The organism is Pseudomonas allokribbensis, assembly GCF_014863605.1.
Classification (GTDB): Bacteria; Pseudomonadota; Gammaproteobacteria; order Pseudomonadales; family Pseudomonadaceae; genus Aquipseudomonas; species Aquipseudomonas allokribbensis.
Genome location: NZ_CP062252.1, coordinates 3,141,403 through 3,256,745 on the forward strand (window position 1 = coordinate 3,141,403; position 115,343 = coordinate 3,256,745).

92 protein-coding genes and 3 pseudogenes (2 of these 95 only partly in view) are annotated in these 115,343 nt (G+C 59.4%); 46 read left to right on the forward strand and 49 right to left on the reverse strand.

The window, feature by feature from the left end; genetic code table 11:
- From IF199_RS14340 to IF199_RS14360, 5 genes are all read right to left on the reverse strand, one after another.
- On the reverse strand, positions 1-77 hold the 5' end (the start) of the coding sequence (locus tag IF199_RS14340; protein WP_096820321.1) for an adhesin. It extends 496 nt beyond the left edge of the window; the window shows 77 of its 573 coding nt (coding positions 1-77); the start codon lies at positions 75-77; its stop codon lies off the left edge, out of view.
- Position 78: 1 nt separating this feature from the next.
- Positions 79-528: a hypothetical protein gene (locus IF199_RS14345; RefSeq protein WP_096820322.1), complete on the reverse strand. Its 450-nt coding sequence runs from the start codon at positions 526-528 to the stop codon at positions 79-81.
- Between the two features lie 346 nt (positions 529-874).
- The gene (locus IF199_RS14350; protein WP_192560831.1) at positions 875-1,399 is read right to left on the reverse strand and encodes an AAA family ATPase; all 525 of its coding nucleotides are present in this window, start codon (positions 1,397-1,399) and stop codon (positions 875-877) included.
- Positions 1,396-1,959 carry a nicotinamide riboside transporter PnuC gene (pnuC, locus tag IF199_RS14355; RefSeq protein WP_102621332.1) on the reverse strand — a complete coding sequence of 188 codons (564 nt, stop codon included), beginning with the start codon at positions 1,957-1,959 and terminating at the stop codon, positions 1,396-1,398. The genes IF199_RS14350 and pnuC overlap by 4 nt, the downstream gene beginning before the upstream one ends.
- 82 nt (positions 1,960-2,041) lie before the next feature.
- The gene (locus IF199_RS14360) at positions 2,042-3,676 is read right to left on the reverse strand and encodes a methyl-accepting chemotaxis protein (protein ID WP_096820325.1); all 1,635 of its coding nucleotides are present in this window, start codon (positions 3,674-3,676) and stop codon (positions 2,042-2,044) included.
- Positions 3,677-3,980: 304 nt separating this feature from the next.
- On the opposite strand from IF199_RS14360, the gene IF199_RS14365 reads away from it, so the two are divergent.
- Together IF199_RS14365 and IF199_RS14370 are read left to right on the forward strand one after the other, a co-directional pair.
- The gene (locus IF199_RS14365) at positions 3,981-4,811 is read left to right on the forward strand and encodes an undecaprenyl-diphosphate phosphatase (RefSeq protein WP_192560832.1); all 831 of its coding nucleotides are present in this window, start codon (positions 3,981-3,983) and stop codon (positions 4,809-4,811) included.
- Positions 4,808-5,236 (forward strand): DUF1294 domain-containing protein, encoded by a 429-nt coding sequence (locus IF199_RS14370; protein WP_192560833.1) that lies wholly within the window; start codon positions 4,808-4,810, stop codon positions 5,234-5,236. Before IF199_RS14365 ends, IF199_RS14370 begins: the two co-directional genes overlap by 4 nt.
- Positions 5,237-5,238: 2 nt before the next feature.
- Here the strand turns inward: IF199_RS14370 and IF199_RS14375 are convergent, their stop codons facing one another.
- Both IF199_RS14375 and IF199_RS14380 read right to left on the reverse strand, forming a co-directional pair.
- The gene (locus tag IF199_RS14375; protein WP_096820328.1) at positions 5,239-5,598 is read right to left on the reverse strand and encodes an MmcQ/YjbR family DNA-binding protein; all 360 of its coding nucleotides are present in this window, start codon (positions 5,596-5,598) and stop codon (positions 5,239-5,241) included.
- Positions 5,595-6,503: a LysR substrate-binding domain-containing protein gene (locus IF199_RS14380; RefSeq protein ID WP_096820329.1), complete on the reverse strand. Its 909-nt coding sequence runs from the start codon at positions 6,501-6,503 to the stop codon at positions 5,595-5,597. Before IF199_RS14380 ends, IF199_RS14375 begins: the two co-directional genes overlap by 4 nt.
- Before the next feature lie 127 nt (positions 6,504-6,630).
- Here IF199_RS14380 and IF199_RS14385 point away from each other — a divergent pair, with 127 nt between their 5' ends.
- Positions 6,631-7,242, forward strand: coding sequence for an FMN-dependent NADH-azoreductase (locus IF199_RS14385; RefSeq protein ID WP_096820330.1), 612 nt, complete (start codon positions 6,631-6,633; stop codon positions 7,240-7,242).
- Positions 7,243-7,478: 236 nt separating this feature from the next.
- On the forward strand, positions 7,479-8,516 hold the full coding sequence (locus IF199_RS14390) for an alpha/beta hydrolase family protein (protein WP_102621329.1): 1,038 nt from the start codon (positions 7,479-7,481) through the stop codon (positions 8,514-8,516).
- Positions 8,517-8,520: 4 nt separating this feature from the next.
- On the opposite strand, the gene IF199_RS14395 is transcribed toward IF199_RS14390, so the two are convergent.
- From IF199_RS14395 to IF199_RS14405, 4 genes and pseudogenes are all read right to left on the reverse strand, one after another.
- Positions 8,521-9,708 carry an MFS transporter gene (locus IF199_RS14395; protein ID WP_192560834.1) on the reverse strand — a complete coding sequence of 396 codons (1,188 nt, stop codon included), beginning with the start codon at positions 9,706-9,708 and terminating at the stop codon, positions 8,521-8,523.
- 144 nt (positions 9,709-9,852) lie between these two features.
- Complete coding sequence (locus tag IF199_RS14400; RefSeq protein ID WP_096820333.1) at positions 9,853-11,439, reverse strand: ABC-F family ATPase; 1,587 nt, start codon at positions 11,437-11,439, stop codon at positions 9,853-9,855.
- A 20-nt stretch (positions 11,440-11,459) separates the two neighbouring features.
- Positions 11,460-11,804, reverse strand: a pseudogene (locus tag IF199_RS30375) (site-specific integrase); the annotation flags it as partial.
- 219 nt (positions 11,805-12,023) lie between these two features.
- On the reverse strand, positions 12,024-12,329 hold the full coding sequence (locus IF199_RS14405) for a hypothetical protein (protein WP_192560835.1): 306 nt from the start codon (positions 12,327-12,329) through the stop codon (positions 12,024-12,026).
- A 378-nt stretch (positions 12,330-12,707) separates the two neighbouring features.
- Here IF199_RS14405 and IF199_RS14410 point away from each other — a divergent pair.
- The 3 genes and pseudogenes from IF199_RS14410 to lpxO form a co-directional block, all read left to right on the forward strand.
- Positions 12,708-13,015: pseudogene (locus IF199_RS14410) on the forward strand (anti-virulence regulator CigR family protein); the annotation flags it as partial.
- Positions 13,016-13,196: 181 nt separating this feature from the next.
- The gene (locus tag IF199_RS30380; protein ID WP_244142473.1) at positions 13,197-13,673 is read left to right on the forward strand and encodes a hypothetical protein; all 477 of its coding nucleotides are present in this window, start codon (positions 13,197-13,199) and stop codon (positions 13,671-13,673) included.
- A gap of 573 nt (positions 13,674-14,246) precedes the next feature.
- Positions 14,247-15,146, forward strand: a complete 900-nt coding sequence (gene lpxO / locus IF199_RS14420; protein ID WP_096820478.1) for a lipid A hydroxylase LpxO — start codon at positions 14,247-14,249, stop codon at positions 15,144-15,146.
- Between the two features lie 40 nt (positions 15,147-15,186).
- On the opposite strand, the gene ku is transcribed toward lpxO, so the two are convergent.
- Positions 15,187-16,047 carry a non-homologous end joining protein Ku gene (gene ku / locus IF199_RS14425; protein WP_192560837.1) on the reverse strand — a complete coding sequence of 287 codons (861 nt, stop codon included), beginning with the start codon at positions 16,045-16,047 and terminating at the stop codon, positions 15,187-15,189.
- 191 nt (positions 16,048-16,238) lie between these two features.
- On the opposite strand from ku, the gene IF199_RS14430 reads away from it, so the two are divergent.
- Complete coding sequence (locus tag IF199_RS14430; protein ID WP_192560838.1) at positions 16,239-16,562, forward strand: hypothetical protein; 324 nt, start codon at positions 16,239-16,241, stop codon at positions 16,560-16,562.
- 50 nt (positions 16,563-16,612) lie between these two features.
- On the forward strand, positions 16,613-17,758 hold the full coding sequence (locus IF199_RS14435; RefSeq protein WP_192560839.1) for a PQQ-dependent sugar dehydrogenase: 1,146 nt from the start codon (positions 16,613-16,615) through the stop codon (positions 17,756-17,758).
- A gap of 5 nt (positions 17,759-17,763) precedes the next feature.
- Here IF199_RS14435 and IF199_RS14440 read toward each other — a convergent pair whose 3' ends face one another.
- Entirely contained in the window at positions 17,764-18,867 is a 1,104-nt protein-coding gene (locus IF199_RS14440; protein WP_192560840.1) for a GNAT family N-acetyltransferase/peptidase C39 family protein, read from the reverse strand.
- A 92-nt stretch (positions 18,868-18,959) separates the two neighbouring features.
- Between IF199_RS14440 and IF199_RS14445 the strand changes: the two genes are divergently transcribed.
- Positions 18,960-20,534 (forward strand): RimK family protein, encoded by a 1,575-nt coding sequence (locus tag IF199_RS14445; RefSeq protein WP_096820340.1) that lies wholly within the window; start codon positions 18,960-18,962, stop codon positions 20,532-20,534.
- Between the two features lie 7 nt (positions 20,535-20,541).
- The gene (locus tag IF199_RS14450) at positions 20,542-21,465 is read left to right on the forward strand and encodes a magnesium transporter CorA family protein (RefSeq protein ID WP_192560841.1); all 924 of its coding nucleotides are present in this window, start codon (positions 20,542-20,544) and stop codon (positions 21,463-21,465) included.
- On the opposite strand, the gene IF199_RS14455 is transcribed toward IF199_RS14450, so the two are convergent.
- Positions 21,446-21,784 (reverse strand): DUF2834 domain-containing protein, encoded by a 339-nt coding sequence (locus IF199_RS14455; protein WP_192560842.1) that lies wholly within the window; start codon positions 21,782-21,784, stop codon positions 21,446-21,448. The genes IF199_RS14450 and IF199_RS14455 overlap by 20 nt on opposite strands.
- Before the next feature lie 251 nt (positions 21,785-22,035).
- On the opposite strand from IF199_RS14455, the pseudogene ilvA reads away from it, so the two are divergent.
- Positions 22,036-23,025 (forward strand): annotated as a pseudogene (ilvA, locus tag IF199_RS14460) (threonine ammonia-lyase, biosynthetic); the annotation flags it as partial.
- Between the two features lie 26 nt (positions 23,026-23,051).
- Here ilvA and eco read toward each other — a convergent pair.
- Positions 23,052-23,537, reverse strand: a complete 486-nt coding sequence (gene eco / locus IF199_RS14465) for a serine protease inhibitor ecotin (protein ID WP_192560844.1) — start codon at positions 23,535-23,537, stop codon at positions 23,052-23,054.
- A 370-nt stretch (positions 23,538-23,907) separates the two neighbouring features.
- Here eco and IF199_RS14470 point away from each other — a divergent pair, with 370 nt between their 5' ends.
- Positions 23,908-24,177, forward strand: coding sequence for a DUF1652 domain-containing protein (locus IF199_RS14470; RefSeq protein WP_192560845.1), 270 nt, complete (start codon positions 23,908-23,910; stop codon positions 24,175-24,177).
- Here the strand turns inward: IF199_RS14470 and IF199_RS14475 are convergent.
- Both IF199_RS14475 and IF199_RS14480 read right to left on the reverse strand, forming a co-directional pair.
- Positions 24,174-24,572, reverse strand: coding sequence for a hypothetical protein (locus IF199_RS14475; RefSeq protein WP_096820346.1), 399 nt, complete (start codon positions 24,570-24,572; stop codon positions 24,174-24,176). The two genes, IF199_RS14470 and IF199_RS14475, sit on opposite strands and share 4 nt — an antisense overlap.
- Positions 24,573-24,662: 90 nt before the next feature.
- A complete protein-coding gene (locus tag IF199_RS14480) occupies positions 24,663-24,932 on the reverse strand; it encodes a DUF2790 domain-containing protein (protein WP_096820347.1) in 270 nt (89 codons plus the stop codon).
- A 486-nt stretch (positions 24,933-25,418) separates the two neighbouring features.
- Here IF199_RS14480 and IF199_RS14485 point away from each other — a divergent pair, with 486 nt between their 5' ends.
- Complete coding sequence (locus tag IF199_RS14485) at positions 25,419-25,715, forward strand: hypothetical protein (protein WP_192560846.1); 297 nt, start codon at positions 25,419-25,421, stop codon at positions 25,713-25,715.
- 92 nt (positions 25,716-25,807) lie between these two features.
- Here the strand turns inward: IF199_RS14485 and IF199_RS14490 are convergent, their stop codons facing one another.
- The 5 genes from IF199_RS14490 to IF199_RS14510 form a co-directional block, all read right to left on the reverse strand.
- On the reverse strand, positions 25,808-27,931 hold the full coding sequence (locus IF199_RS14490) for a lipase family protein (protein ID WP_192560847.1): 2,124 nt from the start codon (positions 27,929-27,931) through the stop codon (positions 25,808-25,810).
- Positions 27,932-27,942: 11 nt separating this feature from the next.
- Entirely contained in the window at positions 27,943-28,734 is a 792-nt protein-coding gene (locus IF199_RS14495; RefSeq protein WP_192560848.1) for a hypothetical protein, read from the reverse strand.
- Positions 28,735-28,793: 59 nt separating this feature from the next.
- Positions 28,794-29,645 (reverse strand): DUF4123 domain-containing protein, encoded by an 852-nt coding sequence (locus IF199_RS14500; RefSeq protein ID WP_192560849.1) that lies wholly within the window; start codon positions 29,643-29,645, stop codon positions 28,794-28,796.
- Positions 29,642-31,714, reverse strand: a complete 2,073-nt coding sequence (locus IF199_RS14505; protein ID WP_192560850.1) for a type VI secretion system Vgr family protein — start codon at positions 31,712-31,714, stop codon at positions 29,642-29,644. The genes IF199_RS14500 and IF199_RS14505 overlap by 4 nt, the downstream gene beginning before the upstream one ends.
- Before the next feature lie 149 nt (positions 31,715-31,863).
- Entirely contained in the window at positions 31,864-32,397 is a 534-nt protein-coding gene (locus tag IF199_RS14510; protein WP_192560851.1) for a hypothetical protein, read from the reverse strand.
- A gap of 375 nt (positions 32,398-32,772) precedes the next feature.
- Between IF199_RS14510 and IF199_RS14515 the strand changes: the two genes are divergently transcribed.
- The gene (locus tag IF199_RS14515) at positions 32,773-34,074 is read left to right on the forward strand and encodes an OprD family porin (RefSeq protein ID WP_192560852.1); all 1,302 of its coding nucleotides are present in this window, start codon (positions 32,773-32,775) and stop codon (positions 34,072-34,074) included.
- Positions 34,075-34,143: 69 nt separating this feature from the next.
- Here IF199_RS14515 and IF199_RS14520 read toward each other — a convergent pair whose 3' ends face one another.
- The 13 genes from IF199_RS14520 to IF199_RS14580 form a co-directional block, all read right to left on the reverse strand.
- Positions 34,144-34,764: a transglycosylase SLT domain-containing protein gene (locus IF199_RS14520; RefSeq protein WP_096820354.1), complete on the reverse strand. Its 621-nt coding sequence runs from the start codon at positions 34,762-34,764 to the stop codon at positions 34,144-34,146.
- A gap of 44 nt (positions 34,765-34,808) precedes the next feature.
- A complete protein-coding gene (locus tag IF199_RS14525; RefSeq protein ID WP_192560853.1) occupies positions 34,809-35,747 on the reverse strand; it encodes a carbohydrate kinase family protein in 939 nt (312 codons plus the stop codon).
- Between the two features lie 13 nt (positions 35,748-35,760).
- Positions 35,761-37,257 (reverse strand): xylulokinase, encoded by a 1,497-nt coding sequence (gene xylB, locus IF199_RS14530; RefSeq protein ID WP_192560854.1) that lies wholly within the window; start codon positions 37,255-37,257, stop codon positions 35,761-35,763.
- A gap of 14 nt (positions 37,258-37,271) precedes the next feature.
- On the reverse strand, positions 37,272-38,744 hold the full coding sequence (locus tag IF199_RS14535; RefSeq protein ID WP_192560855.1) for a mannitol dehydrogenase family protein: 1,473 nt from the start codon (positions 38,742-38,744) through the stop codon (positions 37,272-37,274).
- 16 nt (positions 38,745-38,760) lie between these two features.
- On the reverse strand, positions 38,761-39,864 hold the full coding sequence (locus tag IF199_RS14540; protein ID WP_096820358.1) for an ABC transporter ATP-binding protein: 1,104 nt from the start codon (positions 39,862-39,864) through the stop codon (positions 38,761-38,763).
- A gap of 23 nt (positions 39,865-39,887) precedes the next feature.
- Positions 39,888-40,718, reverse strand: coding sequence for a carbohydrate ABC transporter permease (locus IF199_RS14545; RefSeq protein ID WP_096820359.1), 831 nt, complete (start codon positions 40,716-40,718; stop codon positions 39,888-39,890).
- 8 nt (positions 40,719-40,726) lie between these two features.
- Positions 40,727-41,653 carry a carbohydrate ABC transporter permease gene (locus IF199_RS14550; RefSeq protein WP_119426385.1) on the reverse strand — a complete coding sequence of 309 codons (927 nt, stop codon included), beginning with the start codon at positions 41,651-41,653 and terminating at the stop codon, positions 40,727-40,729.
- An 80-nt stretch (positions 41,654-41,733) separates the two neighbouring features.
- Positions 41,734-43,044 carry an ABC transporter substrate-binding protein gene (locus tag IF199_RS14555; protein ID WP_102619823.1) on the reverse strand — a complete coding sequence of 437 codons (1,311 nt, stop codon included), beginning with the start codon at positions 43,042-43,044 and terminating at the stop codon, positions 41,734-41,736.
- Positions 43,045-43,271: 227 nt separating this feature from the next.
- On the reverse strand, positions 43,272-44,177 hold the full coding sequence (locus tag IF199_RS14560) for an AraC family transcriptional regulator (protein WP_192560856.1): 906 nt from the start codon (positions 44,175-44,177) through the stop codon (positions 43,272-43,274).
- Positions 44,178-44,230: 53 nt separating this feature from the next.
- A complete protein-coding gene (locus IF199_RS14565) occupies positions 44,231-45,109 on the reverse strand; it encodes a PI-PLC domain-containing protein (RefSeq protein ID WP_192560857.1) in 879 nt (292 codons plus the stop codon).
- Between the two features lie 146 nt (positions 45,110-45,255).
- Entirely contained in the window at positions 45,256-46,548 is a 1,293-nt protein-coding gene (locus IF199_RS14570; RefSeq protein ID WP_192560858.1) for a glycosyltransferase, read from the reverse strand.
- An 83-nt stretch (positions 46,549-46,631) separates the two neighbouring features.
- On the reverse strand, positions 46,632-50,498 hold the full coding sequence (locus IF199_RS14575; RefSeq protein ID WP_192560859.1) for a hypothetical protein: 3,867 nt from the start codon (positions 50,496-50,498) through the stop codon (positions 46,632-46,634).
- Positions 50,499-50,699: 201 nt separating this feature from the next.
- Positions 50,700-51,065, reverse strand: coding sequence for a response regulator (locus tag IF199_RS14580; protein WP_192560952.1), 366 nt, complete (start codon positions 51,063-51,065; stop codon positions 50,700-50,702).
- Positions 51,066-51,328: 263 nt separating this feature from the next.
- Between IF199_RS14580 and IF199_RS14585 the strand changes: the two genes are divergently transcribed.
- The 5 genes from IF199_RS14585 to IF199_RS14605 are packed head-to-tail and all read left to right on the forward strand — an operon-like array spanning position 51,329 to position 57,873.
- Complete coding sequence (locus IF199_RS14585) at positions 51,329-54,820, forward strand: response regulator (RefSeq protein ID WP_192560860.1); 3,492 nt, start codon at positions 51,329-51,331, stop codon at positions 54,818-54,820.
- Positions 54,820-55,653, forward strand: coding sequence for a CheR family methyltransferase (locus IF199_RS14590; protein ID WP_096820368.1), 834 nt, complete (start codon positions 54,820-54,822; stop codon positions 55,651-55,653). The genes IF199_RS14585 and IF199_RS14590 overlap by 1 nt, the downstream gene beginning before the upstream one ends.
- Positions 55,650-56,243 carry a chemotaxis protein CheB gene (locus IF199_RS14595; RefSeq protein ID WP_096820369.1) on the forward strand — a complete coding sequence of 198 codons (594 nt, stop codon included), beginning with the start codon at positions 55,650-55,652 and terminating at the stop codon, positions 56,241-56,243. The genes IF199_RS14590 and IF199_RS14595 overlap by 4 nt, the downstream gene beginning before the upstream one ends.
- On the forward strand, positions 56,237-57,451 hold the full coding sequence (locus IF199_RS14600; RefSeq protein WP_102619829.1) for a hybrid sensor histidine kinase/response regulator: 1,215 nt from the start codon (positions 56,237-56,239) through the stop codon (positions 57,449-57,451). The genes IF199_RS14595 and IF199_RS14600 overlap by 7 nt, the downstream gene beginning before the upstream one ends.
- Before the next feature lie 44 nt (positions 57,452-57,495).
- Complete coding sequence (locus tag IF199_RS14605) at positions 57,496-57,873, forward strand: response regulator (protein ID WP_007954537.1); 378 nt, start codon at positions 57,496-57,498, stop codon at positions 57,871-57,873.
- A 13-nt stretch (positions 57,874-57,886) separates the two neighbouring features.
- Here IF199_RS14605 and IF199_RS14610 read toward each other — a convergent pair whose 3' ends face one another.
- From IF199_RS14610 to IF199_RS14620, 3 genes are all read right to left on the reverse strand, one after another.
- The gene (locus tag IF199_RS14610; protein WP_192560861.1) at positions 57,887-59,557 is read right to left on the reverse strand and encodes an ATP-binding protein; all 1,671 of its coding nucleotides are present in this window, start codon (positions 59,555-59,557) and stop codon (positions 57,887-57,889) included.
- On the reverse strand, positions 59,554-61,056 hold the full coding sequence (locus tag IF199_RS14615; RefSeq protein WP_192560862.1) for an ATPase domain-containing protein: 1,503 nt from the start codon (positions 61,054-61,056) through the stop codon (positions 59,554-59,556). The genes IF199_RS14610 and IF199_RS14615 overlap by 4 nt, the downstream gene beginning before the upstream one ends.
- A gap of 128 nt (positions 61,057-61,184) precedes the next feature.
- Positions 61,185-62,240 (reverse strand): tetratricopeptide repeat protein, encoded by a 1,056-nt coding sequence (locus IF199_RS14620; protein ID WP_192560863.1) that lies wholly within the window; start codon positions 62,238-62,240, stop codon positions 61,185-61,187.
- A gap of 192 nt (positions 62,241-62,432) precedes the next feature.
- Here IF199_RS14620 and IF199_RS14625 point away from each other — a divergent pair, with 192 nt between their 5' ends.
- The 3 genes from IF199_RS14625 to IF199_RS14635 are packed head-to-tail and all read left to right on the forward strand — an operon-like array spanning position 62,433 to position 65,743.
- Positions 62,433-64,568: an FUSC family protein gene (locus tag IF199_RS14625; RefSeq protein WP_192560864.1), complete on the forward strand. Its 2,136-nt coding sequence runs from the start codon at positions 62,433-62,435 to the stop codon at positions 64,566-64,568.
- A complete protein-coding gene (locus IF199_RS14630; protein WP_096820375.1) occupies positions 64,558-64,758 on the forward strand; it encodes a DUF1656 domain-containing protein in 201 nt (66 codons plus the stop codon). The genes IF199_RS14625 and IF199_RS14630 overlap by 11 nt, the downstream gene beginning before the upstream one ends.
- 4 nt (positions 64,759-64,762) lie before the next feature.
- Positions 64,763-65,743 (forward strand): HlyD family secretion protein, encoded by a 981-nt coding sequence (locus IF199_RS14635; protein WP_102619835.1) that lies wholly within the window; start codon positions 64,763-64,765, stop codon positions 65,741-65,743.
- A gap of 59 nt (positions 65,744-65,802) precedes the next feature.
- Here IF199_RS14635 and IF199_RS14640 read toward each other — a convergent pair whose 3' ends face one another.
- The 6 genes from IF199_RS14640 to IF199_RS14665 all read right to left on the reverse strand — a co-directional run bounded on the left by IF199_RS14640 (position 65,803) and on the right by IF199_RS14665 (position 73,534).
- On the reverse strand, positions 65,803-67,224 hold the full coding sequence (locus tag IF199_RS14640; protein WP_096820377.1) for an efflux transporter outer membrane subunit: 1,422 nt from the start codon (positions 67,222-67,224) through the stop codon (positions 65,803-65,805).
- On the reverse strand, positions 67,221-70,412 hold the full coding sequence (locus tag IF199_RS14645; RefSeq protein WP_192560865.1) for an efflux RND transporter permease subunit: 3,192 nt from the start codon (positions 70,410-70,412) through the stop codon (positions 67,221-67,223). Before IF199_RS14645 ends, IF199_RS14640 begins: the two co-directional genes overlap by 4 nt.
- 15 nt (positions 70,413-70,427) lie before the next feature.
- Positions 70,428-71,681, reverse strand: a complete 1,254-nt coding sequence (gene mexE, locus IF199_RS14650) for a multidrug efflux RND transporter periplasmic adaptor subunit MexE (RefSeq protein WP_096820379.1) — start codon at positions 71,679-71,681, stop codon at positions 70,428-70,430.
- A 276-nt stretch (positions 71,682-71,957) separates the two neighbouring features.
- Positions 71,958-72,410: a DUF805 domain-containing protein gene (locus IF199_RS14655; RefSeq protein ID WP_096820380.1), complete on the reverse strand. Its 453-nt coding sequence runs from the start codon at positions 72,408-72,410 to the stop codon at positions 71,958-71,960.
- Positions 72,411-72,425: 15 nt separating this feature from the next.
- On the reverse strand, positions 72,426-72,773 hold the full coding sequence (locus IF199_RS14660) for a DUF4190 domain-containing protein (RefSeq protein ID WP_192560866.1): 348 nt from the start codon (positions 72,771-72,773) through the stop codon (positions 72,426-72,428).
- Between the two features lie 101 nt (positions 72,774-72,874).
- Positions 72,875-73,534 (reverse strand): hypothetical protein, encoded by a 660-nt coding sequence (locus IF199_RS14665; protein ID WP_192560867.1) that lies wholly within the window; start codon positions 73,532-73,534, stop codon positions 72,875-72,877.
- Between the two features lie 333 nt (positions 73,535-73,867).
- Here IF199_RS14665 and IF199_RS14670 point away from each other — a divergent pair, with 333 nt between their 5' ends.
- A complete protein-coding gene (locus tag IF199_RS14670; RefSeq protein WP_192560868.1) occupies positions 73,868-75,052 on the forward strand; it encodes a sugar transporter in 1,185 nt (394 codons plus the stop codon).
- Positions 75,053-75,102: 50 nt separating this feature from the next.
- Here IF199_RS14670 and IF199_RS14675 read toward each other — a convergent pair whose 3' ends face one another.
- The gene (locus tag IF199_RS14675) at positions 75,103-76,017 is read right to left on the reverse strand and encodes a LysR family transcriptional regulator (protein ID WP_085709803.1); all 915 of its coding nucleotides are present in this window, start codon (positions 76,015-76,017) and stop codon (positions 75,103-75,105) included.
- A gap of 270 nt (positions 76,018-76,287) precedes the next feature.
- Between IF199_RS14675 and IF199_RS14680 the strand changes: the two genes are divergently transcribed.
- The 4 genes from IF199_RS14680 to pgm all read left to right on the forward strand — a co-directional run bounded on the left by IF199_RS14680 (position 76,288) and on the right by pgm (position 82,517).
- Positions 76,288-77,310: a zinc-dependent alcohol dehydrogenase family protein gene (locus tag IF199_RS14680; RefSeq protein WP_192560869.1), complete on the forward strand. Its 1,023-nt coding sequence runs from the start codon at positions 76,288-76,290 to the stop codon at positions 77,308-77,310.
- A 546-nt stretch (positions 77,311-77,856) separates the two neighbouring features.
- The gene (locus IF199_RS14685) at positions 77,857-79,311 is read left to right on the forward strand and encodes a hypothetical protein (RefSeq protein ID WP_192560870.1); all 1,455 of its coding nucleotides are present in this window, start codon (positions 77,857-77,859) and stop codon (positions 79,309-79,311) included.
- 49 nt (positions 79,312-79,360) lie between these two features.
- Positions 79,361-80,761: an aminotransferase-like domain-containing protein gene (locus IF199_RS14690; protein ID WP_192560871.1), complete on the forward strand. Its 1,401-nt coding sequence runs from the start codon at positions 79,361-79,363 to the stop codon at positions 80,759-80,761.
- A gap of 109 nt (positions 80,762-80,870) precedes the next feature.
- On the forward strand, positions 80,871-82,517 hold the full coding sequence (gene pgm, locus IF199_RS14695; RefSeq protein ID WP_096820391.1) for a phosphoglucomutase (alpha-D-glucose-1,6-bisphosphate-dependent): 1,647 nt from the start codon (positions 80,871-80,873) through the stop codon (positions 82,515-82,517).
- Positions 82,518-82,580: 63 nt separating this feature from the next.
- Here pgm and IF199_RS14700 read toward each other — a convergent pair whose 3' ends face one another.
- The gene (locus IF199_RS14700) at positions 82,581-83,276 is read right to left on the reverse strand and encodes a pirin family protein (RefSeq protein WP_085731268.1); all 696 of its coding nucleotides are present in this window, start codon (positions 83,274-83,276) and stop codon (positions 82,581-82,583) included.
- Positions 83,277-83,555: 279 nt separating this feature from the next.
- Here IF199_RS14700 and IF199_RS14705 point away from each other — a divergent pair, with 279 nt between their 5' ends.
- Complete coding sequence (locus IF199_RS14705; RefSeq protein ID WP_192560872.1) at positions 83,556-86,030, forward strand: UvrD-helicase domain-containing protein; 2,475 nt, start codon at positions 83,556-83,558, stop codon at positions 86,028-86,030.
- Between the two features lie 57 nt (positions 86,031-86,087).
- Here IF199_RS14705 and IF199_RS14710 read toward each other — a convergent pair whose 3' ends face one another.
- A complete protein-coding gene (locus tag IF199_RS14710) occupies positions 86,088-86,360 on the reverse strand; it encodes a DUF1652 domain-containing protein (protein WP_096820481.1) in 273 nt (90 codons plus the stop codon).
- Between the two features lie 263 nt (positions 86,361-86,623).
- On the opposite strand from IF199_RS14710, the gene IF199_RS14715 reads away from it, so the two are divergent.
- From IF199_RS14715 to IF199_RS14780, 14 genes are all read left to right on the forward strand, one after another.
- On the forward strand, positions 86,624-87,439 hold the full coding sequence (locus IF199_RS14715) for a helix-turn-helix domain-containing protein (protein ID WP_192560873.1): 816 nt from the start codon (positions 86,624-86,626) through the stop codon (positions 87,437-87,439).
- 51 nt (positions 87,440-87,490) lie between these two features.
- Positions 87,491-88,897, forward strand: a complete 1,407-nt coding sequence (locus IF199_RS14720) for an NAD(P)/FAD-dependent oxidoreductase (protein WP_192560874.1) — start codon at positions 87,491-87,493, stop codon at positions 88,895-88,897.
- 42 nt (positions 88,898-88,939) lie between these two features.
- Positions 88,940-89,284 (forward strand): cupin domain-containing protein, encoded by a 345-nt coding sequence (locus IF199_RS14725; protein WP_192560875.1) that lies wholly within the window; start codon positions 88,940-88,942, stop codon positions 89,282-89,284.
- Positions 89,285-89,340: 56 nt separating this feature from the next.
- Complete coding sequence (locus tag IF199_RS14730; protein WP_102619846.1) at positions 89,341-90,426, forward strand: polyamine ABC transporter substrate-binding protein; 1,086 nt, start codon at positions 89,341-89,343, stop codon at positions 90,424-90,426.
- A 403-nt stretch (positions 90,427-90,829) separates the two neighbouring features.
- Positions 90,830-92,287 carry a serralysin family metalloprotease gene (locus tag IF199_RS14735; RefSeq protein ID WP_096820397.1) on the forward strand — a complete coding sequence of 486 codons (1,458 nt, stop codon included), beginning with the start codon at positions 90,830-90,832 and terminating at the stop codon, positions 92,285-92,287.
- A 93-nt stretch (positions 92,288-92,380) separates the two neighbouring features.
- The gene (locus IF199_RS14740; RefSeq protein ID WP_158243853.1) at positions 92,381-92,809 is read left to right on the forward strand and encodes an AprI/Inh family metalloprotease inhibitor; all 429 of its coding nucleotides are present in this window, start codon (positions 92,381-92,383) and stop codon (positions 92,807-92,809) included.
- Positions 92,810-93,013: 204 nt separating this feature from the next.
- Entirely contained in the window at positions 93,014-94,801 is a 1,788-nt protein-coding gene (locus IF199_RS14745; RefSeq protein ID WP_192560876.1) for a type I secretion system permease/ATPase, read from the forward strand.
- Positions 94,798-96,147 (forward strand): HlyD family type I secretion periplasmic adaptor subunit, encoded by a 1,350-nt coding sequence (locus IF199_RS14750; protein ID WP_096820399.1) that lies wholly within the window; start codon positions 94,798-94,800, stop codon positions 96,145-96,147. The genes IF199_RS14745 and IF199_RS14750 overlap by 4 nt, the downstream gene beginning before the upstream one ends.
- 2 nt (positions 96,148-96,149) lie before the next feature.
- Positions 96,150-97,514: a TolC family outer membrane protein gene (locus IF199_RS14755; RefSeq protein WP_096820400.1), complete on the forward strand. Its 1,365-nt coding sequence runs from the start codon at positions 96,150-96,152 to the stop codon at positions 97,512-97,514.
- A gap of 42 nt (positions 97,515-97,556) precedes the next feature.
- Positions 97,557-100,508, forward strand: a complete 2,952-nt coding sequence (eprS, locus tag IF199_RS14760; RefSeq protein ID WP_192560877.1) for an autotransporter serine peptidase EprS — start codon at positions 97,557-97,559, stop codon at positions 100,506-100,508.
- Positions 100,509-100,629: 121 nt separating this feature from the next.
- Positions 100,630-103,716 carry an autotransporter serine protease gene (locus IF199_RS14765; RefSeq protein ID WP_192560878.1) on the forward strand — a complete coding sequence of 1,029 codons (3,087 nt, stop codon included), beginning with the start codon at positions 100,630-100,632 and terminating at the stop codon, positions 103,714-103,716.
- Positions 103,717-103,773: 57 nt separating this feature from the next.
- Positions 103,774-105,462 (forward strand): polyurethane esterase, encoded by a 1,689-nt coding sequence (locus tag IF199_RS14770; RefSeq protein ID WP_192560879.1) that lies wholly within the window; start codon positions 103,774-103,776, stop codon positions 105,460-105,462.
- Positions 105,463-105,613: 151 nt separating this feature from the next.
- Entirely contained in the window at positions 105,614-107,467 is a 1,854-nt protein-coding gene (locus tag IF199_RS14775) for a polyurethane esterase (protein WP_096820404.1), read from the forward strand.
- Between the two features lie 163 nt (positions 107,468-107,630).
- Entirely contained in the window at positions 107,631-108,005 is a 375-nt protein-coding gene (locus IF199_RS14780) for a hypothetical protein (protein WP_096820405.1), read from the forward strand.
- A 58-nt stretch (positions 108,006-108,063) separates the two neighbouring features.
- Here the strand turns inward: IF199_RS14780 and IF199_RS14785 are convergent, their stop codons facing one another.
- Positions 108,064-108,288: a YgdI/YgdR family lipoprotein gene (locus tag IF199_RS14785; protein WP_096820406.1), complete on the reverse strand. Its 225-nt coding sequence runs from the start codon at positions 108,286-108,288 to the stop codon at positions 108,064-108,066.
- A 197-nt stretch (positions 108,289-108,485) separates the two neighbouring features.
- Between IF199_RS14785 and IF199_RS14790 the strand changes: the two genes are divergently transcribed.
- Genes IF199_RS14790 through IF199_RS14800 form a run of 3 tightly spaced genes read left to right on the forward strand, consistent with a single transcriptional unit; the run spans position 108,486 to position 114,383 of the window.
- Positions 108,486-110,138, forward strand: a complete 1,653-nt coding sequence (locus tag IF199_RS14790; RefSeq protein ID WP_192560880.1) for a VRR-NUC domain-containing protein — start codon at positions 108,486-108,488, stop codon at positions 110,136-110,138.
- A complete protein-coding gene (locus IF199_RS14795) occupies positions 110,135-112,453 on the forward strand; it encodes an ATP-dependent DNA helicase (RefSeq protein ID WP_192560881.1) in 2,319 nt (772 codons plus the stop codon). The genes IF199_RS14790 and IF199_RS14795 overlap by 4 nt, the downstream gene beginning before the upstream one ends.
- Before the next feature lie 10 nt (positions 112,454-112,463).
- Positions 112,464-114,383 (forward strand): hybrid sensor histidine kinase/response regulator, encoded by a 1,920-nt coding sequence (locus tag IF199_RS14800; protein WP_192560882.1) that lies wholly within the window; start codon positions 112,464-112,466, stop codon positions 114,381-114,383.
- A 49-nt stretch (positions 114,384-114,432) separates the two neighbouring features.
- Here the strand turns inward: IF199_RS14800 and IF199_RS14805 are convergent, their stop codons facing one another.
- Positions 114,433-115,343, reverse strand: partial view of a MalY/PatB family protein gene (locus IF199_RS14805; protein ID WP_192560883.1) — the 3' portion only. The gene runs 244 nt beyond the window's last position; only the last 911 of its 1,155 coding nucleotides appear in the window; the start codon falls outside the window, past its right edge — the gene reads right to left on this strand; the stop codon is at positions 114,433-114,435.

Here is a 115,343-nt window from a genome sequence, read left to right on the forward strand (position 1 = left end):
GCGCTGTCCACGGCGCTCGGATCGGCCATGACGCTGGTGCAGCCAAGCAGAGCAAGCAGGAGCAGGGAACGATTCATCTTATTGGCCTCCGGCCATGCGGGTCAGCGGAGCCAGACCGGTGCTGAGGGAGCGGTTGATGGTGTTGGAAATCGTGCCACCGCTACCGCCGCCATGACCGGCTCCCATGCCGGGCAGACCGTTTGGATTGGTCAAGACGTTGGTGCCGGGCAGGCTTGACCCTACGGCCATGTTTCCGCGAATGGATGCACCACTGGCTACACTGGCAAATTCACCGTCACTGAGTTCGGTGCTGGTCATTGCCTGGTCGATACGGCCGGAAGGGTTGGCATTCACGGTGGTCGGGTAGGGGTCTTTGCCGGGAGCGCTGCGTCCGATGGGGATGGGCTGGACGTCGCGATTGAGCACGATCACGCCATTGCCTTCGGCCTGAACGTTGAAACTGAGGAAAGTGCTGGCAGCTGATCCGATCAGCAGAAGGCAAGTGAAGGCTTTATTGAAATTTCCCACGGCGGCAATTCCTTCTTCAGTGGGCTGGGCCTGGTCAGCGTTGTGAAGGAGAGAGCGAAAGCTGTGCCGCTTTTTAAATATTCAAGGATCTCAATGGGTTGGATGGATGGCGTGCAGCCTTGATACAAAAGCTGTTTCACGATTGAAACAACCCCCTGTCGGTGCAGGTGGCTATAGTCGTTGCAAAGCTCTGGAACAAGGGTTTGCGAGCATGTGTTTCACAGGCGTAACAAATCGGATGACAAAGCGATGAAGGCCGTTGAGACGGGCACTTTGCACCCGAGGGAGTGTTTCAGGATCGGACACTTTGGCCCCAAAGCAGGGGAAACCTACCCGGGAAACGGGGTCAGCCTTGCAGCAGGTTTCGCACGGCGTCGAAAGCTTGAATCTGCCGTGCGGCCCAGTCGCCCTGAATGATCCGGACCGGTTGGCGATGCTGCTCCAGCCAGGCCTTTGTGGCGTCGTAGAACGCCAGTCGTTCACTCAGCTGCGGCTGGCAGCGTTGGCCATCGTCGGTCCACTCGATCTGCTCCGGGGAGAGCAACAGGTGCAGGTCGTAATGGCGGGCCAAAAGCTCCGTTTCCAGCCAGGCCGGGCAGTCACCGAACAGCGTCTGGCTCCACAACATGTTGCTCAACAGGTGCGTGTCGAGGATCAGCAGCGGCGGTTGTTGCGCTCGTGCGTCGTCTTCCCATTGCAACTGGCCGCGAGCGATCTCGGGGATATCGGCGAGGCAGGTGTCCCGTGGATTCTGCTCGATGAACCAGCGCACGTACTCGTCTACTCGCAGGCCGCCGAACTGTTGCTGGAGCCCGGCCGCCAGCCAGCTCTTGCCGCTGGACTCCGGCCCGGTGAGGACGACGACTTTCATGTGCGCAACGCCGGATCGGCGCGCCATTCCCGCCAGCCCAGCACCGCGATCAGGGTGAACAAGGCGTACAACGCTGCGGTGAGGTAAAGCGCCTTATAAAGGAACAGGCCGACGAAGATCACATCCAGCACGAACCACAATGCCCAGCATTGCAGGCGCTTGTGGGCCATCCAGAATTGCGCGACGAGGCTGAAACCGGTCAGTGCGGCGTCGAGCCAGGGTTGCGCGGCATCGGTCCAGTGCGCCATGGCGGCGCCCAGCAGCAGACTGCCGACGCTGCCAATGGCCAGCCCTTTGAGGATTGACGGCGTGTCGAGCCGGCTGACCTGGCGGCCGTCATGCATCGTCCCGGCCCGGGTCCATTGCCACCAGCCGTAGACTTGCAGGGCGGCGTAGACCACCTGCAGCAACATGTCCGAATACAGCTTCACCTCGAAGAAGACCCAGCTGTAGAGCAACACCATGACCAGCCCGATCGGCCAACACCAGGGATTCTGTTTGACCGTCAGCCAGACGGCGATCACACCGAGGGCGGCGGCAAACAGTTCGAGCCCGGACATGCAAGATCCTTGGAGGGAGTAAAAGAGGGGGCGGATTGTACCCAAAAACCTGTGGGAGTGAGCCTCCCACAGGGTGAGAACGTCAGACGCGGAACTGGCGCAGCAATCCGTTCAACTGCTCGCTCAACTGGCCCAGCCGCACACTGGCGGCACTCGACTGCTCAGCGGCCATTGCGGTGCTGTGGGACAGGCCGGCGGCCTGGGTGACGTTCTGGTTGATGTCCTCGACCACGTGCGCCTGTTGCAGGGTCGCACTGGCGATCGACGCGTTCAGGCCGTTGAGGTTGCGCAGCGCCTGGCCGATGGCATTCAGGCTCGCACCGGCCAGTCCGGCCTGCTCGATGGTCAGTTGCGAGGCCTTGCTGCTGTCACCGATCACTTTTACGGCGGCTTCGGAATGGTTTTGCAGACGCTCGATCATCGACTGGATTTCCGCCGTGGATTTCTGCGTGCGCTGTGCCAGCAAGCGGACCTCATCGGCCACCACCGCAAAACCGCGCCCCTGTTCGCCGGCGCGGGCGGCTTCGATGGCCGCGTTGAGCGCCAGCAGATTGGTCTGTTCGGCAATCGAGCGGATTACCTCCAGAACGCTGCCGATCTGCGTGCTTTCGGTCGCCAGCGTACGAATCACCTCGACTGCCTGATCGATGGTGCCGGACAGTTTGTCGATCTGTTGCAGACTGCCGTCGATGTTGATCTGGCCCTGTTGCGCCTGAGCCTCGGCATCGCGCATTTCGTTGGCGGCATGCTCGGCGTTCTTCGCCACATCCTGCACGCCGTAAGTGACTTCGTTGATGGCGGTCGCCACCAGTTCCATCTGCTGCGACTGTTGCTGGCTGCGCTGCTGAGCCTGGCTCGCGTCATTGCCCAGTTCAGTGGAGGACTGGCCCAGCGCACTGGCCGACACCTGCAAATCGCCGATCACCCGGCGCAGCTTGGCGGTGAAGGCATTGAAGTGATGCGCCAACTGCGTGACTTCGTCCTGACCGTGGGTGTCGAGGCTGCGGGTCAGGTCGCTTTCGCCGCTGGCGATGTTGGCCATGGCGTTCACGGTTTCCTGCAACGGGCGGACGATGCTGCGGGCAATCAGGATCACCAGCACGCCCATGATCAGTGCGATCACCAGGCCGACGACGGAAGCCTTGATCACCTGGCCCTGAAACTCGGCCTGTACATCGTCGACGTACACGCCGGAACCCAGTACCCAGCCCCATGGCTCGAACAGTTTCACGTAGGAGGTCTTGGCCACCGGTTCACTGGCACCGGGTTTCGGCCAACGGTAGTCGACCATGCCGGCGCCCTTGGATTTGGCGATGGCAACCATTTCGTTGAACACCGCAAAACCGTCCGGATCGCGGATCGCCGAGAGGTTCTGGCCTTCAAGCTTGGGATTGGTCGGGTGCATGACCATCACGGGCGTGAGGTCGTTGATCCAGAAGTAATCGTTCTGGTCGTAACGCAGGCCGCGAATCGCGGTCAGCGCCTGCTTCTGGGCGGCGTCGCGGGTCAGGGTTCCGGCCGCTTCCAGGCCCTGGTAATAGGTCAGCAAACCGCTGGCGGTCTGCACCACATGCTGGGTTTTCTGGGCCTTGGCGTGATACAGGTCATCGTGGATCTGCTTGAGCATCAACAGGCCCAGGGTCAGCAGCATGACCACCGCCACAATCAAGATGAGCCACAAGCGTCGGCTGATCGACACACTGCGCAAGCTGTTCATAACGCTGTCACTCCGATTTCTTTTTCTTGTAATAAATCACCGCCAGCATCCAACCACGTTTCCATGGCCGGGCATACGCGACCCAAGTCGTAGAACGCGGCAGCGCTATTACGGCTTGTCTGATAGGATTTCGGCCCCGCGCGTGAAAACCTGAACCCAAGTTGCCATTTCACGGAATTTTGACCGTTTCGTGTGGATCCTTTGCGCGCGGAATCGGTACAGCAACAAACAGCTACGCTGAACGCAGTGAACGTAAAAAAATACTATCGGGGCATGCCGCTGAGCATCGCTCTTTGGGGGATTGATGGATCTTTGGACCGCCTTGCAGGCACTGATTCTTGGAGTTGTAGAAGGGCTGACGGAGTTTTTGCCCATTTCCAGTACCGGACACCAGATCATTGTCGCCGACCTGCTGAACTTCGGTGGCGAACGCGCCATGGCGTTCAACATCATCATCCAGCTCGGCGCGATTCTCGCGGTGGTTTGGGAGTTTCGCCGCAAGATTCTCGACGTGGTCATCGGTTTGCCGACTCAGCCGAGTGCGCGACGCTTTACCGCCAACCTGCTGATCGCCTTCCTGCCCGCCGTGGTGCTGGGCGTGATCTTTGCCGATCTGATTCACAAGTACCTGTTCAACCCGATCACCGTGGCGACGGCGCTGGTCGTGGGCGGCTTCATCATGTTGTGGGCCGAGCGCCGGCAGCACGAAGTGCACGCCGAAACCGTGGATGAAATCACCTGGAAAGATGCACTGAAGGTCGGCTTTGCCCAATGCCTGGCGATGATCCCGGGCACCTCGCGCTCCGGCTCGACCATCATTGGCGGCCTGTTGTTTGGCCTGTCACGCAAGACCGCCACCGAGTTCTCGTTTTTCCTGGCGATGCCGACCATGGTCGGTGCGGCCGTGTACTCGGGCTACAAGTACCGCCATCTTTTCGTGCCGGCGGACTTCCCGGTGTTTGCCATCGGTTTTGTCACGGCGTTCGTTTTCGCCATGATCGCTGTTCGCGGCTTGCTGAAGTTCATCGCCAGCCACAGCTACGCGGCATTCGCCTGGTACCGGATCGTTTTCGGCCTGTTGATTCTGGCGACCTGGCAGTTCGGCTGGGTGGACTGGGCGGCGGCCAAGGCATGAGTGATTCCCGCGCACGCCGTCCGGATCGCGGCCCGTCCGGCGGCAACATTCAGCATCTGAAGTTGAAGCTGGTGGTGTTGCTGATCGTCTGCGCATTGCCAATGTTCGGCTCGCTGTCGATGTGGCTGCGCGGAATTTCACTGGTACCGCTGACGGCCTATGGGCTGGCCAGCGTGCTGGCGTTTTTCCTGTACTGGGCCGACAAGCGCAAGGCCCGCGCTGAGGCCTGGCGCACCCCGGAGAACGTCCTGCACGCCGTGGAACTGGCGGGCGGCTGGCCGGGCGCACTGATCGCCCAGCAAGTATTCCGGCACAAGACGCGCAAAGTGTCGTTTCAGATCCTGTTCTGGGTGATCGTCGCGCTGCACCAGGTGTTCTGGATCGATCAGTTGTTCCTCGGCTCGAACCTGTTGGCGTTGGGTTAGGGCTACAGCAGCAAACCCACCTGGGTTTTCTTCGGCAGCTTGCTCACCACCAACTGGTGGGAACGTTGCAGCAACCCTCGCAGTTCCTCGGCGCCCAAAGGGTAGGGCGGGTGCATGATGATCCACTGCGCCCGCGCCAGATACGGCGCCGGGTGAATGCCCGGCCGGTCGCAATGACCGAGAAACAGATCCTTGTCGACCTTGAACGCCAGCGACTCGCCACGCAGCCCCTGCAGCGCGAACATCTTGTTGCCGGCAATCGAAAACACCCGCACGCCGCCCCACTTGTAGTCTTCTTGCGCACCGGGCAATGCCAGGCAGAAATCCGCGACGTCCGCTTCGCTCAACTTTCCTTGTTTCATAACAATCGCTCTCCACAGGCATTAAACGACTCAACCAGATGATCGATCCAGGCACGCACCGCCGGCATCACTCCTCGCCGGTGCGGATACACCGCTTGCAACCAGCCGCCGGGCAATGACCATTCCGGCAGCAACTGCACCAGCGTGCCGTTGTTCAGCTCCGCTTCGCAATACATCATCGGCAGCAGGGTGAAGCCCTGGCCGGCCAGCACGCAGGCCTTGCGCACGATAAAGTCGTCGATCCCCAGCCGGGCTTCCAGCGCCAGATCGCAACTTTTGCCGTGCTGATCGAGCAGGCGCACATGCACCATGCGATCGGCTTCCAGTGCGCCCAGCACCGGCAGGTTTTTCAGATCCTGCGGGTGATTGATTTCCAGACCCTCTATAAAAGAAGGACTCGCCACGACCACCATCTGCGCCTGGCGCAAACGGCGGGTGACCAGCATCGGCTCTTCGGTGCCGTGCTCGCGCACGCGCAGGGCCACGTCGATGCCTTCGGTGATCAGATCGACCCGGCGATTGATCAGGGTGACTTCCAGTTGCACCTGAGGGTACTTGCCCAGGAAGTTGCTGATCACCATCGGCAGCATTTCATGGGCAAGCCCCGTCGGGCTCGAAACCCGCAGGCGCCCACGGGGTTCGCTGGACATGCTGGCCACCGTCTCGTCGGCCATTTCCGCTTCCAGCAGCATCGCCTGGCAGTGGCGCAAATAGCGCTCGCCAACCGCTGTCAGCTTCAGTTGGCGAGTGGTGCGTTGCAGCAAGCGCGCGCCGAGGCGTTCTTCCAGTTCGGCAATCCGCCGTGACAACCGTGACTTGGGAATGCCCAGCAAACGGCCGGCAGCGGCGAATCCGCCGGCCTCGACCACTTTGGCAAAATAGTAGAGATCGTTGAGGTCTTGCATGGGGAAATCCGACTGTTCTATCAGTGGGACAAACTATCGCATTGTTGCCGTCTAATCAGCTATTGGTTTCGTAGGTAGGATTGTCTCCATTCCGTCGCCACCGGCGATTCTTTCCAGGAGATTCCAAATGAAACTGCTGCACATCGATTCGAGCATTCTGGGCGACAACTCCGCTTCCCGTCAGCTGAGCACCGAAGTCGTCAAAGCCTGGCAAGCCGCTGAGCCAGCTGCTGTCGTGACCTACCGCGACCTGGCTGCAGACGCCATCAGCCACTTCTCGTCGACCACTCTGGTCGCCGCCGGCACCACCGCTGAACTGCGCAACGCCGCACAACAGCACGAAGCCGAGCTGAGCGCCACCACCCTGGCCGAATTCATCGCCGCTGACGCCATTGTCGTTGCCGCGCCGATGTACAACTTCACCGTTCCAACCCAGCTCAAGGCCTGGATCGACCGCATCGCCGTCGCCGGCCAGACTTTCCGCTACACCGAAGCCGGCCCTGAAGGCCTGTGCGGTGGCAAGAAAGTCGTGATCGTCTCCACCTCGGGCGGCATTCACGCCGGTCAGGCTTCGGGCGTCGCTCACGAAGACTACCTGAAACTGGTATTCGGCTTCCTCGGCATCACCGACATCGAAATCGTCCGTGCCGAAGGCCTGGCCTACGGCGAAGAAGTCCGCAACAACGCCATGAGCGCGGCTCACACCCGCATCAGCGAGCAACTGTTCGCCGCTGCGTAAGGCTTGCGTAAAGAACAGCTCTCGTTCAGGCAATACCCAAAAAACTCTGTATTCTGGTTCTGCAAGGGCCAGATACGGAGTTTTTTGTTTCCGACTGTTACATAATCTGGCCCGGGTTATGCAGTCTGATGATCAACGTCTGAGTGCAACGCCGCGCCGGATCACCGAACCTCGGAGTTTCGGGCGTCGTAACACAACGGATCTTTCGATTGAGTAACAACAGGGTGGGGCATCCCATGATGCGTCTTTGTGCAACGTTACTGATTTGCCTGCTCGGCAGCCTGAATTCAGTGCACGCAGCCCCCGGCCAGCACCCGCGCTGGAGCGTCGGTTATCACGAGATGACGTTCCTCGACCCGCTCGACCTGCAACCGATGCGCGCCATCGCGTTCTACCCCTCCACCGACCGCGAACACATGAGCCTGCTCGAGGGTTACTCGGTCGAAGCCGGCGAAGACACCAAGGTCGCCCTCGGCCGCTTTCCGATGCTGATGCTGTCCCACGGCAACACCGGCACGCCACTGGCGCTGCACGACCTCGCCACGTCGCTGGCCCGCAAGGGCTTTGTGGTGGTCGCGGTGATTCATCCCGGTGACAACTCCAAGGATCACAGCCGCCTCGGCACCTTGAGCAACCTCTATGGGCGCCCGATCCAGATTTCCGAAGCCATTACCGCCACCCTCGGCGACCGCATGCTTGCACCTTTCGTGAACGCCGATCAGGTCGGCGTGATCGGCTATTCGGCGGGTGGCGAGACCGCGTTGATTCTTTCCGGCGCGCAGCCTGACCTGGATCGCCTGCGCCGTTACTGCCAGGAACGTCCGGACGACCGCGACGCCTGCAACACCCAGGGCGAGCTGATCGTTGATCGCGATGACTTGCAGCCGGTGGCCGATCCGCGCGTGCATGCGTTGCTGCTGATGGCGCCGCTGAGCCTCAAGTTTGGTCGTCACACCCTGGCCGACGTGCATGTGCCGGTGCTGCTGTACAGCGGCGACGGCGACAAACTGGTGGCCTTCGACAAGAACGCCGCCGCCCTGGCGCGCAAACTGCCGACTGCGCCGGACTTCAAGTTACTGGCCGGGGCAGGGCACTTCGTGTTCATGGCGCCGTGCAATGAAGAGCAGATCCGTGCGATGCCGGCCCTGTGCACTGATGCTGACGGCGTAGATCGTGAAGACATCCACCGCAATCTGATTTCCGAGGCCGGGCGGTTCTTCTCCCATGCGCTGGGCAAACCGGATCGGGCCGGGATGCAGACGGCGGATCAGTAAAGGCTCAGGCCATCGCCCGACGCTTGAGCCACAACGTCAACGCCAGTCCGGTCACGGACAGCAGCGCTGCGATCAGGAAAATCCACGAATACCCCAGATTCAGCGCCACCGCGCCCATCAATGGCCCGGCAATCGCCAGTGCCAGATCGAAAAACACCGCGTAGGCACTCAACCCGGCTCCGCGGCTGGAGTTCGGCACTTGCTTGATCGCTTCAACCCCCAGCGCCGGATACACCAGTGACAGACCAAACCCGGCCAGGCCAGCGCCAATCAGTGCATACCCGGTCGACGGTGCGAGCCACAGCAGCAACAGGCCGACGGTCTCGATGCCCATGCAGGCGATGGCGGACGCAAAGCCGCCAAATCGAGCGATGGCGGAAATGAACAGCAGCCGGGAAAGGATGAAACACACGCCGAACACCGTCAGGCAGTACGCCGCGCCGGTCCAGCCGCGATTGAGGTAATAAAGGGTGATGAAGGTGGTCAGGGTGCCGTAACCGATCGAGGCCAGGCTCAAACTGGCGCCAAATGGCGCTATACGCCCGAACACCGCCCAGAATGGCAAACGCTCGCCACGCACCACCGGCACCGAAGGTTTGTTGCGGATCAACAGCAGGGCACCGGCCGCCAGTACCGATAATGCGAGCCCGAGGCTGGTAAAACCGTAATCGGCCACCATCAGCACGCCCAGCGGTGCGCCGATCGCAATGGCGCCGTAAGAAGCAATGCCGTTCCAGCCGATGGAGCGGGCGGTGTGTTCCGCGCCCACCTGGCCCATGCACCAACTGATGGTGCCGACACCGATCAAACCCTGCGCAATGCCGAGCAGCAAACGCCCGGCGATCAAAATGATCAGGCTCGCCAGCGGGAAGTCCTGCAGCAGTGTGGAAATCAGTGTCAGCAAGCCGCTGAGCACAATCCCCGACAAGCCATAGACGATCGCCCGTTTGGTCCCGACGGTATCTGACATGCGCCCGGCCATCGGCCGGCTGAGCAGGGTGGCCAGGTACTGCGAGCCAATCACCAGCCCCGCAACGATAGCGCTGAAACCCAATTGCTCATGTACATAGCCGGGTAACACCGCAATCGGCAGACCGATGCAGAGGAAGGCAATAAAGGTATAGAAAACGATGGAGACGATCTGCAGGGTGATCGCCATGGAGCTTTGCGGTGGCTGTTGCTGCGCAGACATGAGGGCTCGTTCGCGGGCGGCGGTGGGAGAGTCCGCATCATGGCGTGGTGCTGAAATAAAAGGAAGCAGGCTAACTATTTTTCCTCGGCGCAAAAAAAAGCCCCGTCACAAGGACAGGGCTTTCCGTTTACAGCTCGAATCGACTTAGAACACCACGCCTTGGCTGCGCAGGTAATCGTCGTAGGTGCCGCTGAAGTCGGTCACGCCGTTCGGGCTCAGCTCGATGATGCGCGTGGCCAGGGACGATACGAACTCACGGTCGTGGCTGACGAAAATCAGCGTGCCCGGGTAGTTTTCCAGCGCCAGGTTCAGCGCCTCGATCGATTCCATGTCCAGGTGGTTGGTCGGTTCGTCCATGATCAGCACGTTCGGTTTTTGCAGGATCAGCTTGCCGAACAGCATGCGACCTTGCTCACCACCGGAGATCACCTTCACCGACTTGAGGATTTCGTCGTTGGAGAACAGCATCCGGCCCAAAGTGCCGCGAATCATTTGCTCGCCCTGAGTCCACTGACCCATCCAGTCGAACAGGGTGACGTCGTCTTCGAAGTCGTGAGCGTGGTCCTGAGCGTAGTAGCCCAGTTCTGCGGCGTCGGTCCACTTGATGCTACCGGCATCCGGCGTCAGTTCGTTGACCAGGGTGCGCAGCAGGGTGGTCTTGCCGATACCGTTCGGGCCGATGATCGCAACGCGCTCGCCCGCTTCAACCTGGAAGCTGAAGTCCTTGAACAGCGGCTTGCCGTCGAAGCCTTTGGCCATGTGCTCGACGATGACCGCCTGGCGGTGCAACTTCTTGTTCTGGTCGAAGCGGATGAACGGGCTCACCCGGCTCGAAGGCTTGACTTCGGCCAGCTGGATCTTGTCGATCGCCTTGGCGCGGGAAGTGGCCTGCTTGGCTTTCGAGGCGTTGGCCGAGAAGCGGCTGACGAACGATTGCAGTTCCGAGATCTGCGCTTTCTTCTTGGCGTTGTCCGACAGCAACTGCTCGCGGGACTGGGTCGCCACGGTCATGTATTCGTCGTAGTTGCCCGGGAACAGGCGCAGCTCACCGTAGTCCAGGTCAGCCATGTGAGTGCACACGCTGTTCAGGAAGTGACGGTCGTGAGAGATGATGATCATCAGGCTGTTACGTTGGGTCAGAACGTTTTCCAGCCAGCGAATGGTGTTGATGTCCAGGTGGTTGGTCGGTTCGTCGAGCAACAGCACTTCCGGATCGGAAAACAGTGCCTGCGCCAGCAACACGCGCAGTTTCCAGCCTGGCGACACTTCGCTCATCGGGCCGAAGTGTTGCTCGATGCCGATACCCAGGCCCAGCAACAGCTCGCCGGCACGGGATTCGGCGGTGTAGCCGTCCATTTCAGCGAATTCGGTTTCCAGCTCGGCCACGGCCATACCGTCTTCTTCGCTCATTTCCGGCAGCGAGTAGATGCGATCGCGCTCGGCCTTGACCTTCCACAGCTCTTCGTGACCCATGATCACGGTGTCGATCACGGTGAATTCTTCGTAGGCGAACTGGTCCTGGCGCAGCTTACCCAGACGCACATTCGGCTCGAGCATGACCTGACCGCCGGACGGATCGAGATCGCCGCCGAGGATTTTCATGAAGGTCGACTTGCCGCAACCGTTGGCGCCGATCAGGCCGTAACGGTTACCCGCACCGAATTTGACCGAAACGTTTTCGAACAGCGGCTTGGCGCCGAACTGCATCGTGATGTTAGCTGTGGAGATCAATTACCTTACCTATCAATGGTTTAGAGCTGGTCTGTTTTGCCTGATACCGAATTGATACCAATCTGGAGCTTTTCCAGCCCGCCAGTCTGAGCTTGAGTTGAGCCAACGCGCATACGTCGTCAGCAACATTTGGACGCTGTGGCCAAGCTGCTGAGCGATGAGTGCGGGGTTCATGTTGGACATTAAGCATATTGTCGCATAAGTATGACGACAGTTGTATGGCGGCCGATAAGGCATCGCGAGCGTCTTCAGGGTCGGGGCCCTTGATTTTGCAGATCCGACGTCTGCCTGATGCACTCGCTCTTCCTGGAAGGCGGGATCATGCAGGCTCGACCGCGCCGTAACCCAAGGTTACTCCGACGCCGTCATCACCGAACGTCGAGCGCCTCGAATGGAACGTTCTCGTTTGGGTGTGTCGCCCCCCGAAGGCACATAGACAAAATAACTGCCCACAGCAAGGGGCAGTTCGGGATGTTGTGTTTTGGCTTTGGTTGTCAAGCCAGCAGATACGCAACTGATGCGACGGTGGCAACGTACGCTATCAGTAAGTAGTAAAAGATGGAGTTCTGAGCTTTTCTGAGATCTTATTTTGTGACCATCTGCAGGAGAATTGAATTTACTTTGTCTGTGGCTTCTTTTGTTTTGATCGATGCAAGGTCCAACTTGTCCTGGATTTTCTCAAGAGTGGCTGCCTGCTTTTTGCCTGGCGTAACATCACTAACCAATGCGGCCTTTGCTCTTTGACGAATGGACAGCGGAGCGCTTTCATCCAGAGCAATTGCTGATGTGAACGCCATAACGGATTCCCGTTGTAAAATATCTGCTGTTGTTGCTGCTGCGTTGGCGGTTAGATTCATTTTTCTTGTCAGCAGCTCGACTTCTTGATTCATTTAATGCGCACTCCTTGAGCGACATTTTTAGCGTATTGATATTTTGTATCCCCGCTTTCTTGCGGTCGGGATGAAATCCGGCGCATATCATAACGTGATGACAGGCATTCGTCGCGGCAACTATTTTTTGCAATGGTGAAGAACAATTGGGCTCTTGCCAGGCTGGGGGGCACTCCCGGAGGGCCCTCCATGTCTCACTCGGCAGCAGTTGCTGTGAATTCTCCCGGACGCCCGCGCCAAAGCCTGCGTTTTTGTGTCCGCCCTCAACGCGGCGATGTAGCGTTATCAGATTGTCGGGGCCAAAAGATCTACCACGTTCCTCGCTCAAGTTGGCCAAAAGTCTGGGTAGTTGGTGGGGGCACGGCAACCAGGGTTGTAAAAACTAAAGGATCCTGCTCAGACAACCGGGACCATGCATCGGTTATCGACCCAAGCGGCGTTCCGGGCGTGCTCAACGGTGACAGAGGTTACTGGAACCCTGGTCCTGCATTGCCACCTGGCATTCAGAAAAATCTGGCGCGCGGAAAGCCTCTTCCGCCAGGTATCGCTAAAAAACTGGATGGCGACTTGTGGGGCGGTTGCCTCACGACGATGGGTAGGAATGGCAGCAGGCGGGAACAGGCCTGACTCTGGTGGCTGTCGCAAGCAGGATTATCTACGAAGTTCTAAATGGTGCTTTCGATTAGTCCGGTCTTGTTCTATTCGATTTGAATCTTGTTTGACCATTTCAAATGGGAAGTGAAAGCAATGCATTCTCACCCACTTTATATGTGAGGTGTTGCTGTCTCCGCTTATCGCTTGTGGTTGAACTGGATGACACTGCGCGAGTCCTAGAGGGCAGTAAAATCAACCCTTGTGGATGCCATCATGCATGTTAAAAAGAAAAACCTCGTTGTCGTCATGTCGTGCGTAATGATGTTTGCGGCGGCGCCGTTATTGCCTGCTGAACTGTCCATCGTGGCTTCTGCCTTTGCCAAGGATGGTGGTGGTCATGGCGGTGGTGGCGGTGGCGGAGCAGGCGGTGGTGGCGGTCACGGCGGCGGTGTTGGCGGTGCTGGACATGGAGGCGACAGTGCGGGGCACTCAGCCAGCGCCTCCAACAATGGCCGCGCCGAAGGCCAGGAGGCGGACCATGCCGGCAGGGCCGTTCGGGATCACGGCGTGAGTGGCCAACACACCGGACGTGATCACAACACTGACCGTGGGCACGGAACAGCGACCTCGGGTGTCGCGCACTCTAAAGCCACACGGGGCTTGTCGAAGGCCACGGCGATCTCGGCCACAACGCCAGGCGATCACAACACCAAGGGATTGAGCAAGGCCAGCCTTTCAACCTCCAAATAAACGCGGTTCGCTACTCACCAGGCCTTCGTACTTCGTTGAGCGTTTGGCCTGGCGGTACACCCTGATCGCGCGTCTCCCTTTCCAGCACTCTCGTCCAGGCACCCGCGCCATCTAAACGTTGTGGCGCGGGTTTTCGCTCGTCTGGTAGAAAAGCGATGAGTCCGGCACCTGAATGCTCAGAGGCAAACTCTGCAGCGGCTCTTTGATTTCCTCGATTTTGTTCCAGGAGATCCAATCCTCAAGCTTCAGTCAGGTGCCGCGTCTGGCCCGCTGTCTCCACGTCCTCTCGTCAAACTCGATCTGCTGTAGCGCTGATGCGACAGGCACGGCTCACTGGCGTGAAGCCTCCGCGGTTGCCATTTGGCAGATTCAGCGGACAGTTTTTCACAGATGAGGTTCACCTTTGGTTACAAAGTATGGCTAAAATGCCATCCGATCACCCAATAGCCGCTAACGGCATGGGCTCAAGGAAGTGCCACCGGGATAGTATTTGTATTCATGCCACTGCATCAGACCCTGGGCCACCGGCCGGCAGGCGCGCAGTTTGTTCACTTTTGACGTGTGACGATTTCCGTGAAACTCATCATTGCTGCTATTTATGTCATTTCCATTGCATACGTTCACTTGCGCGGTCGTGTGCGCCACAAACTGGGCCGCCAGCTGAGCGATCACTCGACGTTTCTGGCGCCGATCAACTGCTTCCTTTATCTGTTTTCGAAGAATCCGAACAAGCCCTACCTTGATCCGAAGGATTTTCCCGATCTGAGCCCGTTGCAGGCTCATTGGGAGGAAATCCGCGAGGAAGGGCAGAAACTGCTGCGTGCCGGCGAGATCAAGCGTTCGAACCAGTACGACGATGTCGGCTTCAACTCCTTCTTCAAGACCGGCTGGAAGCGCTTCTACCTGAAATGGTACGGCGACAGCCACCCGTCGGCGTTGCAGCTGTGCCCGCGCACCACTGAACTGGTGCAGAGCATCGGTTCGATCAAGGCCGCGATGTTCGCTGAACTGCCGCCCGGCTCGAAACTGGTTCGTCACCGCGACCCGTATGCCGGTTCCTACCGTTATCACCTGGGCCTGGAAACGCCAAACGACGCCGGTTGCTACATCAACGTCGACGGCGAGAACTATCACTGGCGCGACGGCGAAGCGGTGATGTTCGACGAGACTTACATTCATTACGCCGAAAACACCACCGACAAGAACCGCATCATTCTGTTCTGCGATGTCGAGCGTCCAATGAAGTATCGCTGGGCGGCCGCGTTCAACGGCTGGTTCAGCCGTACCGTGATGTCGGCAGCCGGTGCGCCGAACGATGCGGGTGACCGCACCGGCGGTATCAACCGCTTGTTTACCAAGATCTACAAGATTCGCCTGCGCGGCAAAGAGCTGAAAAAGCGCAATCGCAAGCTCTACTACCTGGAAAAGTGGGCGATCTTCGGCGGTCTGCTGGCGATCTTCATTCTGATCTGATGAATCGGGCGACTGTTGAAAGACAGTCGCCCGATTTCATTTACGAGGCCCTTTTGGTTTTTTTGGCCGCCGTTGTCTTGCTGGCAGCCTTGGCCTTCGATTTGGCGGCAGTCTTGCCACCCAGGCTGCGCTTGAGCAGCTCCGTCAGATCGATCACATCAGCAGATTTACGCTCTTCATCGCCGTCAACGGTCTCAACGTCCTCGATCTTGCCTTCATGGGCCTTTTTGTCCACCAGGGCCATGATCTTTTCTTCGAATGCGTCGGTGTAATCTTCGGGCTTCCAGTCGGCGCTCATGTCTTCAACAAGCCGTTTGGCCATGTCCAGCTCGGCTTTGGCCAGTTGCGGTTTGGTCACTTCGCTACCCAGCGCCAGCTCGTCCAGGCTGCGTACTTCCTGCGGCCAGCGCAGTTTCACCAACACCAGTGCCGAATCCAGTGGCATCAACGCCGCCAGATACTGGCGGGTGTGTAGAACCACGCGGGCGAGGGCGACCTTTTGGGTTTTGCTCAGGGTTTCGCGCAATAACGCGTAGACCTTGCCACCGCGCTTGTCCGGGGCCAGGTAGTAGGGCGTGTCGATGTTTTGCAGCGGAATCTGCTCGCTGTCGACGAAGGCGAAGATGTCGATGGTCTGGGTCGAAACCGGGTGCGCCGAACGGATTTCCTCCTCGCTGAGCACCACATAGCGACCTTTTTCGAACTGCACGCCTTTGACGATGTGCTCTTTGGTGACTTCCTTGCCGGTGATCTTGTTGACCCGTTTATAGCCAACCGGGTCCATGCTGCGGCTGTCCAGCCAGTCGAAATCCACGCCCCGGGATGAGGTTGCCGAGACCAGCGCCACGGGGATGTGCACCAGACCGAAACTGATTGCGCCTTTCCAGATTGCCCGAGCCATGGTGACGTTCTCCGAGTGATGTTCGGGTGACCCGTGGCCCGGCGCAAAAGTTTCCACTGTCTGCGGGGGAAGGCGGGAGACAGGTCAAACCGTGTTACACCTTGTTTATCGATGACGGGTTAACAAATCCGAACCCTCGGCGTAGCGTGGACTCGAAGGCTCTATTCCACGCGCACCGAGAGAGGCCGTCCATGAACCGTTTTCTGCTTGGCATCGCGTTGCTGGCCCTCAGTGGCGGGCTGGTTCACGCCGATGCGCTGTTGCTGGCGCAAAGTCCGACCGGCAACAGCAACAATCCTTACAACAGCCCGATTCACCGGGCCAATCCCAACAGCATGCAGGGTACGCAACCGGCCAATCCGGTGATCCGCGGGCCGAATACCGTTCCTGTACCTCGACCGCCCACCGTGGAAAACGGTGGCATCGGCAATGGCCAGCCTCTGCGTTCAGTGCCGAGTACACCGCCGAAATTCATTCCCAACCCACCCGCCCGTGACGGCGAGAGCAACCGTTGAATGGCAGAACCGTTTCTGCCAGCCCTTCAATCGAACAAAAGGAATCGTGCATGTTGCGTAAAACCCTTTTAGCCGGCCTGTGTGCCAGCGCAGTGATCTGCAGCCCGGCATTCGCTGCCGCCTCGAAGGAACTGCAAAGCGAACAGGGGACCCTCGAAGTCACCACCATTACGCAGGGGCTTGAGCATCCATGGGCCTTGGCGTTCTTGCCGGATCGTCAGGGCATGCTGGTGACAGAACGCTCTGGCAACCTGCGGGTAGTGGGCGTGGACGGCAAACGATCGGCGCCCATCGAGGGCGTTCCGAAGGTCTGGGCCAAGGGGCAGGGCGGATTGCTGGACGTGGTGCTGTCGCCGGACTTCAAACAGGATCGGCTGGTGTACCTGTCCTACGCCGAGGGCGGTGGCGCCGGTGACAAAGCGGGGACTGCGGTCGGACGCGGACGCCTGTCGGATGACCTGAAAACCCTCAAGGACTTCACTGTTATTTTCCGTCAGGAACCGAAGCTGTCGGTCGGTAATCACTTTGGCTCGCGGCTGGTGTTCGACCGTGACGGTTATCTGTTCATCACCCTCGGCGAAAACAACGACCGGCCAACTGCACAGGATCTGGACAAATTGCAGGGCAAAGTCGTGCGGATCTATCCGGACGGCAAGGTGCCGGATGACAACCCGTTTGTCGGTCAGTCCGGTGTACGTCCGGAGATCTGGTCCTATGGCCATCGCAACCCGCAGGGTGCGGCGCTCAATCCATGGACCGGCACGTTGTGGGAGAACGAACACGGCCCGCGCGGTGGCGACGAGGTGAACATCATCGAGCGCGGGAAAAACTACGGCTGGCCGTTGGCAACCCACGGCATCAACTACTCGATGCAGCCCATTCCGGAAGCCCAGGGTAAAACCGTTGAAGGCACTGTCGCTCCGCATCACGTCTGGGAAAAATCACCCGGTGTCACCGGCATGGCGTTCTACGATGCCGATCGCTTCAAACCCTGGCAGCACAACGTATTCATCGGCGCACTGGCCACTCAGGAGCTGATCCGTTTGCAGTTTGACGGCGACAAGGTGGTGCATGAGGAGCGTTTGCTGGGCGATCTGAAACAACGTATCCGTGATGTACGCCAGGGGCCGGATGGTTACCTGTATGTGCTGACAGATGAGTCCGACGGCTCGCTGTACAAGGTCGGACTCAAATGAGCACTTCATGCGGGTGAGCGGGCGTAGAGCACTACCGCCGCCCGCAGCTTGCCGCGCCCGAAGCGGCACATTTTTTCGAACTCTCCATGGCTGACCGGCACATGCTGACAGTCCATGGGCTGGCGATGCTGGCTGTGGTCGACATCCGGGTCATGCAGGTAGACGAAATCTTCGTCGCAATCGGTGACGATTACCCAGTGCGGCGATTTGGAGCGGGTCAGACGATAGCTGCTGATCAGCACCAACGGTTGTCCGCCTGCGCTGAGCTGCCTGGGTAAATCCAGCGTCGTGCCGATGATTTGATCAACGTCGGTGTCGTTCAGTTGTGCCATGAACTCGTCATGCACCAGGCGCATGACGTCTTTTTTATGCGCGTCGCGCACGCCGTCGAGAAACAGCGGCCCGGTCATGCTCAGTTGCAAACGCACGCGAAACCCTCGGCGCCATGCAGCCAATGCCAACCCTTGAGGGCTGCAACCGCCATGGCCGGCGGTCATGAACACGGTGGTCGCTTCACGCCAGAGCTGCAATTCCTCGCGGCGCTCCATCAAGCGTTCGGCTTGCAATGCGCCCATGGCCATCAGCAAACAGGCCGGACCACAGGTGAAATCGGTGGTTTGTCGGTAATAGGGCACCTTGAGGCTGCGCGAGTCGTGGTGTTGAAGGATGCGTTTTTCCAGGCGTAAGGCGTCCGCGTGGTCTTCGTAGTAGTCGTGAATCAGCGCAAAGCGCCGATAGCCACTGCGTTCGTACAGCGCGATGGCGGCGGGGTTGTCGGTGCGCACCTCCAGTCGCAGGTAAGCGCAGTCGTGCTCAAGCGCACAGGCCTCGATGCGTTGCAGCATTTGCTTGCCCAGACCACCGCCCCGGGCTTCGGGGGAAATGGCGATGGAATACAACCGCGCAAGCGACGTGCCGCGATGGAACAGCACCAGCGCATAACCCAGCAGTTGACCTTCGCGTTCGGCCACCAGCAACTGGCCGTGGGCGCGGGTAATCATCCATTGAAAGCTGCGGCGGGTGAGCCGGTCTGTGGTGAAGCAGTGCATTTCCAGTGCCAGCAGCGCCGGTAAATCATCAACTGTCGCCAAGCGAAAAACAGTGTTCATATGACCGCCGTAAAAGTTGCGTAACGAAACGGGACTTTCGAAAAAGTTCGTGCTTAATAGAAAAGGTCTTGTTCTCCAACGGATCAATTTCTATGTCAGCGGTACAGGGTCATTGGCGCGAAGTATCCAAGCAAAGTTTGCCGGCGGCAACTTTTTTAAAACCGCAAATCAGAACTTCCAGTCAAGTGTTGATCATCGTCGAACGCAAGGAGGACTGGGCCTCCTACTTTCCCAGCGAAGACATCCTGACGGCGCAGGAGTACCTCGAACAACCCCCCGACAGCGAGCCGGGAAAACGGGTGCAGGTGATCAATCTGTGCCGCAGCTACAAGTATCTGGGTCACGGTTACTACTGCTCGTTGCTGGCCGAGGCCCGGGGCCACAAGGTGATTCCGTCGGTACGCACCATCAGCGAACTGACCCGTAAATCCCTCTATGGCCTGGCGCTGGATGATCTGGATAAAACCCTGGAAAAAGCCCTCAGCCATCACCTCTACAGTGATACCGAAGGTTTTACGCTGACACTTTATTTCGGCAGAACGCATATCGAGCCGTTGCAGGATCTGGCCCGACAATTGTTTGAAGTGTTTCCGTGTCCGATTCTGTTAGTTGAATTCCGTAGAACTAACGGTTGGCACATCGAAGGCATCAAGTCCGGTGCCCTGCACAAGTTGCGCGATGATCAGGAAGATCAGTTCGCCAACGCGCTGGACGGTTTCAGCCGCAAGATCTGGCGTGTACCGCGTTCGCCGCAAGTGGCGCGTTATGACCTGGCGATCCTGCACGATCCGCAGGAAGCCTTGCCGCCGTCCAACGCCCGTGCGCTGGAAAACTTCGTGCGGGTCGGCAAAGGCATGGGTATCGATGTCGAACTGATCGAACGCAAGGACTACGCACGGCTGGCCGAATACGACGGCTTGCTGATCCGCGAGACCACCAGCGTCGACAACCACACCTACCGCTTCGCCAAGAAGGCAGAAAGCGAAGGGCTGGTGGTGATGGACGACCCGACGTCGATCCTGCGCTGCACGAACAAGGTCTATCTCACTGACCTGCTCAACAGCCATCAACTGGGCATGCCGGCCACGGAAATTCTCTACAAGGAACGACCGGAAGATTTTGAACGGGTCGGCGAACGCCTCGGTTTTCCGTTGGTGCTTAAGATCCCTGACGGCTGCTTCTCCCGGGGCGTGATCAAGGTCGAGAGCCAACAGGCACTGCTAGAAGCTACCGCCGAGCTGTTCGAGCATTCGGTGCTGTTGCTGGCCCAGGAGTTTTTCTACACCGAGTACGACTGGCGCATCGGCGTACTCAATCGCAAACCGATCTTTGCCTGTCAGTACTTCATGTCCAAGGGCCATTGGCAGATCTACAACCACAAAGCCAAGGGCCAGGACGTCAACGGCGAGTGCCGCACGCTGGCGATCCACGAAGCGCCGCGTGCGGTGGTGGAACTGGCGGTGAAGACCGCCAATCTGATCGGCGACGGACTGTACGGCGTAGACCTGAAACAGGCCGGCGACAAGGTCGTAGTGATCGAGGTCAACGACAACCCAAATCTCGACGCCGGCATCGAAGACGCTTACTTGCAGGACGATCTGTATTCGCTGGTACTGGAGGAGTTCGTTAGGCGCCTGGAACTCAAACGCCGCGGCCAGGCCTGGTGACCGGCCGATGATCAACAGCTTTGCACTGAGCCACGGCGCCTTGCAGCGGGTCGAGCGGCTGGACGCCGAGGTGATGCTGTTCAGCAACCCCGACGCTGGCGAGCGCGACGTGCTTCACAGTCATTTCAAATTGGACGAACACGCGTTGGCCTCGGCGCTGGACCCGGACGAGGTGTCGCGGATCGAGTTTCACCCCGACCATCTGTTCCTGATCTGGAAGCGTCCGGAGAACTATTCCGGCGGCGGCAGCCTGGCGTTCGAGGTGTCGTCCTGCGGGTTGCTGTTTTCGCCGGGCCAACTGTTGGTGATCGCCACCGATGAGACGCCGTTGCACGGTCTCGGCACACGCCGACCACTCAATTCGCCACTGGATGTGTTGCTGGACCTGTTGTTCAACAACATCCATCACTACCTCGGGCACCTGAAGGTGATCAAACTGGTCGCCCGGGAGTTGCAGCAGAAATTCAACGCTTCGATGCAAAACCAGCATCTGGTGCAGATGTTCAACCTCAGCGAAAGCCTGATCTATTACATCAACGCGCTGCACAGCAACGGCGCGGTGCTCACGCGGCTGCGCAACCACGCGGAAAAGCAACATTTCGGCAGCGAAGCCATCGGCCTGATCGACGACCTGATCATCGAAAACAACCAGTGCTACAAACAGGCGGAAATCTACTCGACGGTGTTCTCCGGGCTGATCGACGCCCGGGGCAACCTGATGAACAACAGCATGAATAACCTGCTGCGCAAGCTGACGCTGATCAACGTGGTGTTTTTGCCGCTCAACCTGATTGCGAGCATCGGCGGCATGTCGGAGTTCAGCATGATGACCGCCGGGACACCGTGGTGGGTGTCGTACCCGATATTCCTGGCGGTGATGCTGTTGGGGGCGGGCGGGATGCTGTTCGGGCTCAGGCGTCTGGCGAAATGACGGCGGCCGGGCGTTTGCGATCCTGCAGGCCTCGGACCACCAGATAAAGCAATGGTCCAATGGATACAAACACCGCCGTCAGCAACAGATATGGCACTACCGACCAGCCCGATTGCCCACGCTTGCGCGCATCCTTGAACATCCAGATGCCGACCAGGGTCGCCAGCAGATAAAGATCGATCACCACCTGCGCAGTGTCTGGCCGCGACATCAGGCCGATGCCGAAGTCGATCAGCGATTGCTCGGCTTGCAGCATCACGCCAACGGTGTAGCCGCTGAAGGCAATCAATGCGGTGAGGGGCAGGGCGATGGACATCATGTATTCCTTCCTTGGGCAGATGAGCGAAAGGCCAGCCTACAGACCCAACGCAAAAATCGCCATTGACTTGCCAGCAACGCCCGGGCTAATTTCGAGTCCATGACTTCCACCGTACTGCGCTGCCAGCCAAGCATTATTACCGCCATTCCTCATTTGGCGGGCTAGCTCACGACTGCAGCACCCAACCCGCCCTAGAGGCGGGTTTTTACTTTCTGTCTCCGGGGTTCTGAATCAAACGTCAGGAGACGACCATGCGCCACAGCCCCGCCCAGCAAGCCCTGCTTGAGCAGTACGTGAAAAAGATCCTCGCCGCGCCGGTGTATGAGCTGGCGGTGCGCACGCCGTTGCAACCGGCGCCGGCCTTGTCCGAAGCGCTGGGCAACCGGATCCTGCTCAAGCGCGAAGACCTGCAACCGACGTTCTCCTTCAAGATCCGTGGCGCCTACAACAAATTGGTGCAACTGAGCGACGAGCAAAAGGCGCGCGGGGTGATCACGGCGTCGGCGGGCAATCACGCTCAAGGCGTAGCGCTGGCGGCGCGTGAATTGGGCATTGCTGCGACTATCGTCATGCCGGCAACAACACCTGAGTTGAAAGTGCTGGGCGTCAGCAGTCGCGGCGCCGAGGCGTTGTTGCATGGAGAAAGCTTTCCGTTTGCCCTGGCCCACGCGCTGCAACTGGCAGAGCAGACCGGGCGAACGTTCGTCTCGCCGTTCGACGATCCTGATGTGATCGCTGGCCAGGGCACCGTCGCAATGGAAATCCTTCGCGAGCACCAGGGCGCACTGGACGCGATCTTCGTCCCGGTGGGCGGCGGCGGGTTGATCGCCGGCATTGCGGCGTATGTGAAATATCTGCGGCCGGAAGTGCGGATCATCGGCGTGGAGTCGGAGCACTCGGCCTGTCTGAAGGCTGCTTTGCAGGCAGATGAACGGGTGGTGCTGCCGAGTGTGGGCACCTTCGCCGATGGCGTTGCGGTGGCGCAGATCGGCGCCTACGGGTTCGAGGTTTGCCGGTTCTGCGTGGATGAAGTGATCACCGTCAGCAACGACGAACTCTGCGCAGCGATCAAGAATATCTACGACGATACCCGCTCGATCACCGAGCCTTCCGGGGCGCTGGCGGTCGCGGGCATCAAACAGTACGTGGCGCAAAACGGCGCACGGAACCAGACGTTCATCGCCATCGATTCCGGCGCCAATATCAACTTCGACAGCTTGCGTCACGTCGCCGAGCGGGCGGCGGCGTGCGGTGTTGTGGCTTGAGATTATTCGGGAATGGCGACGCCGACCTTGTCCGAAGCCGACCAGATGCGATAACGCACTTCGACATCCGACGGTGCGTAAACCACGATTGGAAGCTTGCTGTTGTAGCGCACCGTGAAGCCGTCACCGATCACCGGTACGAAGGCGCGTTTTTTCTGGGTGCCGGGTGGGCAGGCCATCAGCGTGCTCATCGGGCCGCTGACTTTTTCCAGGCGATAGAACGGATAGCCCCAGCCTTCGAGGTTTTTCTCTTCAAGGGCGCCGCCCAGACGCTGGCGGTTGCAGTCCACCTCAAGAGTCTTGCCGGCGAGGATTTCGACTTTGAAGTTGTCTTCCTGTGCCTGCTGCGGCAAATGGATGACCTGACGAGTGAAGCCCGCTTCAGCTTTGGGGTAGGGCGCCGTGTCTTCGAGTTTGGCGGCGTGGGTGAGGGTGGAGACGCTCGCGAGCATCAGGCCGGCGGTCGCGTAAACAGTGAAATTTCCCATTGAAGCCTCCTGGCGGGTGTACGTTGGTAGACGCGCATTCTCACTGTCATGGACGGTGAATGCAAACCGCCAGCCGCTTGCAAATTGCAGTGCCTGCACGATCGGATCTTGCATTCTGCAACTGGCCAGTTACCTGTTTTTTTGCCAACCCATTGATTTTGAAGGAGGAGAAATCGACCCGATGAAAGGCACGGTTTATGCGTTGATTTGGTGCGGCGCACCGAGTTTGTGCGCCTACACTCCAATGGGCATTTCGCAGTACAGCCGCTTGCCACACCCAGGGATTCAGCGGGGATACACCCGTGGGGAGGCGTGGTAACGGTCATGTGAATACTTGATTGGCAGTCTCACAGTAAGGAGAGGGTTCGCCATGTTTCTGTCTGCCTTGGAACTACGCAATATCATTGAAAGCAGCTTTCTGCCGAAACGCTGCCAGTGCACGCTGTCCCCGGATCTGTCGATGACCGTCAAGGTGTATGGCGATCACCAGACCGATCAGGTTGATTTGCTGGTGAGTGGCATCGATGCCAGTCACTTGAACAGCTGTCGCGAAATCAACGGCCTGATCGCCGGGTTGCGCTCGGATCTGGCGCAACACACGGCAACCCATCATTCATTGCCGCGATCCAAAGTCGTTTAACCGACCGTTTCACCCAGTTCGATCGTCACGCGCCGGGCCTGGACAAAACCGAGGCCCAGCGCGAACTCGACCAGCACCGCGAGCAGAATCCCGGGGCCGGCGTGGCCGTTGAGCCATTCTGCGAAACCCAGCACTGCCAAACCAAAACAGCCGACGATAAAACCGTTGCTCAGTGCATTGCGCGCGATCGACACCGGCGCATTGCGCACCAGATAAAACATCACCCCCAACGCTGCAAACAGCACCGCCATGCGTCGAGCTACAAAACCTGCGGCCTCGGAGTATTCAATGCTCCAGATCGAAAGCAGCACCTGCGGCGCCAGGCCCCAGGCCAGTGCCAGCAAGAAACACAGACTAAAGGTGACGGTCGACAACGTGCGAAACGACAACTGCATGGCGAATCCTTGCGGCAGTGAGAAGTGATCCGAGGATAACCTTCGAGCCCCTTGCTCGCCTATCGCAAAGCCGCAATTCAGAGCTTTCTGTCAGTTCTGGAAGTCGCAGGCGTCAGACATTTTCCGGTAAGTGATTTCTTCGGGTTTACCGGTGGTGTCGATGTACTTCATATCGGCATCAATCACCTTGCAAGTCTTTGCGGGCTGCTCGGTCATCGAGACCACTTTGGCCACATGCAAAGGCATGCCGTAGGTGTAAGGCACGGCTTTGGTTGTTGCGGCGGTGTCATTGGCCTGGGCCAGCCCGGCAAACGCGGTGCAGGCGAGGGCGGTAGTGAGCAGGAACGGACGAATGTTCATGGAGTGACTCCCGTGCGACGGAAAGAAAGCCCGGCGTGAAACACGCCAGGCCTGCCGCACTGGGCGTCAGCATCAGCTGTGAGCGTGCGGTTCAGTAGAGTCTTTGACCACGGCGTTAAGCGAGGGTTAACCCGGCTGAATGCCGGCTGTCTGGCGGGGGGATTGTTTCGTGGGGGAGTCTCGGCGGATTCCTACAAGAGTGGATGCCTTGTCTGCTTTCGGCTGTTGGAGGGGGACGGTTATGGTTTGATGTCGCTGCAAAATCAGCGGCTTAGGTTTGGTCACCTGAAAAACTCGACACATCTGTGCCATGATTCGCGCCGCGGACACTCATGTCTTCGGAGTACATTGCTGTGGCGGCTGTGTGCAGGGGCGCCTTCGGGCGAGCTGATCGGGTTTCTCAGTTGACCAAGCCTTGCATACAGTCCGCCTCCCATCGTTTGGTCACGGTGTCGGCGGGTCATTGAAGCCTATCGAGTAATGACAATGCCAATACTGAAACTGAGCTCCGCCCGCTATCTCCCGCTCAACAGTGGTGTCACCGACAGCGCACCGCTGGTTATCGACACCGAAGCCAATCCCCAAGACATCTTCGAAGCCGCCGTGCAGCGCATCCGCGCCGCTGCCGACCTGCTCGAAACCCTGCACTGCCTATGCTTCAAACACGCCGATGTACAGGACATTCCCCACATCACCCATGCGCTGTACCTGCTGACGCAGGATGGCAGTGATCTGCTGCAGGTTGCGCAGCAGAAAATGTTGAACTGGCAGGCGCCGGTTTAACGGAACGCAAAAGCAAAAAGGGGGAGTCCGTCTGGACTCCCCTTGGTCATTGGGCTGGATGAAATCAGCTAGAGCTGAGGATCATACTGAAATCACGCAGTCCTTAGCTGAGCGCTGCCCGCCTGAGGAATCATCGCGAGCTGAACCTCTACATTGTTCTCTTTCTTCGCCAGCCAGCGTTCAATATTGATCTCATGTTCTGGCCCTTGGGTCGCGGAGCCGTAGATATCTTCCGGCGTGAGTTTCTGGAAGCTTAGAGTGTGTAGTCGTTGTCTTGACGTATCGATGCGCCCCATCTCAGCTCGGAGAGAATTGATTTGTTGTAGAACAGTTCGACGATCAGGCTGGAAGGAATGATTGAGTTCAGCTTCCTTGGCTTTCAAGCGTTCCTGCATTTCCTGTAGTTGATAGTAGATCTGATCGTATTCAGTCTTGGTCACCACTGTACGGCCGGCATCTTGAGTTTGCTGCCATCGGCGAAGCGTCGCCCATGCATTTGGAATGTAGGATGGGACCATGTAGTGGTCAGACATCTGGAACAGTTGCTGGATAAACATGGCACGATCAGGCAAGTCGCCGAACTTTTTCACTGCTCGTGTACAGGCGGCTTCTTCGATGGACTCGCATCCGGGATTCCAGAGCACAGCAGATTGTTCGCGTCCCTTGAAATGCACCGGCATGAAATGGCGCAACTCACCTTGGTGCTCATAAGGTGCTCCACCTATTCGCGTCAAACCCAGAGCAAAAATCAGAGCACCTAGAGGAGCAGTAACGAAGCTGAGTACCAAGCCAGGTATCCAGACGCTTTTTCTGGTGTTCATCCAAGGCGCCGGAACACTCGGGATTGGGTCGTTGTCGTTGACCATGCGGTGATGCGCCAAAGCTGCTGCGCCATTCACGAAGTCGGCATCGCCGGCTCTTGGCGAGCCGTAGGTATAAAGCAAAATGTCATAACCATTTGGATGCCGTCTTAAGGCCTCAGCAAGGAGTGTAGCGATTGCTCCCCCCAAGCTGTGCCCGCAGATAATTATCTTTTGCCCAGTGTGAAATTGGCCGAGATAAATTTCGACAAGTTTACTCAATGCGTCATAGGCCTCGTAAAAGCCTTGGTGAGACTTGCCGACACCCGCTGCAAAGGGAATCTGCTCAGCATCTGTATCGCGCACAAAGTCTACGAGTTCCAATGTGCCCCGGACGGCGATCAATACTATTTCGTCATGATGAGTTATGAAGGCTTGAGTGTTAGTTCCTTCATCGCTGTCGTCAAAGAAATGCAGTTTCGCAGGGTGCTCTTGTTTTTCCTTTAAGTCAGGTTTGTTCTGATCATAAAGAGTTGGATCGAAAGGCAAAATCTCGAATCGCTTGGAATACGGAACATCTTCGTATAAAGGGTAGTAAGGTTTTGCCTGTCCAGCGTTAACTTTCCAAGGTTCCTTGTAGCTAGCCATTCCCTCGGCAAACATGTTTCCGACACTAGGATCGAGAGGGAAGCTAACCGTATCTATCGGGTTTTCAGCTGGTGATTGACCGAAATTGCAATAGCTTAAAGCGGCGAATAAAGAAAGTTGATAAAGATTTAATGCGCTGAATTTGTTGTCTTTCGAAAGTATTGGCCGGAAAGCGCGTAACGGTCTGACCTCCAGAACGGTATGCTTGTTAGGTAATAATGCAACTCCGCCAAGCTCTGACTCCTCTGGGCCAAATCCCAAGTCACCCATAATTTTAAGCAGGCTAAAGTTTGGTGGGTACTTTCTCGTTGAGTAAGGGGGCAGGTGAGCGGATTTGCTTACAAGGTCCTTAACTTCAACGTGAAAAAATTGCTGAGCGTTATTTTTTGCAGGGTTGTTTTCAACGCGCGTGCCATCCTTTCTTACAAAGCGTGTTTTCTCTGCCCTTACTTGGAGTTCAGTAATTGGGAGCGGATAGCTGCTTCGTTGAGAAAGAGCGTTGTAGAGGTTCTCTGTACCTTTGTAAGGGCTATCAACCGTGAGTACAACAGGTCCTTGATAGTGGTTTATGACCTTGGCCGAACCATTTGCATCCAGTACGCCGATGTATTGTTGATGGGCGCTATCGCTTAAGACGTACGCAAGGCCTGCGTATGGCTTGCCGTCGCCATTTTCATCAACCAGTTGAAAGCTGATCCAGTCGCCACGCAATGGGCATGCTTCCGACTTTTCGCTTAACATGGGATCGCAAGTGTTTTGGGATGCCATAAAAAATATCCTTATTCAGTACAGTTTGGGTAAACAGTGCACTCGCGACCGTCGGGCATTTTAAAGGACTTAAAGTCTTTTTTGTTACCGCGACAAAATCCGTATTGATCATCAAGATTTTCGCCCATGCAACGCTTCCATCCCTCTGGGAACTTGATCCACGTATCGCCCATATATGGGCGTTCCTCCTTTGAAAGGGAAAACTCTACAGTCAGCGTCTTTCCTGCCAGTTGAGCTCGCGACAATGAACTGGTGGCAGAGTCTTTTTCATCTTGCGAAGTACCTATTGCCTTGCATTTCAATATCTTTGTTATGTATCGATTTGATCCGATTGTTCGAAATAGCCACTCGCATTCTCTTTTTAATAAAAGAGGTGAGAGAGAAGGCTGGTTATTTGCTGTGGCGTCTTCGAACGCAATGCTGGTGTAATCTCGCCCCAAGTTAAGTCTGGCTGCACCATATTTTGCATCTACTTCGTAATCAAAACGCTCCAAAACCAAAGGGCAGCCGCCGTCAGTGCTGGAAAGCGGGATCGTAAACTGCGCTGTCTGAGCTTTTTCACTCAGTTCCTGTTTAAAAATTTTTAACCCAGGATGATTCTTGCCATTTTTTGGCGGGACTTTGCAGGTTTCTCCAGTGCGAGGAGCATAGATGGCTTCACCCTTCACCTCAAACCCCGGCGGAAGCTCCGTCACCAACGTAAAGCTGTCCTGCTGAGCAACCGAACAACCAGTAGCCCCAATCGCACCCAGCCCAATCATCAAGCTGCGAACAAACCCATTGAAAACATTGCGATGACGCATTTGATTGTCCTTTGTCCCGTGGCGGTCGTTTCGAGCGAGTGACGCCCAAGGTCTTGAATTCAATTCAGTGCGGCGGCGTCGCTGTGATCGGCGAAAAAACGTTCGCACCGCTCGAAATGCTTCTCCGGCGTTTCCCCCGGCAGGGGCTGCCAGGCCAGGTCCTCGGCATTCCTGGGATCGAGGCGCAGGGTCAACATGAACTCCCGCTGCTCCGGCGTGTTCCATTGCAAGGCTTCGAGCAGGTCCATCTGTTCTTCCAGCCATTCGAGGATGGGGCGGGTTTCGGAAAGTTTTGCAGCGGTTTCGGCGTGATACACCAGCAGCCAGCGTTTCAGGTTGGCACGCAGGATTTCGCGGGTTCGTTCCGGCGGGGTAGGGACTTGCAGCCAAGGCGCCGGATTCGGCACCGCATACATGCCCGGCCTGCTGTTATCCGCGCTTTTCCACTGATCCTCATCCCAATACAGCACGCTGCTGATCGGCCCGAGCAGCAGCGGCCATTCGGTTTCTTTCATGTTGGCCAAGCAACGGGCGAGTACGCGGTTGTCCTGGAAGCGGAACAGTGAGCGGTCGCCATCCTCGTCGATGACCATGCGGGCGATCCAGTGCTGGGTCAGGCTGTCGAGGTCGGCCTTGTCCATGCTGCCGATCCAGCCCCAATTGCGCTGTGGATCATCCAGCAGCTTGCGGAACGCTTCGTTGCCCGGATTTTCGAGTTCGGTCAGCCATGGGCTGATGGACGCGAACTGGGCGAACTCGGTACGTCGATAGAGCTGCACCGAGCGCTGCATTACGCCGGCGCTGTACAACGGCGTGACCGGGTTCGGTTCGGCGAGGCTGTCGAGTGCGAGGATCAGGACGCGATTGAGACGAGACTGTTCGCCCAGCCAGTTGTTGAGCGCATCACTCATGCCACGGCTCCCAGATCACATTTGCCTTCGCGGCAGGCCTCGCAGATCGGGCAACGGGTGTCGCCTGCCTTGCGCGCTGCTTTGGCCAATGCCATTTGGACGGCAGCCGGGACGAGCAGGGCGCCGGGCTTGTCCTTGGCAGCGGCCCACGGAATGACCGGGTCTAGAATCTGGATACCGGAACCCACCCCCGGCGCACCGCCGGTATTGGCCTTCACCTCGGCACCACTGATGGTCACGCCGCCAGCATCGACTTTGACGAAACTGCCGCCAGCCTTCGCCGTCAGTTCCATTCCGCCTTCGATCACCACTTTTTCGCCGGCGTGGTAATGAATCTCCGTGCCCGCCTCGACGAACTGACCGGTGCCGACCTTCACATGCTGGGTCACGCCCACGGTCAGGTGATCATTCGCCCGCATCTCACTGACACGATCCAGATGAGTGATGCGGTGCTCTTCGACCTTGAATTCACTTAAAACATTGGCTTCAACGGTGTCATGCCGTTCATTGCCAACGCGAATCTTCTGGTCGTGCTCGATGTTTTCGTCCCAGTCGCGCTGGGCGTGGATGTAGATCTGTTCTGCGCCTTTCTTGTCTTCGATGCGGAACTCGTTGTAGCCCTTGCCGCCTGGGGAGCTGAGGGTCTTGAAGGTGCTGCGGGTCTTGTTCGCCGGCAGGTCGTAGGGGACGACGTTTTCCTTGTGGTACAGGCAACCGGTGACCAGCGGCTGGTCGGGGTCGCCTTCAAGGAAGGTCACCAGCACTTCCATGCCGATCCGTGGAATGGCGATCCCGCCATAGGCCGCGCCGGCCCAGCCGCTGGCGACGCGCATCCAGCAAGTGGTCTTGTCGTCAGCCTGGCCGTCGCGGTCCCAGTGGAATTGCACTTTCACGCGGCCGTACTGATCGCAGTGGATCTCTTCGCCGGCGGGGCCGGTGACGATGGCGGTCTGGCTGCCGAGGACTTTCGGTTTCGGGTGTTCGAGGGCAGGGCGGTAGTGCGCGTCCCACGGGGTGGCGACGAAGCTGTTGCGGTAGCCCTGGTGGAAATCGCTCTTGTTGTCGGTGACGTCGCTGGTGACGTTTTCGCCCAGCACTTGCGGTTGCTTGCCTTCGTGGAAGATTTCCAGCAGCAGCCACATGTCGTTCCACTCGGCGCGCGGGTGTTCGGCCAGCGTCAGGAAATGGCCGCTGGTCAGGGTCGGTTCGTCACCTTTGCCTTCTGCCAGTTTGTAGTCGCTGCGATGGCGCTCCAGCGCTCGGGTCGAGAGGAACTTGCCGCGTTCGCGCGTCGTGAAGCGGCCGGGGTAGTCGTAGTCTTCCAGGTCCGGCATGAATTCGGATTTGACTGCGCCCTCGGGCAGGATCTTCGGTTTCTCGAAATCGTAGTCGCGGCGGCTGACGCGGCTGGTGCGGGTTTCCAGGCGCAGGTTGAATCGCTTGATCACCGGTTTGTCGGCGGTCATGCCGGAGTCTTGCTGGTAGTTCACCGGTTTCAGTTTGCGGAACACGGTCTGGTCATCGCCGAACACCAGTTTGTGGCCGCTGCTGCTGTGCTGGAAGTGGAAGTGAATGCCTTCCTCTTCGCACAGGCGCTGGATGAAATGCAGGTCGGACTCGTCGTACTGCACGCAGTAGTCGCGTTCCGGATATTCGGCGCCGAGCTGGAAACTGTAGGCGTCGGCCAGGATGCCGCGATCTTCCAGGACCCGGGCGATGATCTTCGGCACCGTCAGTTGCTGGAAAATCTGCTGATCATGGTTGTGCCGCAGGTACGCCAGTTGTGGCACCAGGCTGAGGCTGTAGCGGGTCAGGGTCTTGCCGGAGTCGCCTTGCTCGATGCGATACACCAGACCATGAATCTTGCCCTCGCCGGTGGCGCCGAAGGTCAGGCAGCCGGGCTTGTGCAGGAGTTCTTCAAGGTTGAGGTCGGGACGGGCGCTGACCAGTTCGAGGTCGAAACGGAACGGTTCGTTGAGGGCTTCGCGACCGGTGAAACTGAGGACTTGCAGATCGGCCGAAGCGCCTTCGAGCGTGAGGGTAATGTGGGTAGCGTTGGCGTCCAGCATGCCTTGATTTCCGTCCTTTGGATTAGCGTGGGCGGATGGTGCAGGATTAGCCGGGCTCGTACAACCCGCAAATGCCCGCGAGAGGAGTAGGGCATTCCCCTAGGACGGGCGGTTTCTCCAATGGATACGAGGGTTTCACGACTGTTCGGTCATTTCAGATCAATGACTTCGAATCCCTTTCTGTCAGGCACCGCATTCATCCCTTTGGGTTCTCCCGGCTGGCCTTTCGGGCTGATGAAATCGTAGACGATAAATTTTTCGGGAATCTCATAGCCTTCGTTGGGGATGATCAGGCGCATCTGCCGAGCATTCAGGTACAGAGAAACCGGAAGTGCCTTTTCGGCAAAATCAATGCGCTCAAGGGTTCCGCTGACTGGATTTTTGTGTAAAACGGCTCCTTTCATATAGGGAGAACCATAGTTCATGGCGTAGACCAAACTGGAGCCCATGCATTTGGCCATGACGACTTCGCCAACAAAGTCCGGATCGGGCATGTCGGTGAAGGCAGTTTCGGTCTGGCTGTTGATGTTGACGAAGAGTCGTTGCCCATCGTCGCGGGAGGTCGACAGCAGGGATGCGATTGAACCGTCCGAAAGCGGACAATTCAGAAGGTTTTTTTGGGCGTCTGCAAAAGCCGGATGACAGGCAAGTGCGAGGATGAAGGGTAACCACCGCTTTTTCATTTCAATGTATCTCTGAGTACATCCATCGAGTTGAGGTCGGCGTCCAGCTTTCTGGCGCACTCACTTGTTTTTAGGTTGTAAACGCCGTTCGATTTGCCGCGGTACTTTAGGCCTCTGGTGGCGTGTTTTCCACGACCGGCTAGACGCAGGTTGAAACGCAGGTCGGATTCGTCGTACTAACCTGCAGACCGGGCGTTGGTCGGAACACACCCTCAGCGTCCGACTAAAGTCGCCTGTGGCACGTCAAAGCCATCTGCCATCATGGGCGCTCACCCCCGCGTGTTCACTTCCTTCCGGTTCTTCACTGTTCCGGGACGGGAGCTATTTCTGGTTTGTTTGCGCCCCTGCGCAATCGTTGTTCTGTTGGAGTTTTCAATGCGTCCCCCATTTCCCCTCATCACCCCGCGCCAGTCGTTTGGCTTCGGAGCCTTTGTGCTATGCGCCGGTTTTACCGCGCAGGTCCAGGCCAGCGGTTTTTTCGAAGACACCACGGCGAAGATCGAGTCGCGCACGGTGTACTTCAACCGCGATTTCCGTGATGGGCACACCTCCAGTGATCAGGGCGCATCCAAGCGCGAAGAATCGGCGCAGGGTTTCATTCTCAACCTGCAATCGGGCTATACCGAAGGCACCGTCGGTTTCGGCATCGATGCGCTGGGCATGGCGGGTTTCCAGCTCGATTCCAGCCCTGATCGCAGCAACAGCGGACTGCTGCCATCCAGTGGCGACAACCCGCGTGGTTCGAAAGGTCAGTACGCGAAGATGGGCCTGACGGCCAAGGTGAAAGTCTCGGACACCGTGCTGAAATACGGCGCGCTGCTACCGGATCTGCCGCTGCTCAAGTACAACGACGGCCGCCTGCTGCCGACCATGTTCAACGGTGCGATGCTGACGTCCAAGGAAGTGAAGGACCTGACTTTCATGGCCGCGCGCCTGGACAAGTACACCGCCCGGGACTCGACCGACTCCCAGGACATTCGCGTGCACTGCAAGAACAAGCGCTACGCCTGCAACGTCACCGCCGATCATTTCGACATGTACGGCTTCGACTACAAGTTCAACGATCGCCTGACCGCGCAGTATCACTACGCCGAGCTGGAAGACATCTATCGCCAGCACTTCGTGGGTCTGTTGGGCAACCAGCCGCTGGGTGACGGTGTGTTGAAAGCCGATCTGCGACTACTGAAAAGCGCCGACAGCGGCGATGCGAAAGCCGGTTCCATCGACAACCGTGCCTTGAGCGGCATGCTGTCCTACGGCATCAGCGGCCACACCTTCAGCGCCGGCTGGCAGCGCATGAACGGCGACAATTCGATGCCGTATCTGGATGGCAGCAACCCGTACCTGGTGAACTACGTGCAGGTCAACGACTTCGCCGCCGCACAGGAACGTTCCTGGCAGCTGCGTTACGACTACGACTTCAAAGCGATCGGCATCAACGGCCTGAGCTTCCTGACCCGTTACGTGAACGGCGACCACATCAAGGTTCCGGGCAGCGATCAGGAAGGCAAAGAGTGGGAACGCGACAGCGAGTTGAAGTACGTGATCCAGAGCGGCACGTTCAAGGATGTCAGCCTGCGTTTGCGTAATGCGACCTATCGCACCAACTACGAGAAGTTCGCCCGGGACGTGGATGAGACCCGGTTGATTGTGAGTTACAACTTTTCGGTGTTGTAAGTCCGTTCAGTTCATTGGCCGAAAAAAACCATCGCGAGTTAATTCGTGATGGTTTTTTTTGGCCTGCGATCAGAGCCAGTGCCAGAACCGGCTCCAGAACCCGCGATTCAAATCATCCTTGCACGCCGCGTATTGTTGACCGTACATGTCCGAGCGGTTCTGTACCTTGCGCGCCACCGGCGGCAGCCACGCCTTGCTGGCATAGGTTTTCTGGCGAAACCCGCCCCAGCCTTCGTGGTAATTGAGGTACTGGTTGTAAGCGTCGTACTTGTACACGCCGTTGACCGAGGTGGTCTTGTCCATGTACCAGCCGACAAAGTCGATGGCGTCGTCGAAGTCTTCGCGGTCGGCGCCGTGTCGGCCGGTGCTTTTCTGGTAGTCGGACCAGACTTCGTCCTTGGCCTGCGCATAACCCGATGCCGTCGTGACGCGACCCCACGGAATCACCCACAGCAGGTATTTGCGCGGGGTCTTGGCGTCGTAGCGGTAGCCGGATTCCTGATACATGATCGCGAACGGCACCTGGATCGGTACGCCCCAGCGCTTTTGCGTGACTTGCGCCGCGTCGTACCAATCACTCTTTTCCCGAAAAATTTCGCAGAGGTTTTCCGGCGAACGCGGTGGCGATGTTCCGCAGCCGCTCAACAGTGCCGCCAATACCAAAAGTCCAACCGTGCGCCCCGAATTCAAAAGCCGTCATCCCGTCGTGCAAAAAAGGGCGCCAGTCTACGCGGTCAGGTCAACTGATGGCGATAAGGCAAATCCGGACCTGTCTTGCTGCAGGTCAGGGCGGCGGCCTGTACGGCAAACCTGAGCATGGCGTCGATCTGATCGCGTTGCAGATGCTGTACACCTTCCACCGAATCCAGTTCCTGCTCGGTCAGCCAGGTGATCAACGCGGCCTGGAAGGTATCGCCGGCGCCAACGGTATCGGCGATCTTCACTGCAGAGGCCGGCACCGACCATGAACCGTGAGCACGACTGAACACGGTCGCGCCTTCACCGCCACGGGTCAGGAACACCACCTGGCAGCGATGCTGCAGCCAGCCTTCGATGACGCGCTGCGGATCCTGCTCGGGGTACAGCAGGCTCAAATCCTCGTCGCTGACCTTGATCAGGTCCGCCAGTTGCACCAGTGTGGCGATCCGCTCGCGCCACAGGTCGATGTTCGGTTCGGGATTGAGGCGCACGTTCGGGTCGAGGCTGATCAGGCGCTTGCCGCTTTCACGCTGAATCAGCGCGAGCAGAGTATCGGCAACCGGTTGCACCACCAGCGAGAACGAACCGAAGTGCAGACCGCGCACTTCAGACCCCAGCGTTGGCAGATGCGCCAGACTCAACTGCCGGTCAGCGCAGCCTTCGCCCCGGAAGCTGTAATGCGGCGAGCCATTGGCACCCACCGCGACCATGGCCAGCGTGGTCGGCGCCGCGAAGTCCACCAGATAATCCGGGCGTACACCTTCATCTTTCAGAACTTGCTGCAAACGACGGCCGAGGTAGTCGGTGGACAACCCGGCGAACAGCGCCGAGTCCACGCCCAGTCGGCGCAAACCTACCGCCACGTTGAACGGCGAGCCACCGGCAATCGCCTTGAAATTGACTTTCGACGCCTGCCCGCCGGCATCGTCTTCGCTGAAGAAATCGAACAGCGCTTCGCCACACACCAGGTACATAGTTGTTTGCTCTTTATAAGGTTGCGACATGCAGTCGATAGCGTTCATAGGCCTGCTGGAAGGCTGCGACATTCGCGGCAATCGGCAGGGTTTCACTGTTCAGGTCGAGCTTCACGCAGCGTTCGCACAGGTCGGCCAGGGTGTCTTCGTGGCCGTTCGACCACGACTTGCACCACGCCGCCTGAATCGCCGCGCCCAGGGCGGCGGCTTCGCTTTGCTCGGTGCAGATCACCGGGGTGTTCATGATGTCGGCGACGATCTGCCGCCACACCGCACTTTTCGAGCCGCCGCCGATCAGGCAAATGCTGCGGCTTTGTAAACCATTCTGGCGCAATAGATCCAGTCCGAAACGCAGGCCGAAGGTGGTGCCCTCGACGGCGGCGCGGCACAGATTGGCCCGGGTCAGGTTATCGATCATCAGGCCATGCAGGCTGCCAGTGGCGTGGGGCAGGGGAGGCACGCGCTCACCGTTGAGGAACGGCAGCATGCTCACGCCTTCAGCGCCGATCGGCGCCTGGGCCACCAAGGCGTTGAAAGCGTCGAGATCGAGCTCGAACAACTCGCGGATCGCGCCGGTAGCGTTGGTCAGGTTCATGGTGCAGATCAACGGCAGCCAGCCGCCGCTGGACGAGCAGAAGGTTGCGACCGAAGCATCCGGGCTGACCTTTGGCGCTTCAGCGTAGGCGTACACCGTGCCGGAGGAGCCGAGACTCATGGTGATCGCGCCCGGCTGAATATTGCCGGTGCCGATGGCGCCCATCATGTTGTCGCCGCCACCGCTGGATACCAATGCGTTGGGGTTGATACCCAGTTGTTCGGCAATCGCCGGCAGGATCGTGCCGACCGCTTGATGGGCGTCGATCAGCTCCGGCAGCGCTGCTTGCAGACGGCCGCTGGCGTCGATGTCGCGCAGCAACTGCAAATCCCATTGGCGGGTGCGCACGTTGAAATAACCGGTGCCGGATGCGTCGCCGTATTCGCTGCAACTACGGCCGGTGAGCCAGAAATTCAGGTAGTCGTGTGGCAACAGGATCTTTGCGATCCGTGAGAAAACGGCGGGATGTTGTTCCTTGGTCCATAGCAGTTTGGAGACGGTGTAACCCGGCGCGATGACCACGCCGAGGCGTTCCAGCGAGCCTCTTTCGCCGCCCAGGTAAGTCAGTAGCCGATCGTTTTCTGCGGTGGTTTCGGTGTCGCACCAGAGCTTGGCCGGGCGCAGTACCTGGCCTTGGTCATCGAGCAGCACCAGACCGTGTTGCTGGCCGGAAACGCCGATTCCGAGGATCGACTGGCCGTCGACATTTGCTGCCAGCAACGCACGCCGGGTGGCGAGGGCGAAGGCCTCCAGCCACTGCCCGGTGTCTTGCTCGCGACGGCCGTTGGCACCGCTGATCATCGTGTGGGCGGCGACGCCCTGGCCCAACACCTGACCGCTGGTGGCGTCGAGGATGATGGCTTTGGTGCCTTGAGTGCCGCAGTCGATGCCCAGAAAGAGTTGTTGGGTTGTCATGAGTACCTCACCCGTCAGGACAGAATGCTTTCCAGAGTCCGCGTCACTCCCTCTTCCCGCAAGCTTTTCAGGCACCACTCAAACGCCGCCACAAACTCCGTCGAACGCGGTATCGCCGTACCGAAGATTTCTTCAACCCCCAACAACCGCTCAGTAATCAGCGAATCCTCCGCCACCAACGCCTGACAAAACGCCGCCCGAGGATCAGGAATCGAATAAGTATCGCCATTCTCATCCACGCCTTTCAGATACAACGCCCAGGCCGCCACCACCAACGCCGCCCGTTTGGTCTCACGTCCATCCGCAATCAACCGATTGATCGTCGGAATGGTGAACTTGGGAAACTTCGACGAACCATCGGAGCAAACCCGCTCCAGTTGATCGGCAATCGCCTGATTGGAGAACCGCGCCACCAGCGTGTTCTTGTACTCGGTCAGGTCGATGCCCGGCACCGGCGCCAGTTGCGGGGTCACGTCCAGGTCCATGTAGGTGCTCATGTAGCGCACGAACAGTGGGTCGTTCATGGTGTCGTGGACGAAGCGGTAACCCTTCAAAAAGCCCAGATAGGTCAGGGCCAGATGGCTGCCGTTGAGCAGTTTGATCTTCATCTCTTCGTAGGGCGAAACATCGTCGGTGAACTGCACGCCGACCTTTTCCCAGGCCGGGCGGCCGTTGACGAACTTGTCTTCCAGCACCCATTGCACAAACGGTTCGCACACCACTGGCCAGGCGTCGTCGACGGCGTGTTTGTCCGCCAGTTGCAGGCGATGCGCGGTGCTGGTCATCGGGGTGATACGGTCGACCATGGCGTTGGGGAAGCTGACGTTGGCGTCGATCCAGTCGCGCAAATCCGGGTCAAGCAGCGCGGTGAAGGCCAGCAGTGCCTTGCGGGTGACGGCGCCGTTGTGTGGCAGGTTATCGCAGGACATCACGGTAAACGCCGGAATGCCCGCCGCACGTCGCCTGGCCAGCGCCGCGCAGAGGAAACCGAACACGGTTTGCGGCTGTTGCGGGTAAGTCAGGTCGTGCTGAATCTGTGGCAGGTGCGTCATGAACTCGCCGTTGCTGTCATCGATGCAATAGCCACCCTCGGTGATGGTCAGCGAGACGATGCGGATCTGCGGGTCGGCGAGTTTGTCGATCAGCACCTGGGCGCTGTCCTCGGCCAGCAGCATGTCGCGGATCGCACCGATGACGCGGACTTCGGTGTCGTCGCTGTCACCCAGTTCGAACAGGGTGAACAGGTAGTCCTGTTCCTTGAGGTCGTCACGGGCGCGGCGGTCTTCGGTGCGCAGGCCGACGCCGCAGATCGCCCAGTCCAGCGCTTCGCCGGTGTTCATCAGCGCATCGGTGTAATACGCCTGATGCGCGCGATGGAAGCCGCCGACGCCAATGTGGGCGATGCCCTGGCGTGTGTCACTGAGGCTGTAGGCCGGCAACTTCACTTCGGCGGCGAGGCGATTGAGGTTCTGTTTGTTGAGTTTCATCGGGTCAGTCTCGAAATCAGGCGGCGGCGCGCAACGGGCGGGTCAACGCCACGCCGTCGGCATCGAACAGATGGCAGTGGGAGGCATCCAGGTGCAGGTTCAGTTGTTCGCCGTAACGGCTTGCCAGATCACCGCGCACGCGCATGGTCAGGGCTTCGCCGGCGTTGGTCTTGACGTGGCAGAAGGTGTCGCTGCCCAGCCGTTCGCTGACGTCGGCGGTGACTTGCAGGGTGCAGTCGCCCGGTTGCGCCAGCTCCAGATGTTCCGGGCGAATGCCCAGGGTCACGGCGCTGCCGACGCTCAGGTTTGCCGCGTTGAACGGCAGGGTGATGCGTGTGCCGGCGTCCAGAGAAACTTCGCAGCTCTGGCCGTCGACCCGGGCGATCTTGCCCTTGAGGAAACCCATTTTCGGCGTGCCGAGGAACCCGGCGACGAACAGGTTGGCGGGGTTGTGATACAGGTCCAGCGGCGAGCCGACCTGTTCGATCTTGCCGCCATTGAGTACCACGACTTTGTCGGCCATGGTCATGGCTTCGACCTGATCGTGGGTCACGTAAATCATCGTCGCCTTGAGGTCCTTGTGCAGGCGCAGCAGCTCCAGGCGCATCTGCACCCGCAGGGCGGCGTCGAGGTTGGACAGCGGTTCGTCGAACAGGAATATTTTCGGGTTGCGCACGATCGCCCGGCCGATGGCCACGCGCTGACGCTGACCGCCGGACAGTTGCTTCGGCTTGCGTTCGAGCATCGGGCCGAGTTCGAGAATCCGTGCCGCTTCGCCGACTTTCTTCTCGACTTCTGCCTTCGGTACGCCGGCCAGGTCGAGGGCGAACGACATGTTCTTTTTCACGGTCATGTGCGGATACAGCGCGTAGGTCTGGAACACCATCGCCAGATCACGCTTGGCCGGGCTGACTTCGGTGATGTCGCGCCCGTCCAGTTCGATGGTGCCGCCGCTGACTTCTTCCAGGCCGGCGATCAGTCGCAGCAGGGTGGATTTGCCGCAGCCCGACGGGCCGACGAATACCACGAATTCCTTGTCGTTCACCTCAAGGTCGATGCCCTTGATGATGGAAAAACCTTCGAAGCCTTTTTGCAGATTCTTGATTTTCAGGTTGGCCATGGTGGCGCTCCTCATACGAATTCTTATTTCACGGCGCCGAACGACAGGCCGCGCACCAGTTGTTTCTGGCTGATCCAGCCGAAGATCAGGATCGGCGCGCAGGCAAGCGTCGAGACGGCCGACAACTTGGCCCAGAACAATCCTTCGGGGCTTGAGTAGGAGGCGATCAGCGCGGTCAGCGGCGCGGCTTTGGACGAGGTCAGGTTCAGCGACCAGAACGCTTCGTTCCAGCACAGGATCAGCGATAGCAGCACGGTCGAGGCCAGCCCGCCCTTGGCGATCGGCAGCAGCACCCGGAGCATTTCCTGCATCAGCGTGGCGCCGTCGAGGCGGGCGGCTTCGAGGATGTCTTTGGGGATGTCCTTGAAGTAGGTGTAAATCATCCAGACCACGATCGGCAGGTTGATCAGCGTGTAGATCACAATCAGCGCAATACGCGTGTCGAGCAGGCCGAAACTCTTGGCCAGCAGGTAGATCGGCATCAGCACGCCTACCGGCGGCAGCATCTTGGTGGAGAGCATCCACAGCAGCGTGCCCTTGGTGCGCTGGGTTTCGTAGAACGCCATCGAGTAGGCCGCCGGCACCGCGATCAGCAGGCAAAGAGCCGTGGCGCTGAAGGAGATCACCACCGAGTTCCAGGCAAAGCTGAAGTAATCACTGCGCTCGTTGATGTGCAGGTAGTTCTCCAGCGTCGGCGTGAAGATGAACTGGGGCGGCGTGGCGAAAGCGTCGATTTCGGTCTTGAAACTGGTCAGCACCATCCAGAAGATCGGGAAGAAAATGATGATCGCGATGGCCCAGGCCAGCGTGCCGAGCAGCAGGCTTTGCAGCCGGCGGGATTGTTGAAGAGTCATGGCAGGCCTCAGGCTTTGTCAGTCAGGTTTTTGCCGATCATCCGCACCAGAATGATCGCGGCGATGTTGGCGATGACCACGGCGATCAGGCCGCCGGCCGAGGCCATGCCGACATCGAACTGCACCAGCGCCTGGTTGTAGATCAGGTAGGCGAGGTTGGTCGACGCGTAGCCGGGGCCGCCGTTGGTGGTGGTGAAGATTTCGGCGAACACCGACAGCAGGAAGATGGTTTCAATCATCACCACCACGGCAATCGGCCGCGCCAGATGCGGCAGGGTCAGGTGCCAGAAGATCGCGACAGGGCCGGCGCCGTCGAGGCGGGCGGCTTCTTTCTGTTCCTGGTCGAGGGACTGCATGGCGGTCATCAGGATCAGGATTGCGAAGGGCAGCCATTGCCACGACACGATGATGATGATCGACAGCAGCGGGTAGTGCGCCAGCCAGTCCACCGGTTGCGCGCCGAACAGCTTCCAGAGGTAGGCGAGGATCCCGGACACCGGGTGGAAGATCAGGTTCTTCCAGATCAGCGCACCGACCGTGGGCATGATGAAGAACGGTGAAATCAGCATCACCCGCACGATGCCACGACCGAAGAACTCGCTGGCCTCCAGCAGCGCACTGATCAACACACCGAACACCACGCTGATCAGCAACACGCTGCCCACCAGCAGCAAGGTGTTGGTGGCGCCGGGCAGGAACCCGGAGTCGGTCAGAAAGTAGGTGAAGTTATCCAGCCCGACGAATTCATTGATGCCCGGGTCGAGCAGGTTGTAGCGGATCATCGAGAAATAGACGGTCATGCCCAGCGGCACGATCATCCACAGCAGCAACAGGGCCACCGAAGGGCTGACCAGAAACCAGCCGGGATTGGCCACGCGGTTTTTGCGCCGGGGTTGCGACAGGTCAATGTGGGCTTTGGCAGTTGAAGTATTCATGGCGATCACATACTCGAGATACAGCGAGTTCTTTGAGGGGAGGGAGCAAGCTCCCTTCCTTCAATTGAAGAGGGCAGTGGTTACTTGGGGTAACCCGCGCGCTTCATCTCGCGTTCGGTGGTTTGCTGGGCGGCGGTCAGCGCCTGGTCGACCGTGGTCTGGCCGATCAGTGCCGCCGAGAACAGCTTGCCGACCTGGGTGCCCACACCCTGGAACTCAGGAATGGTCACCAGTTGAATGCCGATGTAAGGCACAGGCTTGAGGGTCGGTTTGCTCGGGTCAGCCGCTTTCAGCGACTCCAGCGTGACCTTGGCAAACGGTGCGGCGCTCATGTAGGCGTCGCTGTAGGTCGAGGCACGAGTGCCCGGCGGTACGTTGGCGATGCCGTCGGTCTTGGCGACCAGTTCGCCGTACTCTTTTGAGGTGGCCCAGGCACTGAATTCTTTGGCGGCGTCCTTGGCCTTGGAACTGGTCGGAATCGCCAGCGCCCAAGAGTACAGCCATGCCGATCCTTTATCGGTGACCTGATGCGGCGCAAAGGTGAAGCCGACGTGATCGGCGACCTTGCTTTGGGTCTTGTCGGTGACGAACGAGCCGGCGACGCTGGCATCGACCCAGATCGCGCATTTGCCGCTGTTGAACAGCGCGAGGTTTTCGTTGAAACCGTTGCTGGAGGCACCCGGCGGGCCGGACTTCTTCATGGTGTCGACGTAGAAGTTCAGCGCGTTCTTCCATTCCGGGCCACTGAATTCGGGTTTCCACTGCTCATCGAACCAGCGTGCGCCGTAAGCGTTGGCCACGGTGGTGATCAGCGCCATGTTCTCGCCCCAACCGGCCTTGCCGCGCAGGCAGATGCCGTATTGCTCCTTGTCCTTGTTGGTGAGTTTTTCGGCGAAGCCTGCGATCTGCTCCCAGGTCGGACGCTCCGGCATGGTCAGGCCGGCGTCCTTGAACAGGTCGGTGCGGTAATAGGTGATCGAGCTTTCGGCGTAGAACGGCAAGGCGTACAGCGAACCCTTGACCGACAGGCCTTCACGCACCGACGGGAACACATCGTCGAGGGCGTAGCTGGCCGGCAGATCCTTCATCGGTTCCAGCCAACCTTTTGCACCCCAGAGTGCGGCTTCGTACATGCCGATGGTCAACACGTCGAACTGACCGCCCTGGGTGGCGATGTCGGTGGTCAGGCGCTGACGCAGGACGTTTTCTTCCAGCACCACCCAGTTCAACTTGATGTCCGGATGCTCGGTCTCGAAGGTTTTCGAGAGCTTTTGCATGCGGATCATGTCGCTGTTGTTGACGGTGGCGATGGTCAGGGTCTGGGCGCCAAGGCTGACGCTGCTGAGGGTCATGCAGGTGAGGGCAAGCAGAGCTTTTGCAGTGGGTTGCATCGTGCACTCCTTTTCTGCACCCGGTGGGGGACAGAAGGACAGTTATTGTTTTTGTGTCTTCCGGCTGCAGGAAGAATGTGCACTGATTACAGCCTTCAATCGCAGGGCTGACAAATCATCCCTAGCACTTGAATCGATACTTTTTTGCACTCTCGATTGAGGCGACAAACACAGGGAAGGGCGTTTCAGGACAGCGAGGGCAATGAAACCGTACAGGTTTTCGGGCGTCAGCCGTGGTTTTGCTCGGTCAGACGCTGCACCACCAGCCGCCGATAATGCGAGGGCGTCATGCCTTTGAGCTGCTGAAAGCGCCGATTGAAATTGGAGATGTTGTTGAAGCCCGACTCGAAACACACCTCGGTCACCGGTTTGTCACCGTCCGCCAGCAGTTCGCAGGATTTGCTGATGCGCAGGCGATTGACGAACTCGATGAAGTTGCGCCCCGTGGCCTGCTTGAACACGCGGCTGAAATAGGTCGGTTTCATGCCCAGGTGCTCGGCGACTTCCTCCAGCGGCAGTTCACGGGCGTAGTGGGCGAAGATGTAATCGACCGCGCGGTTGGTGCGGTCGATGTTGTGTTCGTCGGCCAGTTGCGGCGTGGTTGCTCCAGACAGCAATTGGTAGTCGTCGGAGGCCGCCAGCAATTCCATCAGGATGAAAAAGTGCCCGAGACGGGTGATGCCGCTTGAATCGGCGATGCGTTGCATCAGGCTCATGGCCTGACGAATCGTCTGCGGTGAGCGGAATTCGATGCCGTACTGCGCGCGTTCCAGCAGTGGCGCCAGAGTCTTCAGCTCGGCGAACACCTGATGGCCGCTTTCAAACAGTTCATCGGTGAAGTTGACCAGCATGTCACGCTTCTCGACCACTTCGTCTTCGGCCACCTGGCTGATCCAGTTGTGCGGCAGGTTGGGGCCGGTGAGGAACAGCGTCTGCGGGTAGAAGTTGCCGATGTAGTCGCCGATGAATACCTTGCCCGAACTGGCCACGATCAGGTGCAGTTCGTATTCCTTGTGGAAATGCCAGCGCACCAGCGGGCAGGGGAAGCCGTGCTGGCGATAGATGATGGACAACCCGTTGTGGTCATCCATCAATTCATAAGAGGGGTCGGTGACGCGGGCGGTTCGGGTCATGGTCGGGCGCTTTTTTTGTTATCGCCCGGCGATCATGCCTCTTTGCGCGCCCGTTACGCCAGCAGGCGATCAACAGGGCGCTGGTGGGCCTTGGTTTGATTCACGGCACGGCAGAACGACACGATGTTGCTCTCTTCGATGAAGTCGACGTTGATGACGTTGCACTTCATTGCCCAATCACTGTTGTCTGGATCGAACCACTCGTTCAGTTCCTTATGAATATCAACCGGGCCGCCCAGTGCGGTGTAACAGGTGGCGGACAACGACCAGGGTTTCCACGCGCCAGGTGGGGATTTCAGGACATTGCCGATGAACTGTTTCAACTCCGCCGAGCCGGTCAGATCGCTGCCCGACCATTCATGGTTGATGTAATCGATGAACACATGGCGATCTAGTTGCCAGTGTGACCGAGCGGCCGCGAATACACGTTGCTCTTTGCTGATATGTTTGAGTTGCCCAAGGCCGGCGCTCAGGTTTCTGCTCGGGATCAAACGATGTCCGAGCAGGTGAATCATCATTTTATTGAAGTAGTCATAATCGAAGTCGTTACCGTCGAGACTGTGGAAGTCCAGAACAATGAACTCGTCCGGGTTTTGCTTCAGAAAATTTTCTACGTCGGTGATCAAACTGCCCAGGGTTCGGGAGTTGCGGTGTCCGCCATGGTGAGCACGGAATCTGCCGACGCCTTCGGCCTTTGGTTCGTAGGCCAGGCGAATGTCCAGCACCCGTGCGCCATGGTGAAGTTGGGCGTGAAACGAGTCATGCTGGCAAGCCAGCCAATGACGGGGTGGGCCGAACACTGGATAACTGGCGCGCCAGTCGCTGCCGGCGTTGTGGGTTCCCGGCAGGGTCAGTTCGGATATCGAAAGTGAATCAATGGACGGTGTCGCCGCCATCCAGTCATGGGTGGCGTAGTTAATGATGTCGGTCATATATGCATCCTGCATAAGTTGATTGTGGCGCCACTCTTTAATAACGAGGGTGGCGCCGGCAGGATGTTTATAGTGTTTGAATTTTCAGATGACTATCTATCGATTGATACAGGTTGTTGATTGTTGTGTTTATAGATTTCCGGACTTTATTGTTTGTTTGCGTTCTTTGCTTCAATCCACTGCGCCATGTATTGCGTGCTCTTGTGCGAGTGATGTCGCAACATGCTACCGGTGAAGTTGTTGCGTCTTAGTTGGGCAATGTTTGCGCGACAGTCCAGCAGCTTGTTGATCAGCGCCGGCCCATGTATGGCCTGCTGATAAACCTCCTGGAGTAGCGCGTGCCCCTGGGATTGGGCCGCTTGCCAACGCACCTCGTCGCGATAAATCTCGACCGCGGCATTGGCCAGATCCTGCGCCGTACGGCAGACAGCGCCCGGCCAGGGTTGGTCGGTATGCATGCCTTCAGCGCCAATCGGCGTGGTGACACTCGGCGTGCCGCAAAGCATGGCATCGATCAGCTTGCCTTTGATGCCGGCGCCAAAACGCAGGGGCGCCAGGCAGATGCGCGCATCGGACATGACCTGCAACGCATCCTCGGCCCAGTTCATGATGTGAAAACCCTGTGCGGCATTGTGCAAGGCTGCAGCCTTGGGCGGCGTGTAGGCGCCGTAGATGTGCAATTGTGCTTTGGGCAGTTGTTCACGGATCAGTGGCCAGACGCTCGACTTCATCCATATAACCGCGTCCCAGTTTGGCGCGTGACGGAAATTGCCAATACTGAGGAAGTGTGCGCGCTCCTCGAAAGGTTTCGCCGGTGCGCTGGGCGGTTCGACCATCAACGGACACCAGTGCAGCAACTCGGGTGGCAGCTTGAACTGCTGCACCAGCAACTCGATTTCCACCTGCGAAATCATCAGGTTCAGATCGCAGCGGTAGAGCGCGGCGATCTCGCGCTTGGCCAGGTCGGTGTCGGCCATCAGGTCGAACTCTTCGGCCAGCGCCGAGGCAAACAACTGATCGAAATCGTTGGTGTCATCGCTGTGCTTGAGGCGATCCTTCAAACGTTGGTGACGGGCATGCCGCAGGCTTTGCAGATCCGAAGTTTCCAGAACGCGCAAGGCATCAGGGCAGTGCTTTTCCACTCGCCAGCCGAACTGCTCTTCGATCATGAACTGGTCGAACAGCACGATATCCGGGGCGAGTTCGCTGATGAAGGTGTCGAAGCTGCTGTTGTTCAGCTCGATCGGGACTTCGCGGATGCCCAATGCAGTCAGGTCGGCGCGGTGCTCACCGGTGCCGGCAGGGCTGGCAAAGGTGATTTGCCAGCCTTGTTGCAGGAAGGTCTCGAGAATCTGCATCACGTGCCCGCTCGCAGCGGAGGAGCGGGGTTCCGGCCAGACGTAACCAATGACGAGGACTTTGGTTGCGGGCTGACTCATGAGAAACGATTCCTGGGACGAAGAGACGGAAAAAAGGCGCGCGAATTAGAACACAATGCGCGCGTCCGCCGATCCGCTTTTTCTCAGATCGATGCCCTGGCGAGTTTGAGCCGAACCGAACCATCGATGAAACCGAGTTGGGTGGTTTTCTTCACCCCGTTCTGAATCCGGGCGAGATTGAGCAAGAACGCTTCCCGGTGAGTGCGTACCTGATCGAGCATGGAAACTGCCAGAGAGTAGGAGTCGGCGTTGATCAATGCCGGATGTTTTTTCACCAGTGCCGGCAAAGTATTCTCAATGAGCCCCAACAGCTCGAATCCCTCATCATAGGTAGCCTTGAAATGCGGATTGGACAGGTTTTTAGGGGGCGCCTTGTGGGCGTCCTTGGCGAAATCCAGTAACCCGGCCACGTCCATATCCGCAGGCCCAGCCCCGGCGTGTTTCATTTGCCCGTAGTACAGATCCAGCGAATCCGGCGCGCCGTGCGCCATTTCATGAATCAGTACATCACCGATTCGACCGTCATCGTATTTCGCCATGCGGTAATAATCGTCCAGCCCTTCGGGGTAGATCACCAGAAAACGCTCAGGTGTGTTTTTCAGATACGAACCATCGAGGACGCTGGTCTTCCAGCGCTTGTAAACCACCGGGCGCAACGCAGCGTTAGCCTCTGAGCCTTTTCTGAAAGACATGTTGGCGAGCGTGACGAAGTCCAGGTCGTTTCGCATTTTGTGCAAGTTTGACTTCACATGTTTGAGAACATCATCGGAATCATTGCCGAAAACATGCTTGAGGACGGCTCGCACGTCAGCACTGTCGGTATCCAGTAGCATCAACGTCGCATTATCGAGTTTAGATTTGGCAGCCGGCAGCGCTTTTTTTATATAGCCCTGAGTGTAACTGAAGGGCTTGGCGCGACCGAAAAGCCGTCGAAGCGGCGCCAAGCGGGATACCTTCAGATTTTTCAACTTCGGCCCCCATGCGCCGCCGACCCTCAGGTTCAACGCATACCAATCACTGTTGCGCTGGAGTGCCAGCAGGCTGACCGGTTCCCCCAGATTATCCGCCGCTTTCCTGGTGCCCTGAAACAAATCGGACTTTTGCGCAGCCTTGACCAAGTCATAGGACTGAGCGCTACCCGTCAGTTTGCGTAGCTGGCCGGTGGCGGTTTCAACGGCGTTGAGCCCGTGTTTGCTCAGAAGCAGGACGCCCTTTTTAGCCAGTCGTCCACCTTGCACGGCCAGTGTCGGCAAGCCATCGAGCGGATTGAAGAGCGACACCGAAAAATGGGCTCCGGCCTTCGCAATACTTAAAGCCTTGGCAGTCGTTGAAGTTGTCTTGCCGATTATGCCGGCAACCGTGGCGCCGAAACCGACCATCAGCCCCAGTAATGCCAGGCCATCAAGAATGCAGCCGCCGATGCCTTCGGATACTCGATGCGCATCGCCGGAGCGGATGTCCTCAATGCATTTTTTGAAGGGCACGATCACATTGATGATGGCGTCATTCACTGTTTCGTTATCGGCGCGTATTTTTTGCAACTCGGTCTGCGCGTACAACGCCGAGTAGAGTTCTTCGCGGCTGGCTACCGGGTGATTGCCCAATACGCCCTCAGCCAGCGCTTCCAGCGCTCGGGAAAAGAACAGTGGGACCGGCTGGACTTCATCTGAAGCCAAGGCGAAATTCCAGAGCTTTTCCACGATTACACTGGACGTCAGCCCTCGTTTCGGTTCGCTGCCATTCAAATAGGCATCAACGTCGAGAGGCCATTGCCGCTCAGGTTTTTTGGGTTGAAAGTCCGTATCGGCACCCAAATAGGACAGTGATGGCTCTTCGAACACCACACTGCTGGATCGCAACATATCGGCCAACTCCGGTCGTTCGCGACAGAGTCCCCTGAGCGAAAACAGCTCGTAACAGCGAAAAACCTTGCCTTGCTGGCATCCCAGGATAATGCCGTAACGGCCCTTGGCAGCATTGCGCTGGCGTTGGGTTTCCTCAAATGGATTAAGAGGATTTACCGATTTTCGAACGGTATATAAGTTAATCAAGCCATTGGCGATCATTGTCCTGTCACGCTCTGGCAAGTGGGAGACTGCCATTTTCAGGATGGCCGCCTGGGACTTATTGAGTGTCTGGTGGTATTGCTCAAAAGCCTTGTTGAATATCGAATCAATCGGTTTCAGTTCACTGAGTCGTGAAAAAGCGCCAGGGGGCGAGTTGAGTTTTTTCGTGGTCATGAACTTGTCAGTAAGTTTGCCGTTTACGATCAGATCACCCGACATGTAAAGGTCGAGAACCGAAGCGCGCAGTCTCTCTATCTTGGAATTTTCGCCCGTTACATTACCGAAACTGACCGGATGATAAAGAATCAACCACTCAAGAAAATTGCGCTCACCCAATGCAGGATCGAATTTGGCCTTGAATACTTTTTCTTCAAGATAATCACCCTCAGGCATAACGCGTTTCAGCTCTTGCAACGCCAACTCCCGCCGATCAGGCGGCACAATCGCAATACCCGTTTCGACGTCATTCAACGCTTCCACATATTGGCTGAAACGGCTGGCAGCGGTGGTAAAAGCGTTCAGGTCATCGTCGTTGCCGGTGATATCAGGCAGGACACCGTTGAGCATTGCCCATTGGATGATGGGTGCGATGGTCGTCAACTCGTGCAGCGTGCGCTGAGCTGCACTGACGGGCGCCAATTCCGAAAACGCCTTGATCCGGTCGTAGGTCATCAAGCGCGATGCCCCGGGTGCCGCAAGCTCGATCAGTGCGACAGCCTGAGACATGATCACCCAACCTGGCTTGCCGATGGTCAACTCGGCGGGTGTTTGTTGAACCAGTAACTGTGGTGCGGCGCAGGCCAGCAGCAGGTGAGCAGCCAACGGAGCGTAGAGCGGGTCCAGTTGCAATTCGCGGGTCAATTGCCATTCAAACCCTTCAACCACCTGCGGCGCTGTTTTGGATGCATTGCTCGGGTGATACAACTGAAAACCGGCAATGACTTTCGCATGCCGTTCGACTTCAAATCCGAGATCAAGAATCAGCGCCGTAGCCACCATGCATTTGATCTGCCGCGAGGCCACTTCTTGATGGTCTGCGTCCAGATGCCATCCGAGGCGATCATGCAGACGGATGCCCAGCGCAACGGCCTCGGGTGTCTGCAGTAAATGATCCAGATAAATGGCTGCACGCTCGCGTCTCAGGCTGTCCGGGAGCGACTTGTAGTCCGGCGTGGCGATATGTTGCAGCAGACTGCCCCGGCTCTGTGTTGTCTCCTTCGCGATCTGCTTGATCGTTTGACGTTCGACGGCCGAAAGGTGGAAGGCTGATTCGGCAGGCGCCATCAGCAATTCGTGATAATCCCCGGTCACCGGGCTGTCCGGCAGTTGAAATTCCAGCCAGGCAATCAGATCGCGTACTTCGGCAACGGTGGAGGGCAGTGTGTATTGATGAAAGTTCAGCCATTGCTTGAGGCCAAACACCTCGGCGCAAAACACATAACCACCGGTTTGTAACGCACACTCACCAAGCGTGAGGATGTCCTCTCGCAGTTCGGAGGTGATCACGGCGTCGTGGGTGATTTCAACCCAGGAATCATTGACCCATACCCTGAGTCTGGCCTGTTCGTCGATGCACACGACAGTACCGACAGGCAGAGAATGTTTCTCTGCGAGAAATAGAAAGTCTTCGGTCTCCAGCATCTTCGACAAGGCGATGCGGGCATATTCGACAGCGCTGTCAAACGTGGTGTCCGACAGGCGTGACACAGTGGTGTAGTGCAAGTCAACGGATTCACCGTGTGCACAGTTTTCCGCAATAGCTGAGAGTGTTAAAGCGATGCTGGCTTTCTCTGCCTGATCAAGTTTTTGGCGTTCGGCGAAATACCTGGAATCAAACACAACATTATCAACACCCAGCAGGCTTCCGTTCTGTGCAAGTTGCATGAACAATTTATCCTTGAATTGTTTGTACGGTAGTGGACCTCCCTGTGTGTGAAAGTTGGAAATGCAACAAGCTCACAACTACGGGGCGGCGCCAGAGTAAGTGTGTTCTGCCGCGAGTGGATAGTTGTAGTTGGTTTCAAAGTTGGTCAGGGCAGATTGAAGACCTGCCCGTTGGATTTTTCTCGGATGGAAGTTTCGGTCTCAGGATTGACCAAGAACTGATTTGACCTTGTCACGCAATTGATCAATGGAAAACGGTTTGCCGATCACATGCATGTCCGCCGGCACTTCAATGGTCTCGGCATAACCGCTGGCAAACAGAATGGGGAGCGCAGGGCGCAAGTTGCGCGCTTCAGTAGCCAATTGACGGCCATCCATGATCGGCAAGCCGACATCGGTCATCATCAGGTCGATGTGTTGATTCACATCCTTGATAATCTCCAGCGCCTGCTCGCTGCCGTCCGCTTCCAGAACCTTGAACTCCAACTCCTCCAGTACGTCGACGATCAGCATGCGCACGATGGCATCGTCTTCTACTACAAGGATGGTGGACGCAGTGCTGGACATAGTGGCGGCTCTCAAGAATGGGGAGGGTGGCGCCGGTCGATCAAAATTGCCGGGCTCTTGCATGAGTAAGTGGCGCATAGCCACAAGTTCCCGAATGGATACAAAAAAGAATAGGCGTATACGGGTGTGCAAGGATAACTGCTGGCCTGCGATTCGGCGCAGGCAAATGTGGGAAAACAGTGCTAACACTGTGAGAAAAATGGATCCATGCCGCCGTTTTGGGGCAAACTCCCTGGTTTTCAACAGTTCGACAAGGCTGCCACATGTCCTCTCCGTCTTCGGTTGATGAGCAACGGTTTCGCAAACTACTGAGTCGCAACGTCAGCCTGCCTTTGGGTGTGGGCGCAATCAGCGCGGTGTTCTTCGTTTGCCTGATCACCTATCTGTTGTCGGTGATCCAGTGGGTGGAACACACCGACCGGGTGATCAATAACGCCAATGAAGCGGTGAAACTCACCGTCGACCTGGAAACCGGCATGCGCGGTTTCCTGCTCAGTGGCGACGAACACTTTCTCGACCCGTATGAAACGGCGAAGCCGCGTATCTCCGTAGCGCTCAACACCTTGCTTGAACTGACCGCCGACAACCCGGTGCAGACCGACCGGCTGCGCCGCCTGCAAGCCTTGCAAACCGAGTGGGCGACCTACGCGCAATCGATGATCGACCTGCAGCGCGCCAGCGGCGACTACAAGGCCGCGGTCAAGGCCGGGCGCGGCAAACGCCTCACTGACGAGATCCGCAAGCAATTCGAGGACGTGATCGATACCGAGCAGACGCTGCGCACCACGCGCAACGAAGATGTGCGCCGCACCACCATCTGGAGCATCAGCCTGTACCTGCTGTTCATCGCCGGTATCAGCGGTTTGCTGGCTTATATCGGTCGTCGCGATCTGCTCAGCCTTTCCAGTAGTTATGGCGCCAACCTGGCTGCGCAAAAGGCCAGCGCAGAGCGCCTGGAGCAGCAGGCCTGGCTGCGCACGGGCCAGACCGAACTGGCCGAACAAGTCCTGGGGCAACTGACGCTCAATCTGCTGGGCCGCAACATTCTGCAATTCTGTGCCCAGTACCTTGGCACTGCCGTGGCTGCGTTGTATGTACGCGAAGAGCATGGCGGGCTCAAACGCGTGGCTAGCTATGGTTTCTCCCGCGAGCAGGAAGAGCAGGAACAATCGATCTACAGCGGTGAAGGCATTGTCGGCCAGGTCGCGCAGCAGGCGCGGCTGATTCGTCTCGATTCGGTGCCGGCCGACTACTTCAAGGTCAGCTCCGGATTGGGCGAAGGCCTGCCACACAGCGTGCTGGTGGTACCGACCAGCGATGACGACCGGGTCAACGGCGTGATCGAACTCGGCTTCCTGCGTCCGCTCACCGAGCGTGATGTGGCGCTTCTGGAACGGATTGCCGGCAACATCGGCACATCCATCGAAGCGGCGCGTTACCGCCAGCGTCTACAGGAAGTGCTGGCCGAAACCCAGCAGCTCAACGAAGAGTTGCAGGTGCAGCAGGAAGAACTGAAAACCGCCAACGAAGAACTGGAAGAACAGTCGCGGATTCTCAAGGAGTCTCAGGCGCATCTGGAAACCCAGCAAGTCGAGCTGGAGCAGACCAACGAGCAACTGGCCGAACAGGCCCAGACCCTGGCCGAGCAACGCGATGCCATGGACCAGAAGAACACCGAGCTCAATCAGGCTCAGGTGCAACTGGAAGAGCGCGCCGAAGAGTTGCAGCGTTCGAGCAAATACAAATCCGAATTCCTCGCCAACATGTCCCACGAACTGCGCACGCCGCTGAACAGTTCGCTGATCCTGGCCAAGCTGCTGGCGGAAAACCCGCAGGACAACCTCAGCGCCGAGCAAGTGAAGTTTGCCGAGTCGATCTATTCCGCCGGCAACGATCTGCTCAACCTGATCAACGACATTCTCGACATTTCCAAGGTTGAAGCCGGCAAACTCGAAGTGGTCCCGGAAAACACCAGCGTCGCGCGCCTGGCCGAAGGCTTGCGCGGTGTATTCGAACCACTGGCGGCAGACAAGAAACTGGCGTTCAGCGTCGAGTTGCAGCCGGACGCACCGATCACGCTGTTCACCGATCGCCAGCGTCTGGAGCAGGTCATCAAGAACCTGCTGTCCAACGCCGTGAAATTCACCGAACACGGCACGGTCAGCCTGACCATCGCCGGACAACCGGACGATCGCATTGCCTTTATCGTGCGCGACTCGGGGATCGGGATTGCCCAGGACCAGCAGGAAAGCATTTTCGAAGCCTTCCGCCAGGCCGACGGCACCACCAACCGCAAATACGGCGGCACCGGGTTGGGCCTGTCGATCTCCCGGGATCTGGCGACCTTGCTGGGCGGTTCGATCAGCGTCAGCAGCGCGCCAGGGCAGGGCAGTGCCTTTACGCTGGTGTTACCGCAGCAATACAGCGAACCGGGCGATACGCCGGTTGCACCGCTGACCTTCAGTCCGCCAGCATCCGCACCGGTCATTACACCTGCCGTCGCGGTGTCGCCGCTGGCGTCCGTCGACATCCCGCGTTTCAACGACGACCGCAACAAGGCACCGTTCGATACCCGCTGCATTCTGGTGGTGGAAGACGAGCCGAATTTTGCCCACATCCTCTACGACCTGGCCCACGAACTGGGCTATCAGTGCCTGGTTGCTCACGGCGCGGATGAAGGTTATGACCTGGCGAAAGAGTTCGTGCCGGACGCAATCCTGCTGGACATGCGCCTCCCGGATCACTCGGGCCTGACCGTTCTGCAACGCCTGAAAGAACACGCCGAAACCCGGCACATCCCGGTGCACGTGATTTCCGTGGAAGACCGCGTCGAAGCGGCCATGCACATGGGCGCTATCGGTTACGCGGTCAAACCGACCACCCGCGAAGAGCTCAAGGACGTGTTCGCGCGCCTTGAAGCCAAGCTGACCCAGAAGGTCAAACGCGTGCTGCTGGTCGAGGACGACGATCTGCAACGCGAAAGCATCGCCCGCCTGATCGGTGATGACGACATTGAAATCACCGCCGTCGGCCTGGCACAGGACGCGCTGGAGCTGCTGCGCACGACGATCTTCGATTGCATGGTCATCGACCTGAAGCTGCCGGACATGCTTGGCAACGATCTGCTCAAGCGCATGTCCACCGAGGATATCTGCTCGTTCCCGCCGGTCATCGTCTACACCGGACGCAACCTGACCCGCGATGAAGAGGCCGATCTGCGCAAGTATTCGCGTTCGATCATCATCAAGGGCGCGCGCTCGCCGGAACGTCTGCTGGATGAGGTCACACTCTTTCTGCACAAAGTCGAATCGCAGTTGTCCCATGAACGGCAGAAGATGCTCAAGACCGCGCGCAGCCGCGACAAGGTCTTCGAGGGTCGCAAAGTGCTGCTGGTGGACGACGATGTACGCAACATCTTCGCCCTGACCAGCGCGCTGGAAACCAAGGGTGCAGTCGTGGTGATCGGCCGTAACGGTCGTGAAGCGATTGAAAAATTGAATGAAGTCGAGGACATCGACCTGGTGCTGATGGACGTGATGATGCCGGAAATGGATGGTTTTGAAGCCACCATGGAAATCCGCAAGGATCCGCGCTGGCGCAAGCTGCCGATCATCGCGGTGACGGCCAAGGCCATGAAGGACGATCAGGAGCGCTGCCTGCAGGCGGGCGCCAATGATTACCTGGCCAAGCCCATCGACCTGGATCGCCTGTTCTCGCTGATTCGCGTGTGGTTGCCGAAGATGGAACGCATTTAGTGGAACGTAGTTACTCAGCAGAACGAAACAGCGAAATCGAATTGCGCTTGCTGATCGAGGCGATCTACCTCAAGTACAGCTATGACTTTCGTGACTACTCCGGCGCGTCGATCAAGCGCCGGGTGCAACATGCGTTGAGCCAGTTCGAATGCGCGACGATTTCGGCGTTGCAGGAGAAGGTCCTGCACGACCCGACAGCGTTCATGCAATTGCTGCAATTGCTGACGATTCCGGTCAGCGAGATGTTTCGCGATCCGTCGCACTTCCTGGCGATCCGTCAGGAGGTGGTGCCGCTGCTCAAGACCTACCCGTCGATCAAGATCTGGATCGCCGGGTGCAGCACCGGTGAGGAGGTCTATTCGATGGCGATTCTGCTGCGCGAAGAAGGTCTGCTCGACCGCACGATCATCTACGCCACCGACATCAACCCGCGCTCGCTGGACAAGGCCAAGCAGGGGATCTTTTCGATGGAAAACGTGCGCGCCTACACCGCCAACTATCAGCAGGCCGGCGGCCAGCGCTCGTTCGCCGACTACTACACTGCTGCGTATGGCTACGCGATTTTCGACAAGAGCCTGTGCGAGAACGTGACCTTCGCCGACCACAGCCTGGCGACGGACAGCGTATTCTCTGAAACTCAATTAATTTCATGTCGTAACGTGTTGATTTACTTCAATAAAAAACTTCAGGATCGAGCATTCGGATTGTTCCATGAGTCGTTGTGCCACCGAGGCTTCCTGGTGTTGGGCAGCAAGGAAACGCTGGATTTTTCCGGCTATTCCAATCAGTTCGAGCCCTTGGTGAAACAAGAACGGATCTACCGCAAATCATGAACAGTGCAGCGGATTTGCCTCGGGTCGAGGCGATTGTGGTCGGGGCTTCCGCCGGTGGCGTCGAGGCCTTGCTGACGATGCTCGGTTCGCTGCGGTCAGGGTTCGGGTTGCCGATCATCATCGTCCTGCACCTGCCGGAAGAGCGGCGCAGCCAGCTCGCCGATGTGTTTGCCCGGCGAGTGGCGTTACCGGTCGCCGAAGCCATCGATAAACAGGACATTCAGCCCGGCACCGTGTATTTCGCCACACCGGGCTATCACCTGTCGGTGGAGCAGGACCGCAGCCTGTCGTTGAGCCTGGAAGACCGCTTGCATCATTCGCGGCCTTCGATCGATTTCCTGTTTGAGTCCGCAGCCGATGTCTACGGCCCCGCACTGGCTGCCGTGCTGCTGACCGGGGCCAACCACGATGGTGCACGGGGCCTGGCGCAGGTCAAACGCCATGGCGGGCTGACCATCGTTCAGGATCCGGACGACGCTCTGGTGGCAACCATGCCCGAGGCCGCCCTGAAGATTCATCAACCGGATCACATACTTCCCATACGCGGCATCGGCCGTCTGCTTGTCGAGCTGGAACGAATCGCATGCTGAGTAATATCCAGGCAAAACTGCTGATCGTCGACGATCTGCCCGAGAACCTGCTGGCTCTCGAAGCGCTGATCAAACGCGAAGACCGCACCGTCTACAAAGCGCTGTCCGCGGACGAAGCGCTGTCGCTGCTGTTGCAACACGAATTCGCCATGGCCATTCTCGATGTGCAGATGCCCGGCATGAATGGCTTTGAACTGGCCGAGCTGATGCGCGGCACCGAGAAAACCAAGAACATCCCGATCATCTTCGTCAGCGCTGCCGGCCGTGAACTGAATTACGCGTTCAAGGGTTATGAAAGCGGAGCAGTGGACTTCCTGCACAAGCCGCTGGATATCCACGCGGTGAAGAGCAAGGTCAACGTATTCGTCGACCTGTACCGCCAGAGCAAGGCGATGAAGCAACAGGTCGAAGCCCTCGAACAGAGCCGCCGCGAACAGGAAGCGCTGCTTCAGCAATTGCAGAGCACCCAGGGCGAACTGGAGCAGGCGGTGCGCATGCGTGACGATTTCATGTCGATCGTCGCCCACGAAGTGCGCACGCCGCTCAACGGCCTTATCCTCGAAACCCAGCTGCGCAAGATGCACCTGGCCCGGGACAATGCCGCCGCGTTCACCCTCGACAAGATGCACGCGATGGTCGACCGCGACGAGCGCCAGATCAAAAGCCTGATCCGCCTGATCGAGGACATGCTCGACGTGTCGCGGATCCGCACCGGCAAGCTGTCGATCCGACCGAGCCGTTTCGATCTGGCGCAACTGGTCGGCAACCTGCTGCAAAATTTCGCCCAGCAGATCGAAGCGGCCGAGACCGAAGTCAGCTTCACCGCCGCCGAACCGGTGCAAGGGCAGTGGGACGAGTTCCGCATCGAGCAAGTGGTGTCGAACCTGCTGACCAACGCCTTGCGTTATGGCGGCAAGAGCCCGGTGCAGGTGCGGGTTTATCGCGAAGGCAATGAGGCTCGGGTCGAAGTCGCGGACCAGGGCATCGGTATCAGCGAGGAGAATCAGAAACGCATTTTTCAACAGTTCGAACGGGTTTCCGCCAAGACGGTGGTGGCCGGCCTCGGGCTGGGTCTGTTCATTTCCGAGCAGATCGTCGCCGCCCATGGCGGTTCCATCGTCGTCGAGAGCAAGATCAACGAAGGCGCCCTGTTTCGCGTTTGTCTGCCGCTCCAGGAAAACGGCGAAACAAACGCAACCTCTGAGTGACCACACGGTCGTATCAGCAGCTATTGACCGAACAAAGGCTTCCCATGAGCGTAGATGCACAAGATGTAGTACTCGTCGTCGAGGACGAACCGGTGATCCTGATGGTCCTGACCGATTATTTGTCAGGCCAGGGCTATCGCGTGTTGCAGGCCGAAAACGGCGAGCAGGCGTTCGAGATTCTGGCGAGCAAGCCGCATCTGGACATGTTGATTACCGATTTCCGCTTGCCGGGCGGGATCTCCGGCGTGCAGATCGCCGAACCCGCCGTCAAATTGCGCCCGGATCTGAAAGTGATCTTCATCAGCGGCTATCCGCAGGAAATCCGCGAGACCGGCAGCCCGATCACGCGCCGGGCGCCGATCCTGGAAAAACCGTTCGACCTGGATGTGTTGCAGGAGAAAATTCAGGAACTGCTGGCCTGAGGCGTCAACCGCCTCAGCTCTTGATCATCTCCCGCACCTTCGCCGTCAACAGATCGAAGGTGAACGGCTTGGTGATCATCTGCATGCCCGGGTCGAGAAACCCGCCGCGTACCGCGGCGTGCTCGGCATAACCGGTGATGAACAGGACTTTCAGCTCTGGCCGGTATTGCCGGCCGATTTCCGCCAGTTGCCGTCCGTTCATGCCCGGCAGGCCGACGTCGCTGATCAGCAGATCGATACGTTGCTCCGAATCCAGAATCGGCATGGCGCCGTCAGCATCGCCGGCTTCGACAAACCCGTAACCCAATTCACTCAATACCGCGCTGACCAGCACGCGCACGGCCGGGTCGTCTTCGACGATCAAGACGGTTTCGCCTTCCACGGCGTTCGGCGCCTGCTCCGTGTCTGCTGGCGCGTGAGGCAGTGACTCGCCCTGGAAACGCGGCAGATAAAGTTTGACCGTGGTGCCTTGATCGATCTTGCTGTCGATCGACACATGTCCACCGGATTGCTTGCTGAAACCGTAGATCATCGACAGGCCCAGCCCTGTGCCCTGGCCGATCGGCTTGGTGGTGAAAAACGGGTCGAATGCGCGATTGATGACACTTTCCGGCATGCCGCAACCATTGTCGGTCACGCTCAAGACGACGTAATCACCGGGCTCAAGATTGCTATAGGTCGCGGTGTAGTCGCGATCCAGCACCTGATTACCCGTCTCGACCACCAGATTGCCGCCGTCGGGCATCGCATCCCGAGCGTTGATCACCAGGTTGAGCAGGGCGCTTTCCAGTTGATTGGGGTCGGCCTCGGCCACCCACAATTGTTCATGCAGACGCATATCCAGCTGGATGCTTTCGTTCAGGCTGCGTTGCAGCAATTCGCCCATCGACTGCACCAGATCATTCATCTGCACGGCTTTGGAGTCGAGCGACTGGCGCCGGGAAAACGCCAGCAAACGGTGAGTCAGGCCGGCCGCGCGGTTGGCTGACGTCACGCCCAGATCGATCAGGCTGTCGAGGTCATCTGTCCGCCCACGGGCAAGACGCCGGCGCAGTAGTTCGAGGCTGCCGATGATCCCGGTCAGCATATTGTTGAAGTCGTGAGCGATACCGCCGGTGAGCTGGCCGACCGCTTCCATCTTCTGCGACTGGCGCAGCGCTTCTTCGTTGTGCCGTAGTTGCGCCGTGCGTTCCTCGACTTGTTGCTCAAGGGTTTCGAGGGTTGATTGCAGGCGTCGCTCGCTTTCGCTCAGGTCGATCAGACGGTCGCGGGCCTCGTACTGTCGTCGTCGCCCGCGCAGGGCAGTCGTGACCAGACTGATCAAGGTCGCCGGATGGAAAGGGCGTTCAAGGAATGTCACGTTGCCCAGCAATTCACTGAGTCGCGAGGAGGGGCCTTGTTCGGACCCGCCGTGATGGGTGAGCAGGACGATCGGCAGGTCCGACCACGCCGGTTGTTGCTTCAGGTAGGCCAGCAGGCCTTCCAGGTCCGGGCCATTCAGGGCTTCGGCAGCGATCAGCAGCAGACCGGCGCCGGGTTCCAGTTCGGCGCACAGATGCCCCAGGCCGGACGTGATGAGACCACCGTAACCGGCCTCGTTGAGGATCATCAGCGCGATCTGGCTGTCGCGACCCAGGGGCGCCAGGATCAGCGCCCGTTCGGACAGCGGGACGGTGACGGTCACAAGTTGTCTTCCTTGAGCAGCGGATTGCTCGCACCGAGGTACGTGGGCACACCGCGCAGCACACCCTGGAAGGCTTCCAGCGGTTCGCCGATGGTCATGCCCTGGGCGGAAATACGGTATTCACGGATGGTCGATTCGTGGCTGCCGGTGCGTTTCTTGATGATCGAAATCGCCCGGCGCACCTTGCCGAGGGCTTCGAAGTAGCGCAACAGGATGACGGTGTCGGCCAGATACGTGATGTCCACCGGCGCCTGCATGTCGCCGACCAGACCGTGCTGGGCGACGGTCATGAAGGTCGCGGCGCCCTTGCGGTTCAGGTACAGCAGCAGTTCGTGCATATGCAGGACCAGCGCGTTTTCTTCCGGCATCGCGGCCTGATAGCCGTTGATGCTGTCGATCACTACGGTCTTGATGTCGGCTTCATCAACGCAGCGGCGTACCCGGTGAGAGAACTCGCCGGGGGACAGTTCGGCGGCGTCGACTTGCTCGATCAGCAGATTGCCGGTGGCTTGCAGGGCCTTGAGGTCGATGCCGATGTTCTTCATGCGCTCGAACAGCAGCCCCAGTTCTTCATCGAAAATGAACAGTGCCGCTTTCTCGCCACGCGTGACCGCAGCGGCAGCGAAGATCATCGAAATCAGCGATTTGCCGGTACCGGCCGGGCCGAGAATCAACGTGCTGGAGCCGGTTTCGATCCCGCCGCCCAGCAGCGCGTCCATTTCGTGGATGCCACTGGTCAATTGCAGACGCGGGTAATCGCCCCGATGTTCGGCCGCCACCAGACGCGGAAAGACATGCACGCCATCGCCCATGATGGTGAAGTCGTGAAAACCGCCGCGATATTTCTGGCCGCGGTACTTGATCACCCGCACACGTCGGCGTTCGGCGCCGTAATTGGGGGTCAACTCTTCGAGGCGGATGACACCATGGGCCACGCTGTGCACGGTTTTGTCGAGGGACTCTGTCGTCAGGTCGTCCAGCAACAATACCGTCGCGTCATATCGCACGAAGTAGTGCTTGATCGCCAGGATCTGGCGGCGATAACGCAGGGAGCTTTGCGCCAGCAGGCGGATCTCCGACAGGCTGTCGAGCACCACGCGGGTCGGTTTGAAGCGCTCGACCACTTCGAAAATCTGTTTGGTGGCTTCGCCCAGCTCAAGATCAGAGGAATACAGCAGGCTCTGCTGATGCTCGGCGTTGAGCAGGCTTTCCGGCGGTGTCAGCTCGAAAATCTCGATGTTTTCGTTCAGGTCCCAGCCGTGGGAGAGCGCACCCTGGCGCAGTTCGCGCTCGGTTTCGGACAGCGTGATGTACAGCGAGCGCTCGCCGGCCCGGGCGCCGGCCAGAAGAAAATGCAACGCCACCGTGGTTTTACCGGTACCGGGCTCGCCCTCCAGCAGGAACACATGACCGCGAGACAAACCACCGGCCAGAATGTCGTCCAGCCCTTCGATGCCTGTGGCGGCTTTTGCGCTGATCAACTCGTTCGATGTAGACAAAAAATGCCCTCTCATGACTAGGGGAAACGAGACAGCGGGCGGGGGTACGCCTTTACGGGCTGCCTGTTTACTTGACCCTTTGCCGAGAGGGCGGTTCCGAATTTCTTGCGGGAGGCGTCTGACCTCGTTCAAAGACCTTGCTGCAACGACGGATCGTCCGGATTCATCTGTTCGAGTTGGGCCAGCAGAACCTGCACGTTCTGCAATTGGCCACTTTCCTTCCAGTAATTGATCAGCAGCACGCGGGCCTTGCGGTCGGCGGGGTGGCGCTGGACGATTTCCTGCAACTGTTTCTGCGCCGCTTCCAGTTCCTCGGCGCTGTGCAGGGTGGTGGCGAGGTCGTAGCGATAGTCTTTGTTGTCGGGCTCCAGCTCCACGGCTTTGGACAGGCCGAGCAGGGCGAATTCGCGCTGATCGTGATGTAGCAGCCACAGGCCCAGCGCATGTTGCAGATAAGCAGAGTCGGGTTGGGCCTTCAATTGGCGAGCCAGCAATTGCCGGGCGGCGTCACTCTGGCCCTGACGGTCGAGCACTTCGATCTGCATCACCAGCGCCGGCAGGTTGGCGGGATCCAGGCGCAGGGTTTGCTCAAGGGCATCCTGTGCCTGCTTGAGCTCGGCATTGTGCAGATACAGACGTGCCAGTTGCGCGTAGTTGGCGGCGCTTTCCGGCTGGCTCTTGAGTGCCTGCTCCCACACGTCGATGCCTTGCTGCAACGGCGCGAAATACAGGCCCAACTGATCGGGGGACAAGCCGAGCAGAGCGTTGATCGCGGTAAATCGAACGTCCTGATCCTCATCATCGAGCAACGGGCCGAGCAACAGACTGCGCTGGCCGCCCGGCACCAGGCCGGTCACGCTCCTGATCGCCGCCATTCGTACATCCGGGGATTCGTTCTGCAGATCGGCATCGGCCAGTTTCAACGCTTGCGGGCTCGGGTAGTTCGGCAGTTCGGCGTGCAGCCAGACACGCCGCTTGACCGACAGGTCCGGACGCCCCAGCTGTTGGTACAAAACCCGCGCCGCGCCCGGTTGACCGGCTCGTGCGGCGGCCAGCGCTTCACTGAAACCATGCTTGATGGCCTCCGGCACCACGGGCGCGGTGCTGCGCAGGGACAGCCATCCAACCAGGAGGACAAGCACGAGGCCAAGACTGATGAACAAGTAGCGGCGGGACTGAGGCATGCAGGTATCCGAAGCTTTTATATTGACGCAGAGGGGGCAAGCTTCGGTCAGCTGAAGCCGTGAGTCAAACACTGTGCCCGATATGACCGACCACCATTGATGAATAGCCCTACAACATCTGTCGGCCCCGGAAGCCGGCTAGCTCTCGATGCAGTGACTACGCTTGGTGAAGTTCCTTTGACGAGCGCATTCATGCAAGCCCTGTTCAATTATTTCAAGGCCGTGATCCACCCCGGTCAGGCAGTGCTGCTGTTTGGTCTGCGCACCATTGCGGCCGGACTGCTGACGTTATACCTGGCGTTCCTGTTCGATCTGGATCAACCCAAGTGGTCGATCATGGCCGTGGTCATCATCAGTCAGCCACTGGCCGGGATGGCGTTGGCCCGCAGTTTCGGCCAGGTCATCGGCACTACCCTTGGCGCTGCGGTGGCGGTGCTGATCATGGCGATTTTTCCTCAGGCGCCTTTGCCATTCATCACAACCCTGGCGCTGTGGCTGGCCCTGTGCACGGCTGGCGGCACGTTACTGCGCTACACCAGTTCCCAGGCGTTCGTGCTCAGTGGCTACACCGCCGTGGTGGTGGCGCTGCTGGCAATCCCGGATCAGGACGGCACCTTTCTGCTGGCGGTCACCCGGGTCACTGAAACCTTGCTGGCGGTGGCCTGCGTCTGTGTTGTCAGCTTGCTCACGGCCCGCCCCGAGGCGGTTTCGCGCAACTACTTCGCCAAAGTCGATCAGGTCATCAAACTGGTCGCCACCCATGCCGCCGCAGTGATTCGTACCGAAGAAAGCGAAGCTGAATTCCAGCGCCGGCAAATGCAATTGCTTGGAGAAATCAGCGCCCTGGAAGGCTTGCGTCGCCATCTGTATTTCGATGCCCCGCGCCTGCGCAGTGCCAACAACCTGGTGTTGATGCTGGGCAATCAACTGATGCTGCTGACATCGCGCCTGACAGCCCTGCGTCATCAGCGCCAGTTGCTGACCGCGCGCTGGGACGGCGATCTGCCGCTCGAGGTCCAGCGTTTGCGTGCCGATGAGCTGGCGTTTCTCGATCAATTGGCACAGTACGGGCGTTCACTGCCGGAAGACATGCGGCACCAACTGGTTGTCCTTCAGCAACAATTCGAAGCGCTGGCCTACAGGGCCGAACAGTTGACCGAAGACATGAGCGCCACCTTGCGTTCGCTGGCATGGGCGCTGCGTTGGGAGCAGGCGCGGCTGTTGCAACAACTGGAGCAGATCCTCGAACTGAGCGAAGCGATACAGGAAGGACGGGAGGCCAGTTGCATGTTTCGCGGCCAGTCCAGTCCGCTGCACCTGGATTTCACCCTGGCAGCCATGAACGCCATCCGGGCCTTCAGCGCATTACTGGTGGCGGGGCTGATCTGGATCGAAACGGCGTGGGACGGTGCACGTGGTGGAATGATTCTGGTGGGAATTCTGTGTTCACTGATGGCAACGTTCCCGCGCCCCTTGATCGCCGCACAGAGCTACGCCCGGGGATTGGGCCTGGCACTGGTGGTTTCGGCGCTGTATCAGTTCATGCTGGTGCCGGCGGTCAACGACTTCGAATGGCTGGCGCTGTTGCTGGCACCTCTGCTCTATGTGATTGCGGTCGGACTGGCCAGCCCGGCCACGGCGGGCATCGGCATGGGGCTGGGATTGTCGAGTTTCCTGATGCTCGGTCCACAGAACGTCGGCACCGGGCAGAACACCGCCATCCAATGGTTCGAGTTTGCCGGTGCCTACGTCAGTGCGGCGATGCTGGCCCTGATCGTCTATGCCTGGATCTTTCCGTTCCGTCCGGTGTTGCGAATCCGCCGGTTCTACAACGAAGCGCGGGAGCAGGTGTATCAACTGACGAAAGTGCCCGCTACAGACGAACAGCAATTCACGTTCGAAAGCCGCATGGTCGATCGCCTGACAACCATGCTGGGGCTGTTGCCGGCAGCCAATGATCCGGACATGCAACGACGATATGAAATCAGTCTTGCCTGTGTGGCACTCGGCGTGGCCATCCACCAGCTCAGGCAACAGGTGCAGGGCAACGCCTTGCTCACGGACGCTTTCGGCCAGCAACTGATGGCCGCCTTGCGCCAGACCGGCCGCTTTGTCGCTGGCCGTCCGGATGTGCACCTGCCAGCCTTGCTGACGACGCTGCACGCGCTCGGTGATCAGTTGGATGACCTGCATGCCGCGACGCATGAACACCTGTGGTCCGTGTTTCGTATGCGCGTTGCTTTGTTGATCGTCGTCTCGTTTCTTGAGCGTCACGGTGAGTATCTGCAACACAACGTCCCTGAAGGAGTACCGGCCCTTGCCCATTGATTTCGAGGTCGGTGGCGTCTACCTGCCACCCATTGCTCAGGCCCTGATTCTGGCCATCCCGGTCTTTCTATTGCTGGACTGGGTATTGCGCCGCCTCGGCGTGCTGCGTCTGGTCTGGCATGAAGCGCTGTTCGAAGGGGCGTTGTACGCCTGTGTTTGCGCCACATTGATTTTGTTGATGGGAGCCTGATGCCTTGAAGACGTTGCTCACTCGATTGACGACATTGGCAGTGGTGTTGCTGGCAATCGTGCTCGGCTGGTTCGCCTGGGAGCATTACACCCGAGCCCCATGGACACGGGATGCGCGGGTGAGGGCGGATGTCGTGACCCTGTCGGCGGATGTCTCGGGGCGTATCGTCAGTCTGGCGGTGCAGGACAACCAGCATGTCGACAAGGGCCAATTGCTGCTGGAGATCGATCCGGCTCGCTACAGCCTGGCGGTTGAACATGCCAGGCGTTCGGTCGAAGTGGCCAGGGCCACGCTCGGCCAATCCCGGGCCGCCATCGTCGCCAGCGAGGCCTTGCTCAAGCAACGCGAGAGCGAAGAACGGCGCAGGCGCACGCTCAAGCAGGGCTTTGCGATTTCCGGGGAAGAATGGGAAAAATCCAGTACCGAAGTGGCCGTGGCCCAGGCTGATCTGCTGCGCAACCAGGCCAATCTGGGTCTGGCACAAGCCAACGTGCAATTGGCGATTGCAGCACTGACTCAGGCCGAGCTGGACTTGCAGCGCACCCGTGTCGAATCGCCGGTCAGCGGCTATGTCACCAACCTGTTGACCCGTCAGGGGGATTACGCGGTGGCCGGCGGAGCGTTGCTGGCACTGGTCGACAGCGACTCGTTCTATGTCAGTGGCTATTTCGAGGAAACCAAACTGCCAAGGATCGAGGAGGGTGATCGCGTGCGGATTGAATTGATGAGCGGCGAAAAGTTTGGCGGCACGGTGCAAAGCATCGCCTTCGCCATTGCCGATCGGGAAAACGCACCGGGCAGTCGATTGCTGGCCAACATCAACCCCAGCTACACGTGGGTAAAGCTTGCACAGCGGGTGCCGGTGCGGATCGGCATCGACCCGGATTACGCGGGCAAGGACCGATTGAGGGCAGGCACCACCGCCACCGTCACGGTGCTGGAGAACCATGAAAGACAGGCACAAAAAAGCCCCGCGACCGAATGATACGCGGGGCAAAGAATTTGGTTGGTTGCGGCCAACCAAAGGAGCTCTTTAAAAAACTGTTACTTGCTGGCAACCGTTTCTGGCTGCCAGCCGCCGCCGAGGGCCTTGTAGATCGCGACGATGCCGCGATACAGATCGACTTCGGCCTGGGCCTGACTGTCTTCGGCGTTCAAACGCTCACGCTGGGCGTCGAGCAGCACGAGGAAATCCGTGGTGCCTTCGCGATAGCGGATTTCAGCCAGATCGGCAGCCTTGCGACTTGATTCGCTCTGGCGGATCAGCGAGATCAACCGTTGCTGGCGTTTGCCGTAATCGCTGAAAGCGTTTTCCGATTCTTCCAGAGCCAGCAGCACTTGCTGCTCGTAGGTCGCCAGTGCGCCTTCGGCATCGGCGTCGGCACCGCGCAAACGGGCCCGCACGCTGCCAAGGTCGAACGCCGCCCAGGTGATGCTCGGGCCCAGTGCCCAGGCGTTGGCCGCCGAGGAACCGATCTGCGAACCACGCCCGGCCGTCCAGCCAAGGAAACCGCTGAGGCTGACCCGTGGGAACAGGTCGGCCTTGGCCACACCGATACGTGCCGTGGCGGAAGCCAGTTTGCGTTCGGCGCTGAGAATGTCCGGGCGACGTTGCAGCAGTTCGCCTGGATTGCCGATCGGCAATGCCTTGGCGATGGCTGGCAAGTCTTTCGGGCTCAGGTCGACGGTCAGCTTGTCCGGACGCTCGCCCAACAGGGTAGCAATGCGGTTTTTCTGGCGAACCTGTTCGGCCTGCAATTGCGGCACGCTGGCTTCGACCGATGCCAGACGCGCATCGGCACGTTCGACATCGAGCTGGTCGCCAACGCCGGCGTCACGCAGGCTGATGGTGATCTTGCGCGACTCCTGTTGGTTCTCCAGGTTGGCCACGGCGATCTTTTCCCGCAGTTGTGCACCGCGCAGTTGACCGTAAGCGTCCACCAGTTCGGCAATCATGGTGACTTGCAGCTGGTACAGATCGGCTTCGGCAGCCTGCTGGTCAGCGTCGCTGGCTTCCAGATTGCGCTGGATGCGGCCAAACAGATCGATTTCCCAGGCCATGTCCAGACCCAGGTCATAGCGTTCGCTGTTGACCCGCTTGGTGGTCTGGCCGGGAATCTGACCCTTGGCCAGATCGCTGCTGGCACGGCTGGTGATGGTCGGCATGGCGTCATTGCTGACGTCGTCGCGGATCGCCCGTGCAGCTTTCCAGCGGGCGAACGCCACGCGCAGTTGGCGGTTCCCTTGCAGCGATTGAGTCACCAACTGGTTGAGGGTCGGATCGTCGAACTGCTGCCACCAGATGCCTTCGAACTTCGAACGGTCAAAGTTCTTCTGGCCGGCGGCGCCGTCGGTGGCGGCCGTGATGTTGGCCGCCTCCGTGGCTGGGGTCTTGTAGTCGGGACCGACTGCACAGGCGCTCAAGGCCAGTACCAGCAGGCTCGGCAGGAAGACTTTCAGACTCATTGGTGCGCCTCCAGTGGCTTTTGAAGATTGTGCGCCTTGGCCGCTTTGCGGGCTTCGCCACGTTCCACGAAGTTGCGGATCAGCACATAGAACACTGGCGTCAGCAGCAGACCGAAGAAGGTCACGCCGAGCATCCCGGAGAACACCGCCACACCCATGGCATGACGCATCTCTGCACCGGCACCGCTGGAGAACACCAGTGGCACCACACCCATGATGAACGCGAACGAGGTCATCAGGATCGGCCGCAGACGCAGACGGCAGGCTTCCAGTACAGCGGCCAGCGGGTCGAGACCTTCTTGCTGTTTGTCCTTGGCGAACTCGACGATCAGAATCGCGTTCTTGCACGCCAGGCCCACCAGTACGATCAGGCCGATCTGGGTGAAGATGTTGTTGTCACCGCCGGAGATGATCACACCGGTAATGGCCGACAGCAGGGTCATCGGTACGATCAGGATCACTGCCAGTGGCAGGCTCCAGCTTTCGTATTGAGCCGCGAGCACCAGGAACGCCAGCAGTACGCAGAGCGGGAACACGAACAGCGCGGTGTTGCCGGACAGAATCTGCTGGTAGGTCAGGTCGGTCCACTCGTAGGTCATGCCGTTCGGAAGTTCATCCTTGAGCAGTTTCTCGATGGCTTTTTCGGCCTGGCCGGAGCTGTAGCCTGGGGCTGCTGCACCGTTGATTTCAGCGGTGATGAAGCCGTTGTAGTGCATCACGCGATCCGGACCCGAGGTGTCGCTGACCTTGATGAAGGTCGCCAACGGGATCATTTCGCCCTTGTTGTTGCGTACTTTCAGCTGGCCGATCTGGTCGGATTCGAGGCGGAACTGCTGTTCAGCCTGAACGTTGACCTGATAGGTGCGACCGAAGCGGTTGAAGTCGTTGGCATACAGCGAACCCAGGTAGATCTGCAGGGTGTCGAAGATGTCGCTGACGGCCACGCCGTGGGTCTTGGCTTTTTCGCGGTCGATGGCAGCATCGACCTGCGGCACGTTCACGGTGTAGCTGGTGAACAGCCCGGCCAGTTCAGGCACGCTGTGGCTCTTGGTGATGATATTCATGGTTTCCTTGTACAGCTCGTCGTAGCCCAGGTTGCCCCGGTCTTCGATTTGCAGGCGGAAACCACCGATGGTGCCCAGACCTTGTACCGGCGGCGGCGGGAAGATCGCCATGTAGGCTTCCTGGATCCCGGCGTACTTGCCGTTCAAGGCACCGGCAATCGCACCGGCGGACATGCTCGGGTCTTTACGCTCGTCGAACGGTTTGAGGGTCACGAACACGATGCCGGCGTTCGGGCTGTTGGTGAAGCCGTTGATCGACAGGCCCGGGAACGCTACGGCGCTTTCCACGCCTGGCTGTTTCAGTGCCAGGTCGGACATGCGCTTGATCACGTCTTCGGTGCGGTCCAGGCTCGCGGCGTCCGGCAATTGCGCGAAGGCCACCAGGTATTGCTTGTCCTGGCCGGGTACGAAACCGGTCGGGGTGCTGGAGAAACCGAAGAAGGTCAGCACCATCAGGCCTGCGTACAGGAAGAGGGCGATGCCGCTGCCACGGATAACCCGGCGCACGGTGCCGACGTAGCCATGGCTGGCGCGGTCGAAGAAGCGGTTGAACGGACGGAACAGCCAGCCACCGAAGATCTTGTCCAGCACTTTGGAGAAGCGGTCTTTCGGTGCGTCGTGGCCTTTGAGCAACACAGCGGCCAGCGCTGGCGACAGGGTCAGCGAGTTGAAGGCCGAGATCACTGTCGAGATCGCGATGGTCAAGGCGAACTGCTTGTAGAACTGACCGGTGAGGCCCGAGATGAATGCAGCGGGTACAAACACCGCACACAGCACCAGCGCCGTGGCAATGATCGGACCGGTCACTTCACCCATGGCCTTTTTGGTCGCATCGAAGGGGTTGAGTCCCAGTTCAATGTTCCGCTCGACGTTCTCCACCACCACGATGGCGTCGTCCACCACGATACCGATCGCCAGTACCAGGCCGAAAAGGGACAGGGCGTTGAGCGAGAAGCCGAACAGGTGCATCACTGCAAACGTACCGATCAACGATACCGGCACCGCCACCAACGGAATGATCGAGGCGCGCCAGGTCTGCAGGAACAGGATCACCACCAGAACCACGAGGATCAGCGCTTCGAAGAGGGTGTGAACCACCGCCTCGATGGAGCCGCGCACGAAGATCGTCGGGTCATAGACGATGCTGTAGTCCATGCCTTGCGGGAAGCTTTTCTTCAGCTCTTCCATCTTGCCGCGAACTTCGTTCGAGATTTCGATGGCGTTGGAGCCCGGGCGCTGGAAGATCGGGATCGCTACGGCAGGCTGGTTGTTCAGCAACGAACGCAGGGCGTATTGGCTGGAACCCAGTTCAACGCGTGCGATGTCCTTCAGGCGCGTGATTTCACCGTTGTCGCCTGCGCGAATGATGATGTTCTCGAACTCTTCCTCGGAGACCAGACGGCCCTGAGTGTTGACCGACAGCTGGAAGCTCTGGGCATTCGGGGCAGGGGGGGCGCCCAGTTGGCCGGCGGCCACCTGACGGTTCTGCTCACGAATCGCGGTAACCACATCAGTCGCGGTCAGATTGCGCGAAGCAGTTTTGTTCGGGTCGAGCCATACACGCAGCGAGTAATCGCCCATACCGAACAGCTGCACATCACCGACACCACCGAGGCGAGCGAGCTCATCCTTGATGTTGAGGATCGCGTAGTTGGACAGGTACAGCATGTCGTAGCGTTTATCCGGCGAGGTCAAGTGCACAACCATGGTCAGGTCGGGCGAGGCCTTGTCGACGGTGATACCGATGCGCGTCACTTCTTCTGGAAGTTTCGGCTCGGTCCGGGTCACGCGGTTCTGCACCTGCACCTGCGCATTGTCCAGGTCAGTGCCCAGGGCGAAGGTGATGGTCAGGGTGATCTTGCCGTCAGCAGTCGACTGCGAGGACATGTACAGCATGTTCTCGACGCCGGTGATGGCCTGCTCCAGCGGAGCCGCCACGGTTTCACCGATGACTTTAGGGTTGGCACCCGGGAAGTTGGCACGCACCACCACGGTGGGTGGCACGACTTCCGGGTATTCGCTGATCGGTAGTTGGAACAGCGAGATCGCACCGGCGATCAGGATCAACAGCGAAAGAACCGCTGCGAAGATCGGCCGTGAAATGAAGAATTGGGAAAAATTCATCGGAGTTGTCGTCCCTTAACCGCGTGGGGTCGCAGCAGCCAGTTTTACAACCGATCCCGACGCGCCTTTGGCAGGTGCGACTTTGGGCAGGTTGCTGGCTTCCAGCGCTTGTCGTTGTTGAGCCAGTGCAGCAATGGTCTGCTCGCTGGCCATCGGGATCACTTCAGGCGTGACCGGAGAGCCAGGACGAACCCGTTGCAGACCCTTGACGATGATCGTGTCGTCCTTGTTCAGGCCGCTGCGCACGATGCGCAGGCCTTCGATCTTCGGACCGAGTTCAACGGCGCGGTAGGCAGTCTTGTTGTCGCCATCCATCACCAGCACAAACTTCTTGCCGAGGTCGGTGCCGACCGCTTCGTCGTTGATCAACATGGCGTTGTAGGTGCCGCTGCCAACCAGTTTCAGACGCGCATACAGGCCCGGGGTGTAGGTGCCGTCGCTGTTGTCGAACACGGCGCGACCACGGATGGTGCCGGTCTTCGGGTTGACCTGGTTGTCGACGAAGTTCATCTGACCCTGGTGCGGGTTGCCGTCTTCATTGGACAGACCCATGTACACCGGCGTGGTCGCACCACGCTGCCCCTGACGGGCGAGTTGGGTGTATTTGAGGAACACACGCTCGTCGGCGTCAAAGTAGGCGTAGACCTTGTCGGTGGAAACCACGCTGGTCAGCGGAGTGGTGTCGGCAGTCACCAGGTTGCCGGCGGTGATTTCGGCACGGCTGACGCGACCGCTGATTGGGGAGGTTACGCGGGTGAAACTCAGGTTCAGTTTGGCCAGATCCAGTTGCGCTTGCAGGGCGCCGACAGCGGCACGTGCTTCTTGTGCAGCGCTGGTGCGCGAGTCAGCCAGTTCGGCGGAGATGGCGTTGCTGGCACGCAGGCGCTCACCACGGCCAGCTTCGTTTTCACTGCGGGTGGCGTTGGCGCGGGATTGGGCGACCAGGGCTTCGAGGCGGCGAACCTCAGCCTGGAACGGACGCGGGTCGATCTGGAACAGCAGGTCGCCTTTCTTGACCAGTGCACCTTCGGTGAAGGCGACTTCGTCGATCTGGCCGGAGACCCGCGGACGGATTTCAACGGTTTCCGGCGCCTCGAGGCGCCCAGTGAATTCGTCCCACTCGTTGACCGGTTGTTCCAGCACCTTGGCCACACTGACCTTGGCAGCAGGCATGGCGGCGGCGGTCTCTGGAGCTTTGCCGCAGGCGCTCATCACCATCACGGCCAACAGAGCCAACGGGAAGCGCAAATGTTTGAGTGATTGTTCCATGGATGCATCCGCCAATGTATTGAAGATGGGCGGATGATGCTCGGCGGGTTGATAGCAAACGAATCGAATGACACGAAGGTAACTATCATTCGGAATGATATAAGACCGAGCGAAGCCCTCTAGCATGCACCTTTCGTTAGGGGGCTATCAAATGAAATGATGACAAAACTGTGTTGCGTGGCAAGTAAAAAAGCAGCAACACCTTTTCAAAGGTGAATTGCAGAAACAAAGAGACGGCCACGTGGGCCGTCTCGATCAGCTAGGTGTCGACGTGTTTCAGTTGACGCCCTTGCGGTTTGGACCAAAACGATTCGGGCCCGGCTGGCTGTCTTGGGCCAGGAACACGATGTTGACGATTGGCAGCAACAACCACCAGCCGCTGCGGTCGGTGTCGTGCATGCGGCGTACGCCTACCGCGAGCGCCGGCAGGAACACTGCCAGACTATAAAGGTTGTACAGGATGCCTTTGGTGTTCAGCATGGCATCGAGAACGCCGATGACAATGGAAACCCCAAGGTTGATCAGAATGAACATCCAGTATTCACGGCGAGTGGCGCGGCCCTGAAACACAACGTAGTTCTTTAATGCTTCGAGGTATGGGTTACCCGTCGTGATGGCGGGGCCACTTGCATAGACTTGTTGTGTTGCTTGAGGCGCCCCGCACTGCGGGCAAGCCACGGCCAGACTGCTAATTTCCTTGGCGCAACCGCGGCAGAAAACCATGCTCATATTTTTTCCCTAAAATTATTCAATCGATAAACAGGACAACACAAACGCGGCAATACCTGACAAAACAATGCCGGCAATCGCGAGGTTTCTTCCTGAGTGTTTTTGGTTGATACAGACGATGCCGCAAAAGAGGCCCGCGAGGCTGAGAGTTCCCACACCGACAATCGCGTCCCTGTCCCATTCGGAGTCATCAAACAGGGTGAGTGCGCTGATAATTCCGAGGATCAACGAAACGATGGCCAGCCAAGGCATTTCGGCTTGCGTTTGCGGCACTGAGGCCTGTTGGGCGGCCCCGCATTGGGGGCAGGTGAGCGCCGTTTCGTGTAGCTCCTTGGCGCATGCACGACAATAGACCATTGCCATCGTTTTCCTTAACTGAGTGCGAGTGCCCGACCTTCCATCGGTCGGGGCGGCGGTAAGTTAAACTTTATTACCGGATTTGTCATTAAGCACTTTGCCATTACTCATGAGCCAGGGTTTCTGGGCTCATCGTCCACACTGACCTTCAAGCGCAACGTCAGACCTTGAAGCTGTCTGTTTTTCAACATGCCCAGTTCCGGCCCCTTGCGTTCGTTGCCATTGGCGTCCAACCCTCGGCACTGGAGACTGGACTTGAGGGAACGATCAGACGATGGATCTTGCCAATGGCAACGCACGGCAAGTATTTGCTCATCGATTCGTGTTGCCGGTTTTTCATTCTCCCCAAGGAATGTTTCAACCTTGAGGCCGACCGAGGACGTGTCGATCGTTTTTTCGTCTGTCGCAGAGTGACCGCCGATATTGAAATCAATGCCACTGAGCACCAAGAAACAATCTCCGACCTTGCGACTCACCGCTATCTCGAACTCGGAAGTGAAAGGCGTGGCGTGGGCATCGGCATAGAACTCTTTTCTATCAGGCTGCGGATCGCCCGCGTAATCGTCGGGCAATATGCATATCCCTCCGAACAGCTCGCTGTAATACGCGGTGGTGTAGACATTGAATTGTGCAGGCATTTCAGTCTTGAGCGTGAATGTGTTCGAGAGCATCGCGCAGCCGCTGCCCAGCAGCATGGAACTGGCGACAAGCAGGGTACGAACGGAGCGAAAAGCACGGTTGGTGAAGTGGTTTTGTTGCGAGGGCATCAGTACTTCCTTGTAACGTCTTGGGGGCATTTCTGGCTTTCAATGGTTTGCCGGAAGATCCACATGGCTGAATGTCAGGTCAATTGCAACACTGCTCGCGAGTAAGAAGTGCGGGAGCTTGATATCCGTATGGCAATTGATTGCGCTACGCAGGCCAATGAAGCGCGCTGCGGTTCAGGGCAGCGGGGGTGTACTCGAAAGTGTGCGCGAGAGTTTCCCACCCGGCGGACAAGTCGCCGTTTCTTTATAGTAAAGTCGCCAGCGAACCACCTGTCGTCTGAGGTTTTTCGGCAATTGGTGTACGTAAAAACGACAGATGGGCACGACTTATAAATGAACAACTCCACGACTACAACCAGCGGCAATTGGTATGCGGTCATTGCACTGGCACTGGCTGCGTTTGTCTTCAACACCACCGAGTTCGTCCCAGTCGGGCTGTTGAGTTCGATCGGCAGCAGCTTCGACATGACGTCGGCTCAGGTCGGTTTGATGTTGACCATCTATGCGTGGGTGGTGTCGCTGACGTCGCTGCCGATCATGCTGCTGACGCGCAACGTCGAGCGGCGCAAGCTGTTGATCGTGCTGTTTGCGATGTTCATCGTCAGTCATATCCTGTCGAGTCTGGCGACCAGCTTCGCTGTCCTGCTGGTGAGCCGGATCGGCGTGGCGTTGTCGCATGCGCTGTTCTGGTCGATCACGGCTTCTCTGGCCGTGCGTCTGGCGCCGCCGGGCAAGCAGGTCCAGGCCTTGGGCTTGCTGGCAACCGGCACTTCCCTGGCGATGGTGCTGGGCATTCCCCTCGGCCGGATATTGGGCGAAGCGATGGGCTGGCGAACCACCTTTATCGCGATCGCGGTGCTGGCGGCTACGTTGGTGTTCTGGCTGGCCAGGGTCTTGCCGTTGCTGCCCAGCCAGAACTCGGGGTCGCTCAAAAGTTTGCCTTTATTGTTGAAGCGACCTGCACTCGTAGCGATCTATATCCTGACCGCGATGGTCGTGACGGCTCACTTCACCGCTTACAGCTACGTGGAACCGTTCGTTCAGGTCGTGGCGGGCATGAGTGGCGAGACGGTAACGCTCATCCTGCTGTTATTCGGCGGTGCGGGGATTTTCGGATCCCTGCTGTTCAGTTGGCTGCACCGGTATAGCCCGCAGCGTTTTCTGATCGTCGCCGTGTCGTTGCTCGCGTTGTGCCTGGCGTTGCTGTTGCCCTTGAGCGGCAAGGTTTCGTACCTGTGCACGCTGAGCCTGTTCTGGGGAATGGCGATCATGGGGTTCGGTCTGGCGTTGCAGTCCAAGGTTCTGGTGCTGGCGCCTGATGCGACCGATGTGGCGATGGCGCTGTTTTCGGGGATCTACAACATCGGCATTGGCGGCGGGGCGCTGATGGGGAGTTGGGTGGGCAGCCAGTTCGGCTTCGCTTATATCGGGGTCGTTGGCGGGATGTTGGCGGCGTTGGCGTTGTTGCTTTATTGCCTGTCGGTCTATCGACTGGCTCGGCCCGGGGCTTCTGCTTGAGTTCTTGAACCGCTTTGCTGCCGATAGCAAAGCGGTTTCGGAAAGGCTTCTCAGAGGCTATCCGGATCCCCAAAAAACATCTGAATCCGCGACCGCAACCAACGCTCCCCAGGATCGTTATCCTGCGACCCACGCCAGGCCATGTGCAGTTCAAACGTACGTGTCGGCAACGGCGGATCTTCCGCGCGCACACCGCCCGCAGACGTCAGCGCATCAGCCGTGTAGTCCGGTACCGTCGCGACAATGTCGGTTCCGGCCAGCAATGTGCTCAAACCGTTGAACTGCGGCACGGCCAGCACCACGTGGCGTTTGCGCCCGAGCTTTTCCAGTTCTTCATCGATAAAGCCACTGAGGTCGCCGGCGAACGAAACCAGCGCATGCGGACGGGCGCAATAGTCATCCAGGCTCAATGGCCCCGGCACCGTATCGGCGCGCAACAGTTTTGGCTGGCTGCGGCGCAAGACTTTGCGCTTGGCGTTGGCCGGCAGGTCGGTGGTGTAGCTGACGCCGATCGAGATTTCACCGGAGGCGAGCAGGCCCGGCATCAAGATGTAGTTGACGCGACGGACCACCAGCACGATCCCGGGCGCCTCGGCCCGCAGGCGCTTGAGCAGCATGGGCAGCAACGCGAATTCGACATCGTCCGACAAGCCGATCCGGAAAACCGAGGTGCTGGTGGCCGGGTCGAATTCGGCCGCGCGGCTGACCGCTGTCGAAATCGAGTCCAGGGCAGGCGAGAGCAGGGCGAAGATTTCCACCGCACGAGCAGACGGTTCCATGCTGCGCCCGGTGCGTACAAATAGCGGATCGTCGAACAGTCCGCGCAGGCGCGAAAGCGCCGCGCTGATCGCTGGCTGGCCGAGAAACAGCTTCTCCGCAGCGCGGGTCACGCTGCGTTCGTGCATCAGCGTTTCGAATACGATCAACAGGTTCAGGTCGACACGACGCAGGTCATTACGATTCATCTGGAGTCCTGGCAGAGTCATCAAGCTTGACGAGAGCGACCATATGAGAACAATGGCCGGCATGAATCTTACGGGGAAAGGCTGGTAGTCTGCACCGGGTAATTCAGCTTTACTGAGAAGGCGGCAGCAGTTTTTTCATGGATTTGCTCAATGCTGGCCATACTGCGGAATCAATGACAGGCATGTCGACTATTAATAGCCACTGATAGTCTTGGCTGGAAAGCCCAGATAGAGTTCAGGGCATTAGAGGTTACTTTGACGAGGTTTGCGATGTCCCGCACGATCCGTTTTCACAAGTTTGGTCCGGCCGAGGTGCTCAAATGCGAAGAGCATGCGGCCGCTCAGCCAGGTCCTGGCGAAGTGCAGGTGCGTGTCGAGGCGATCGGCATCAGCTGGTACGACACGCTCTGGCGTCAGAACCTTGCGTCGTCTCAGGCCCGCCTGCCTTCAGGCCTGGGTCATGAAATGGCTGGTGTGGTCACGGCCATTGGCGACGGTGTCGAAGACCTGATTGTCGGTGACAAGGTGGCGAGTTTTCCGGCCGAGAGTCCCAATGACTATCCGGTCTATGGCGAACTGATCGTTCTTCCGCGTACGGCGCTGACCCGTTATCCGGACGTGCTGAGCCCGATCGAAGCCAGCGTGCATTACACGCCGCTGTTGATCGCCTATTTCGGTTACGTCGATCTGGCACGCGTCAAACCCGGGCAGTTTGCCCTGGTCACTGACGCCAGTCATTGCGCCGGTCCGTCCTTTGTCCAGTTGGGCAAGGCGCTGGGTGTGCGAGTGATTGCCGCCACGAAAACCGCGGAAGAGCGCGAATACCTGCTGTCCCTCGGTGCCGAGAAAGTGATCGTCACCGAAGAAGAAGACCTGTTGATGCGGATCAACAAGATCACCGACAACCGTGGCGTCAATGTCGTGTTCGACGGTCTCGGTGGCCCACAGATGTCGCTGCTTGGAGATGTGTTGGCACCTCGTGGCAGCCTGGTGCTGTATGGCCTGCAGGGTGGCAACCAGACGCCATTCCCGGCCTGCGCAGCGTTCCAGAAGAACATCCAGTTCTTCGTGCACTGCATCGGCAACTTCACCGGGAAGCCGGAACTGGGCATCGTCCAGGATCACGTCGCCTTGCAACGTGCCCTGCGTGACATCAATCAGTTGACGGCCGACCGCGTGCTGCTTCCGCTCAAGACCCGGGTCTTCCCGTTCAACGAGTTTGTCGAAGCACACCGCTACATGGACGAATGCCCTTGCCGTGAGCGGGTCGCCCTGCAAGTCGAACCTGCCTGACCGTTGTGATCAGAGTCCGTGGCCCCACGGACTCTTGTGCGTTCCATCCTTCAGACCATGAGAAACCCTGGGCGCGACGCCTGGGGACGTTCAGCAACTGAACTGGTTTTTACTCTTGATCTGTATCTTCTAATCGCCCTCCAGACCCTGATAATTGAATGACTACTTTCATCTCAAGGAATGAGCTATGGCTGTGCATTCTCTTTTTCCTGCGCAATACAAAATGATTGTCGAGGGTCGATATCTTGATTCTTGTTTAATTGCTGTAGGGCGGTTGCGTAATCCCTTCTTTTTTTCTTGTGCTCATCATGCGCAGGTCATTGTAAGAAATTTCCCAGGAAAACTTCCTTCTCGAGAAAACCCCGTAAAGACGCGGGCTTGCGGCGCGCGAGCCATAAACATGAATTATTGCGAGCCCAACTGTTTCAAATAACTACAAAACCTTAAGTGTTAGCATTTCAGCGTCTATTAATTAATGAAGAATGATTGCGCGTCCGGCGTTCGTGGTTGCGCAATATAAAACCTTTGATATCGGGTGAAGTACTGATGAGCACGATCCATGACCAGGCAATGAACTATGTCTACCAGCAAGTATTGCAACGATTGCTGAGTTTTTTTTCCCGTGCAGAACGCACGGCATTGCAGCTGTTGATTCAGCGACTGGCGGTGGCTGCCGGGGGCATGGATCGAATCGGCGAATTCAAGGTGCTGGTGACGCAATCGGGCACTCGGGATTGCTGTTACAGCCTGGCCCTGATGCGCGCTGCGCAACTGAGCATCGCCGGACGGGCTCCGGGCACTTTTCAGTTGCGGGTGGCAACCCTGCGCGGTTGCGCCACACCGGTCTCGGCATTGCACAACATGCACCGTAGTTTCAGCGCACTGTTTCTGTATGACGACCCAAGGGTCGAACTGCTGATGATCGACAATCGGGAGGTCTTGCCTTTCAATCACCAGGCGCCGCTCACCGATGATGGTCGGGAGGCGAATCGCATCAATCTGCTGATGGTTGGCCACCGCCGGCGCTGGGGAGAGAGCCTGGAGCTTTGGGACGACGCGTACCTGGCCACCGCCGAGTTCTACGGGCAGGTTGCACGCTGGAACAACGGCGTCGATGCCTTGGTCAGCAGCGACTCCGCACGCAGCCAGGAGAATTTTCTTCAGGGACTGGATCGCGCCGCCCAGAAGGCCGGCATCGGCGCGCTGCCGAAGCGCGGTGCCGGATTCGAAGAGCTGTTCAATCTGCTCGACGGCATGGGGGGCGACTGCTATCGCGAGCTCCACGCAGAGTCCGATCTGCTGCCGTGGCGTCCTCTCGGTCAGTTCGAAGCCTGTCGGCGCACCCATTACATCGGCATCGATGACATGGTGGTGGGCAAGATGGAGGAGCGGTGGCCCTTGCTCAGCGACTTTCTCGGGTTTCAGACAGATGATTTGTTGTTCGAGCCAGGCGCCGGCGAGTCGCCAGATCCCTTGGTCGCGGCCTACCTGAGCGGTCTGCAAGCCAACTACATCGGCGGTCACGATTATGAAGTCGGGGTCTCGGAATACCTGCAGCGTTGCCTGGCAGTGATGCGTCGCAAAAACCTGCCGGAGCAGATTTGCGAACGGTTTGTGGCGACGTTCGGCAACCTGTCCGATCTCAGCGAGCATCGATCGTTGGCCTCCTCATCCTTGCAAAAGAGCTTCGGGCTCAATGAAGCGCAACTGGTCTGTCTCTTGTTCGCGCCTTTCATCGAGGGCGGAGCCGGGCTCGAACGTTTTCTGCGCACCTGCCATCCGGGCATGCTGGTGGCCATGCCGGATCTGCATCGTGCGATGCAGGGATTGCACGCGCCGGAGCAGGTTCTGCAATGGATGACCGATGTCAGTGGTTTGCCCGTGCGGCTGATCAGTCGGCTGTATGCCATGGACGCCATTCAAATGGCCGATCAAGCAACGCACGCCCCGGATCCGGCCGACCGTGAGGTTGCCGCAGGCGACCGTACGGCGGAAGGTTGAGCGTGAGCGTAGCGACCGGTCACCAGAGAATGCCTGCGGACGCCGGTTCATGAATGCCTCGCGTGAAAACGATTTTGCCTATCAGGCGGTCTATCGCTATCTCACCCAACTGATCGAAGGGCCAGGCGGCGAAGGGGCGGTTCGACTGCCCTCGTTAAGGCAACTGGCCGAACGGTTGAACGTGTCGATATCGACCATTCAGTACGCCTACGCACTGCTTGAACGAGAAGGCCGGGTCTACTCCGTGGCCAAGTCCGGGTATTTCGCACAGCCGGCATCCACCGTCATGCCGCCCGGGCGAGGCAATGACCTGCTGGAAACCGTCTACGTCAACGCCAGATGTCTCGGCATGCGCGTATTGAGTGCCGACGATCCGGCTTCGATTCAACCCCTGGACAGCCCGTTGCTGATGCTTGAGCGGGAGCTCATGCGCCAATATCCCCGACAGTCGCAGGCACCGGCCCAGCCTTGTGGCGAGCTGGAGTTGCGCACGCTGCTGGCCGCTCGCTATACCTCATCACCCACTCATTGCTGGCATGCCGAGGATGTCTATATAGGCGCCGATGTAAGAGGGGTGCTGGAAATCCTGATCGCGGTCCTTGAGCTGCGTAACACGACCGTGGTGGTCGAGTCCCCCTGCGACTGGGTGATATTGCGCTTGCTTCAGTCTGCCGACGTGCGGGTCATCGAGCTGTCGGTACAGCCCGGCGGAGGGTTCGATCCACAGCATCTGGCCTCGTTACTGGAAACCGAACCGGTACGGCTGATCCTGATGTCGTCGCAATTGAACATGCCCCATGGCAGCCTGGCGCCCGCCGATAATCGCGAAGCCATCGCGCGCCTGCTCAGGCTCCACGGTACCTGGGTGCTGGAAAACGACAGTTACAGTGAATTGGGCGATGACTGCGCAAGTCGACCTCTGCGGGACTTGCTGGACCCCGATCGCCTATTGGTGTTTTCCACGTTCGAAAAGGTCATCGGTGTCGAAGCGCCCTACGGCTATGTGCTCGCTCGCCAATGGCGCAACGACCTGCAACGGCACTTTCTGCTGCGTTCGTTTCGCTTGTCGCCGATTCGCCAGAAAGCCATTGCCCGACTGTATGCCAGCGGTCGTGTCGATCAACATCTGCCGGTGCTCAAGCGTCTGCTCAAGGAGCGTCGTACACAGTTGATCGAGCTGCTGCGCGAAGGACTGGGCGATGCACTGCACATCGCCGAGCCGCAGGGCGGTGCGACGGTCTGGGTGCGTTCATCGCGTCGGGTGGCGATGGGCACGGTGTTTCAACGGCTGCTCAAGCAACATGTGTTGATCGCGCCGGGAGAGCTGTTCAGTACCCAAGGCATGCATGGGCAACACATGCGTCTGAGCGCGATAGGCAGCAGCGGGCTGGAGCTGGCAGGCGTCGTCGGTTTGCTTGGCGATGCCTTGCGACTGGCCCCCGATGATTGAGCTGTTAAAAAACATCGGGGATGCACTGGATAGATCCCATCGCACTACGGTCAAACTGCCAGTAAACTCCGCTGTAATTTCCTGAACCACTCTATTTCAGAGGTTTTGCATGACACTCAGTCCTTTTGCGGGCAAACCGGCACCGGCAGAGTTGTTGGTCGACATCCCGCGACTGGTAACGGCGTATTACACCGGCCAACCCGATGCCTCGATTTCCACCCAGCGTGTGGCGTTTGGTACTTCCGGGCATCGTGGCAGCTCCTTCGACTTGAGTTTCAACGAGTGGCACGTTCTGGCCATCAGCCAGGCGATCTGCCTGTACCGCGAAGCCCAGGGCATCACCGGTCCGCTGTTTGTCGGCATCGATACCCACGCGCTGTCGACGCCGGCCGGGGCCAGCGCCCTGGAAGTGCTGGCAGCCAACGGTGTGACTGTGATGATCGCCGAAGGCGATGAGTACACCCCGACACCGGCAGTGTCCCACGCCATTCTTTGCTACAACCGCGGCCGCACCACCGGCCTCGCTGACGGCATCGTCATCACGCCGTCGCACAACCCGCCACAAAGCGGTGGCTACAAATACAACCCAACCAACGGTGGCCCGGCCGACACCCACATCACCAAGTGGATCGAAGCCAAGGCCAACGAGCTGCTGGCCAACAAACTGGCAGGCGTTAAACGCATCGGTTACGAACAGGCGTTGAAAGCCGCCACCACGCATCGTCACGATTACGTGAATACCTACGTTGCCGACCTGATCAACGTCATTGATTTCGACGCCATCCGCGGTGCCAAACTGCGTCTGGGTGTCGATCCGCTGGGTGGAGCAGGGGTGCGTTACTGGTCGGCCATTGCCGAGCACTATCGTCTGGATCTCGATGTAGTGAACAAGGAAGTCGATTCGACGTTCCGTTTCATGACCGTCGACTGGGATGGCCAGATCCGCATGGACCCATCGTCCAGCCACGCCATGCAAGGCCTGATCGGTCTCAAGGAGCGCTTCGACGTCGCGTTCGCCTGCGATCCGGATCACGACCGTCACGGTATCGTTACCCCGTCCGGCGGCCTGTTGGCACCGAACAACTATCTGGCCGTGTCGATCGACTACTTGTTCCAGAACCGTCCGCAATGGCGCGCCGACGCGGCCGTGGGTAAAACCGTGGTCAGCAGTGGCCTGATCGATCGCGTGGCCAAGCGTCTGGGCCGTCGCCTGTACGAAGTGCCGGTCGGCTTCAAGTGGTTCGCCGACGGTCTGTTCGACGGCTCGCTGGGTTTCGGCGGCGAAGAAAGCGCCGGCGCATCGTTCCTGCGCAAGGACGGCGGCGTCTGGTGCACCGACAAGGACGGCCTGATCCCGGCCCTGTTGGCTGCTGAAATGACTGCCCGTACCGGCCGCGACCCAAGCCAGGCCTACCGCGCACTGACCGATGAACTGGGCGAGCCGTTCTCGGTGCGTGTCGACGCCAAGGCCAACCCTGAGCAGAAAGCGCTGCTGAGCAAGTTGTCGCCGGAGCAAGTCACCTCGACCGAGCTGGCGGGCGAGAAGATCCAGAGCATTCTCAGCAAGGCGCCGGGCAACGATCAGGCCATCGGCGGCCTGAAAGTGATGACCGAGAACGGCTGGTTCGCCGCGCGTCCTTCGGGCACCGAAGACATCTACAAGATCTACGCCGAAAGCTTCATCGGTGACGACCACCTCAAGCAACTGGTGGCCGAAGCGCAAACCCTGGTGGATGGTGCAATTTCCACGAAGTAATCCGCGCTGAATAAAAAAGGGCGACCTCAGAGGTCGCCCTTTTTTTGCCCGCCATTCAGCCGATCAGGCCAGATCCACCAACACGATTTCACTGTCTTCAATGGCTGTGACGGTCAGCACCGGCTCATGACTCACCGCGACACCGTCTCGAGCTTGCGCACGCAAGCCGTTGACTTCAATCACGCCGGTGGCCGGTACGAGGTAGGCGCGACGTCCGGCATCGAGGCGATACTCGGCGGTTTCCCCGGCCTTGATCGTGGCTGCCACCAACCGGGCATCGGCGCGAATGCGCAGGCTTTCATCGTCACCGACCTTGCCGCTGGCGAGGGTCACAAAACCTTCGCGCTCGCCTTTGGGAAACGGTTTGGCACCCCACGAAGGCGGTGCACCGGTTTCGGTCGGCATGATCCAGATCTGAAAGATCTTGGTAGCGGTCGCTTCCAGGTTGTATTCGCTGTGGGCGATCCCGGTGCCGGCGCTCATCACCTGAACGTCGCCGGCTTCAGTGCGGCCCTTGTTGCCCAGGTTGTCCTGGTGGGTGATCGCACCTTCACGCACGTAAGTGATGATTTCCATGTCCCGGTGCGGGTGAGTGGGGAAACCGGTTCCCGGGGCGATGATGTCGTCGTTCCACACCCGCAGATTGCCCCAGCTCATGCGCTGCGGATCGTAGTACTCGGCGAACGAAAAATGGTGATGGGCATCCAACCAGCCGTGATGGGCGCCGCCCAGCGAGCTGAAGGGTCTGAGTTCAAGCATGATCTTCTCCTCAAAAGGTTCGTCATGGGGCGTTTCGGCCGCAGCCACGAAGCGAGACCGGTGATTGATGGCGAGCATCATCTATCAGCCAACAATCGAGAAAAAGCGTAAAAAGTGCTGCATTCCCATCGAATTGATTGATGTTATAAAGCTCGAAACGCTCTCACGCAGCCTTCAGTTCATCGCCTAACTCGATGACCTGTAAGCATTTCGCTAGAACTCAAGGGCAAATGCAGACACCATAGCCCCCAACAGCCTCACCTCCTGGAGTCCGTCAGCGTGGCGCAACACACCCCCGATCTTCCTCCCGAACTTCGTCCCCTGGCCGAGATGCCGTGGTTCAAACGCCTGGCGGCGCGTTTCCTGGGGCACGGCCTGACGCAACTGCGCGCCCAGCATCGGGCTTCGTGGCTGCACGGCCAGGCCGATGGCTTTCGCAGCGGTCACACCGCCGGGGTCGATTACGGTTACAAGGAAGGCAAGGCTGACGGCCTGGAAGAGGGCCGTCAGGTGTTGTTGATCCGCGACAGTCGCAGCACCGAGCATCGCGCGCCGAGCATCGACAACCACCTGTTCGATGACTGGCGTCTGCCACTGACGGCCGAGCTGAAGAAGCGCATGAAGGCTGACGTCGCCCGCTTGCTACCGGCCCACGCCCAGCCAAGCGTTGCACAGTGGAAGATGATTTTCAGTGATACGCCGTCAACGTCGGTGATCGCCGGAGCGGGTGCTGGCAAATCGACCACGCTGGTGCTGCGCATTCTGCTGCTGACGCATTATCTGGGCTTTGAGCTGGATTCGATGACCGTGGTGACCTTCACCCGTGAATCGCGCAAGGACTTCATCAACAAACTGATTGAGCTGTTTGCCCTCTGGGGGCAATCCCTGAGCCACAAAACCGCTCGGGATCTGGTGCGCACCTTCCATTCACGAATTCTGCCGATGGTTCGCAGCCTGCCGGGGTTCGAGCGTTTGCAGGCTTTTGAAAACCTCAGCCACCGGCCGCAGGGCGGGGACGATGACGTCGACAGCAACCCGTTTGATCTGCGGATCAACGACGCCCAGCGTCAGCAGCTCAACGCCTGCTATCACCGTCTCTACACCGAGGACGAGCGTTTCCGGCAATTGATCCAGCCACTGTCCCGGTATGCCTTGCAGCTCAAGGAGCTGGAACGCGATCACCCGGACGTGCAAAAGCGCATGGCGGTGACCGAACTGGCCGCCAAGCGCGACGAAGAACTGTGTGACGTGATCGAAGACTTGTGGTTCCGCGCCGGTGCCTGGCCGATCAAGGGTGTCGAGCCGAACCGCCAGACCTTCGAGATCAACGGTGCGAACTTCCACTGTCATGGCTACATTCCAAGCCTCGATGCCTGGGTCATTTTGGGCTTCGATCCGCGCGAAAATCCGCAAGTCTGCCGCCCAAACGCCAAGCTGACAGTCCGTGCAGAGTGGGCAGTCAAGCGCACCCTGTTTCAAGCTTTCTGCCGTAAGCCATTGATTTTGATAGATAGTTACGAATCGTCAAAGCGCATCCTGGCCACATTGGCAGGTGATGCCAGTGCCGGCCCGGGCTTCGACTACAAGGTCAAAGGCGAGCTCGCATCCGCGCCGTTGCTGGACTGTTTTGTCGCCGCCGCCGGCTTTATCGAAAACCTGGGCCTGGATGTACCGGACGCTGTTGGCCGCATGAGTTTCGCCAAGGATGATCCGGACCGGTTTTTCTTCGAGGCGCTGAGCCTGTTCTGGCGCGCGCTGGAAGATCATTTGCTCGATCAGAAACCACCGGTCATGACCTACAACCGCATGTTCGCGCTGTTCAGCGAGCACTCGCCGGAAAACCTCAAACTGCTCAGCGATGAACTGCTGCGGCCCATGTCGCATCTGATGATCGATGAATTCCAGGACGTGTCGCCGCAGATCGTGTCGTGGATTCGCGCCAGCCTTGCGGAAATCCGCAGCCGTGGCCCGGCCATGCACGTCGGGCGCGGGGCGCAACGTTCTTCCTTGCTGTGCGTGGGGGATGACTGGCAGTCGATCTACGGCTGGCGCGGCAGTTCGCCGAGTTACTTCATGGAGTTCAACAAGGAGTTTTCATCGCCGAGCACCACGCGGGTGATGCTCAGCGACAACTATCGCAGCCATCAGCACATCATCGACGCGGCAGAGCACATCGTCCGTGCGGCGCCGGCGATTCCCGGCAAGAAAGCCAAGGCCAGCGGCGAGGAGAAGCCGCTGCAACCGGTCAACGTACTGGAGCGCGACGATCAAGCACTCGGCCAGCGCCTGGCGGAGCACTACAGAAACGGCGATTCAATCCTGATGCTTTATCGAAAAAGCAGCGATAAGTCATTGATAGAGCAGCATATTCAGTCAGTAGTTAATGTTGATTCGAGCTTGCCATACGAGTCCCGACGCTTGAAGCAGCTGACCTATCACAGCGCCAAAGGCTTGCAGGCCGATGCGGTGTTCTTGCTCGGTGACTGTCAGCATCTGACCAGTTCGCCGTATAAAAATCAGGTCTACCGCATGGCCGGGCTGGGCAAGGCCGGCGACAACGAGCCTTACGACACCGCGCAGAAGGACGAAATCCTGCGCCTGGCTTATGTCGGCATCACCCGGGCGGTGAGTCATTGTTACTGGTACGTCGAACCGCAGGACGCCCAGGCAGTGAACATGCCGCGCGCCTCCGATCGGGTCGCCAAGGGCAAGCCGTTCTTCGTCGATCACCGGCCGGAAAAGAAAACCGCCTGAAGCGAACGCCCACAAAAAAGCCCGCAAACAGCGGGCTTTTTAATTAAGATCAATAACTTAGGCGTAACTCCTGAGAGATTCCGGAGGAACAAACGCTTCCAGCTCATCCTCCACGGCTTCGATTATTCGTTCCACATCCGCCGCATTCATGACCGTGGCACAGGGAATGCCGGCAATGGCGATCAGGGTTTCGCCGCTGGCCCGGTCGAACAGGCGGGCGATCATGCTGCCCGGCGCGTCCATCGTGGCCTCGAAACCCATGGGATGAAAATGCCAGCGCATCAGCTGGCAGGCATTGGGGAACGTAACCTTGCTTGACCCTTTATTCATGTGTTGCCCGCCTTCTTCATCGAGCGCTTCCGTTTGCTCATGGTAGGAGGGAAGAGCCTTCATTGGCTCAACCGGTGACTGCCCTTAAAAGTAGCATCTGGATGTGAAAAACCTGTGAGAATTTTCAGGCCATTTGGCGATTGCAGGGATTTTTTTGATGTAAGTCATGGTCGACGAAAACCTTGCCAAAGTGCCATCACCACCGGCTGGTTGATGCCGCGCCCGAAGTTGGGCAAGCTCGGTTCTTTTTCCAAGAGTCCCCTATGCACGCCGATGATGACGGCCCGCAACAGACCCAGGCCACGGCCGAAACGGTCATGCGCTATCACCTGAGCTGGAAACACCGGGACCTGGATGGCGTCATGGCGCTTTACCATCCGGACATCCAGTACAACGACTTCTTCCAGAACCGCGTGCTCGGCCTCGACGAACTGCGCGAGTACGTTCGCGTCAGCATGCCCCGTGAATTCGACGAAGCGCTGGAGCATTGCGACCGGATCCGCATTGACGGCAACACTGCGTTCATTCAATACGAAGTGACACTGCGCGGCGGCAATGGCCTGGTGTCGTTCCGTTCCAGCGAAGCGATTACCGTCAAGGATGCGAAAATCTGGCGGGTCAATGAATACGCATCACTGGTGCGTGAGCAGGGCTCCAGTGCTGCGGCACCGAGTCAGCGTCCGGCGGCGAGCCGACTGGGCCTGTCGCCACGCCAGTTGAGTTTCATGGCCGAAGACCTGCAGCAGTATTTCCAGCGTCAGCAGCCGTACCTCGATCCCGAACTGGATCTGCAGCGGGTGGCGAAGGAGTGCGGTTACAGCCGCAACCAGATTTCCTATCTGCTGAACCAGGTGCTGGGGCAAAGTTTCTATCGCTACGTCAATCAGGCGCGGCTCCAGCATTTGCTGCAATCGCTGGACAACGCCACGCCGCCACTGCGCATCGATGAGCTGGCGTTTGCCGCCGGGTTCAACTCGCTATCGGCTTTCTATAGCTGTTTTCGCCAGCACACTGGCCAGTCGCCCAAGGCCTACGCCAAGCAAATTTCTTTGCGGACACGCGCGCAAGACAGTCACTGAGGTCAGCCACTAGGATCGACGCCATCGAAACCTGGATTGGCGGAGTCTTGCATGCCGGCGTGGCGCACTATCAGTTTGTGGATGGACCAACTCGACGAGCCGCTCACCGCGCGCCCGGCGCTGGAACAAGACCTTGACGTCGACGTGGCAATCATCGGCGCCGGTTACACCGGGCTTTGGACGGCGTACTACCTGAAGAAACACGCGCCGGGTCTGGACATTGCCATCATCGAGGCACAAACCGCCGGTTTCGGTGCGTCCGGCCGCAATGGCGGCTGGCTGATGGGCAATCTGCTGGGCGAAGATCGCCTGCTGGCAGGCCTGTCACCACAACAACGCCGCGCCTCATTCGATCTGCTGCACAGCATTCCTGATGAAGTGGAAGTCGTGCTCGAGCGCGAAGGCATCGACTGCGATTACCGCAAGGGCGGGGTGCTTTACTGCGCCGCGCGCTATCCGGAACAGGAAGCCAGCCTGCGCGACTATCTGAACAAGCTGCATGCCCAGGGCCTGACCGACGACGATTATCGCTGGCTCAACCCTGAACAACTGGCCCAGCAGATTCGCGTCGCCAAGCCTTACGGCGGGATTTTTGCCCCCCACGTGGCGACCATTCAGCCGGCAAAACTGGTGCGCGGCCTGGCCCGTACCGTTCAGGGCATGGGCGTGAAGATCTACGAGAACAGCCCGGTGACCCATTGGCAGGCGGGCAGCCTGCGCACCGACAAGGCCAGCGTGCGCAGTCGCTGGATCGTTCCAGCCATCGAAGGCTATTCGGTGACATTGCCGCCGCTGGGGCGTTATCAATTACCGGTGCAGAGCCTGATTGTCGCCACCGAACCGTTGTCGGCCGCGACCTGGGACGAAATCGGCCTCAATCGTGGCCAGGCCTTCAGTGAATTCAGCCGTCAGGTCACCTACGGCCAGCGCAGCGCCGACAATCGGCTGATTTTCGGTGCCCGTGGCGGCTATCAGTTCGCTGGCCAGTTACGGCACAACTTTGATCTGACCCGTGACGAAGTGGAGCTGCGGCGCTATCTGTTTGGCGAACTGTTCCCGCAATTGAAAAACACCGCGATCACCCACGCCTGGGGCGGCAACCTCGGCATGTCCCGGCATTTCAAACCGCACATGCTCTGCGACCGGGCCAACAGCATTGCGTTGGCCGGCGGATATGGCGGGGAGGGCGTGGGCGCTTCCAACCTGGGCGGTCGCACCCTGGCTGACCTGATTCTCGAGCGCGATACCGAACTGGTTCACCAGCCCTGGGTGCTGCCGGACGGCGGGATCCATGCGCTGCGGGCGTGGGAGCCGGAACCGTGCCGCTGGCTCGGCTACAACGCGATCATCAAAAGCTTCGTCCACGAAGACCAGACCCTGGCCAACCCGGCGACCGCGCCCTGGCGGCGCAAGCTTGCCAGTCGGGTGGCCGGGTTCATGGAAGGTTTCATGCACTGAAAATCGCCTTACTCCAAGAAAGCCGTTAAGACAGGAAACGCCATGAGCATCACTCAATTCAAGAACACCGCCACGCTGCCACTGGACGAATCCAATCCGGTGGCCGTGCCGCTCGGCACACCAGTGGCCATTGCGTCGACCACCAGTGTGGAGCGCGACGACGGCGTTGAAACCGGCGTCTGGGAATGCACGCCCGGGCGCTGGCGGCGGCAGATCACCGCACAGGAGTTCTGCCACTTCATTTCCGGGCGCTGCACGTTCACCCCGGACGGCGGCGGCGAAATCCTGCACATACAAGGTGGCGACGCACTGATGTTGCCGGCCAACACACTCGGCATCTGGGATATCCAGGAGACCGTGCGCAAGACCTACGTCCTGATTTTCTGACGCTTTGATCCTTTTGATTGCCTGCCAACAACAATAGCCAATACAGGAATCGATCCATGATCCGAAAGACCCTCGCTCTCGCCCCCTTGATGCTCGCCGCTTCCCTTGCTCAGGCAGCGGAAACGGTCAAGGTCTACAACTGGTCCGACTACATCGCGCCGGATACCGCGAAAAACTTCGAAAAGGCCACTGGTCTCGGCATCACCTACGACGTCTACGACAGCAACGAAACCCTCGACGGCAAGTTGATGACCGGCAAATCCGGTTACGACGTGGTGTTTCCGTCCAACCATTTCATGGCCCGGCAGATTCAGGGCGGCGCGCTGATGAAGCTCGACAAGAGCCAGTTGCCGAACTGGAAGAATCTCAACCCGGTATTGCTTAAGGCCTTGCAGACGAACGATCCGGGCAACGAACACGGCTTCCCGTACCTGTGGGGCAGCACCGGCATCGGCTACAACATCGCCAAGGTCAAGGCTGTGCTGGGCGATAACGCGCCGGTGGATTCCTGGGACCTGATCTTCAAGCCCGAAAACATGGAAAAACTGCAGAAGTGCGGCGTGGCGATCCTCGACAACGGCCCGGAATTGCTGCCGGCGGCGCTCAACTACCTGGGTTTGCCGCATCACAGCAAGAATCCCGAAGACTATAAAAAGGCCGAAGCCCTGCTGATGAAAGTGCGGCCGTACGTCAGCTACTTCCACTCTTCGAAGTACACCAGCGACCTGGCCAATGGCGATATCTGCGTGGCGGTCGGCTTCTCCGGGGACATCCTGCAAGCGGAGAACCGCGCCAAGGAAGCCAAGAACGGCGTCGATATCGGTTATGCGATTCCCAAGGAGGGCGCCGCCATCTGGTTCGACATGGTCGCCATGCCCGCCGATGCGCCAGACGCCAAGGCCGGTTACGCCTTCATGAACTACTTGCTGCAGCCCGACGTCATGGCCGGCATCAGCAACTACGTGCACTACGCCAACGGCAACGAACAGGCCGACAGTCTGATCGACCCCGCCATCAAGAACGACACCAAGGTGTATCCGAGCCCGGAAATGATGGGCAAATTGTTCGCGCTGGAAGCCATGCCGCTGAACATTGACCGGATCCGCACTCGCGTCTGGAACAAGATCCGTACCGGCAGCTGAAAAATCTGCCGGAGCGGGTTTTCCTCCGCTCCGGCAGCGGTATATGACGCCTGCAACTTGTGTTTATTTGGTTGATATCACTTCGCTGGCACCGCACTAATAAAGTGCAGGAAAGTGAGACGCGTCTAACAAAAAGTAACTTACCGATATTTAATATTTAAATAAGAAATCGTCAGACAATTAGGCAAACTCACCACACTTACAACATTCTTCCCGCCGCACGCGCTTTGTTTACGGGACTTTCCCGGAATAGTTCAATTTGATCTCAAAAAAACGCTAGACGTTAGATTTCAAATTGTGTCAGGTTTCTAACGCCTTCATTGGGCGAGTGATAGGACAATCTCGCCAGAGGTTGTCGCTATCGGACAAAAACTGTTCCATTGCTAAACAAGGAAGTGTGTTTATGTCGAAAGTAAAAGCTAATGCTATTGATACCGCCGAACAGGCTTTCCAGCTGAACGCGGCACCACTGGCCGCGCCAAGCTCGGCGTTCAACCAGATCAATAGCTTCAGCCATCAGTACGATCGTGGCGGCAACCTCACGGTCAATGGCAAACCCTCCTTCTCGGTGGATCAAGCCGCTACCCAACTGTTGCGAGACGGTGCCTCCTGGCACGACCTCGACGGCAGCGGCAAGATCGAACTGACCTATACCTTTCTGACGTCCAAAACCGCCAACTTCAGCGGCCTGGGAGTCACCGGTTTCAGTCAGTTCAGCGCCCTGCAGAAAACCCAGGCCGTGCTCGCCATGCAATCCTGGGCCGATGTCGCCAACGTGACCTTTACCGAAGCAGCCAGAGGTGGCGACGGCCACATGACCTTCGGTAACTACAGTGGCGGCCAGGAAGGCGCGGCGGCGTTTGCTTTCCTGCCAGGCACCGAGCCAGGCTATGACGGTCAGTCCTGGTACCTGACCGGCAGTGGGTACGACGTCAACAAAACCCCGGGCCTGAACAACTACGGGCGTCAGACCCTGACCCACGAAATTGGCCACACCCTGGGCCTGTCTCACCCTGGCGACTACAACGCCGGGACCGGCAACCCGACCTACAATGACGCGACCTACGGGCAAGACACCCGCGGCTACAGCCTCATGAGTTACTGGAGTGAAAGCAACACCAGCCAGAACTTCAGCAAGGGTGGTGTGGAAGCTTATGCCTCCGGCCCGCTGATGGACGACATTGCCGCGATCCAGAAGCTCTACGGCGCCAACCTGACCACCCGTACCGGTGACACCACCTACGGCTTCAACTCCAACGCCGGTCGCGATTTCCTCAGCGCGTCCTCTTCGTCGGACAAGCTGGTGTTCTCGGTGTGGGATGCGGGCGGCAAGGACACCTTCGACTTCTCGGGTTTCACCCAGAACCAGAAGATCAACCTCAATGAAGCCTCGTTCTCCGACGTTGGCGGCCTGGTGGGCAACGTGTCCATCGCCAAGGGCGTCACCATCGAGAACGCCATCGGTGGCTCGGGCAACGACCTGATCATCGGTAACAGCGCAGCCAACGAACTCAAGGGCGGTGCCGGCAACGACATCATCTGGGGCGGCGGTGGCGCCGACAAGCTGTGGGGCGGCTCGGGTTCGGACACTTTCGTGTTCGCAGCCAGTTCCGACTCCAAGCCGGGTGCGATCGATCAGATCCTCGACTTTGTCAGCGGTCTCGACAAAATCGACCTGACCGGTATCACCAAAGGCGCAGGCCTGCACTTCGTCAGCGCCTTCACCGGTGCGGCGGGCGATGCAGTCCTGACTTCCTCGGGCGGCAACAGCCTGCTCTCGGTGGACTTCTCCGGGCACGGCGTGGCTGATTTCCAGGTCAGCACCGTTGGCCAGGCAGCGCTCAGCGACATCGTGGCGTGATGTGAACCGGGAAAGCGGCGCGTGATGCGCCGCTTTCTTCACTTGCATCGCTTTGGCTGGTAAGCAAGGCTACGCGTCGGAGTGAAATTTCCTATGATCCAATTCGCTTTTACCCGCAAAGCGGCGGCGTACCTGTTGCCGGTGCTGATGATGATTTCTGGAGAAACAACTATGGCAAGCAGCCTGAGACTCGAAGACCCATCGGTATTTGCCGGACAGTGGCAAGCGACCCTGAGCGACCGCAACGACGCTCCCGAAGCCCAGGCTTTGCAGGACAAACCGTCGAACACCTGCCTGATCGACCTTGAAGCCAACCAGACACTGGGCAAAGGCGCCGACTGCCTGAGCGCATGGCTGCAGGACAGCGCCATCGGCTGGTTTCCCGATCCGGACGGTCTTTCGATCACCGGCAAGGAAGGCTCAAGAATCCAGTTTTTCAGCCGACAACGTGATGGGCTTTATCTGAGCACTTTGAAGTCAGGCCTGGTGATTACACTTGAGCGAGCTGCCAAACAGCCCTGATCGCCGGAACCGACTCACAGTTTAAATATAAGGCACCCCGTGACAGTTATAAGGCTCTCTTCAATAACACGGACGCCGGTTTTAATCGCGAAAGTTGTTATCGAAGTGTAAGCGGACACTGTCGGTGTATGTCCCGCCCCGTGTGCGGGCTATTAATTGAAGTCTCGCCAAGCACGGCGGGGAATATCATTTCAGGAATAATCAATGAAGATGGCGAAGGCCCCAGCCACCGCTCCCTTATTCAAGGCATTGGGTGACTATAAAAGCATTCTGATCAGCGTCGGATGCTTTACCGCACTGATTAACGTGCTGATGCTGGTGCCCTCTATTTATATGCTTCAGGTCTATGACCGGGTGCTGTCTTCGCAAAACGAAACCACGCTGGCGATGCTGTCGCTGATGGTCGTGGGATTCTTCGCGTTCATCGGCCTGCTGGAAGTGGTGCGCAGCTTCATCGTGATCCGCATCGGCAGCCAGTTGGAGCGCCGCTTCAATCTGCGGGTCTATCAGGCCGCGTTCGAGCGCAACCTGTTCAAGGGCGAGGGCAATGCCGGCCAGTCCCTGGGCGACCTGACCCACATTCGCCAGTTCGTCACCGGGCCTGCGCTGTTCGCGTTCTTCGATGCGCCGTGGTTTCCGGTCTATCTGTTTGTGATTTATCTGTTCAACGTCTGGCTCGGCGTCCTCGCCACCGCCGGTGCGCTGCTGCTGATCGCCCTGGCGTGCCTCAACGAATACATGACCAAGAAGCCGCTGGGCGAAGCCGCCGGTTACTCGCAAAAATCCAGCCAACTGGCCACCAGCCACCTGCACAACGCCGAAACCATTCAGGCCATGGGCATGCTCGGTTCCTTGCGCAAACGCTGGTTCCAGGTGCATTCGCGCTTCCTCGGCCTGCAAAACCAGGCCAGCGACACTGGCGCGGTGATCAGCTCGCTGAGCAAGACCTTGCGCCTGTGCCTGCAATCGCTGGTGCTGGGCCTGGGTGCCTTGCTGGTGATCAAGGGCGACATGACCGCCGGGATGATGATTGCCGGTTCCATCCTGATGGGCCGCGTGCTCAGCCCGATCGACCAGTTGATTGCCGTATGGAAACAGTGGAGCGGGGCGAAGCTGGCTTACCGCCGACTCGACTCCCTGCTGCAGGCTTATCCGCCGAGCGACGACGCCATGGCGCTGCCGCCGCCAAAAGGCCAGATCACGTTCGAACAAGTCAGCGCCGGCCCACCCGGGCAACGTACCGCGACCTTGCACATGGTCAATTTCAATCTGGCGGCCGGTGAAGTACTGGGCGTACTGGGTGCTTCCGGTTCCGGTAAATCGACACTGGCGCGGGTGCTGGTCGGCGTGTGGCCAACCCTCGGTGGCACGGTTCGCCTGGACGGTGCCGACATTCATCGCTGGAATCGCGATGATCTCGGCCCATACATCGGCTACCTGCCGCAGGACATCGAATTGTTCAGCGGCACCATCGCCGAGAACATCGCCCGTTTCAGCGAGGCCGACCCGCAGAAGGTGGTGGCCGCCGCGCAACAGGCCGGCGTACACGAAATGATCCTGCGTATGCCGCAGGGCTACGACACGCAACTGGGCGAGGACGGCAGCGGCCTGTCCGGCGGCCAGAAACAACGGGTGGCCCTGGCGCGTGCGCTGTACGGCACGCCGAGTCTGGTGGTGCTGGATGAACCGAACTCCAACCTCGACACCGTCGGCGAAGCCGCATTGTCCAGCGCCATCGTGCAACTCAAGGCGCAGGGCACCACGGTGGTGCTGGTGACGCACCGTTCTTCGGTACTGGCCCAGGCCGACAAATTGCTGGTACTCGCCGATGGCCGTCTGCAAGCCTTCGGCCCGAGCCAGGATGTGCTCAAGGCGTTGTCCGGCAACCAGGCGCAACAACAGCCACAATCCACTGAAAAAACCGCGCAGGCACCGGGCGGGCTCAGCTTGAGCCGGCAGTACCAGCCCACGACAAGGAATTCGGGTGTATGAGCAGCGCGAGCATGAACACTGAAAACGAAGCAACGATGGAACACGCGTACATCACCGAACGCCCTGAGCGCGACGCTAAATTCTTCGCCCGCATGGGCTGGATTCTGGCACTGGCCGGCGCTGGCAGTTTCTTTGCCTGGGCCGCACTGGCACCGCTGGATCAAGGGATTCCGGTGCAAGGCACGGTGGTGGTCTCCGGTAAACGCAAGGCCGTGCAGTCGATGAGCAGCGGTGTGGTCAGCCGGATTCTGGTGCGCGAAGGCGAGATCGTGAAACAGGGTCAGCCGTTGTTCCGCCTCGACCAGACCCAGGTCGCCGCCGATGTGCAGTCGCTGCAGGCGCAGTACCGCATGGCCTGGGCCAGCCTTGCGCGCTGGCAGGCCGAGCGCGACAACCTCAAGCAGGTGACGTTTCCGGCAGAGCTGAGCGACAACGCGGACCCGCGCCTGGCCCTGGTGCTGGAAGGTCAGCGCCAACTGTTCAGCAGCCGCCGCGAAGCGTATTCCCGCGAGCAGGCCGCCCTGCGAGCCAGCATCGAAGGCGCCACTTCGCAACTGGCCGGCATGCGCCGCGCCCGTACCGATCTCAACGCCCAGGCCGACTCCCTGCAACAGCAGTTGAGCAATCTGCAACCGCTGGCGGACAACGGCTACATCCCGCGCAACCGCTTGATGGAATATCAGCGTCAACTGTCGCAAGTGCAGCAGCAGCTGGCTGAGAACACCGGCGAAAGCGGCCGGGTAGAGCAGGGCATTCTTGAATCGCGCCTGAAACTGCAACAGCACGGCGAGGAATACCAGAAGGAAGTCCGCACCCAACTGGCCGACGCGCAACTGAAAAGCGTCACCCTGTCCGAACAACTGACCTCCGCCGGTTTCGATCTGCAACACAGCGAGATCGTGGCGACGTCGGACGGCGTGGCCGTCAACCTCGGTGTGCACACCGAAGGCGCCGTGGTCCGTCAGGGCGAAACCCTGCTGGAAATCGTTCCGCAAGGCACGCGCCTGGAGGTGGAAGGGCACCTGCCGATCAACCTGATCGACAAGGTAGGCACGCACCTGCCGGTAGACATCCTCTTCACCGCATTCAACCAGAGCAAGACACCGCGTGTTCCCGGCGAAGTCAGCCTGATTTCCGCCGACCAGATGGTCGATGAGAAAACCGGCGTGCCGTATTACGTGTTGCGCAGCAGCGTCAGCGATCAGGCCATGGAGAAACTCAACGGCCTGGTGATCAAGCCCGGCATGCCGGCGGAAATGTTCGTGCGCACTGGCGAACGTTCACTCCTCAACTACCTGTTCAAACCGCTGCTCGACCGGGCCGGCTCCGCGTTGACTGAAGAATAAGGATGTTCGGCTGTATGAATAAGCTTTCCATGCTGGCGGCAGCGTTCGCGCTGCTCGCGGGCAACAGTGCAGTGGCGGCCATGGGGCCGTTCGAGATCTACGAACAGGCGTTGCGCAATGACCCGGTGTTCCTCGGCGCGATCAAGGAACGTGATGCAGGCCTTGAAAATCGCGCCATCGGTCGCGCCGGGTTGTTGCCGAAAGTCGGTTACAACTACAACAAGGGCCACAACACCTCGAAGGTTACGCAGCTCACCGATCGCGGCAACTTTACGGAAAACCGCAACTACAACAGTTACGGCTCCAACCTGACCCTGCAACAGCCGTTGCTCGACTACGAGGCCTACGCCGCGTATCGCAAAGGTGTGGCGCAGTCGCTGTTTGCCGACGAGAACTTCCGGGGCAAGAGCCAGGAACTGTTGGTGCGGGTGCTCGACAACTACACCAAGGCCTTGTTCGCTCAGGATCAGATCGACATCGCCCAGGCCAAGAAAAAGGCGTACGAGCAGCAGTTCCAGCAGAACGAGCACATGTTCAAGCAGGGCGAAGGCACGCGGACCGACATTCTCGAAGCCGAATCGCGCTATGAACTGGCGACCGCCGAGGAAATCGAGGCCCGCAACGAACAGGATGCCGCGCTGCGTGAGCTGGGTGCGCTGGTTGGTGTGCCGACAGTGGACATCACCGATTTGGCGCCGCTGGATCAGAACTTCCAGACCTTCGCGTTGATGCCGGCCAACTACGACACCTGGCACGAACTGGCGATCAGCAACAACCCGAACCTGGCGTCACAGCGTCAAGCCGTGGAAGTGGCCCGTTATGAAGTGGAGCGCAACCGCGCCGGGCACCTGCCGAAAGTCAGTGCCTACGCCTCGATGCGCCAGAACGAATCGGAAAGCGGCAACACCTATAACCAGCGCTACGACACCAACACCATCGGCATCGAAGTCAACGTGCCGTTGTACGCCGGTGGCGGGGTGTCGGCATCGACTCGTCAGGCCAGCCGCACCATGGAGCAGGCCGAATACGAACTGGACGGCAAGACCCGCGAAACGCTGATCGAACTGCGTCGCCAGTTCAGTGCCTGCCTGTCCGGCGTCAACAAACTGCGCGCCTACCAGAAAGCCCTGACGTCGGCCGAAGCGCTGGTGGTCTCGACCAAGCAAAGCATTCTTGGCGGTGAGCGGACCAACCTGGACGCGCTGAACGCCGAACAACAACTGTTTACCACCCGCCGCGATCTGGCCCAGGCACGCTATGACTACCTCATGGCCTGGACCAAATTGCATTACTACGCGGGCACCTTGAGCGAGCAGGATCTGGCTCGGGTGGACGAAGCATTCGGGCAAGGCCCACGGACGCAATAGCACCGTAGTTTTTACACAAAACAACAAAAACGAGTGGTGAACATGGACGTACGCTTCAAGCCGGCTTCGGTCGGCACCCTGTTGCTTGTGATTTTTATCAACCCGGCCCAGGCGCAATACGTGGATTCGGGCAAACCCGGCGATCCAGCCAGTTGGCGCTCCGCCGAATTCCTGCGGGACTGGGGGCTGGACCGGATGCAGGCCGATCAGGCCTACGCCGCCGGTATCACCGGCAAGGGCGTGAAGATCGGTGCGCTGGACTCCGGTTTCGACGCGGCCCATCCCGAGTTCGCCAGCGACCGCTATCACCCGGTCTCGGCCAGCGGCAGCTATGTCGATGGCTCGCTGTTCACGGTCAACGGCACGCTTAACCCGAACAACGATTCTCACGGCACGCACGTGGTCGGCACCATGGGCGCTTCCCGTGATGGCAGCGGGATGCATGGCGTGGCGTTCAATGCGCAGATCTACGTCGGCAACACCAACAAGAACGACAGTTTTCTGTTCGGCCCCAATCCCGACCCGCGTTACTTCAAAGCGGTGTACGACGCACTGGCCGATGCCGGCGTGCGGGCGATCAACAACAGTTGGGGCAGTCAGCCGCCGGATGTCAGCTATCGAACCCTGGCGGACCTGCATGCGGCTTACGCCCAGCACTGGAACAAAGGCACCTGGCTCGATGCCGCCGCCGATGTTTCACGCCGCGGCGTGATCAACGTGTTCAGCGCCGGCAACAGCGGTTACCCCAACGCCAGCGTGCGTTCGGCGCTGCCGTATTTTCAGCCGGACCTGGAAGGCCATTGGCTGGCCGTGTCGGGGCTGGATCAGAGCAATCAGCAGAAATATAACCAGTGCGGTATCGCCAAATACTGGTGCATCACTACGCCGGGAGCAAAGATCGACAGCACCATTCCCGACGGCGGCTACGCGATCAAGTCCGGCACCTCGATGGCCGCGCCCCATGCCACCGGCGCCCTGGCGCTGGTGATGGAGCGTTACCCATACATGAACAACCAGCAGGCGCTGGAAGTGCTGCTGACTACCGCCACTCAACTCGACGGCAGCGTGACGAGCGCACCGACCGACCGGGTCGGCTGGGGCGTCGCCAACCTGAAGCGGGCGATGGGCGGACCGGGGCAATTGCTCGGCGCGTTCGACGCAAATCTGGCCACCGGGCAACGCGATGTGTGGAGCAACGACATCTCCGACAAGGCACTGATCCAGCGTCAGAGCGAAGACCTCGCCGAGCACAGCGCCTGGCAGCAAACCCTGCAAAGCAAAGGTTGGCACAACGGAATTTCGGCAGGTGCCAGCCAACAGGACCAGACCGATTACGCCGTCGGCATGGCCCGTGATGCAGCGGCGGCCGGCCGGGTGTATCAGGGCAGCCTGATCAAGTCCGGCGCCGGGCAATTGATTCTGACCGGCGACAGCACCTATCGCGGCCCGACCACGGTCAATGGTGGTCTGCTGAGCGTCAACGGTTCGCTGACGTCCGCCGTTACGGTTAATGACGGCGGCACCCTCGGTGGTTCCGGCCGGATCGGCGCACTGATCGCCAACAGCGGCAGTCGCGTGGCACCGGGCAACTCCATCGGCACCTTGAATGTGGCCGGTGACGTGACCTTCGCGCCGGGCTCGACCTACGCGGTGGAGCTGTCACCGACCGCCAGTGACCGCATCGTCGCCGGCGGCACGGCGTCCATCAGCGGCGCCACCGTCAGTCTGTCGCTGGAAAACAGCCCGACCTTGCTCAGCACCGCTGAAGCGAAAAGCCTGCTCGGTCATCAGTACGACATTCTGCAAGCGGCCGGTGGCATCCAGGGCCAGTTCGGCGCCGTGGTGCCGGATTACCTGTTTATCGGCGGCAGCCTCGCGTACAGCGGCAACGGCATCGCGCTGAATGTCGAACGCAACGCGAGGTCTTTTGCCAGCGTCGGCCAGACCCCGAACCAGCGGGCCGTGGCCAGCGCCGTCGAAGGCATGGGCGCCGGTAACTCCGTGTACGAAAGCCTGTTGCTGTCGGCCACCGCCAGCGATGCACAGCAAGCCTTCCAGCAACTGAGCGGGGAAATCTACCCGGCCCTCGGTTCGGTACTGATTAACGACAGTCGTCAGTTGCGCGACGCCATCGGCGAACGCCTGCACGACGCGAACGCCGAGCAAAGCAACGGCTGGATCAAGGCCCTCGGCGCCTGGGGCACCACCGATTCACAACACGACACCGCCGGCTACAGCACATCCATCGGCGGCCTGCTGGCAGGCGTCGACGGCGCGCTGAACGAGCAGACCCGCATCGGTCTGGTCACCGGTTACAGCGACAGCTCGTTGAGCATGGGTTCTGGCACGCATTCCTCGGCCAAGGTCGACAGTTACCACCTCGGTGCCTACGCCGGCCATGAGATCGGCGCCTGGCGCCTGAGCACCGGCGCGGCCTACAGCTGGCATCGCGCCGATGTGAAACGTGATCTGCAATACGGCGACGTCAGCGCCAAACAGAAAGCCAAGGTCGATGCCGCCACCACACAGGTATTTGGTGAAGCGGCCTATCGACTGAATCTGCAACCACTGGCCCTGGAGCCGTTCGCCAATCTGGCCTACGTGCATCTGGACAGCGACGGTTTCACCGAAAAGGGCGACGCTGCGGCATTGAAAAGCAGCGGCGACCAGCGTGACGCGGTGCTCAGCACCCTCGGCGTCAGGGCGATCAAGACAATCAACCTGTCGGGCACGCAAAAACTCGATGTCAGCGGCCATCTCGGCTGGCAGCACAGCCTCACCGACATCGAGGCCGAGCAGCATTTGCGTTTCGCCAGCGGCAGCGCGCCGTACAGCGTCGAAAGCTCGCCACTGGTGCGCGACGCCGCGCTGGTCGGCGTGCAGGCCAGCCTCGCGCTGAGCCGCGACGTGCGGGTGAACCTTGATTACAACGGACAACTGGCCAACCGCGAGAAGACTCACGGCGTTGGCCTGAGCCTGAACTGGAAGTTCTGACTGATCGTTCCCACGCTCTGCGCGGGAACGCCTCACGGGTTGCATTCCCACGCGGGAGCGTAGGAGCGATCAGGTTCTGAACAAACGGATTTTGTGCAACATCACTAAGGAAGGTCGCTGGATGAAAAATAACAACACCCCCGCGCAATCGGGTGGATGCTTTCGCCTGAAAACTCTCAATCGCGCCTTGCTTTGCGCCTTGGCCACCTGGGGTAGCGCACACGCTGCGCCCTACGTGGAAAACGGCCGGGCAGGGGATGCCGCCAGTTGGCGCAGCGCCGAATTCCAGGCGGATTGGGGCCTGGGCGCGATTGGCGCGGATTACGCCTACGCCGCCGGTTACACCGGCAAAGGCGTGAAGCTGGGGATCTTTGACCAGCCGGTGTACGCCGCGCACCCGGAGTTTTCCGGGCCGAACAAAGTGGTGACCCTGGTCACCAGCGGCATTCGTGAATACACCGACCCGTACATCCCGGTCAAAGCCGGGGACGCGTTCCGTTATGACGGTTCGCCCTCGGTCGGTTCCGACGGCAAGCTCGGCGCCCACGGCACCCACGTTGGCGGCATTGCCGCCGGCAGCCGTGACGGTGGGCCGATGCACGGCGTGGCGTTCGGTGCGCAGATCATCAGCGCCGACAACGGCGACCCGGGTCCGGAAGACGGTATCGTGCGCGGCAACGACGGCGCGGTGTACAAGGCCGGCTGGGATGCGCTGATCGCCAGTGGCGCGCGGATCATCAACAACAGCTGGGGGATCGGTATCACCGACCGCTTCGATCTCGGCGGCCGTGACCCGGCGTACCCGCATTTCACCGTCAACGACGCGCAATTGCAGTTCAACGAGATCCGCACACTACTGGGCACCAAACCCGGCGGCGCCTACGACGGTGCAATCGCCGCCGCGCGCAGCGGTATCGTGACGATTTTCGCGGCGGGCAACGACTACAACCTGAACAACCCGGACGCCATCGCCGGCCTCGGTTACTTCGTGCCGGACATCGCGCCGAACTGGATCACCGTCGCCGCACTGCAAAAGAACCCGGATCTGGCCAGTGCCAATCCCTACATCATGAGTACGTTCTCTTCGCGCTGCGGCTACACCGCGAGTTTCTGCGTCTCGGCACCGGGTACGAAAATCTACAGCTCGATCATTGAAGGCACCAACGCCGACAACCTCACCACCGGCTACAAAAACTACAACGGCACCTCGATGGCCGCACCACACGTGGCCGGTTCCATGGCGGTGTTGATGGAGCGCTTCCCGTACATGTCCGGTGATCAGGTTGCCAGCGTGTTGCGCACCACGGCCACTGACCTTGGCGCACCGGGCATCGACGCCCTGTACGGCTGGGGCATGATCAACCTGCGCAAGGCCATCGACGGCCCGGCGATGTTCGTCACCGAGCAAGACATTCCCGAAGAATTCCGCATCCAGGGTGCCTATGGCTCCGGCCAGTTCGTGGCCGACCTGCCAGGCATCGGCGCGATCATCGACGCCGGCAAACCCACCGAGCGCGTGTGCACCGACATCACCTGCGGTCTCGACACCTGGCGCAACGACATTTCCGGCCACGGCGGTTTGACCAAGCAAGGGATCGGCACCCTGGTCATGACCGGCGCCAACACCTACACCGGTCCGACCCTGGTCAATCAGGGGCGACTGGCGATCAATGGCTCGCTGCAATCGGCGGTCACGGTCAACGATGGTGGCATCCTCGGCGGTAACGGGCACATCGCGGCACTGACCGCGAAGAGCGGCGGTATCGTCGCGCCAGGCAACTCCATCGGCACCTTGAACGTGGCCGGTGACGTGACCTTCGAACCGGGTTCGACCTATTCCGTCGAAGTCTCGCCGACCAGCAGCGACCGCGTTGTCGCTGGCGGCACTGCAACCATTGAAGGCGCAACCGTTGCGCTGACGCTGGAAAACAGCCCGACACTGTTGACCACGACTGAAGTGAAATCGCTGCTTGGCAGCCAGTTCAACATTCTGCAGGCGGCGGGTGGCATTCAAGGGCGCTTCGGTCAGGTCTTGCCGAGTTATGCGTTTCTCGGCGGCACCCTCGATTACTCCTCGGGCGGTGTTCAACTGAACGTCGGGCGTAACGGCGCGTCGTTCGCCAGTGTCGGCCTGACCCCGAACCAGCGTGCCGTCGGTGCAGCCGCCGAACGTCTGGGCGCGGGCAATGCGTTGTTTGAAACCCTGTTGCTGTCGCCGACTGCCGCTGTCGCGCAGGATGCTTTCCAGCAACTGTCCGGCGAGATTCACCCGGCCATCGGCACCATGCTGATCAACGACAGCCATTACCTGCGCGATGCCGTGGGCGAACGTCTGCGCGAGCATGACCTGTTCGACGCCGGCGCACCGACCGATGACCGCAGCAACGCCTGGCTCAAAGTGCTGGGCGCCTGGGGCAAGAGCGATGGCGGCTATAAAAATGCCGACTCCAACAGCTCCATCGGCGGCTTGCTGGCGGGTGTCGATGGTTTGATCGCTGAAGATACGCGTCTGGGTTTCGTTACCGGTTATAGCGACAGCTCTTTGAACATGGGCAGCGGCACGCACTCGTCGGCTTCGGTCGACAGTTATCACCTGGGTGCGTACCTGGGGCATCAGATCGATGCCCTGCGCCTGACCGCCGGCGCGGCTTACAGCTGGCATCGCATCGACGTCAAACGTGATCTGCAATTTGCCGGTGTCAGCGGCAAGCAGAAAACCAAACGCGATGCGACCACCGCGCAACTGTTCACAGAAGCAGCCTACGATCTCGGTCTGCAACCGATGAATCTGGAGCCGTTCGCCAACCTGGCTTACGTGCACCTGAACAGCGACAGCTTCACCGAGAAGGGTGATGCCGCCGCACTGAAGGGCGGTGAAGATAACCGCGACGCCGTGCTGTCGACCCTCGGCGTCCGCGCCAAGCGTACGTTTGCCCTGTCGGACAAACATCAACTTGAACTGGGTGCGACACTGGGCTGGCAGCACAACCTGAGCAGCGTGGATTCCGACAGCCACTTGGCCTTCGTCAATGGCAACAGTGCATTCACGGTGCAAAGTGCGTCGATGGATCGCGATGCGGCAGTGGTCGGCGTTCGTGCCGGCCTGGCGCTCAATCGCGATGTCCGGGTCAACCTGGACTACAACGGACTGATCGGTTCGAACGAGAAGGACCACGGTGTGGGCCTGACGCTGGACTGGCAGTTCTAAGGTGTAGCGGCAGTTCGGCAAAGAACTGCCGTTTTTGAAAGGAAGAGAGAGCACGACATGGGACTGTTTGACTACAAAAATGCCGACGGCAAAGCGTTGTACAGCGATGCCATCGCACTGACGCTGTATTCCTACACGCCGACCGGGCAGGCTTTGCCCGGCACCGGTTGGGCGCCACTGGGCGCCACGGCACTGGGTTATCAAGGAAAGACCGACGCGAAAGGGACGTTCTTCGGCGAGAAGGACGGCTTCACCAGCGCCGAGGCGGAAGTGCTCGGCAAATACGACGCGGCGGGCAAGCTGATCGGTATCGGCGTGGCCTTTCGCGGCACGGGCGGGCTGGATTACAGCGACACCTTCGGTGACATGAAAAACAACCTGCTGGCAGCCATCGGGCCAGTGGATTACGCCACCAACTACGCGAAAAACGCTTTCGACAACCTGCTCAAGGCCGTGGCTGCCTTTGCCACGGCCCATGGCATCGCCGCCAAGGACGTGCTGATCAGCGGCCACAGCCTCGGCGGTCTCGGGGTCAACAGCGTGGCGGATCTGAGCGCGAGCAACTGGGGCGGGTTCTTCAAGGACGCCAACTACATTTCGTTCGCCTCGCCGACCCAGAGCAGCACCGGCACCAACGTGCTGAACATCGGCTACGAGAACGATCCGGTGTTCCGTGTGCTCGACGGCACCACGTTCAGCACGGCGTCGATGGGCAAACACGACAAGCCGCACGACTCGACCACCGACAACATCGTCAACTTCAACGATAACTACGTGTCCACCGCGCAGAACCTGGTGCCGTTCAGCATCGTCAATCCGCTGAACTGGTCGGCTCACAGCTCGCTGGGGTATGCCGATGGCCTGAACCGGGTGATCGACTCGAAGTTCTACAACCTCACCAGCCAGGACTCGACCATCATCGTGTCCAACCTGGAAGCATCTTCCCGGGGCAAGACCTGGGTCGAAGATCTGGGCCGCAGCGGTGAGCCGCACACCGGCAGCACCTTCATCATCGGCACCGACAGCAACGACTGGCTCAAGGGCGGGGCGGGCAACGACTTCCTCGAAGGGCGCGCCGGTGATGATCTGTTCCGCGATGACGGTGGCTTCAACATCCTGCTCGGCGGCCAGGGCCACAACACCTTCGATCTGCAGAAACCGTTGCAGAACTTCAGTTTTGCCAACGACGGTGACGGCACGCTGTACGTGCGCGACGCCTACGGCGGCATCAGCATGACTCGCGACATCGGCGCACTGGTGAGCAAGGAGTCGGGGTCGTGGTGGAGCAGCAAGGAAATCACCTGGACCGTCACCGGCAAAGGCCTGGCCAATGGCAGTGAACTGACCCAGTACAACCATTCGCTCAATGGCGGTGCTCTCGGCGACACGCTGAAGGCCACCGCTGACGGCGACTGGCTGTTCGGTCTGGGCGGCGACGATCACCTGTTCAGCGACAAAGCCCATGTGACCTTCGTCGGCGGCGCCGGCAACGACGTGATGAGTGCGGTGGGTGGCAACAACACCTTCCTGTTCAGCGGCGCCTTCGGCTTCGATGCGATCAATGGCTACCAGGGCAGCGACAAACTGGTGTTCATGGGCGTTCAGGGCGCAGGGCAGGGCTACGACTACAAGCAACACGCTTCGCAGTCCGGCGCCGATACCGTGCTGAAGATTGGCGACTATGCCGTGACCCTGATCGGGGTGGGTGTGGCTAACCTGTCCGACTCGAGTTTCGTGTTCGCCTGATTCCGTGTGGGAACCACCGCGGCTTGCGGTGGTTCCCATTGGGGTTGCATGACACAAATGTTGTAACTGAAATGCTCCGGAACGCCTCGGGAGGGGCGCTCTGGTTGTGAGCTATCTCTGAATAATTCCAACAAAGAGAGAGGCAACAGCAATGGGTGTGTACGACTACAAGAACTTCAGCTCAGCGGATTCCAAGGCGTTGTTCACTGATGCCATGGCGATCACGCTGTACTCCTATCACAACCTCGACAACGGTTTCGCTGTCGGGTATCAGCACAACGGCTTCGGCCTCGGCCTGCCGGCCACGCTGGTTTCGGCGCTGATCGGCGGCACGGATTCGCAAGGTGTGATTCCCGGACTCCCGTGGAACCCCGACTCGGAAAAACTCGCTCTGGACGCCGTGAAAAAGGCTGGCTGGACGCCCATCACCGCCTCGCAACTGGGCTATGACGGCAAGACCGACGCTCGCGGAACCTTCTTCGGCGAAAAGGCCGGCTACACCAGCGCGCAAGTGGAAATCCTCGGCAAGTACGACGCCCAGGGTCATCTCACGGAAATCGGCATCGCCTTTCGCGGCACCAGCGGCCCGCGGGAAATCCTGATCGGCGACTCCATCGCCGACGCCATCAATGACCTGCTCGCCGCGTTCGGCCCCAAGGATTACGCCAAGAACTACGTTGGTGAAGCCTTCGGCAACCTGCTGAACGATGTGGTGGCCTTCGCCAAGGCCAACGGTCTCACCGGCAAGGACGTGCTGGTCAGTGGTCACAGCCTCGGCGGCCTGGCGGTCAACAGCATGGCGGACTTGAGCGGCGGCAAATGGGGCGGGTTCTTCCAGGACTCCAACTACATCGCCTACGCCTCACCGACCCAAAGCAGCACCGACAAAGTGCTCAACGTCGGCTACGAGAACGACCCGGTCTTCCGCGCGCTCGACGGCTCGACCTTCACCGGCGCCTCGCTTGGCGTACACGACGCGTCGAAAGTGTCGGCGACCGACAACATCGTCAGCTTCAACGACCACTACGCGTCGAACGTGTGGAACGTGCTGCCATTCTCGATCGTCAACGTCCCGACCTGGATCTCGCACCTGCCGACAGCCTACGGCGACGGCATGAACCGGGTGATCGAGTCGAAGTTCTACGATCTCACCAGCCGTGACTCGACGATCATCGTCGCCAACCTGTCGGACCCGGCGCGGGCCAACACCTGGGTGCAGGACCTCAACCGCAACGCCGAAACCCACAAGGGCAGCACCTTCATCATCGGCAGCGACGGCAACGACCTGATCCAGGGCGGCAGCGGCAATGACTACCTTGAAGGACGGGCCGGCAACGACACGTTCCGTGACAGCGGCGGCTACAACGTCATTCTTGGCGGTGCCGGCAACAACACCCTCGACTTGCAGCAGTCGGTGAACAAGTTCGACTTCGCCAACGACGGCGCCGGCAACCTGTACATCCGCGATGCCAACGGCGGGATCAGCATCACCCGCGACATCGGCAGCATCGTCACCAAGGAGCCGGGTTTCCTCTGGGGCCTGTTCAAGGACGACGTGACCCACAGCGTCACGGCGGATGGCCTGAAGGTCGGCAACAACGTCACCCAGTACGAGTCGAGCGTGAAGGGCACCAGTGGCGTCGACACCCTCAAGGCCCACGCCAGCGGTGACTGGCTGTTCGGCCTGGACGGCAACGATCACCTGATCGGTGGCGTGGGCAACGACGTGTTTGTCGGCGGCGCCGGCAATGACCTGATGGAGTCGGGTGGCGGGGCGGATACGTTCCTGTTCAACGGCGCGTTCGGCCAGGATCGGGTGGTGGGATTCACCGGCAACGACAAACTGGTGTTTCTCGGCGTGCAGGGCGTGTTGCCGGGCGATGACTTCCGCGCCCATGCCACCTCGGTGGGGCAGGATACGGTGCTGAAGTTCGGCGGTGATTCCGTGACGCTGGTCGGGGTTTCGCTGAGCAGTCTCAGTGCCGATGGCATCGTTATCGCCTGAGGGTGACGGTGGAGAGGGAATTCTTTCCCTCTCCACATCAAAAGTGACTCATTGGCCACTACCTGACTCAAACCCCTGCACCAACAGGAAATGCGGACTAAAGCCAATGACGCTGTAACCGTCATGTATAGGCAAGCCGCCATTGAGTACAGGAGATTCAAACGTGAAAGGTTTCAAGGGGTATATCGGTATCGTCGGGTTGGCGCTGCTTTCGGCCAACGCCTGGGCCGATCTGCCTCACAGCTCGATTCTGAGCCGCTATGGCGTCAGTACCGATGAATTGCCAAAGCCGGTCGAAAGCGATGAAGTCAAACCCGTTGAAGAGAAAAGCCGCTTTCATATCCAGCCCGAACAACCGTTCGTGACCGTGCGTATCGGCGAAAACAATGAGCCCGAAATGACCGGCAACCTGAGCATCGACCGCATGGCGCAACAGGAGCGTCAACGTTGCCAGCGCTTGCAGGAAGAAATGGTCCGGCGCGGTGAACGCGCGTTGAACTGCGACGGCACCCTTCCGGGCATGGCATTACCCCGCTGAAGAATGCAAAAAAGGCTGCGCTCCAACAGGATTGCAGCCTTTTTTGATGGGGTAACCGTCAATCTTCCTTGCGCACCGTGGCCACTTCGTCGGACTTCACGCGGATCTTCGCGCCGGAAATGTCCCGAAACTCATAAAAACCATCGTCGGACTTGGTCTTCGGCATGTCCTGGGTCAAATACTGCGTGCCGTTCTGCAACGTCACCACCGTCGGGGTCGAGCAACCGGCCAATGCCAGCAAAGCCACAGCTGCCATCGGCATAGCCATTTTTCTGAAATTCATACCCAGCGTTCCTCATTCAATTCGACCGATGCCGGTCTTCTAACGCGGTTGGTGCCGAATAGCCCGCAAAAGTTCGATGGACTGGCGAAAAAACCCGAATCGCGGATGCCACTGATCCTTTTCCGTTTGCACCCGGCGGGGCGGAACTGGTATCTGTACGCATAACCAGTACTCGTTCGCCATGGCCCCTTATCACCGTGACTTCCAGCCCCCTCGACGATCCGTTCTATTACCTCAACAACTTCCGGCAAGTGCTTGACTGGCTTGAGCTTCGTTATGCCGATGTGATGAGCGAAACGGAACATGCTTTCATCCGCGACTTCAAGGCACTGCCTCGCGGGTCCCAGGGTTTGCTGGTGCGGATGGTGATGCGCAAGGGCGTGCATTTTCGGGCGGGCAAGCTCAGTTATGCGGAAATTGGCGACATCGCGTTGGCCGCGCAGCCGTTGCTCGACCACGGGTGGCTGGACGAGCAGGCGCTACTGTCGATGCCGGAGCTGTTCGATCTGTTGCTGAAGGTCGAAGTCCTGCAAGCGTTCGGCCCGGCGATCGACACGCCCAAGGGCCGCAAAGTCGACTGGCTGCCGGTCCTGCATGAGCAGTTTCCCGAATCACGCCGCTGGCACGACTGGTGCCCGCAAATCGCGGATCGGTTGTTCAGCCTGACGCTGATGGATTTGTGCGACCGGTTTCGCCTGATGTTCTTCGGCAACCTGTATCAGGACTGGTCGGAGTTTGTCCTCGCCGATCTCGGGATCTTCACCTACGAAAAAGTCGAATTCAGCGCCGATTCCCGGGGCCTGCGCAGCCGGGCCGACGTCGATGCCTGCCTGTTCCTGCACGATTGTCAGCAACGTTTCGAAGCGGGCGAGGCGCTTGAGCCGATTGCCGAAGAGCTGAGCGCTTTGCAGTTCGACAACCCGTGGCTGCAACGTCGGCTCGGCAAGTTGCTGTTCCAGATCGGCCAGCACTGCGAACGCATCGGAGAGTTTGCCCTGGCCCTGAGCCTGTATCGCGACTGCGCCTACCCCGGCGCGCGGTTGCGGATGGTTCGGGTGCTGGAGCGCTGTGGCGAATATGCGCTGGCGCTGGAGTTGGGCACGCTGGCCGAACAGGCGCCGGAAAGCGCCGCCGAACAACAGGGCCTGCAACGGGCGCTGCCACGTCTGCGGCGCAAACTCGGCGGGCCGGCGCTCAAACGCGTTGCGCCAAGACCGGTGGAACGGCTGGATCTGCACTTGGAACGGCTCGATCCGTCGCTGTCGGTGGAATATCACGTGCAGGCGCACCTGCATGAAGACGCAGGCCCGGTGCATTACGTGGAAAACAGCCTGATCAATTCACTGTTCGGCCTGTTGTGCTGGCCGGCGATTTTCGCGCCGCTGCCGGGCGCGTTTTTCAATCCGTTCCAGCGTGGGCCGGCAGATTTGCTTCATGAGGATTTCCAGGGGCGTCGGGCAGAACTGTTCGAGGCCTGCCTGGCGGAACTCGACGACGGCCGTTATGCCGACACCATCCGCAGCCGATTTGCCACCAAGTGGGGCATTCAGTCGCCTTTCGTGTTCTGGGGGGCGCTCAATGAAGAACTGCTGGAACAAGCGCTGACCTGCCTGCCGGCCGAACACCTCAAGCACTGGTTTAATCGCCTTTTGCTGGATATCAAGGCCAACCGCGCCGGCATGCCGGACCTGATCCAGTTCTGGCCGCAGCACAAGACCTACCGGATGATCGAGGTCAAAGGCCCCGGTGACCGCCTGCAGGACAACCAGTTGCGTTGGCTGGAGTTCTGCCATACGCATCAGATGCCAGTGGCCGTGTGTTACGTGCAATGGGCGGAGCAGGGCGCTTGAGCTACAGCATTGCGGTGCGGGCGTTGTGCGAGTTCACCGCCAAGTGCGGCGATCTGGACTTGCGCTTCACACCGTCGCCCACCGCGCTGGAAGGTATCGCCGGTCACCGCACCGTCGCCTCGCGGCGCAATGACGCCTATCAGAGCGAAGTCGCGCTGGAAGGTGAATTTTGCACTTTGAAGGTCAAGGGCAGGGCGGACGGCTACGATCCGACGCAGAACTGTCTGGAGGAAGTCAAAACCTACCGTGGCGACCTGAGCAAACAACCGGCCAACCACCGCGCGCTGCACTGGGCGCAGGCGAAGATCTACGGTTGGCTGATGTGTTGCCGGTTGCAGCTGGAGCAGATCAATCTGGCGCTGGTGTACTTCGATATCGTCAGCGAAAAGGAAACCTGTCTGGTCGAAGCCTTCAGCGCCGAAACCTTACGTGGATTCTTCGAACAACAGTGTGGCTTGTTCCTGGCATGGGCCGAACAGGAAATGGCCCACCGTGAGGCCCGCAATCACGCGGCGCAGCAACTGAGCTTTCCCCACGCCGATTTCCGCCCCGGCCAGCGTCATCTCGCCGAATCGGTATTCAAAGCCGTCAGCACCGGCCGCTGCCTGATGGCCCAGGCGCCCACCGGCATCGGCAAGACCCTCGGCACGCTGTTCCCGATGCTCAAGGCGCTGGCGCCGCAGCAACTGGACAAGGTGTATTTCCTCACCGCCAAGACCCCGGGGCGCAAACTCGCGCTGGACGCCGCTCAAGTATTGTTCGATCGCAGCGAAACCTTGCCATTGCGGGTGCTGGAAATGGTCGCCCGAGACAAAGCCTGCGAGCATCCCGACAAGGCCTGTCATGGCGAGTCCTGCCCGTTGGCCCAGGGCTTTTACGACCGACTGCCGGCCGCACGTGAAGCCGCCAGCCGATTACAGTTGATGGATCAGGCAGCGCTCCGCGATGTTGCCGCGCAACACTCGGTGTGCCCGTATTACCTGAGCCAGGAAATGGCGCGCTGGGCCGATGTGGTGGTCGCGGACTATAACTATTACTTCGATTTCAGCGCGCTGCTGTTCGGTCTGGCCCAGCTCAATCAATGGAAGGTCGCGGTGCTGGTGGACGAGGCGCACAACCTGGTCGAGCGCGGGCGGCAGATGTACAGCGCCACCCTCGATCAGGCGATCTTCAATGGCGTACGCAAAACCGCGCCCGAGGCTTTGAAAAAGCCTTTGCAGCGGGTCAACCGTGAATGGAATGCCCTGCACAACGCGCAACTGGCGCCGTATCAGGCTTACGACAAGGCGCCGGAAAAACTGCTGCAAGCGATCATGTCGTGCAGCGCGAGCATCGGCGATTACCTCAACGACCACCCGCAAGGACTCGACAGTGGCTTGCAGAATGTCTACTTCGAAATGCTGCAATTCGGTCGCGTAGCGGAGTTGTTCGATGCGCATTACCTGTTCGACATCAGCAAGCGCGACCTCGACCGCAAACGCCCGTTATCGCAACTGTGCCTGCGCAACGTGGTGCCGGCCGCGCTGCTCGGCCCGCGCCTGAAAGCGGCCCGCAGCAGCGTGCTGTTCTCCGCGACCCTCAGCCCGCGCCACTATTACGCCGACTTGCTCGGCACCCCGGCCGACACGGTGTGGATCGACGTTGAATCGCCGTTCAGCGCCGAACAGCTGCAAGTGCGGATCATCAGCCAGATCTCAACCCGGTTCACCCATCGCCAGGCATCGCTGGAGCCGATTGTCGAACTGATCGCCCGCCAGTTTGGCGAGCGCCCGGGCAACTATCTGGCGTTCTTCAGCAGCTTCGATTACCTGCAACAGGTCGCGCAACTGCTCGCCGAACGGCATCCGCACATCACGCTCTGGCAGCAATCGCGGGGCATGGCCGAAGGGCAGCGGCAGGCGTTTCTCGATCAGTTCACGACGCACAGCCAGGGCATCGGTTTTGCGGTACTCGGCGGCGCGTTCGGCGAAGGTATCGACCTGCCCGGTGCCCGGCTGATCGGTGCCTTCGTCGCCACACTGGGTCTGGCGCAGCTCAACCCGGTCAATGAACAGATGAAACGGCGCATGGCGGCGATCTTCGGTGCCGGTTATGACTACACCTACCTGTTCCCCGGCGTGCAGAAAGTGGTGCAGGCCGCCGGGCGGGTGATCCGCACCCAGCAGGATCGCGGTGTGGTCATGCTGATCGACGACCGTTTCGCCGAGAGCCGGATCAAACAGTTGTTGCCGCGCTGGTGGCAGCTCGACCATGCAGATGCGCCTTTCCAATCCGCCGGTTTGACGCATACTCCTGTTATTGAAAATCTGCTTTGAGCCAAGCCTGATGAGCGAGAACAAGAAGTCCGCTGCGATCGAAGAAATGCGCTTTCGCCTGTTGATCGATGCCGTGGTCGATTACGCGATCTACATGATCGACCCCAGCGGCATCATCACCAGTTGGAACTCCGGGGCCAAACGCTTCAAGGGTTATGAAGAAGCCGAGATTCTCGGCGAGCACTTTTCGCGCTTCTACACCGATGAAGATCGCGCCGTCGGCATGCCGCAGCGCGCACTGGATACGGCGATCCGCGAAGGTCGGTTCGAAGGCGAAGGCTGGCGGGTGCGCAAGGACGGCACGCACTTCTGGTGCCATGTGGTGATCGACCCGATTTTCAGCCCGAGCGGGCAATTGCTCGGGTTTGCCAAGATCACCCGCGACCTTACCGACCGCAAGATGGCCGAGGAAACCCTCAAGCAAAGCGAACAGCAGTTCCGGCTGCTGGTGCAGGGCGTTACCGATTACGCGATCTACATGCTCAGCCCGGAAGGTCGCGTAACCAACTGGAACCCCGGCGCGCAGCGGATCAAGGGTTATGCGCCGGACGAAGTCATCGGCAAGCATTTCTCGATGTTCTACACCCCGGAAGACCGTGAAATAGGGGAGCCGCAACGCGCCCTGGAAACCGCCGTGCGCGTAGGGCGCTTCGAGAACAAGAGCTGGCGCCTGCGCAAGGACGGCACGCGGTTTCTGGCGCATGTGGTGGTCGATGCGATTCGCGGCGAGACCGGCACGCTGCTCGGCTTTGCCAAGATCACCCGGGACGTGACCGAAGCCCACCAGGCGCAACTGGCACTGGAGCAAACCCGCGAGGCGCTGTTCCAGGCGCAGAAGATGCAGGCCATCGGCCAACTCAGCGGCGGTATCGCCCATGACTTCAACAATCTGCTGACGGTGATCCTCGGTAACCTGGAGATCGTGCGCAAACGTGTCGGCGACGATCCGAAGGTCAGTCGTCTGCTGGAAAACGCCACCCAGGGCGCATTGCGTGGCGTGTCACTGACCCAGCGCATGCTGGCCTTCGCCCGGCGCCAGGAACTCAAGACCGAAGCCGTGGACATTCCGAAACTGGTGCAAGGCATCACCGGCCTGTTGCGCAGTTCACTGGGGCCGGGGATTCGCATCGAAACGCAGTTTCCGGAAAATCTCGAAACGGTGCTGGCCGATACCAACCAGCTCGAACTGGCGGTGCTCAACCTGGCCACCAACGCGCGGGATGCGATGCCCGAGGGCGGCACCGTGGTCATCGGCGCGCAGCCGCAAGTGGTTCTGGAGCAGAGCCAGTCGAGCCTGGCAGCGGGGCGTTATGTCTGCCTGAGCGTGACCGACACCGGCGAAGGCATGGACGACGAGACACTGGCCTCGGCGACCGATCCGTTCTTCACCACCAAAGGCCTGGGCAAGGGCACGGGGCTGGGGTTGTCGATGGTGCACGGCTTCATCGAACAGCTGGGCGGGCGTTTCATTCTTAAAAGCGTGAAGGGGCAGGGGACTTGTGCGGAGCTCTGGCTGCCGGTCGCCGTCGACGGGGTGGCGGCCAAACCTCTGAGCCCGAGGCCATCCACGGCGTCAGTGCCGCGACTCAGTGTTCTGGTGGTGGACGATGACAGCCTGGTGCGCACCAGTACCAGCCTGTTGCTGGAGGATCTCGGGCACCGGGTCATCGGCGCAGCATCCGGTGCGCAAGCTCTGGAATTGTTCGACCAAGGGGAAGTCATCGACCTGATGATCACCGACATGGCCATGCCGAAGATGAGCGGTGCGCAACTGGCCCACGCGGTGCGCCTGCTCAAGCCGGACCTGCCGATCATCCTGGCCACCGGTTATGCCGAGCGCCTCGAAGGCTTTGCGGCGGAGTTGCCGCGGCTGTCGAAACCGTTCAATCAGATGAATCTGGTGGAGATCATCGCCCAGTCGATGAAATGACAAAAAGAAGCCCGGCCATGAAGGCCGGGCTTCTTTTTTTGCGTCGGTGTCAGGCCTTGCGTTGGGCCAGACTGCGCGCCATCCGCGCAATGCCTTCTTCCAGCAGCGAACGCGGGCAACCGAAGTTCAGGCGCACGAATTGCTGGCTGTGATCACCGAAATCCAGTCCCGGGCTGAGCCCGACGCGGGCCTGTTCGAGGAAGAATTGCTGCGGATTGTCCAGCCCAAGCGCCGAGCAATCGAGCCACGCCAGATAAGTGCCCTGTGGCACATTGATCGTCACGCCCGGCAGACGGCTGCGAACCGCCTCAACCAGAAAATCACGGTTGGCTTGCAGGTATTGTTTGAGCTCCTTCAGCCACGGGCCGGCCTCGCTGTAGGCCACGCGAGTGGCTTCCATACCCAGCGGATTGACGCTGTCGACCATGCCGCAGCGGGCGTGGTTGACCCGTTCGCGCAGGGCACTGTCCTGAATGATCATGAACGAGGTCTTGAGGCCGGCAATGTTGTAGGCCTTGCTCGCCGACATCAGGGTGATGGTGCGACGGGCGATCTCCGGGCTCAGGGACGCGGTCGGAATGTGCACGCGACCGTCGTAGCACAACTCGGCATGGATCTCGTCAGAGATGATCCAGGCGTCCTGCGCCACGCAGATGTCCGCGACCGCTTGCAGTTCTTCACGGCCAAAGACCTTGCCGATCGGGTTGTGCGGGTTGCTCAGCAACAGGGCACCGCCACCGGTCAGGGATTCACGCAAGGCGTCCAGCGGCGTGGCGTAGGTGCCGTCGGCCTGGGCGGTGAATTTCAGCTCGACCCGGTTCAGGCCCCAATGGCCCGGCGCGTGGCGCAGCGGCGGGTAGTTCGGAGTTTGCACCACGACGTTCTGCTGCGGCTGTACCAACGCTTTGAGCGCCATGTTGAAACCCGACTCGACACCCGGCAGGAACACCAGCTCCTGTG

Excerpts from the sequence above, each read along its gene's own strand:
- IF199_RS14395 (WP_192560834.1), bottom strand. The coding sequence starts at position 9,708 with ATGTCTGCGCAGCAACAGCCACCGCAAAGCTCCATGGCGATCACCCTG.
- IF199_RS14385 (WP_096820330.1), top strand. The coding sequence starts at position 6,631 with ATGAAACTGCTGCACATCGATTCGAGCATTCTGGGCGACAACTCCGCT.
- IF199_RS14735 (WP_096820397.1), top strand. The coding sequence starts at position 90,830 with ATGTCGAAAGTAAAAGCTAATGCTATTGATACCGCCGAACAGGCTTTC.
- IF199_RS14470 (WP_192560845.1), top strand. The coding sequence starts at position 23,908 with ATGTTTCTGTCTGCCTTGGAACTACGCAATATCATTGAAAGCAGCTTT.
- IF199_RS14660 (WP_192560866.1), bottom strand. The coding sequence starts at position 72,773 with ATGGCAATGGTCTATTGTCGTGCATGCGCCAAGGAGCTACACGAAACG.
- IF199_RS14710 (WP_096820481.1), bottom strand. The coding sequence starts at position 86,360 with ATGAATAAAGGGTCAAGCAAGGTTACGTTCCCCAATGCCTGCCAGCTG.
- IF199_RS14600 (WP_102619829.1), top strand. The coding sequence starts at position 56,237 with ATGCTGAGTAATATCCAGGCAAAACTGCTGATCGTCGACGATCTGCCC.
- IF199_RS14505 (WP_192560850.1), bottom strand. The coding sequence starts at position 31,714 with ATGCTGGACGCCAACGCTACCCACATTACCCTCACGCTCGAAGGCGCT.
- IF199_RS14490 (WP_192560847.1), bottom strand. The coding sequence starts at position 27,931 with ATGGCATCCCAAAACACTTGCGATCCCATGTTAAGCGAAAAGTCGGAA.
- IF199_RS14680 (WP_192560869.1), top strand. The coding sequence starts at position 76,288 with ATGTCCCGCACGATCCGTTTTCACAAGTTTGGTCCGGCCGAGGTGCTC.
- IF199_RS14670 (WP_192560868.1), top strand. The coding sequence starts at position 73,868 with ATGAACAACTCCACGACTACAACCAGCGGCAATTGGTATGCGGTCATT.
- IF199_RS14350 (WP_192560831.1), bottom strand. The coding sequence starts at position 1,399 with ATGAAAGTCGTCGTCCTCACCGGGCCGGAGTCCAGCGGCAAGAGCTGG.
- IF199_RS14640 (WP_096820377.1), bottom strand. The coding sequence starts at position 67,224 with ATGAGTCTGAAAGTCTTCCTGCCGAGCCTGCTGGTACTGGCCTTGAGC.
- IF199_RS14645 (WP_192560865.1), bottom strand. The coding sequence starts at position 70,412 with ATGAATTTTTCCCAATTCTTCATTTCACGGCCGATCTTCGCAGCGGTT.
- xylB (WP_192560854.1), bottom strand. The coding sequence starts at position 37,257 with ATGACAACCCAACAACTCTTTCTGGGCATCGACTGCGGCACTCAAGGC.
- IF199_RS14700 (WP_085731268.1), bottom strand. The coding sequence starts at position 83,276 with ATGCTTGAACTCAGACCCTTCAGCTCGCTGGGCGGCGCCCATCACGGC.
- IF199_RS14455 (WP_192560842.1), bottom strand. The coding sequence starts at position 21,784 with ATGATGTCCATCGCCCTGCCCCTCACCGCATTGATTGCCTTCAGCGGC.
- IF199_RS14675 (WP_085709803.1), bottom strand. The coding sequence starts at position 76,017 with ATGAATCGTAATGACCTGCGTCGTGTCGACCTGAACCTGTTGATCGTA.
- IF199_RS14510 (WP_192560851.1), bottom strand. The coding sequence starts at position 32,397 with ATGAAAAAGCGGTGGTTACCCTTCATCCTCGCACTTGCCTGTCATCCG.
- IF199_RS14565 (WP_192560857.1), bottom strand. The coding sequence starts at position 45,109 with ATGACCGACATCATTAACTACGCCACCCATGACTGGATGGCGGCGACA.
- IF199_RS30380 (WP_244142473.1), top strand. The coding sequence starts at position 13,197 with ATGCATGTTAAAAAGAAAAACCTCGTTGTCGTCATGTCGTGCGTAATG.
- IF199_RS14765 (WP_192560878.1), top strand. The coding sequence starts at position 100,630 with ATGAAAAATAACAACACCCCCGCGCAATCGGGTGGATGCTTTCGCCTG.
- IF199_RS14365 (WP_192560832.1), top strand. The coding sequence starts at position 3,981 with ATGGATCTTTGGACCGCCTTGCAGGCACTGATTCTTGGAGTTGTAGAA.
- IF199_RS14445 (WP_096820340.1), top strand. The coding sequence starts at position 18,960 with ATGTCAGCGGTACAGGGTCATTGGCGCGAAGTATCCAAGCAAAGTTTG.
- IF199_RS14545 (WP_096820359.1), bottom strand. The coding sequence starts at position 40,718 with ATGACTCTTCAACAATCCCGCCGGCTGCAAAGCCTGCTGCTCGGCACG.
- IF199_RS14575 (WP_192560859.1), bottom strand. The coding sequence starts at position 50,498 with ATGCAACTTGCACAGAACGGAAGCCTGCTGGGTGTTGATAATGTTGTG.
- IF199_RS14555 (WP_102619823.1), bottom strand. The coding sequence starts at position 43,044 with ATGCAACCCACTGCAAAAGCTCTGCTTGCCCTCACCTGCATGACCCTC.
- IF199_RS14730 (WP_102619846.1), top strand. The coding sequence starts at position 89,341 with ATGATCCGAAAGACCCTCGCTCTCGCCCCCTTGATGCTCGCCGCTTCC.
- eprS (WP_192560877.1), top strand. The coding sequence starts at position 97,557 with ATGGACGTACGCTTCAAGCCGGCTTCGGTCGGCACCCTGTTGCTTGTG.
- eco (WP_192560844.1), bottom strand. The coding sequence starts at position 23,537 with ATGGGAAATTTCACTGTTTACGCGACCGCCGGCCTGATGCTCGCGAGC.
- IF199_RS14390 (WP_102621329.1), top strand. The coding sequence starts at position 7,479 with ATGATGCGTCTTTGTGCAACGTTACTGATTTGCCTGCTCGGCAGCCTG.
- IF199_RS14750 (WP_096820399.1), top strand. The coding sequence starts at position 94,798 with ATGAGCAGCGCGAGCATGAACACTGAAAACGAAGCAACGATGGAACAC.
- IF199_RS14745 (WP_192560876.1), top strand. The coding sequence starts at position 93,014 with ATGAAGATGGCGAAGGCCCCAGCCACCGCTCCCTTATTCAAGGCATTG.
- IF199_RS14620 (WP_192560863.1), bottom strand. The coding sequence starts at position 62,240 with ATGCCTCAGTCCCGCCGCTACTTGTTCATCAGTCTTGGCCTCGTGCTT.
- IF199_RS14495 (WP_192560848.1), bottom strand. The coding sequence starts at position 28,734 with ATGCGTCATCGCAATGTTTTCAATGGGTTTGTTCGCAGCTTGATGATT.
- IF199_RS14515 (WP_192560852.1), top strand. The coding sequence starts at position 32,773 with ATGCGTCCCCCATTTCCCCTCATCACCCCGCGCCAGTCGTTTGGCTTC.
- IF199_RS14480 (WP_096820347.1), bottom strand. The coding sequence starts at position 24,932 with ATGAACATTCGTCCGTTCCTGCTCACTACCGCCCTCGCCTGCACCGCG.
- IF199_RS14785 (WP_096820406.1), bottom strand. The coding sequence starts at position 108,288 with ATGAATTTCAGAAAAATGGCTATGCCGATGGCAGCTGTGGCTTTGCTG.
- IF199_RS14550 (WP_119426385.1), bottom strand. The coding sequence starts at position 41,653 with ATGAATACTTCAACTGCCAAAGCCCACATTGACCTGTCGCAACCCCGG.
- IF199_RS14540 (WP_096820358.1), bottom strand. The coding sequence starts at position 39,864 with ATGGCCAACCTGAAAATCAAGAATCTGCAAAAAGGCTTCGAAGGTTTT.
- IF199_RS14755 (WP_096820400.1), top strand. The coding sequence starts at position 96,150 with ATGTTCGGCTGTATGAATAAGCTTTCCATGCTGGCGGCAGCGTTCGCG.
- IF199_RS14560 (WP_192560856.1), bottom strand. The coding sequence starts at position 44,177 with ATGACCCGAACCGCCCGCGTCACCGACCCCTCTTATGAATTGATGGAT.
- IF199_RS14360 (WP_096820325.1), bottom strand. The coding sequence starts at position 3,676 with ATGAACAGCTTGCGCAGTGTGTCGATCAGCCGACGCTTGTGGCTCATC.
- IF199_RS14715 (WP_192560873.1), top strand. The coding sequence starts at position 86,624 with ATGCACGCCGATGATGACGGCCCGCAACAGACCCAGGCCACGGCCGAA.
- pgm (WP_096820391.1), top strand. The coding sequence starts at position 80,871 with ATGACACTCAGTCCTTTTGCGGGCAAACCGGCACCGGCAGAGTTGTTG.
- IF199_RS14500 (WP_192560849.1), bottom strand. The coding sequence starts at position 29,645 with ATGAGTGATGCGCTCAACAACTGGCTGGGCGAACAGTCTCGTCTCAAT.
- IF199_RS14605 (WP_007954537.1), top strand. The coding sequence starts at position 57,496 with ATGAGCGTAGATGCACAAGATGTAGTACTCGTCGTCGAGGACGAACCG.
- pnuC (WP_102621332.1), bottom strand. The coding sequence starts at position 1,959 with ATGTCCGGGCTCGAACTGTTTGCCGCCGCCCTCGGTGTGATCGCCGTC.
- IF199_RS14375 (WP_096820328.1), bottom strand. The coding sequence starts at position 5,598 with ATGAAACAAGGAAAGTTGAGCGAAGCGGACGTCGCGGATTTCTGCCTG.
- IF199_RS14535 (WP_192560855.1), bottom strand. The coding sequence starts at position 38,744 with ATGAAACTCAACAAACAGAACCTCAATCGCCTCGCCGCCGAAGTGAAG.
- IF199_RS14405 (WP_192560835.1), bottom strand. The coding sequence starts at position 12,329 with ATGAATCAAGAAGTCGAGCTGCTGACAAGAAAAATGAATCTAACCGCC.
- IF199_RS14485 (WP_192560846.1), top strand. The coding sequence starts at position 25,419 with ATGCCAATACTGAAACTGAGCTCCGCCCGCTATCTCCCGCTCAACAGT.
- IF199_RS14430 (WP_192560838.1), top strand. The coding sequence starts at position 16,239 with ATGAACCGTTTTCTGCTTGGCATCGCGTTGCTGGCCCTCAGTGGCGGG.
- IF199_RS14595 (WP_096820369.1), top strand. The coding sequence starts at position 55,650 with ATGAACAGTGCAGCGGATTTGCCTCGGGTCGAGGCGATTGTGGTCGGG.
- IF199_RS14665 (WP_192560867.1), bottom strand. The coding sequence starts at position 73,534 with ATGCCCTCGCAACAAAACCACTTCACCAACCGTGCTTTTCGCTCCGTT.
- IF199_RS14570 (WP_192560858.1), bottom strand. The coding sequence starts at position 46,548 with ATGAGTCAGCCCGCAACCAAAGTCCTCGTCATTGGTTACGTCTGGCCG.
- IF199_RS14800 (WP_192560882.1), top strand. The coding sequence starts at position 112,464 with ATGAGCGAGAACAAGAAGTCCGCTGCGATCGAAGAAATGCGCTTTCGC.
- IF199_RS14440 (WP_192560840.1), bottom strand. The coding sequence starts at position 18,867 with ATGAACACTGTTTTTCGCTTGGCGACAGTTGATGATTTACCGGCGCTG.
- ku (WP_192560837.1), bottom strand. The coding sequence starts at position 16,047 with ATGGCTCGGGCAATCTGGAAAGGCGCAATCAGTTTCGGTCTGGTGCAC.
- IF199_RS14690 (WP_192560871.1), top strand. The coding sequence starts at position 79,361 with ATGAATGCCTCGCGTGAAAACGATTTTGCCTATCAGGCGGTCTATCGC.
- mexE (WP_096820379.1), bottom strand. The coding sequence starts at position 71,681 with ATGGAACAATCACTCAAACATTTGCGCTTCCCGTTGGCTCTGTTGGCC.
- IF199_RS14775 (WP_096820404.1), top strand. The coding sequence starts at position 105,614 with ATGGGTGTGTACGACTACAAGAACTTCAGCTCAGCGGATTCCAAGGCG.
- IF199_RS14655 (WP_096820380.1), bottom strand. The coding sequence starts at position 72,410 with ATGAGCATGGTTTTCTGCCGCGGTTGCGCCAAGGAAATTAGCAGTCTG.
- IF199_RS14770 (WP_192560879.1), top strand. The coding sequence starts at position 103,774 with ATGGGACTGTTTGACTACAAAAATGCCGACGGCAAAGCGTTGTACAGC.
- IF199_RS14585 (WP_192560860.1), top strand. The coding sequence starts at position 51,329 with ATGTCCTCTCCGTCTTCGGTTGATGAGCAACGGTTTCGCAAACTACTG.
- IF199_RS14435 (WP_192560839.1), top strand. The coding sequence starts at position 16,613 with ATGTTGCGTAAAACCCTTTTAGCCGGCCTGTGTGCCAGCGCAGTGATC.
- IF199_RS14580 (WP_192560952.1), bottom strand. The coding sequence starts at position 51,065 with ATGTCCAGCACTGCGTCCACCATCCTTGTAGTAGAAGACGATGCCATC.
- IF199_RS14625 (WP_192560864.1), top strand. The coding sequence starts at position 62,433 with ATGCAAGCCCTGTTCAATTATTTCAAGGCCGTGATCCACCCCGGTCAG.
- IF199_RS14475 (WP_096820346.1), bottom strand. The coding sequence starts at position 24,572 with ATGCAGTTGTCGTTTCGCACGTTGTCGACCGTCACCTTTAGTCTGTGT.
- IF199_RS14380 (WP_096820329.1), bottom strand. The coding sequence starts at position 6,503 with ATGCAAGACCTCAACGATCTCTACTATTTTGCCAAAGTGGTCGAGGCC.
- IF199_RS14685 (WP_192560870.1), top strand. The coding sequence starts at position 77,857 with ATGAGCACGATCCATGACCAGGCAATGAACTATGTCTACCAGCAAGTA.
- IF199_RS14370 (WP_192560833.1), top strand. The coding sequence starts at position 4,808 with ATGAGTGATTCCCGCGCACGCCGTCCGGATCGCGGCCCGTCCGGCGGC.
- IF199_RS14720 (WP_192560874.1), top strand. The coding sequence starts at position 87,491 with ATGCCGGCGTGGCGCACTATCAGTTTGTGGATGGACCAACTCGACGAG.
- IF199_RS14725 (WP_192560875.1), top strand. The coding sequence starts at position 88,940 with ATGAGCATCACTCAATTCAAGAACACCGCCACGCTGCCACTGGACGAA.
- IF199_RS14450 (WP_192560841.1), top strand. The coding sequence starts at position 20,542 with ATGATCAACAGCTTTGCACTGAGCCACGGCGCCTTGCAGCGGGTCGAG.
- IF199_RS14740 (WP_158243853.1), top strand. The coding sequence starts at position 92,381 with ATGATCCAATTCGCTTTTACCCGCAAAGCGGCGGCGTACCTGTTGCCG.
- IF199_RS14525 (WP_192560853.1), bottom strand. The coding sequence starts at position 35,747 with ATGTACCTGGTGTGTGGCGAAGCGCTGTTCGATTTCTTCAGCGAAGAC.